We start from the raw sequence: 112,984 nt of genomic DNA on the forward strand, positions 1-112,984 counted from the left end.
GTTCAACGCCGCCGCGGCGGCAGCCTGACAGGAGGCGCACACCAGGTTTTCGGGCGGGTCACCACACCAGGCCTTCTGGGAATGTCAGGTATTTTGTGTAAGAGGCCTCTGTGAAGGTTGAATTGCAGTCGTTTCTTGCATCAGCCGGACATTGTCATCGATCCCATGGTGGCTAGCAGTGGCCGGGCAGCAAGGTCTGTCAAGGCCGTAGCCGCCGTAGGCGGGGGCCGCAGGCCCGCCTTTACAGAGCTTGCTGATCGGCCAAACTCGGGCCGGCGGATGAGGCTGATCGACACTTTGGTCATCGCGCTGATCCCGGAAAACGCGAGCCGAACTGAATGGCGAACTGGCCCATGGCGGCAGTCCACTCGACGCCTCGCCGCCACCTCAATCCGGCGTTCTTGATGGCGAGATAAAGCAGCTTCAACGCCGCGTCGTCGCTTGGAAAGCTGCCGCGGGTCTTGATGATCTTGCGCAAGCTACGGTGCAGCGCCTCGACCGCGTTGGTGGTGTAGATCATCTTGCGGACGCCAGGAGCGAACGCGAAGAACGGCACGACCTGTTCCCAGGCGCGGCGCCAAGCCTGGCCGATCGCCGGATAGCGCTTGCCCCATTCGTCCTCGAACTCGTCGAGCCGGAGCAGCGCCATGTCGGCATTCTCGGCCCGGTAGATCGCCTTGATGGCAGGCAGGATCGCCTTGCGATCCTTCCAAGCGACAAACGCCAGGCTGTTGCGGATCAGGTGCACGATGCAGGTCTGCACCACGGTCTGCGGATAGACCGAGGCAATCGCCTCGGGAAAGCCCTTGAGCCCATCGACCACCGCGATCAGGATATCGTTGACGCCACGCGTCTTCAGCTCGTTGATGACCTTGAGCCAGAATTTGGCGCCTTCGGTCTGCTCAATCCACAAGCCAAGAACCTCCTTCTCGCCGTCCGGATTGAGCGCTAGCGCGACATAGACGGCCTTGTTCTTGACCATGCCTTCATCGCGAATCTTGACCCGCAGCGCGTCGAAAAACACCACCGGATAGACCGGGTCGAGCGGGCGGCTTTGCCATTCCCGAACTTCGTCGAGAATCGCGTCGGTCACCCGGCTGATCAAATCCGGCGAGACTTCGGCCCCATAAAGTTCAGACAAATGCCCCTGGATCTCGCGCACCGTCATGCCGCGCGCGTAGAGGCTCAGGATTTTGTCGTCAAAGCCGTCGAAACGGGTCTGGCCCTTGGCGATCAATAGCGGCTCAAAGCTGCCGGCCCGGTCGCGTGGCACAGCTATGTCGATCTCGCCGTCCTCGGTCAGGATTGTCTTCGCGCTGGTCCCGTTACGGCTATTGCCGCTGCCGCGGCCGGCCGGGTCCCCCTTCTCGTAGCCAAGATGAGCGCTCAGCTCCGCACCAAGCGCCCGCTCAATCAGCGCCTTCTTCAGCTGCTTGAAAAGCCCGTCTGCGCCTGTGAGGTCTTCAGGCTTCTCATAGTTAGCAAGCAGTTGATCCAGCAGTTCAGGTGTAATGGTCGTGTCGGTCGTCATGTGAGTCTCCTCGGTAAGGTAAACTCACAGAAACCTGCTTACACATTCTTTCTGACACCCTCGGCCTTCTCGAAGCAAAGTCCCTTCGCCGGGACGATGGATCAGGTCAGGCCGTTGCCCACCAGGTGGCTCGTAACCACGCTCCTGTAGATTGGCCGACCGATCCTCTCCAACCCCATCAGGTGGCGGTCTTGCACCGACCCCGTACAGAAGCGAGACCCCGGCGAGCGGATGACGCAAAAAGGGATTGACTGAGCAAGGCCCGTTACAGAAGGGTGGGCAAAGGCGCGTTAGCGCCGTGCCCACCACCAAGTGTTCGCTCGTAACGGTGGGCACGCTACGCTTTGCCAACCCTACGGCATCTCCGCTCTTCCCTCACTCCGCGCTTGCGACCAGCTTGATGCGCGGCTCGGCCGCTTCCATCAGGTCGCGATAACAGTTGAGGTAGTCGAGCGCCATGCGGCGCGCGGTGAAGCGGGTCTCGAACCGCTTGCGGATCGTCTGCCGGCTCAGCGCCGGAAGCCGGCCGACCGCGCCGACGGCGCTGGTCTCATCCTCGACGATGAAGCCGGTCAGGCCATCCTCGATGATCTCCGGCACCGAGCCGCGGTTGAAGGCGATGACCGGCGTGCCGCAGGCCATGGCCTCGATCATCACCAGGCCGAACGGCTCCGGCCAGTCGATCGGCAGCAACAGGGCGATGGCGCCGCTCAGGAACTCCGGCTTCTCGCGGTCGCTGATTTCGCCGATGAAATCTACCAGGGGGTTGTCCACGATCAGCGGACGGATGACCGCCTCGTAATATTCCTGGTCGGCGCGGTCGACCTTTGCCGCCATTTTCAAGGGGATGCCGCAGCGCATCGCGATCTTGATGGCGCGGTCGACCCCCTTTTCCGGCGCGATGCGGCCGAGCACCGCCAGATAGGACGGGTTGACCGCCTGCGGGGTCAGCAGGTTCTCCGGCAGGCCGTGATGGATCGTCTTCACCCAATTCGCCTGCGGCACCGGACGGCGCTGGGCGTTGGAGATCGAGATCACCGGCACCTCCGGGAACGTATCGAACACCGGTTGGTGCTCGGGAAGGTCCAGCCGGCCGTGCAGGGTGGTCACGAACGGCGTCGGCTGCCGCTGGAACAGCGACCACGGATAATAATCCAGATGGAAGTGGAGGAAGTCGAACTCCTCCTGATCGCATTTCTGTCGGACGCGCTCGAGCAGCACCATGTGCAGCGCGTTGGGATCGCGGACCGATCCATCCAGCCGCAATGCTTTCGGCCAGGTCGCCTCCAGCTTGCCCGAGGTCTGCGAGTCCCCACTGGCAAACAGGGTAACGTCGTGGCCTAGCGTGACCAGTTCTTCAGTCAACCAGTGCACGACCCGTTCCGTCCCGCCATAGAGCTTCGGGGGAACAGCCTCCGTCAGTGGCGCAACCTGCGCGATGCGCATGCTTTCGTCTCCTCTGTGTGATGTGGGATAATCAAGCCCAACCCCATTTGTCCGGCACCGGCATGCCGTAACGGGAACGTTCCCGCACGTGCGAAGTTCCTTTGCTGTGTGGGTCGTTCTTTCTTCCTTCACAGTGTGGTCTTGCTGATGCCATTTGCCGCGAACAAATTTTCGCAACTATCGGTGCTGCAGAATTGTTGCGCAGTGATGGCTTCGCGGTACGAAACATCGATCACTGTCCCTCACGGAATCGTGTGCGGGGCGGTTCACTAAGAAATTCACCTTGCTGCTCAACAGGTTTGCAGGCGCACATGGACAATCTTTCAGGATACGCGCACCGCCCCTTTCCTTTTGTGCTGCGCTATCTGCGGCGGCGGCCCGCATCACACGCCGTAATATTGGGGTGCGTTCTCGGCGCGGTTGCCTGCTCCGTAGGCACGCAGTACGGGGTGAAGAACCTCGTCGACAGCCTATCGGGCGGTCCCGCTCAGGCCGGCGGCGTATGGCTGGCATTCGTTCTGCTCATGTCACTGATCGCGGCAGATAATTTTCTATGGCGGATCGCAAGCTGGATCGCGAGCTACGCTTTCGTCGGCGTCACCGGCGATCTTAGGCGCGACCTGTTCCGCCACCTCACCGGTCATGCGCCGAGCTACTTTACCGATCGCCTGCCAGGCATGTTGACCAGCCGGATCACCGCGACCTCGAACGCGGTCTATACGGTCGAGAACATGTTTGTCTGGAACGTGCTGCCGCCATGTGTTGCGACCTTCGCCGCGATCGCGCTGATCGGGACTGTAAGCCTGACCATGTCGGCGGTGCTGATCGTCATTGCGGGAACCATGGTGTTCGCGATGTTCCGCATGGCAGCCGCCGGCCGGCCGCTGCACGATGATTATGCCGACAAGGCGGCCGCCGTGGATGGCGAGATGGTCGACGTCATCAACAACATGCCGCTGGTGCGGGCGTTCTGCGGATTGAGCTTCGAGCACGCCCGGTTCGACGCGACCGTGAACCGGGAACTGACCGCCCGGGGCCGCAGCCTGCGCTACCTCGAAAAGCTGCGGCTCACTCATGCGGCGGTGACGGTGGTCCTCACCATCTGCATGCTAGCGTGGGCGGTCAACCTTTGGCAGCAGGGCGCCGCCACCACCGGTGACGTGGTGCTGGTCTGCACGCTCGGGATCTGCATCCTGAGCGCGACGCGCGATCTGGCGGTGGCGCTGGTCGATGCCACCCAGCATGTCGCCCGCCTGATGGAGGCGCTCGCGACGCTGCTGACCCCGCATGAACTGAAGGATCACCCGGAGGCCGAAGCGTTGATCAAGAGCGGGGCTGCGATCGCCTTCAACAACATCTCGTTCCAGTACCCCGGCGGCATGCAGGTGTTCGACAAGTTCAACCTGCGTATCCAGCCCGGTCAACGGGTCGGGCTGGTCGGGCAATCCGGCGGCGGCAAATCGACGCTGTTCACGCTGCTGCAGCGCTTCTACGACGTGGAGCGCGGCAGCATCACCATCGACGGCCAGGATATTGCGCGGGTCACGCAGCAGAGCCTGCGCGAGGCGATCTCGGTGGTGCCGCAGGACATCTCCCTGTTCCACCGCTCGATCATGGAAAACATCCGCTACGGACGGCCGAACGCGACCGACGACGAGGTGCTCCGCGCGGCGATCGCAGCGCGCTGCGACTTCATCGAGAATTTACCGGAGGGTATGGATACCATCGTCGGCGACCGCGGCATCAAGGTGTCGGGCGGGCAGCGCCAGCGCATCGCAATCGCCCGTGCGTTCCTGAAAGACGCGCCGATCCTTCTGCTCGATGAAGCGACCGCGGCGCTTGACAGCGAGTCCGAGGAGGCCATACGTGAAGCGCTGTCGCGCCTGATGCGCGGGCGCACCGTGGTCGCGATTGCCCATCGCCTGGCCACGTTGCGCAGCTTCGATCGTGTGGTCGTGCTGCAGGGCGGCCGCATCGTCGAGGACGGGCCGCCCGATATCCTTGTGCAGGGCAGGGGGCCATACCGCGAACTGGTGGTGCGCGAAATGGGCCGCCTCGCCACCCAGGCTGCCTGATCCATAATAGTTGCGTATAGTCAGCGTCCATCGCAAACCCGAGAGAGAGGCGCTCGAGGTCTAAATGGCAGCGGAGATCGTTACGCAGATTTCGACCGTGCGTGTCGTCGAGCAAATCGCGGAATCGCCCTTCTACATTCCGATGACCGGTCCCGCCGCGAGGCCGCGGCGGTCGCTTAAGCATGACGACACGTTCATCGTGCTCGACAGCCATGGCGACATCGGCGCTTCCGCCGGCGGACCCGACGGCCTGTTCAACGCCGATACGCGCTATCTCGCGCGGCTGGAGATGGTGCTCGACGACGTGCAGCCGCTGTTGCTCGGCTCGAATCTGCGCGACGACAACTCGGCGCTGACTGTCGATCTCACCAACTCCGACGTCTATCGGGGCGGCCGGCTGATGCTGCAGAAGGACACGCTGCACATCGTGCGCTCGATCTTCCTCTGGCGCGGCACCGCCTATCAGCGCATCGGTCTGCAAAATCACGGCGATCGGCTGGCGAGCTTCGATCTCACCTTGCTGTTCGACAATGATTTTGCTGATCTGTTCGAAGTGCGCGGCGAGCGCCGGCCCCGGCGTGGCGTAGGCTCGAGCAGGTTGCTCGGCCCGACCGACGTCGTGCTCGAATATGTCGGACTGGACGAACAGTCACGGATCACGGCGCTGCATTTCGATCCCAAGCCGACGCGGCTCGCGGTCAATGCCGCGACCTATCATTTCGAACTGGAGCCCAAGGCGGTCACCTCGCTGTTCATCGCGGTGTCCTGCAACAAGCCGGTCATGCACAAGCCGGTGCCGTTCTTTCGCGGGCTGCTCGCGCATCGCCGTGAGATGCGGCGCTCGACGGCTGGTGCAGCCAGCATCGAGACCTCGAACAACATCTTCAACGAGGTGCTGTGCCAGGCAATGGCCGACCTCAACATGCTGATGACGGAGACGCCGCAGGGCCGCTATCCCTATGCCGGCATCCCCTGGTACTCCACGACTTTCGGCCGCGATGGATTGATCACCGCGTTGCAGATGCTGTGGATCGATCCGCGCATCGCCAAAGGCGTCTTGAAGCGGCTTGCGTTCTTCCAGGCCAAGAGCGTCGATCCGCTTTCCGATGCGGAGCCCGGAAAGATCCTGCATGAGATGCGCGGCGGCGAGATGGCGGCGCTGCGCGAGGTGCCGTTCGCGCAATATTACGGCAGCGTCGATTCGACGCCGCTGTTCGTGCTGCTGGCCGGCCATTATTTCGAGCGCACCGGAGACGAAGCGACGCTTGCGGAACTCTGGCCCTCGATCGAGGCGGCGCTGCAATGGATCGACGGCCCCGGCGATCCCGATGGCGATGGTTTCATCGAATATCAGCGCGCGACCGAGCAGGGCCTCGCCAACCAGGGCTGGAAGGATTCCTTTGATGCCATCTTCCATGCCGACGGCAGGCTGGCGGAGGGCTACATCGCGCTCTGTGAAGTGCAGGGCTATGTGTTCGCGGCCAAGCGGCTGCTGGCCAGGGTGGCGCGCCGGCTCGGCTATGCCGACAGGGCAGAGAAGCTCGACAAAGAGGCCGAGACGCTGCGCCAGCGCTTCGAGGACGCCTTCTGGTGCGAGGAACTCGGAACCTATGCGCTGGCGCTCGATGGCAAGAAGGAACCCTGCCGGGTGCGGACCTCGAATGCCGGCCAGCTCCTGTTCACCGGCATCGTGCGCGAAGACCGCGCGCGGCTGGTCGCAGCCGACCTGATGAGCCAGAGCTTCTTCTCGGGCTGGGGCATCCGCACGGTCGGCAGGAATGAGGTCCGTTACAACCCGATGTCGTATCACGATGGCTCGATCTGGCCGCACGACAATGCGCTGATCGCGCTCGGCTTCGCGCGCTACGGGCTGAAACACTCAGTGGCGCACCTGTTCAAGGGGCTGTTCGACGCCGCCAGCTACATGGATCTCCGGCGTTTGCCCGAACTGTTCTGTGGGTTCCAGCGCGAAAGGCGGCGCGGACCGGTGCTCTATCCGGTAGCCTGTGCGCCGCAGGCTTGGGCGAGTGCGACCCCCTTCACGCTGATGGAGGCGGCGCTGGGGCTCGAATTCGACGCCGCGCGCGGCGAGATCAGGCTGCGCGATCCGCGCTTGCCGGAATTCCTAAATGAGGCGATCCTGCGCGACCTGCAGCTCGGCGCCTCCAGCGTCGATCTGCGAGTCCGCCGCCATGATGGCGAAGTATCGCTGGAAGTGCTGCGTACACGCGGTCAAATCCAGGTGTCGATCGTGCTGACGCATTGAATGTCGGCCAGAATGTCTAGCTTTATTCCTGGATTGGAGGCCCCCGATGTGGGCGAACATGGTGATGACAATTATTGCCGCGGTCTTTGCCGCAATTGCGGCCGCCCAAGCGGCCGATGATCCGGCGGCACCGGCGCCGGCCAAACCCCCGGCTGCGCAAAAGGAACCGGCGCCTCCACCCTCGGTGACGGTGATCGGCGCCAGGGATGCGCATGGCATTCTCGGACGCGACGTGCGCAGCGCCGCCAATGAGGACATGGGACGAATTGTCGACGTGATCGTCGATCGCGAAGGCACCGTGCGCGCCGCTGTGATCGACTTCGGCGGCTTCCTCGGTGTCGGCAGCCGCAAGATCGTCGTTGACTGGAATGCACTGCATTTCGGCCAGGTCGCCAACAAGAGCGACAGTATCACGCTCGAACTGAACAAGGAGCAGGTGAGCGCGGCGCCGGAATACAAGGAGGATACGCCTCTCATCGTGCTCGGCGCTGCCGGCAGTTTGCGACCATGGCAATATGACCATTAAAGTCGGAGATACATTGATCGCTCGTCCCTCCTCTTTAACGGACAGGATTGGCGGCGATCGCAGGCGGTCGACGGCGGACGATCACGGTGCGCCACTGGTTCCGGAGTTGCCGGCACCCGAGCCGTCGCGCAAGCCTTCATCCCAGAGCCAGCGCGGTTTAGACTGGTTCATCTTTTTCCTCGCCGATGTGCAGACCGGGTTCGGCCCGTTCGTGGCGGTCTATCTGACCACGCAGAAATGGACCCAGGTCGAGATCGGCTTCGTGCTCTCGATCGGCGGCATCATTGCGTTGCTGGGGCAGATGCCGGGCGGCGCAATCGTCGATGCGGCGCGCTCCGAAAAAATGGTCGCCGGGCTCGCGGTCGCGACCATCGGCTGCGCCGCGCTGGCCTATGCGGTGTGGCCGATCTTCCCGATCGTGGTGGCGGCAGCGACCCTGCACGCGCTCGCAAGCTGCGTGCTCGGGCCGGCGATCGCGGCGATCAGCCTCGGCTTGGTGGGGCCATATGCGATCAGCGAGCGGCTCGGGCGCAATGCCCGCTTCGCCTCGCTCGGCAACGGTTCGGCGGCAGCGCTGATGGGCGCCGCCGGGTATCTGATCTCGAGCCGTTCCGTGTTCCTGGTCACCTTCATCCTCGCGATACCGACCTTGATCGCGCTGTCGCGGATTCGCGAGAAGGAGATCGATATCGCGCAAGCCCATGGCGCCGTTGTCCGCGAGGTGCCCGACAAGAAAGCGACCAGCGTGTTCGCGCTGTGCAGCAAGCGGGCATTGCTGATCTTCGCCGTCAGCATGCTGCTGTTCCAACTCGCGAACGCGGCGATGCTGCCGCTGATGGCGGGCGTGGTGACGATGCGATCCAGTCAGTGGGCGCCGGTGCTGATCGCGGCCTGCATCATCGTGCCGCAGGCGATCGTGGCGCTCGCCTCGCCTTCGGTCGGACGCAAGGCGCAGGCCTGGGGCCGGCGGCCGCTGCTCCTGCTCGCCTTCGGCGCGCTCGTGATCCGCGGCGTGCTGTTTGCGACTGTGCACGATCCCTATCTGCTGGTGGCCGTGCAGATCTTCGACGGCATTACCGCGGCGGTATTCAGCGTCATGGTGCCCTTGATCGTGGCGGACGTCGCCTTCGGCAGCGGGCATTTCAACCTGGCGCAGGGCATCATCGGCACCGCGGTCGGAATCGGCGCATCGCTGAGCACAGTGCTCGCCGGCTATGTCAGCGACAAGTTCGGCAGCAACATCGCTTTCCTGGGCCTCGCGGGCATCGCCTCGCTCGGCCTCCTGATGATCCTCTTGATCATGCCCGAGACGCGACGAACGGCGCCGGCGTGAGTCCCCGTAGCCCGGGTTGCGCTGCGCTCCACCCGGGCTACGGCTCTACGAGATGGCCTGCGGCAGCGCCAGCTTGCGATAGAGCGCGCCGTACAAGGCGGCCGAGATGCTCCAGCTAAAGCTCCGCGCCATGGCGCTGCGGCGCATGGCGTCGAGCCGGTCCTTGGCGACGAACGCCTCGAACGCGCGGTGCACGCCGCCGAGGAAGGATTCCGCCGATGGCTGCGCGAACAGGAATCCAGTCTCGCCGTCCTGGATGGTCTCGGCCAGCCCGCCGGTCTGGTGGCCGATCGGCAGTGAGCCGAAGCGCTGCGCATACATCTGGCTCAGGCCGCAGGGCTCGAAGCGCGACGGCATCAGCGTGAAATCGCTGCCGGCAAAGATCCTTCGCGCCTGGGCGTCGTTGAAGCCGATCGCGACCCCGATCGCGTCCGGCCGCCGCCGGTGTGCTTCCACCAGGGCCTGCTCGATTCCCGGCTCGCCGGAGCCGGTGACGACGATCTGCCCGCCGGCCGCGACGATCTCATCGGCCGCAGACAGCACGAGATCGACGCCCTTCTGGTGCACCAGGCGGGCGACCAGGCCGAACATCGGGCCGCGGGAGACGGCAAGGCCAAACTGCTTGCGGACGTAATCCGCATTGGCCTGCTTGCCGGCCCAGTCGCCGACACCGAACTGCTGCGCGAGCTTGGCGTCAAAGCGCGGGTCCCAGCTCTCGTCGATGCCGTTGAGGATTCCGGTGAGCTGCGCGGCGTCGGAGCGGATGCGCAGCAGGCCCTCGAGCCCGCAGCCGAGCTCTGGCGTCGTGATCTCCTTGGCATAGGTCGCGCTGACGGTCGTCAGATGCGAAGCGTAGACGATGCCGCCCTTGAGGAAGGACAGCTTGTCGTAGAACTCGAGCCCGTCGATGTGGAAGGAGCTTTCCGGCGCGCCAATCCGCCGCAACGAGTCTTTCGGGAAAAGTCCCTGATACGCGAGATTGTGGATGGTCAGGATCGAGGGGATGCGCGCGCCGCGCCAGGCCAGATAGGCCGGCGCCAGCGCGGCCTGCCAGTCATTGGCGTGGACGAGGTCGGCTGCCCAATTCTTGTCCAGACTGCCTGCGGCGAGTTCTGCCGCGGCCGACGCGAATCGCCCGAAGCGGATGTCGTTGTCCGGCCAGTCGCGTCCACTCTCGTCGCCGTAAGGGTTGCCCGGACGGTCATAGAGCTGTGGGCACAGCACGACGTAGACCGGCATGCCGTCGCGGGTCGAGGCGCGGCCGATCGAGCATGCGGGCATCTCCGCAAGCGGCGCGCATTCGCCAACGATTTCAATATGAGTGAGTTGCTCGACCACGTCCCGATATCCGGGGAGCATGATCCGGACATCGCTCAGGGGACGCAGGGCTCTGGGAAGGGCGGCTGAAACAGCAGCAAGGCCGCCGACGCGGACGAAATCGTCCATTTCAGTGGTGATGAATAAGACCCTCAAAAAAGCGCCTCGCTCCAACCTGTAAACGACTATGCAAAAATGGTTCCAGTTTTCCTTTGACGAAAATCAAAGGGCCCGCCCGGTCCGGTCTGGTTCAGACGCTTCCCTGCAGAAGCCGCTCCACCTTCTTGTTTGAGCATGGTCCCCGCGCAAGCGCTTCGCGTTTGTCGCGAGGGAAAACCGGTTTCCACTTTTCCGGATCATGCTCTAGGTTCACGCCGCGCCGATAAAAGGTACGGCTCGAGGGAGCTTTGCGAATGACGATAGTCGAGAACGATGAGGGCTATTTGACAAAGAGCCTGGGCGGCCTTCGTGTGCTTGATTTTTCGACGACGATCGCCGGCCCTCATTGCACGCGCATGCTTGCCGACCTCGGAGCGGAAGTCATCAAGATCGAGCCTGCTGAAGGCGAGATGATGCGTACCCGCCCACCGATGCGTAAGCTTTGCTCGACCGCGTTCGGCCAGCTCAATGTCGGCAAGAAGAGCCTGACGCTCGACTTGAAGTCGGCGGAAGGGGTGGAGGTGGTACGCCGCCTCGTCGCGACCGCCGACATCTTGGTCGAGAATTTCCGCCCCGGCGTGATGCAGCGCTTGAAGCTCGATTACGCCAGCCTGCGCGGGCTGAACCCGCGGCTGATCTATTGCTCGATCTCCGGCTACGGCCAGACCGGGCCGTCGGCTGGCCTGCCGGCCTATGCTCCGGTCATCCATGCCGCCTCCGGCTACGACATGGCGCATCTGGCCTACCAGGCCGGGCGGAGCAGGCCCGACTATTGCGGTATCTACATCGCCGACGTGCTGAGCGGCGTCTATGCGTTTGGCGCGATCGGAGCGGCGCTGCATCAGCGGCACAGCAGCGGGGAGGGCCAGCACATCGACGTCTCCATGCTCGAAGCGATGCTGAGCCTGACCTTGAACGAGGTGCAGTGGGCGCAGTTCAAGGTGCAGCCAACGGCGCGGCCGATGTTCGGCCCTGTTGAGACCTCCGACGGCTACGTCATGCTCGCGATCGCCAGCGAGAAGACGTTCCAGAGCTTGATGCAGGTGATCGGTCGTCCCGAATGGGTGAGCGATCCACGATTCGCCAAATATTCCGACCGCCGGGAAAATTGGGCGGCCCTGATGGATGGCGTGGAGGATTGGTCGCGCCGGGTGACGACAGAACAATGCCTCGCCGCGCTCAATGAGGAGGGCGTGCCCTCATCCGCCTATCGCACGGTGGAGCAAGCGCTGGCCGATCCGCAGCTCGCGCATCGCGGCGCTCTGGCCGAGGTCGAGGACGGCGGCGGCACCTTCGAGGTGGTCAACCTGCCGTTCCGGATGTCCGGCGCGAAGGTTGCAGCCGTAAAGCGAGTGTCGACGCTCGGCGAGCACACCCGCGCCTATCTCAAGGAGGCGGGCCTGTCCGACGCGGAGATTGCCGCATTCGCAGGCTAACAGCCGGCAAGGCTGATCGTCGCCCGCCGAGGTTTGTCTCGCGTCGGCAGACGTGGCAATGTTGCCGTAACAACAAAGAATGTTGGGAGAATAAAGATGAAGAGTTTCCAGGTTGCCGAGTTCAACGCCCCCTTGAAGGAAGTCGACCAGCCGACGCCGGAGCCGACCGGCACGCAGGTGCTGATCAAGGTGAAGGCGGCCGGCATCTGCCACAGCGATCTGCATATCTGGGAAGGCGGCTACGATCTCGGCCACGGGCGCAAGCCGCTGTCGCTGAAGGATCGCGGCGTCTCGCTGCCGCGCACGATGGGGCATGAGACCGTCGGCGAGGTGGCGGCGTTCGGGCCGGACGTGAAGCCGGGCGACACCGGTGGCCTCAAGGCCGGCGACGTGGCGCTGGTTTATCCCTGGCTCGGCTGCGGCAAATGCCCGACTTGCCTCGCCGGCGACGAGAATATGTGTGCGGTCAAGCCGAACTCGCTCGGCGTCTATTGCGACGGCGGCTACGCCGATCACATGCTGGTGCCGCATCCAAAGTACCTGCTCAACCTCAAAGGGCTCGATCCCGTCACCGCCGCGCCCTATGCCTGCTCGGGCGTGACCACCTACAGCGCACTAAAGAAGGTCGAGTTCGCCTTCGATTCGCCGATCGTGATCATCGGCGCCGGCGGCCTCGGCCTGATGGCGCTGTCGCTGCTGAAGGCGATGGGTGGCAAGGGGGCGATCGTTGTCGACATCGACGCGCGCAAGCGCGAGGCGGCGGAAGCCGCCGGCGCGCTCGGCACTGTCGACGGCGGGGCGGGCGATGCGCTGGAGCAATTGGCGAAGAAGGCGGGCGCCCCGATCCGCGCGGTGATCGACCTGGTCGGCAACGCCCAGACCACGCAGCTCGGCTTCGACTGCCTGGCCAAGGGCGGCAAGCTCGTGATCGTCGGCTTGTTCGGCGGTGGCGCAACCTTCGCGCTGCCGCTGATCCCGATCAAGGCGATCACGATCCAGGGCAGCTATGTCGGCAACCTTCGCGAGACGCAGGAACTGCTCGACCTTGTCCGGACCAAGAAGATTGCGCCGATCCCCGTGACTCCTGTGCCGCTCGCCAAGGCCTATGACTCCCTGCTCGAATTGCAGAAGGGCAAACTAGTCGGCCGCGCCGTGCTGACGCCGTAGGCCGCCACCGTACTCCGCCGTCATGCCCGGGCTTGTCCCGGGCATCCACGTCTTATGGTCGTTCAGCGGTAAGAACGTGGATGGCTGGGACAGGCCCGGCGATGACGAGTTCAAAAACCTTCATTGTTTCGAATGGGGGAATCCCATGTCCGCAAACAACGCCCTCCATATCGCAGTGCTCGGCGGCGACGGCATCGGTCCGGAGGTGATGGCGCCGGCACTCGAAGTGTTGCGCAAGATCGAGGCGGCGACCGGGCTTCGATTCCGCTTCACCGAGGCACCCGCGGGCGCCAACCATTACAGAGAGACCGGCGTCTCGCTGCCGGAATCGACGGTGAGGCTGTGCGAGGAGGCGGATGCGATCCTGTTAGGAGCCTGCGGCCTGCCGTCGGTGCGCTACCCCGACAACACCGAGATTGCGCCGCAGATCGAGTTGCGCTTCCATTTCGATCTCTATGCCGGCGTGCGGCCGGCGCGGCTGATTCCGGGGGTGCCGAGCCCGATCGTCGGCGCGGAGCAGCGCGGCATCGACTTCGTCGTGATCAGGGAATCGACCGAAGGCCTGTTCGCCTCGATGGGCAAGGGCGTCGTCACCGAGGATGAGGCGCGCGAGACCATGCTGATCACGCGCAGGACCTCCGAGCGCCTGTTCGAGTTCTCGTTCCGCCTCGCCGAACGCCGCAAGGCGCGCGGCCGCGTTGGCGGCGGGCTGACCTGCGTCGACAAGGCGAATGTGTTCAAGGCCTTTGCATTCTTCCGCGGCATCTTCGACGAGACCGCAAAGCGGCATCCGGATGTCAGGGCCGATCACCTTTATATCGATGCCTGCTCGGCGCTCATGGTGAAGCGTCCGTGGGATTTCGACGTCATGGTGACGGAGAACATGTTCGGCGACATTCTCTCCGACCTTGCTGCCGGACTGATCGGCGGTATGGGCATGGCGCCGTCAGCCGACATCGGCGACCGCTACGCGGTGTTTCAGCCCTGCCACGGCACCGCGCCCGATATCATGGGGCAGGGCAAGGCCAATCCGACTGCGATGATCCTGTCGGTCGCGATGATGCTGGACTGGCTTGCCGACAAGCATGTGCTGGAGAGCGCGGCGGAAGCCGGTGAACGGATCGAGCGCGCCGTCGACAAGGCCTATGCCGGCGGCATCAAACCGATCGAGATCGGCGGCGGCAACGGCACCGCCGACATCGCCAAGGCCGTGCTGGCGCTGTTGTAGCTTCGAACCCGCGAGAAGAGGGGCCCGACGATCGCGCGACCGATTGTCGCTCTCGGCATCGATGCTGGAACGGACGCGCTTCTGCAAAAGGGCCAAATGCAAAAAGCGCCGCCATCGAGATGGCAGCGCTTCAGCAAAGCCTCGATCCGAACCAACGCATAGCCCGGTGCAGCGTTTTGCCACGGTTCGACGCGCTTGCGCGGATCGATGCGGTCCGCGCCACGAAACGGAGAAGGGCCGACGGCTCAGCCTTCGTTCGCGGCGATCGATTCCATCAAGGACACCAGTTGACGTTGAACCGTCTGGTCCTTGATCTTGCTGTAGGCTCGCAGCAACCTCAGGCTGAAAGCGCTGTCCAGGAAGAGGAGGCTTTCGACCTCGCGCGACTTGTTGTCGCCGTCGTAGAAGAACGTGACAGGCACGTCGAGCGCGGCAGCGATCTGCTGAAGGCGAGCAGCGCCGACACGGTTCACGCCCTTCTCGTACTTCTGGACCTGCTGGAAGCTGACGCCGAGCTTTTCGCCCAGCTCCGCTTGCGAGATCTTTTGCTCCACACGCCGCAGGCGAATCCGTTTGCCCAACTCAATGTCGGGCTTGCCGGCACTGCGTTGCTTCATCTTCTTTGCTGCTGATCTGTTCATTCTGGTTACCCGTCCTTCAAATCGGGAGGCCCTGCGCAGATTGGTCAGGGATTCGTCCATACTTCAGCGTTAACTTTGTCCGGATCGTGAGTTCGTCTCGCGAACCACGGTACTCCAAGCAGACTGTCGAATGGTAGCCAAACGCCGCGTGCTTTGGAAGTATCCAGATACCGGCGTGGTCAGACTACCTAAAGTCGTCAACGCCCGAGATAACTTACGATATCCCGCACTGTGTATTTGGCAAAATATTGGACAAACCACAACTACTACGGGTTGGGTCGACACAGATTTTGAACGCATGCTTACTACCGGCCTCTGCATGCGTGGTTCTACATCCCGTACTTGTACGGGACCTGAACGGCTCTGGATTTGGCCAAAAAATGACAGCGGACATAGCCGCGTGGCGCATCCCTCCCGCGCGTTAGGCGCATTAGAAGGAAAACAGAGCACCAATCACCCGCTGGACAATTTCGCAAAATTTCTGGATCATCTGTTCATTCACGCGCCCGACCACCCGCAGACCTTTGTGGAGAGGCTCATGAAGCGAAGAAATGAAACGCCGCGAATCTATCTCGCAAGTTCGGGAGCGGAAGAAATGCCGGTTGTCCATACCGAAGAACGGTTGCTCTCGCTGCTTGCGACGCTTGAGGAGTGCAGGGACTTCCTCACGGACAAGGCAAGTCCGGAAACGGCGCGTTTGCTGTCGCTGGCCATCCTCGAACTCAGGATGGAGCTGCATCAGGTGACCGACGCCGAGCTCAAGGCGCTGTGCGACCTGATGACTCCGGAGGAGCGGCCGCCGCAGGAAGTAAGGTCGGTCTCCGGCAAGCCGCTGCCGCCGTATCTGAAACTGGTCAAATAGCGCTCGTTTGCGCGTAGCCCGGATGGAGCGCAGCGCAATCCGGGGCCTAGCCAGATCGTGTGGCGCCCCGGATTACGCTGCGCTCCATCCGGGCTACGATTCACCTCACCCCGCCGTCACGTCGACCAGCTCGTCGCCGTCGAGGACCCGCGTGGCCTTTTCGCGGTCGAGATCGCCTTCCCACGCCGCCACCACGACTGTCGCAACGCAGTTGCCGATCAGGTTGCCGACGGCGCGGGCCATGCCAATGAACCAGTCGACCGACAGCACCAGCACGAGGCCGATGGCGGGAATGGTCGGCACCGCATTCAGCGTCGCCGCCAGGATCACGATCGCCGAGCCCGGCACGCCATGCGCGCCCTTTGAGGTGATCAGGGAGACGCCGAGCACCAGCAACAGATCGCCGAACGACAGCGGCGTGTTGGTCGCCTGCGCGATGAACACCACCGCCAGCGTCAGATAGATCGAAAAGGCGTCGAGGTTGAACGAATAGCCGGTCGGGATCACCAGCCCGACGACGGAGTCCTTGACGCCCAACCGCTCCAGCTTGCGCATGATCTGCGGCAGCACCGCGTCGGACGACGCAGTCGCCAGCACGATGGTCAATTCCTCGCGAAGGTAGGCCAGGAATTTGAGGATATTGATGCCGGCCAGGGCCATGACGCCGCCCAGCACGCCGAACACGAAGATCGCGACCGAGATGTAGAACAGCGCGACCAGCGAGACCAGTTGCTTGAGCGAGCCGACGCCGTATTTGCCGACCGTATAGGCCACCGCGCCGAGCACGCCGAGCGGGGCGGCGCGCACGATCAGCCCCATCGCGCGGAACAGCACCGCCGAGACAGCGTCGATCATGGAGGTGACCTTCTCGCCCTTTTCGCCGCCGACCAGCGCCAGGCTGACGCCGAAGATCACCGCGAAGAACAAGACCTGCAGCACGTCGTTGCGCGCCAGCGCATCGAAGGAGGTGGTCGGAATGATGTTCAGGAGGAAAGCGCCGATGCCGCCGCCCTGCAGCTTGTGGGCGTTGTCGGCATAGGTGTTGAGCGCCTTGGCATCGAGCGTCGAGGTATCGATGTTCATGCCATGGCCGGGCCCGAACAGATAGGCCAGCAGGAGGCCGACGACCAGTGCGATCGTCGTCATCGCCTCGAAATACATCAGCGCCTTGACGCCGACGCGACCGACTTTCTTCAGGTCGCCGGCGCCGGCAATGCCGTGCACGACCACGCAGAACACGATCGGTGCCACGATCATCGAGATCAGCTTGAGGAAGGCGTCGCTGAAGATCTTCAGCCCGATCGCGAAGTCGGGGGCGATCACGCCGAGCGCGATGCCGAGCAGCAGCGCGGCAAGCACCTGGACGAAGAGGGATGTGTAGAGCGGCTTGCGGGTTTCGGTAGCTGCTGCGGCTGTGATGCTCGACATGGTCTGCTCCCATGGGTTTTGCCCATGCGTAGCAACTTGCATGCCAAGCACGCGTCGCGACGGTTCGAAAGCTGTCGAAGTTCCGCGGCGCTTCACGCGATGCGCCGCGGAACAAAGAGGGTCAACGGTTGCTGTCGGTGATCGCGGCGTACACCATGGTGCGCAGCTCGCGCCGCAGCGGGTAGGCGCTGGAGGGGAGCACCTGCGTCATGAAGATCGTGATCAATTCTTCCGCCGGGTCGATCCAGAACGACGTGGTTGCGGCGCCGCCCCAATTGTATTCGCCGGGGCTGCCGGCAATCAGCGTCTGCGCCGGGTTCATGGTCACGGCAAAGCCGAGGCCAAAGCCGATGCCGTTATAGGCCGCTTCCGAGAACAGCGAGCGCGACAGGGCCGGCAGGTCGACGCCGCCGGGCAGATGGTTCGACGTCATCAGCTTCAAGGTCTTCGGTCCGATCAGCCGCACGCCGCCGACCTCGCCGCCATTGAGCAGCGCGCGGCAGAAGGTGAGATAGTCGGCGGCCGTCGAGCACAATCCGCCGCCGCCTGATATCAGCGAGGGCGGCGACAGGAACGAGCTGGTGGCCGGGTCATCCTGCAGCGTCAGCCCGCCCTTGCGGTCGGCGGCATGGAACGTCATGCCGCCTTGCGGGTCGGCGGAATAGCAGGCCGCCAGGCGATGCGCCTTGTCTGCCGGCACGAAGAAATCGGTGTCGTTCATGCCGAGCGGGTGGAAGATACGCTCCTTCAGGAATTGCTCGAACGGGATGCCGCTGATCTTGCCGACGAGATATCCGATCACGTCGGTGGCGACAGAATAATTCCAGGCCTCACCCGGTGAGAATTCGAGCGGGATCTTGGCGAGATCCTCGATCATGGTGTCGAGCGTACCGGCCTTGACGACCTCGCCGATCTTGTTCTCGCGATAGGCTGCATCGACATTGGAGCGCTGCTGGAAGCCGTAAGTGAGCCCCGAGGTGTGCCGCAGGAGGTCGACGATCAGCATCGGCCGCGACGGCGGCTTGGTCAGGAACGCCGGCGCGGTGCCGGCCTGGAACACGCCGAGGTTCTTCCATTCCGGGATGTATTTATGGACGGGCTCGTCGAGTGCCACGAGGCCTTGCTCAACCAGCATCATGAAGGCGACCGAGGTGATCGGCTTGGTCATGGAATAGATGCGGAAGATGGTGTCGTCCTTGACCGGCACCTTGCGCTCGACATCGGCAAAGCCTTGCACAGTCGAATGCACGATCTTGCCGCGGCGGTAGACCAGAAGCTGCGTGCCCGGAAACCGCCCGGCCTCGATGTAGCGCCGCTTCAGGTGGTCCTCGAGGCGGTCCAGCGCCGCTTGCGACATGCCGGCGGATTCGGGGGAAGCGGGGGTGGGGGCCAACATCGCTCTTCTCCGGTTTTGGGGCAGGCCTTGATAGCCGAAAAGTGTCCTGCGTTCCAATCACCTGGCGCTTACACCGTCGTGGGTCGTCGTGTAGGGTGAAGCCAAGCGAAACCAATTCGCAGGGATGGAAGCAATGCCGCAATTCAATGACACCGAGCTGACCGCCGCCGTCATCCAGAGCTTCGAGGAAACGCCGAATCCGCGGGCCAAATTCCTGCTTCAGGAATTGGTGAAGTCGCTGCACGATTATGTCCGCCGCACCGACCTCACCTTCGAGGAATGGGAATATGCGATCGATTTCCTGACCCGCACCGGTCACAAATGCACCGATATCCGCCAGGAGTTCATCCTGCTCTCCGACGTGCTCGGCGTCTCCATGCTGGTCGATGCAGTCAACCATCGCGACCGCGATGGCGCCACCGAGACCACGGTGCTCGGTCCGTTCTATGTCGGCGAGCACAAGGTGACGCCTGATGGCACCGATATCTCGGCGACGCTGCCCGGCGAGCGGCTCTACGTGCAGGCGCGCGTCACCGATCTCGACGGCAAGCCGGTCGCCGGCGCGCCGGTCGACGTCTGGCATGCCGACGACGATGGCTTCTACGATTCACAAAAGCCGAGCTATGCGACGCAGGGCCCGTCGTCGCGGGCGCGCTTCATCACCGGCGGTGACGGCCGTTTCCATTTTCGCACCATCCTGCCCTGCAGCTATCCGATCCCGACCGACGGCCCGGTCGGCGAGATGATCATGCAGACGCGGCGCCATCCGATGCGTCCCGCGCACATCCATTTCCTGGTCGCGGCGAAGGGCTATGAGCCGCTGATCACCCACGTCTTCATGGAGGGCGACAAATATCTCGACTCCGACGTGGTGTTCGGCGTCAAGGACGAGCTGGTCGCGAAGATAGAAAAGCGCACCGATCCTGTCATGCCCGACGGCACCAAGACGAGCGAGCCGTGGCATTTGATGACCTACGACTTCCGCATCAAGCCGGGCGAGGGCGCGCCGCCGGCACCGCTCGGCGTGAAGGCCGAGAAGGTCGGCGAAGACGCGTAGGCGGCGGTAGCCCGGGTGAAGCGCAGCGTAACCCGGGATCGCTCCTGACCACGCGCGCAGGGATCCCCGGGTTGCGCTGCGCTTCACCCGGGCTACCGCTCAAGCAGGGCCTGCTCATTTTTTGTGCGTCGCACAAACATTGAGCGAATCGCAAAATTTGGCGGCGGAACCGGACGAGACGCGCGGAGCGGTGCGACTCCCAACCCGTTACATTTCTTAGAATTTTTCCAGTCTCGCGGCTTGGCACGAAGCTTGAATAGCTAGCTTGCGACGCCATTGAAGCCGTCCCTCGAAACCAATCATCCGAATTGTGACACCGCCAGACTGGGGCCTCCCCAGCACGCGACCCCGTGCGCTTCGGGGCAGTGCCACAAGCGGACGGGCATTCAGACGCAAAGGACATTTGCACGCATGACGAAGCCGACCAAAGAGACCTCCCGCCATGGCGTCAGCCGCCGCCAGATTCTGAAGGCGGCAAGCGGAACGGCCGCATTGCTGGCCGCGGCGAAACTGAATTTCCCGGCCGGCGCGTTCGCACAAGGTGCAGGTCCTGAGGTGAAGGGCGCCAAGCTCGGCTTCATCGCGCTCAGCGACGCCGGTCCGCTGTTCGTGGCCAAGGACAAGGGCATCTTCGCCAAATACGGTATGCCCGATGTCGACGTGCAGAAGCAGGCTTCATGGGGCACGACGCGCGACAATCTCGTGCTCGGCTCGGAAGGCAACGGCATCGACGGCGCGCATATCCTCACCCCGATGCCTTACCTGATCTCCGCCGGCAAGGTGACGCAGAACAACCAGCCGACACTGATGTACATCCTGGCGCGGCTCAATCTCGACAGCCAGTGCATCTCGGTCGCCGGCGAATATGCCGATCTCAAGCTCGGCGTTGACGCTACGCCGTTCAAGGCGGCGCTGGAAAAGAAGAAAGCTTCCGGCAAGGCGGTGAAGGCGGCCATGACCTTCCCGGGCGGCACCCATGATCTCTGGATCCGCTATTGGCTCGCGGCCGGCGGCATCGATCCCGACAAGGACATCGAGACCATCGTTGTCCCGCCGCCGCAGATGGTCGCCAACATGAAGGTCGGCACCATGGATTGCTTTTGCGTCGGCGAGCCATGGAATCTGCAGTTGATCCATCAGCGCATCGGCTACACCGCGGTCACGACCGGGGAAATCTGGAACAAGCATCCGGAAAAGTCGTTCGGCATGCGCGCCGCTTTCGTCGACAAATATCCGAAAGCCGCCAAGGCGCTGCTGATGGCGGTGATGGAAGCCCAGCAATGGTCCGACAAGGCGGAGAACAAGCAGGAGCTCGCTTCGATCATGGGCAAGCGGCAATGGATGAATTGCCCGGTCGAGGACGTCTATGACCGCAGCGCCGGCAAGTTCGACTATGGCATCCCCGGTAAGGTGGTCGAGAACTCGCCGCACATCATGAAGTATTGGCGCGACTTCGCGTCTTATCCGTTCCAGAGTCACGATCTCTGGTTCCTCACGGAAGACATTCGCTGGGGCAAGTATGAAGCGGGCTTCGACACCAAGGCGCTGATCGCGAAGGTCAATCGCGAAGATATGTGGCGTGAGGCCGCCAAGGAAATGGGCGTGCCCGCGTCCGAAATCCCGACCTCGACCTCGCGCGGCAAGGAGACGTTCTTCGACGGCAAGGTGTTCGATCCCGAGAATCCGTCGGCCTATATGAAGTCGCTGTCCATCAAGCGTGTTGACGTCTGATCCGCGCAAAGCGGCGCGCATCTGCGCGTCGCCCGGCACCTGAACACGGAGAGAGATTTTCGATGTCTATGCCTGCACTGAAAACCGACGCCGTATCGACGGCACTTCCGGTTACGGCCGCGCCGGTCGTGACCATGACACCGAAGCGTGCGCCGCAGTCCGAGAAATACGCCAAGATGGCGAAGGAGGCCGCGGTGCGCGTGGTGCCGCCGCTGATCGTCGTCGCGTTCCTGCTCGTGGTTTGGGAGCTAATCTGCCGGCGCGCCGGCTCGACGCTGCCGCCGCCCTCGCGTGTGTTCAGCGATACCAAGGAACTGATCTTCGATCCGTTCTTCGATCATGGCGGCATCGACAAGGGCCTGTTCTGGCATTTGTCGGCGAGCCTGCAGCGCGTCGCCTATGGCTATTCGCTTGCCGCAATCATCGGCGTCGCGCTCGGCACGCTGGTCGGTCAATCGGTCTGGGCGATGCGCGGACTTGATCCCTTGTTCCAGGTGCTGCGCACCATCCCGCCGCTCGCCTGGTTGCCGCTGTCGCTTGCGGCCTTCCGCGACGGCCATCCGTCGGCGATCTTCGTGATCTTCATCACCTCGGTGTGGCCGATCATCATCAACACCGCCGTCGGCATCCGCAATATCCCGCAGGATTACCGCAACGTCGCCGCGGTGGTGCAGCTCAATCCGCTCGAGTTCTTCGCCAAGATCATGATCCCGGCGGCTGCTCCCTACATGTTCACCGGCCTTCGTATCGGCATCGGCCTATCCTGGCTGGCCATCGTCGCGGCCGAAATGCTGATCGGCGGCGTCGGCATCGGCTTCTTCATCTGGGACGCCTGGAATTCCTCGCACATCAGCGAAATCATCCTGGCGCTGTTCTATGTCGGCATCATCGGCTTCGTGCTCGACCGCCTGATTGCGGGCGTCGCGAAGATCGTGACCCGCGGCACCGCCGTGAACTGAGGGGACATGTCATGCAGGCCTATCTGAAGCTCGACCATATCGACAAGATCTTCACGCGCGGCAATGTCACCACCGAAGTGTTGAAGGACATCAACCTGACGATCGAGAAGGGCGAGTACGTCTCGATCATCGGCCATTCCGGCTGCGGCAAGTCCACGCTGCTCAACATCGTGGCCGGGCTCACCGGTACCACCCATGGCGGCGTGCTGCTCGAGAACCGCGAGGTCAACTCGCCGGGCCCGGATCGCGCGGTCGTGTTCCAGAACCACAGCCTGCTGCCGTGGCTGACGGTCTATGAGAACGTCAAGCTCGGCGTCGACAAGGTGTTTTCCAAAACCAAGACGCGGGCCGAGCGCGACGCCTGGGTGATGCACAATCTGAACCTCGTGCAGATGGCGCATGCCAAGGACAAGCGGCCGAACGAGATCTCAGGCGGCATGAAGCAGCGCGTCGGCATTGCGCGGGCGCTCGCGATGGAGCCGAAGGTGCTCTTGCTCGACGAGCCCTTCGGCGCGCTCGATGCGCTGACCCGCGCGCATCTGCAAGATTCCGTGATGGCCCTGCACCAGAAGCTCGGCAACACCATTTTGATGATCACTCATGACGTCGACGAGGCGGTGCTGCTGTCGGACCGCATTGTAATGATGACCAACGGCCCGAGCGCACGGATCGGTGAAGTGCTGGAAGTGCCGCTGGCGCGCCCGCGCAAGCGGCTCGAGCTTGCCACCAACTCCGGCTACCTCAAGTGCCGGCAGCGGGTGCTCGAATTCCTTTACGAGCGGCATCGCTTCGTGGAAGCGGCGTAGCCGGCAGTCGTTATTGCCGGGCTAGAGCGCGAAGCGCGTCTTCGCAAAAATGACGTGGCAATCCATCGAAGGCGGAAGATTTTCTGGGATGGATGCGTAGGTCAAGCCCGCGCACGACGCGTGGAGATGGAGAGAAAGCATGACACCGGAGCAAGTCAAGCTCGTGCAAGAGAGTTTTTCGAAGGTCGCGCCGATTTCCGAGCAGGCCGCGATCCTCTTCTATGATCGCCTGTTCGAGGTCGCACCGACGGTGAGGGCGATGTTTCCGGACGACATGACCGAACAGCGCAAGAAGCTGATGGCGGTGCTGGCTGTGGTGGTGAATGGGCTCAGCAATCTGCAATCCGTGCTGCCCGCCGCAAGCGCGCTCGCCAAGCGGCATGTGAGCTACGGGACCAAGGCGGAGCACTATTCCGTTGTAGGTGGTGCGCTGTTGTGGACCTTGGAAAAGGGCCTCGGCGAAGGCTGGACGCCAGAGATCGCGGATGCCTGGACCGCTGCCTACGGCACGCTGTCCGGCTATATGATTTCGGAAGCCTACGGCGGCACGCAGGCTGCCGAATAGAGGAAGCGCCGTGAGCGAACCGCTGGTCATTGTCGGCAATGGGATGGCGGCCGCACGCCTGGTCCACGAATTGTCGAAGGTGGCGCTCGGGCGCTACGCCGTCGCGGTGATCGGCAGCGAGCCGCGGCTCGCCTATAACCGTGTGCTGTTGTCTTCCGTCCTTGCCGGCGAGACCACGTCGGAGGATATCGAGCTGCAGCCGGCATCGTGGTGGCGCGACCGCGGCGTGACGCTGAAATATGGCTGCATCGCCACCGAGATCGATGTCGGCCGCCGCGAATTGAAGATCGAAGGCGAAGAGAGCATCACCTTCTCGAAGCTGGTCCTGACCACCGGCTCATCGGCGCTGCGGCTCAACGTGCCCGGCGGCGAGCTCGCCGGCGTGCATACGTTCCGCGATAGCCGCGACGTCGACCTGTTGCTCGCGCTCGCCGCGCGCAAGACGCGCGTGGTCGTGATCGGCGGCGGGCTACTCGGGCTCGAGGCGGCCTATGGGCTGGCGAAAGCGGGGGCGCCAGTGACGCTGGTGCACCTGATGGACCGATTGATGGAGCGCCAGCTCGACGCACCGGCGGGCGCGCTCCTGAAATCGCTGGTCGAGCAGAAAGGCATCGAGATCCTGCTCGAGGCCAGCACCGCGCGCATCCACGGCGAGAACCGTGTCGAAGGTGTCGAGCTTGCAGACGGACGATTGATCAAGGCCGACGCGGTGATCTTCGCCGCCGGCATCCGGCCGAACATCGCGCTGGCAAAGGAAGCCGGCATTATCGTCAATCGTGGAATCGTGGTTGACGATTGCTTACAGACCGGCGCCGAAGGCGTGTTCGCGATCGGCGAATGCGCCGAGCATCGCGGCATCTGCTACGGTCTCGTCGAGCCGGCCTATGAGCAGGCGCGGGTGCTGGCGCGGCATCTTGCCGGACAGGATGTCGCCTATGCCGGCAGCATCGTGGCAACCAATTTGAAAGTGTCCGGTGTCAGCGTGTTTTCCGCCGGCGATTTCATGGGCGCCGAGGGCAGCGAGAGCATCGTGTTCAGCGACGTTAACCACGGCAGCTACAAGAAGCTCGTGATTGCAGACGGACGCCTGACCGGCGCGGTTCTGATCGGCGACACGTCAGATGCGCTCTGGTATCTCGACCTGATCCGCAGCGCGAGGCCGATTGCCAAGATCCGCGGCGACATGATGTTCGGCCGTTCGCTGGCGGAGGCAGCATGAGCGCAGCCGATCCCGCGCTTCGCACCGTCAAGACCACCTGCGCCTATTGCGGCGTCGGCTGCGGCGTGCTGGCGACGCCTGACGGCAAGGGCGGCGCCGCGATCGCGGGCGATCCCGATCATCCCGCCAATTTCGGCCGCCTGTGCTCGAAGGGCTCCGCCCTCGGCGAGACGCTGGGGCTGGACAACCGGCTGCTCTATCCGATGATCCGCTGCGACAAGGGGATGGAGCGCATCGCCTGGAGCGACGCGCTCGACCATGTCGCGCATCGCTTCAAGCACATCATCGCGCGCGATGGCCCCGGCGCCGTCGCATTCTATCTCTCCGGGCAGTTGCTGACCGAAGATTACTATGTCGCCAACAAGCTGATGAAGGGTTTCATCGGCAGCGCCAATGTCGACACCAATTCGCGGCTGTGCATGTCGTCCTCCGTGGCCGGCCATCGCCGCGCCTTCGGCGCCGACACCGTGCCCGGCTGTTACGAGGATCTCGAGCAGGCCGACCTCCTGGTGCTGGTCGGCTCCAACGCCGCCTGGTGCCATCCGGTGCTGTTCCAGCGCATGCTCGCCAACAAGCAGCAGCGCGGCGCGCGCATCGTGGTGATCGATCCACGCCGCACCGATACATCGGAAGATGCCGATCTCTTCCTCGGCCTGAAGCCCGGCACCGACACCGCGCTGTTCTGCGGCCTGCTGGTGCATCTCGCAGACAGCGGCGCGCTCGATCACGCCTATATCGACCGCAACACCAGCGGCTTCGACGAGGCGCTGGCGCGCGCCCGCGGCATGGCCGGCAGTGTCGGCGCGACCGCGCTCGCCACCGGCCTCTCCGAGCAGGACGTTGCGACGTTCTTCAAGATGTTTGCCAGCACGCCGCGCGTGGTGACCTTGTATTCCCAAGGCGTCAACCAGTCGGCGCAGGGCACCGATAAGGTCAACGCCATCCTCAACTGCCATCTCGCCACGGGTCGCATCGGCAAGATCGGCGCGTCGCCGTTCTCGCTGACGGGCCAGCCGAACGCGATGGGCGGGCGCGAAGTTGGTGGGCTCGCCAACCAGCTTGCCGCCCATATGGTCTTCACGCCGCCGGATATCGACCGCGTCCGCCGGTTCTGGAAGGCGCCGCGCATCGCCACCCATGAGGGGTTGAAGGCGGTGCAGATGTTCGAGGCAATCGGGCGCGGCGAGATCAAGGCGTTGTGGGTGATCGGCACCAACCCGGCAGTATCGCTGCCGGATGCCGATGCCGCGCGTGAGGCATTGCGGAAGCTCGAACTGTTCGTGGTGTCGGAGAATGTTCGCTCCAACGACACTGTCGATGTGGGCGCGCATGTGTTGTTGCCCGCGCAGGCTTGGGGCGAGAAATCCGGCACGGTGACCAATTCCGAGCGCCGCATCTCGCGCCAGCGCGCGTTCCTGGAATCTCCCTGCGAAGCGCAGCCGGACTGGTGGATCCTTTGCGAGGTCGCAAGGCGCCTCGGTTTTGGTGCCGCCTTCGACTTCAAGTCCGCGGCCGATATTTTCCGCGAGCACGCGGCGCTCTCGGCATTCGAGAACAACGGCAACAGGGATTTCGATATCGGTGCGCTGACATCGCTGTCGGACGAGGCCTTTGACGCGATGGCGCCGGTGCAATGGCCGATGCGGCAGGATGCGCCGCCGCAGCCGCGCTTCTTTGCGGAAGGCGGCTTCTTCGCCAACGACCGCAAGGCGCGCTTCGTCGCGCCGGAGATTCCGGCGCTGCGGACCGAGACGACGCCGGCGCGGCCGCTGCGGCTCAACACCGGCCGCATCCGCGACCAGTGGCACACGATGACGCGCACCGGCGCGAGCCCGAGGCTCGGCCAGCATCTTCCCGAGCCGTTCGTGGAGGTCCACCCGGACGATGCGCTGCGCTACGGCGTCACCGACGGCAGCTTTGCCCGCGTCACCACCGATTACGGACAATGCACGCTCCGCGTCGTCGTCAGCGAGCGCCAGCAGCGCGGCATGCTGTTCGCGCCGATCCACTGGAGCGAGGCCACCGCGACCGGCGCCCGCGTCGGCTCGCTGGTCGCGCCGTTCACCGATCCGTTCTCCGGCCAGCCCGAGAACAAGGCGACGCCGGCTTCGATCGCTCCTTACGAATATGTGTTCCGCGGCTTTGCGCTGTCGCGCCAACCGCTGCAATTGCCTGTTCATGCCTGGGTCGCGCGCGTCGCGGTCAATGGCGGTCACGGCTATCTGTTCGCTGATAATGCCGACCTGCTCGGCTGGCAGCTCTGGCTCAGGATGAACACCGAAGGCGATCTTGCCGAATACAAGGATTTCGGCGGCGGCATCTACCGCGGCGCCTCCTTCAACGCCGGCCGCATCGAAACCTGCCTGTTCCTCGGTCCCGCCGATGATGCCGGCGACTGGAATGTGGTGAAAGGCTTGTTTGCTGCCGATGCACTCAGCGATGCGCAGCGTCGCATGTTGCTGTCAGGCAAATCGGCGGACGGTCTCGCCAACGCCGGTCCGATCGTCTGCGCCTGCTTCGGCGTCGGCCGCGCCACGATCTGCGACACAATCGCCGCCGGCGCGGGCTCTCCTGCGGAGATCGGCGCGCAACTCAAGGCCGGCACCAATTGCGGGTCTTGTATTCCGGAATTGAAGCGGCTGATTGCGCAGACGGGAGCGCGAGATTCTGAGCAGCCTCCGTTGGCTGCTGCCAACTAGATCTCTCCCCACGTCATTGCGAGCGAAGCAATCCATCTCTCCATGCGGGGGGAGATGGATTGCTTCGTCGCTACGCTCCTCGCAATGACGGCGGAGAGGCGGTCGACTGTGTCAAGGATGTCCTCTATGGTGCCGTCCGTTCCGCTAACGGGTGAACCAAGAAATGCTGTACCTGGAAACGCCGCCGAAATTGATCGAGACCACGATCTTCTCCGCCATGCCGGACGAATTCCGCCGCAAGCAGTCAACCGAGTGGGCCGATGCCAACCGCCCGGGTCAGCCAACCGATTGCTTTATCGAAGGGCCGTCCTTCGACGCCGACGGCAATCTCTACATTGTCGACATCCCCTTCGGCCGCATCTTCAAAATTTCGCCAAATAAGAAATGGTCGCTGGCCGTCGAATATCAGGGATGGCCCAACGGTCTGAAGATCGATTCCAAAGGCCGCATCCTCGTCGCCGATTACCGGCACGGCATCATGGAGCTCGACGCGCGGGCAGGGCGGATGCTTCCGGTACTGACCTCGCGCAATTCGGAATCCTTCCGCGGCTGCAACGATCTGCACATCGCCTCCAACGGCGACATCTATTTCACCGACCAGGGCCAGACCGGGCTGCACGATCCGAGCGGCCGGGTTTATCGTCTGCGCGCGAGCGGGCAGCTCGATTGCCTGATCAACACCGGCATCAGCCCCAACGGATTGGTGCTCGATCCGCAGGAGGCCGTGTTGTTCGTTGCCATGACCCGTGACAACGCGGTGTGGCGCGCGCCGTTCATGAAGGACGGCAGCGTGTCGAAGGTCGGCCGTTTCTGCTCGATGTTCGGCCCCGGCGGTCCGGATGGGATCACAATGGATAAAGCCGGCCGGCTGTTCGTCGCCCATGTCTCGCTCGGCCACGTCTTCGTGTTCGCACCGTCAGGCGAGCTGATCGCGCGTATCAAGTCCTGCGCAGGGAATGCCGTCACCAACGTCGCCATTGGCGGCGAGAACCGCGACCGGCTCTACATCACGGAGTCCGCGACGGGCACGGTGCTGGTGGCGGATATCAGCGTGCTCGGCTGAAGAAGATGGGAAATGTAGCCACGCCGTCATGGCCGGGCTTATCCCGGCCATCCGCGCTCTTCCGAGCTGCACCAAAGAACGTGGATGCGCGGGACAAGTCCGGGCATGACGGAAAGGAGGAGCGCTGCACCACGGCGCGAACGCCTCAGGACTTCCTGTTCCTCGCATTCACCGCGATCGCCGCGGCCGCGGTGCGGTTCTCCACCCCGAGTTTGGAATAGATCTGCTCCAGATGCTTGTCGACTGTGCGCGGGCTGAGCCCCAGGATTTGCGCGATGTCGCGGTTGGTCTTGCCCTTGGAGAGCCATGACAGCACCTCGCCCTCGCGCGTGGTGAGGCCGAGCTCGCTGGAGAATTCCGCGGGCATGTCGGCGCTGGTGTCCTTCGCCAGCCGCAGCAGGAATTCGTTGACGCCAAGCTTGCCCATATATTGCAGCCGCAATTGCTCGTTGGCTGGAAACGAGGCCATGGTCGTGGTCTTCGCTGCAGCCTTTCCCTTCTGCGTCTGCTCAAGCCATTGCGGGATCGGATCGGGCAGCGCGAGGTCGTCGCCGTCCTCCGCCAGCGTGTCCGACAGCAGCCTTTGCGCCTGTGGCGTCGCCCACAAGATCTTGCCGTGGCCGTTGACCGCGAGCAGATAGCGGCCGGAGACGTCGAGCGCAGCGCGGGCGCTCTGCGTCAGTCTCGCATTGGCGAGGTGGACGCGGATGCGCGCCAGCATTTCCTGCACCACGATCGGCTTGGTCACGTAATCGACACCGCCGGCTTCCAATCCGCGCACGATGTGCTCGGTCTCGGCGAGACCTGTCATGAAGATGATCGGCACATGGTCGAGCCCGGCATCGCGCTTCAGCCGGCGGCAGGTCTCGAAACCATCCATGCCGGGCATGACGGCGTCGAGCAGCACGATGTCGGGCGTGATCTGGTCGACGATCCGCATCGCGGAGGCGCCGTCGAGCGCCACCATCACGGTCATGCCGGCGCCGTCGAGCGCGTCGGTCAGGAGCCGCAGCGTCTCCGGGGAGTCGTCGACGACGAGCGCGATGTCGCGCTTCTTGGTTTCAGTGGTCATAGCTGTGCAGCGCCTTCAGGGTCGCCATGTACTGATCGAGGTCGAAGCGATCGACCAATGAGCGCATCTGCGAGACGAAATCGGTATGCTCGGGATGTTCAGTGCCGATCTCGTCGAGTTTCAGCTGGATCGCGCGGATATAGCCCAATTGCCCGAGGCCGATCAGTTCCTCGATATATTTCACCGGCGGCCGCGAGCCGCTCTCCGGCTGCCACTGCGGCACGGGCACCTCGTCGGCATCGTGCTGCCAGTCGAGCTTGAGCAGCAGGCGGATGGTCTCTAACAGGCGCGGGATATCGATCGGCTTCATCAGGTAGCCGTCGTGGAATGGTTGCGCGAGCGGGGCGCCATGCGCTTCCAGCGCGCTCGCCGAGATCATCAGGATGCGTGCCTGGTGATGGCCGGCCGAGCGCAGCGCCTCGGCAACAGTCCAGCCGTCCATGCCGGGCATGGAGATGTCGAGCAGGAACAGGTCGGGCCGGCAATGCTGCGCTAGCGCGAGGCACCCGGGACCATCGGGCGCGCTGAGCAGGATGAAGCCGAGCGGCGCCAGCACTTCGCGCAAGAGATCGCGGTGGGTCGGATCGTCGTCAGTGATCAGGACGGTCTTGCGCGGGCCATGATAGCCATAGACCGGCGCATCGGTCGGCGCGCTGCGCCGCGGGTTTGTCACTTCCGACAGCAATATCTTGACGCGGAAGGTGCTGCCGGCGCCGACGGTGCTGGTCACCTTGATGTCGCCGCCCATCACGCCCGCCAGCAGCCGGCTGATGGTGAGCCCGAGACCGGTGCCGGTCTGCGGCTGCGAGACGCCGAGCGCGCCACGTTCGAACGGCGCGAAGATGCGCTCGAGATCGTCAGGCTGGATGCCCGGGCCGGTGTCGATCACCTCGAACTCGGCGACCGGGCTGCGGTAGTGCACGACGAACTGCACGTGGCCGGTTTGCGTGAACTTGATCGCGTTCGACAGCAGGTTGATCAGGATTTGCCGCAGCCGCTTCTCGTCGGCATAGACCACGACCGGCAGCACCGCCGGCCGCTTGAACACGAAATCGATGCCTTTCGCGGCTGCCTGCAGACGGAACATGCCGACGAGCTGGTCGAGGAAATCGTTCAGCCGGACCTCGTCGCGCGAGAGATAAAGCCGGCCGGCCTCGATCTTGGAGATGTCGAGGATGCCGTCGATCAAGCCGGAGAGATGGTCGGCGCTGCGACGGACCACGCGGACCTGTTCGCGCGGCCGCGTCTGCAGGGTATTGTCCTGCTCCAGCAGTTGCGCATAGCCGGAGATCGCGTTCAGCGGCGAGCGCAATTCGTGGCTCAGGCCGACGACATAGCGGCTCTTGGCGAGGTTGGCGGACTCGGCGACTTCCTTGGCGCGCTGCAGTTCGGCGTCGGTTCGCTTGTGGGCATCGATCTCCTGGATCAGCAGCGCGGTCTGCCGTCGGGTCTCTTCCTCCGCCGCGCGCCGGCTCTGCTGCGCCAGCACGAACAGCCAAGCCACCACGCCGATGATGATGATCAGCGCAAAGAACACTTTCCACAGCACGTCCGACAACAGGTTGCCGGCTTGCACGGTGGCCGAGGTCTGCAGGTAGATCAGCCCGAGCACCAGCCCGACAAGGCCCGCCGAGACCGCGAACACGCCGAGATAATGCCCGAGCTGCGAATTGATGCGGGCATAGATCGGCTGCGGCAGCAATTTGCCCAATGTCTCCGACACCTGCGACTGGATGCGCGCATGCGGCTTGCACAGGTCATGGCAGCGCGCGTCGAGCGAGCAGCACAAGGAGCAGATCGGGCCGGCATAGGCGGGGCAGGCGGCCATGTCTTCGGGCTCGAACGAATGCTCGCAGATGCAGCACTGGATCTGCTCGAGGTTCTGCCAGCTCCGTTTCGGCTTGCGCGCGATGTAGTATTTGCCGTCGGTAGCCCAGGCGATCAGCGGCGCAACGATAAACGCCACCGCCAGCGCGACGAAGGCGGACAGCGCCTTTGCCGTTGGCCCGAACACGCCGTAGAAGGCGCTGATCGAGACGATGGTCGCAATCAGCATCGCGCCGACGCCGACCGGGTTGATGTCGCAGAGATGCGCGCGCTTGAACTCGATGTGCTGCGGCCGCAGGCCCAGCGGCTTGTTGATGACGAGGTCAGCAACGAGCGCACCGACCCAGGCGATCGCGACATTGGAATAGAGCGCGAGTGTCTGCTCCAGCGCCTTGTAGACGCCGATCTCCATCAACAGCAGCGCAACGACCACGTTGAAGACCAGCCAGACCACGCGGCCGGGATGGCTGTGGGTGAGGCGGGAAAAGAAATTCGACCAGGCGATCGAGCCGGCATAGGCGTTGGTCACGTTGATCTTGACCTGCGACAGGATCACAAACGTTCCCGTCAGCGCCAGCGCCAGATCCGGCTGCGACAGCACGTAGCGATAGGCCTCCAGGTACATGTTGGCGGGCTCGGCGGCGTGCTCATAGGAGACGCCGTGACTCAGCGCGAAGAAGGCGAGGAACGATCCGGCCAGCAGCTTCAGGGCGCCGAGGACGATCCAGCCGGGCCCTGCGCTGAGCAGCGCGATCCACCACGCCCGCCGCGACGTGCGCCGGTCGCGTGGCAGGAAGCGGAGGAAGTCGACCTGTTCGCCGATCTGCGCCACCAGCGAGAACACCACGGAGGCCGCAGTGCCGAACAGCAAGAGGTCGAGCTGGCCGGATGGGTTGCCATGCTCGCCGGAAAAATTGCGCCATTCGATGAACGAGCGCGGATGGGCGTAGGCGATCGCGGCAAAGGGCAGGATATGCAGCACGATCCAGATCGGCTGCGTCCACAACTGGAAGCGGCTGATCAGGGTGATGCCGTAGACCACCAGCGGGATGATCACGACTGCGCTGATGACATAGCCGATCGGCCGCGGGATGCCGAAACACATTTCGAGCGCGGTCGCCAGGATCACTGCCTCGATCGCAAAGAAGATGAAGGTGAAGGAGGCGTAGATCAGCGAGGTGATGGTCGAGCCGATATAGCCGAAGCCGGCGCCGCGGGTTAAGAGATCGATGTCGATGCCGAACTTGGCGGCGTTATAGGCGATCGGCAGTCCGCAGCAGAAGATGATGGCGCTGACCACGAGGATGGCCGCGGTCGCGTTCATCGCGCCATAGTTCAGCGTGATGGTGCCGCCAATCGCTTCCAGCGCCAGGAATGAGATCGCACCTAACGCAGTGTTGGCAACACGGCCGGCGGACCAGCGGCGCGCGCTCTTTGCGGTGAAGCGCAGCGCATAATCCTCCAGCGTCTGGTTGGCAACCCACTGATTATACTGGCGCCTGACGCGGTCTATCCGCTGCCGCCCTGCCAATTCCCCACCTCCTGAGCCGACGTCGGTCCCGCCCGGTAGTCCCGCCCGTCCTGCTCGCAAATCCCGTACCAGAACCTACGTCGCTATTTTGCGGTGCAGTATACGCAATCTTGCGTATCAGTGCGCTGCACAAATCTGGGCAATCCTCGCCTGACCATTAAGCGCGTTCTCGAACCACTGGGGTGCTCATGTCAGACGAAAAGAAACCGGGCCTGAAGTCGCCGCTTCGGCGCAAGCTACTGATGGGAATGGCGGCGCTGCCGGCCATCTCGATGCTTCCGCGCGCCTCGTTCGCAGAGGGTCCGGCAACGTCCGCGGTCAATACCACTGGCCTTGCCGTCACCGATAGCGAAGTGACCGTCGGCATCCTGCACTCCGTCACCGGCACCATGGCGATCTCGGAGACCGGATCGGTCGAAGCGGAAAAACTGGCAATCGAGCAGATCAATGCCGCCGGGGGCGTGCTCGGCCGCAAGATCAAGTTCATCCAGGAGGACGGCGCCAGCGACTGGCCGACCTTCGCCGAGAAGGCGAAGAAGCTCCTCGTCAACGACAAATGCGCCGCCGTGATGGGCTGCTGGACCTCGGCCTCGCGCAAGGCGGTGCTGCCGGTGTTCGAGCAGTATAATGGCATGCTCTACTACCCGACCTTCTATGAAGGCCTCGAGCAGTCCAAGAACGTGATCTACACCGGCCAGGAAGCTACCCAGCAGATCATCGCGGGCCTCGACTGGGTCAACAAGACCAAGGGCGCCAAGACGTTCTATCTGCTCGGCTCCGACTACATCTGGCCGCGCACCTCCAACAAGATCGCGCGCAAGCACATCGAAGGCCATTTGCAGGGCGCCAAGGTGGTCGGCGAGGAATACTTCCCGCTCGGCCACACTCAGTTCAACTCGGTCATCAACAAGATCAAATTGACCAAGCCGGACGTGATCTACGCCATCATCGTCGGCGGCTCCAACGTCGCTTTCTACAAGCAGCTCAAAGCGGCCGGCATCGACCTCTCCAAGCAGACGCTGCTGACGATATCGGTGACCGAAGACGAGATCGACGGCATCGGCGGTGAAAACATCGCAGGCGCCTATGCCTGCATGAAGTATTTCCAGTCGCTCGACAATCCCAACAACAAGGCCTTCGTCTCTGCCTTCAAGAAGATGTGGGGCGAGAAAACGGTGATCGGTGACGTCACCCAGGCTGCCTATCTCGGCCCGTGGTTGTGGAAGCTGACGGTGGAGAAGGCCGGCAGCTTCGACATCGACAAGGTCGCGGCGGCCTCGCCGGGCGTCGAGTTCAAGGGCGCGCCGGAAGGCTATGTCCGTATCCACGAGAACCATCACCTCTGGTCGAAGACGCGCGTCGGCCGCGCCAAGGCGGACGGCCAGTATGAATTGATCTACGAGACCGCCGATCTCGTCGAGCCCGACCCGTTCCCGAAGGGCTATCAGTGAGAACGCGCCTCGGCTGAGCGCTTCTCTCAACTCGCAAGCGGCGTGGGCCGGTCGGCCCACGCGATCGCCAACGCACGCGCCAAGCGCGGGCGCAGGCCTGACCCATGCAGAGGACGGATCATGTTCGGTGACTATTCGCTCAGCGATCTCGGCGCCATCTTCGCGATGCAAGGCTTTGCCGGACTGATCCTGTTCTCGGTCTACGTGCTGATGGCGCTGGGGCTCGCCATCATCTTCGGCCAGATGGGCGTCATCAACATGGCCCATGGCGAGTTCATGATCCTCGGCGCCTACGTCACCTGGATGACGTCGAGCGCCTTCCAGCAATATCTGCCCGCGCTGTTTCCCGGCTATTTCTTCGTCGCGATGTCATTGGCGTTCGTCGCCTCAGGGGCGCTCGGCATGCTCGTCGAATGGGCGCTGATACGCCATCTCTACAAGCGCCCGCTGGATACGCTGCTTGCGACCTGGGGTCTGAGCCTGATCCTGCAGCAGGCCTATCGCTCGGTGTTCGGCGCCCGCGAGGTCGGCGTCGAACTGCCGGAGTGGATGATGGGTTCCTGGCAGGCGACCGACGCGATCCAGATTCCGATCAACGGCATGTTCGTGATGGGGCTGACCGTCCTGATCACCATCGTGGTCGCCTATGTGCTGTTCTGGTCGCGTTGGGGACGTCAGGTCCGCGCCGTCGTGCAGAACCGCGTGATGGCCGGCGCCGTCGGCATCAACACCGAGAAGGTCGACCGCTACACTTTTGGCCTCGGCTGCGGCATCGCCGGCATCGCGGGCTCGGCCTTCACCATGATCGGCTCCACGGGACCGACCGCCGGCCAGCTCTACATCGTCGACACTTTCCTCGTCGTCGTGTTCGGCGGAGCGGCCTCGCTGGTCGGCACCATCGCGTCCGCCTTCACCATCTCGCAGGCGCAGTCGACCATGGAGTTCTTCCTGTCGGGCTCGATGGCGAAGGTGCTCACCCTGTTGGCGATCGTCGCGATCCTGATGATGCGGCCGCAGGGACTGTTTGCACTCAAGGTCCGCAAATAAGAACAAGCAGGCTCAGGTCATGATCATCAACTCGCGCTTTTTCAATCGCTCCGAGCTGATCGGCTTCGTCGCGCTCGCGCTACTCCTCTTCGTCATCCTGCCGCTGTCGCTGGATATCTTCCGTCTCAACCTGGTCGCTAAATATCTCACCTACGCCTTCGTCGGAATTGGCCTCGTGCTGTGCTGGGGCTATGGCGGCATTTTGAGCCTGGGGCAGGGCGTGTTCTTCGGCCTCGGTGGCTACTGCATGGCGATGTACCTGAAGCTCGAGGCCTCCAGCGTCGAGAACACCAAGATCCAGTCGACACAGGGCATTCCCGATTTCATGGATTGGAATCAGCTCACGCAGCTCCCCTTCTTCTGGAAGCCGTTCCACAGCTTCCCGATCACGCTGATCGCGATCATCCTGGTACCCGGCATCTTTGCCTTCATCATCGGCGCGGCGATGTTCAAGCGGCGCGTCGGCGGCGTCTATTTCGCGATCATCACCCAGGCGATCGCCGCGATCATGACCATCCTGATCGTCGGACAGCAGGGCTACACCGGCGGCATCAACGGCATCACCGACCTGCGCACCTTACACGGCTGGGACATTCGCACCGACCATGCCAAGTTCATCCTCTACTTCATCGAGGTCGTGCTGCTGTTCGCCTGCATCATAGCCGCACAGTTCATCCGCCTGACGAAGCTTGGCCGCATCCTGGTGGCGATGCGCGAGCAAGAGGACCGCGTCCGCTTCTCCGGCTACAGCGTCGCCAATTTCAAGATCTTTGCCTTCTGCGCCGCCGCGATCTTCGCCGCGATCGGCGGCGCGATGTTCACGCTCGAAGTCGGTTTCATGTCGCCGTCTTTCGTCGGCATCGTGCCGTCGATCGAGATGGTGATCTACACCGCCGTTGGAGGCCGGATGTCGATCTTCGGCGCGGTCTGGGGTTCGCTGCTGGTGAACTTTGCCAAGACCAGCCTGTCGGAATCCTTCCCGCAGCTCTGGCTGTTTGGCCTCGGCGCGTTGTTCATCGCAGTGGTGCTGGCGTTCCCGAACGGGCTCTCAGGCATCTGGCAGGACTATGTCCAGCGGCATATCGACCGCCTGCTGGCCTCGCGGAAATCAAAACCCGGCAACGGCTTCCCAGTCGCCGACGGCGCACCGGCGGAGTGAGGAGTGGTCATGCTCATCGGTCATCAGCCCAAGGATTTCCTGCTCGCTGTCTCCGGGCTCACCGTTTCCTTCGACGGCTTCAAGGCAGTCAACGATCTCTCCTTCTATGTCGAGGACAACGAGATCCGCGTCATCATCGGCCCCAACGGGGCCGGCAAGACCACCGTGCTCGACCTGATTTGCGGCAAGACCAAAGCCACGTCAGGCTCGATCCAGTTTCGCGGCAAGGAGCTGACGAAACTGCGCGAGAACGAGATCGTGCAGGCCGGCGTCGGCCGCAAGTTCCAGACGCCGTCGGTGTTCGAGGACCTCACCGTGTTCGAGAACCTCGAAATCTCCTTCCCGCGCGGCCGCACCGTCTTCGGCTCGCTCACCTTCCAGCGCGACGCCACCGTGAAACAGCGCGTCGAGGAAGTCGCCGAGATGATCTTCCTGAAGGACCGCCTCGACACCTACGCCGACGAGTTGAGTCACGGCCAGAAGCAATGGCTGGAGATCGGCATGCTGCTGATCCAGGATCCGGACCTCCTGATGCTGGACGAGCCTGTCGCCGGCATGAGCGTATCCGAGCGCGCCAAGACCGCCGAACTGCTCAACCGCATCATCAAGGGCCGCTCCGTGCTCGTCATCGAGCACGACATGAAGTTCGTCGAGGACATCGCCCACAAGGTCACCGTGCTGCACCAGGGACAGATCCTGTCCGAGGGAACGATGGAGCACGTCAAGAACGATCCGAAGGTCATCGAAGTCTATCTCGGACATTGAGCATGACGTTTCGCATAGCCGCCGCCACGCGCACCGTCGACCTCTCCCCAGCGGGGAGAGGTCGGATCGCATCGAAAGATGCGATCCGGGTGAGGGGGCTCGCGCTCTCGTGGGACCTGATTCCCTCACCCGGCGCTACGCGCCGACCTCTCCCTACGGGAGAGGTGAAGAAAAGCATCCGGCTCTAGGAGGCGATCATGCTGGCAATCTCCGATCTTCACGTTGCGTACGGCCAGAGCGAGGTGCTGCACGGCCTCAACGTCTCGGTCGCGCCCAACGAGATCGTGGCGATCATGGGCCGTAACGGCATGGGCAAGACCACGCTGATGAAGTCGCTGATGGGCATTCTGCCGGCCAAGAGCGGTTCGGTGACCATGGACGGCACCGAGCTCAACAAGCTCGAAAGCTATGAGCGGGTGGCGAAGGGGCTTGCCTATGTCCCGCAGGGCCGCATGATCTTCTCCACCATGACGGTGAAGGAGAACATCGAGACCGGCCTCGTCGTGCACGGTGAGTCCGAGGTGCCAGGCGACATCTACGAGCTGTTCCCGGTGCTGCTCGAGATGAAGAACCGCCGCGGCGGCAATCTGTCCGGCGGTCAGCAGCAGCAGCTCGCGATCGCCCGCGCGCTCGCCACCAAGCCGAAAGTGCTGCTGCTGGACGAGCCGACTGAAGGCATCCAGCCCTCGATCATCAAGGAGATGGCGCGCACCCTAAAGCGCATCCGCGACGAGCGTGGCCTCTCGATCGTCGTCTCCGAGCAGGTGCTGAGCTTTGCCCTCGACATCGCCGACCGCGTGCTGGTGATCGAGAACGGCGAAATCGTCCGTGACGATCCGCGCGATGCAGTCGATGCCGTCCAGATCTCGAAATATCTGTCCGTTTAACCAAGGCAAGTAAGAAGGGGAGCTTTTAATGCCAGAGACACTCATCAAGGTCGATCTCACCAAATCGGCTTACGACAACGACATGGTGCATAACCGCTGGCACCCGGACATTCCGATCGTGGCATGGGTTAATCCCGGCGATGACTTCATCATCGAGACCTATGACTGGACCGGCGGCTTCATCAAGAACAACGATTCCGCCGACGACGTGCGCGACATCGATCTCTCGATCGTGCACTTCCTGTCCGGTCCGATCGGCGTCAAGGGCGCCGAGCCCGGCGACCTCCTGGTGGTCGATCTGCTCGACGTCGGCCCGCTGAAGGAGAGCCTGTGGGGCTTCAACGGCTTCTTCTCCAAGCAGAACGGCGGCGGCTTCCTCACCGATCATTTCCCGCTGGCGCAGAAATCGATCTGGGACATCAAGGGTCTCTACACCTCCTCGCGCCACGTGCCCGGCGTCAATTTCGCCGGCCTGATCCATCCCGGCCTGATCGGCTGCCTGCCGGACCCGAAGATGCTCGCGACCTGGAACGCGCGCGAGGCCGAGTTGATCGCGACCAACCCGACCCGCGTGCCCGGACTCGCCAATCCGCCGTTTGGTCCGACCGCGCATGGCGGCCGTGCCAAGGGCGACGTGAAGGCCAAGATCGGCGCGGAAGGTGCACGCACCGTGCCGCCACGCGAACATGGCGGCAATTGCGACATCAAGGACCTCTCGCGCGGCTCGAAGATCTACTTCCCGGTCTATGTGCCCGGCGGCGGCCTCTCGATGGGTGACCTGCACTTCAGCCAGGGAGACGGTGAGATCACCTTCTGCGGCGCGATCGAGATGGCCGGCTGGCTGCACATCAAGGTCGAAATCATCAAGGACGGCGTCGCGAAGTACGGCATCAAGAACCCGATCTTCAAGCCGTCGCCGATCACGCCGAACTACAAGGACTTCCTGATCTTCGAAGGCATCTCGGTCGACGAGGCCGGCAAACAGCATTACCTCGATGTCCACATCGCCTATCGCCAGGCCTGCCTCAACGCGATCGAGTATCTGAAGAAGTTCGGCTACTCCGGCGCGCAGGCCTATTCGATCCTCGGCACTGCGCCGTGCCAGGGCCATATCTCAGGCGTGGTCGATGTGCCCAATGCCTGCGCCACGCTGTGGCTGCCGACGGAGATCTTCGATTTCGACGTGATGCCGTCGTCGGCCGGTCCGATCAAGCACATCACGGGCGACATCCAGATGCCGATCTCGCCGGACAAGTAGCTCCCTGCACGATGGATGCGGGACGACGCGTATTTGCCGCCCCGCATCCGCCGCGCAACGTCAGTCCGACCGCGCAAGGAAACAAAATGCCCGTCTACGAATATCTCTGCAACGAGTGCGGCCCGTTCAAGGACATGCGGCCGATGTCCGAATGCGACCTGCCGCAAGACTGCCCGCAATGCGAAGCGGAATCGCCGCGCGTCATCCTGACCGCCCCGAGCTTCTTCTGCATGCCCTCCGATAAGCGCAAGGCCCACGCCACCAATGAGCGCAGCGCGCACGCGCCGAAGACGCTCGACCAGTACAAGGCCTCACACGGCCCCGGCTGCGGCTGCTGCTCCGGCAAGAAGCCGGCGCGCTTGGTGACCAAGAGCAAGACCGGCGCCAAGGGCTTTCCGACCGCGCGCCCCTGGATGATCAGCCATTAGAACTTTGTTAGTGGCGCGTTGCGCGCAGCTCCAGTGTGGTTTGGGTGATCCTGGCGACGAACCCTTCGAAGCCCAAGACTCTCTGCCTGGCCAATTCGCCGTGGAGTTTGCTGATTTTCTGCGACTCGGCGATGAAAGTCTCGAAAGCCTGCTTCGCGAATTCCGTCTGAAGTTCGAACACCTTGTCGAGCGAGCGGACGGCCGCGAGCTTCTCCAGGAAGGACAAGGTCTGGTTCAGCGATTTCCTGGTGTAGTCGCTGTAGGCATCGGCGATCGTTGCAACGCTGACGGCGACGGGCTCGGCCGCTACGGTGGGGAGGGCGTGGACGGTATCAGTCGCGGAAGCCTCAACCGAAGCGCTTTCGATCGACGCGACCGGTGCGCTGATCGGCTCGCTGAACTGGACCTCCTCGCTGATCTGCTCAGCTTCATTGATTTGTTCACTGATTTGTTCCTGGGCGTCCTCCAGTTGGACCGCCACAGGCGCCCGCTCGGGAATTTGTCGTGCGCGGGCTTCCTTGCTCGGCTCGACCTTCTTGCGCTGCTGTCCTGTCTTCCCCTTGCGCTGGCTGGATTTTCCGACCGGTTTATTCCCATCCGCACTCAACATTGGAATCGCTCCGGATCTCAAATATCAACTAAGCTGCAAGCCTCCGCCATCTTTGCGCTGGATTCGCGGTTGGGCTTTGTTCTTCGCGTGGCAGTCATGTGGTGACATTTGGAAGGAGGAGCGCCAGCGGCCATCTTGTGCCCATTTCCGGCCGCGTTGGGGCACCGGAACGTTTGTTCTCTTAAGCACGGCGCATATACTGGGTAGCCACCGCGGCGCCGCCATCGGGGCCCAATGGAGGTCGCGCGAGTTCTCCGTGGGTCAATGGTCCAGTAGGGGAGTTGGTAATGCGGAGATTGAGGGGGCGGCGAAGGTTCAATTCTTTGACGATGCTGGCGGTTGAGGCCAATCATGTGATTGCGCTGCGGCTGATGAAGCTGATGTTGGGTGGCAGCGGGGCCCGGCGCGAAGCCGAACGTATGATTAGCGAAAAGATCGATGCGGCCGTCGAAGCCGGCACAAGGTTGATGTCTGGAGCTTCGGGAGATGAAATAGTTCGTCGGTATCGACGGCGCGTCGCAGCGAATGCGAAGCGGCTCACCAAATCGAACTTGGGTCCCCTAAAACGAACACGGCGCCGACGAAAGTAATCGGCGCCGACCAGTCGTCGCCATGCGCGTCTCGTAGCGCAAACCGGATTTTCGCAAGCCGTCCCACTGCTGCAAAGGGCTAAAAGCGATGTTACTGTTACGATAGCGCTGTGCCGTCGCGCCGCGGTACGATCCGCCGATGGGCCGATGATAGTCAGTAGTTAGGAACGTCAGGAGCGGGAGCATGAAGGCAGTTGCACTGATGGCCATCCTGCTCACTGCTTCAGTTGCGCCGGAAACCGTGCGCACTACCGCCCAGCAAGTCGCGAGCTGGCAAATGTCGCACTTTCATGAAGTACCCCAGGCGGCTGAGACAGATTGGACACGCGCCGCCTTCTATATCGGTCTCGCAAGATGGGCCGCGACACCAGGTCAGATGAAGTACTTCGACGTGATCCGAGAGCTTGGAGAGCGCACCGATTGGCAGATCGGCAACAGCGACTGGGCGCCCCCGATCTACCTTGCGGACGATCATGCCATCGGGCAGGTCTACATTGCCGCCTATGATCATTTCGGCGATCGACGCATGATCGAGCCGACCGTGCAGCGGCTGGAATACATCCTGCAGCACCCGCCACAGGTCTCGCTCGAATTCGACAACGCAAAGTGCCTGCAGCGATGGTGCTGGTCTGACGCCATCTTCATGGGGCCGGCGACCTGGTTCGGCATTGCGCGCATCCAGAAGGACCAGCGCTTCCGTGACTATGCCGACAGGGAATTCTGGGCCACGAAAGACTTCCTATTCGATAGCCAGGAGCGCCTGTTCTACCGCGACAGCCGCTTCATCGGGAAAACTGGCGCGCATGGCGAAAAGATATTCTGGGGCCGAGGTAACGGCTGGGTACTCGCTGGGCTTGCCAACATCCTACGAGAGCTTCGTCCCGGCGACCCGCTACGCGAGAAATACGTCAACCTGTTCGTCGAGATCGCAGATCGCGTAGCGAGCCTGCAGCGCCCGGATGGCTTCTGGTCCACGTCGTTGCTCGCTCCGCCCGAGGTCGGCACTCCGGAGTCCAGTTGCACTGGATTGCTGACCTACGGCCTGGCCGCCGGGGTGCGGATGGGATTTCTTGACGCAAGGCGGTTTAGTCCAGTGATTGAACAAGGCTGGCGGGCTCTGGCATCGGCGACGGTCAACGGCCGGCTCGGCCGTGTGCAGCAGATTGGCGACAGGCCGGACGCCGTTCAGATCGCGGACACCCAGCTCTACGGGTCTGGCGCGCTCTTGTTGGCTGCATCTGAACTGGTCCACTGACATCTACTTTCCTCCGCCGGTGCGGCGGGTCCAGATTCCAATTTGAGTGGCGCTCGGCATGTCATCGATCGGCTGTTCCCGCCCGCGACTGGCGTGAGAGCGGCCGCCTGCATCGGCAGGCCGCCTTTGCCGTCGACGTCGTCGACACCACCGGCGCGGGCGACGTCTTTCACGGCGCCTATGCGCTTGCGATCGGCGTCGGCCTTGATGTGCGCGAGGCCATGGCGTTTTCGGCAGCGACGGCTGCGCTGAAAGGATGGCCTCGCCGTGCGCGAGCGTCTCAACGATCTGACGACGGCCAAGGGAACCCCGTGGAAGGCTCGCTTTCCGGTGTTCACCGACATCAAGCAAGAGGGCGACTTCGCGCGCGCCTACTGAGACTACGCACAGTCCGGTCTTGATCGCGAGATCCGAGACCTGACATCGGTCGAGCTGTCCTCATCTAGAGCATGATCCGGAAAAGTGGACACCGGTTCTCCGAAAAAGATCATGCTCATACAAAGAGCTAGAGCGGGATGACGATTCGAAGAAAAGTCATCGCGCTCTAACGGCGCACGGCCAGACTGAGGGATCGGCTGTCATTCACGATAGCGTTCGTAGATCACCGACGCAGCGACGTCCCTTCGGACACTGACCGCCCCGCGATAGCGGGCTCCGCGGCCTTGGCACGGGACTTGGCATAATCGGCCGACATGGCCAGCGCGGGATCGCGGTGACGCAACTCCTCGGCCACGATCGATTGAAGCCAGCGGACGGCAGGTTCGTTGTCCATCCGGCGGTGCCAGTGCTGCTTCAATTGGATCAGAGGTATGGAGACCGGCGGCGGCAGAAGCTTGAGACCCGCGTCTGCGTACCAGGCCCCGAGCGAGAACGGTACGGTGGAGATCATGTCGCTCGTCGCGATCAATTGCGGCACGCTCATGAAATGCGGCAAGTGTAGGACGACCCGGCGCTGCAACTTGAGTTCTCGGACCCGCCTTTCGAATATCTCCTGACTGCGCCCCTGCTGGTTCACGACGATATGGTCCGCCGTGAGAAACTGCTCAAGCGACAGGGTGTCACCGATCGTCGGATGGTCCTTTCGAACAATGCAGGTGAAGGGGTGATCGAAGAGGTCTTCGGTCACAATATTCGGGCCGACGAGGTCCGGAAAGTAGCCTATCGCCAGATCGATCTCGCCGTTTTCGAGCGCGTCCTCCAGCTGTTCGTGGGACGTCGGTACGCATCGCAGGCCCGCTCCGGGAGCCATCATGCGTATGCGTTGGAGGATCGGCGGGATGAAGATCAGAACGCCGATATCCGAGGTCGTGACCGTGAATACGCGGTCACTCTCTTCCGGTACGAAGCGTGGCTTGCGCAGTATCTGCTCGTCGACCGTCGAGAGCACTGTTCGCACCGCTTCGGCGATCGATTCCGCAAATGGCGTCGGCCGCATTCCGCGCCCTGTCGACAGAAATAAAGGATCGCCAAAGAAGTCCCGTAGCTTTCGCAGGCCAGCGCTGGCCATCGGCTGGCTCATTCCAAGCTGACGAGAGACCGCCGACAGGTTCTGGGCGCGGAAGAGCCCGTCGAGCAGGAGAAGCAAGTTCAGATCGAGCCGTCTGATATCCATAATGCTGATAGCTTGTATTGGATAATACCGGATTTTCAATGGCGGCATTCTGCGCAATGGTGCTTCTGTAACGTCCCGTAGAGGCGACTTTGGGAGTGAAATCAGAGGCGTAGCCCCCCGGGAGGCTCAGGCCTCTCAGCCACACTTTCTCGGTCCACCTCTCATTCTTCAAACATCCGCTCACCTTACGTCGGTGCCGCTGGAATCGATCGCCCGTGGCTGCGAGGAATCGCCCGCTTATGCACGCTGAAACTGCATCGAATACGCAATACATCCTCACCCTGTCGTGTCGCGACGTGCCGGGAATCGTGGCCGATGTCTCGCGCTGCCTGTTTGAAAACGGCGGCAATATCGTCGAGGCCGCGCAGGTCGACGAGACCGTAAGCGAAAGCTTCTTCATGAGGATCGGTGTCACTCTCTCAGAAGGGGGCGCGAAGGCGGCGCGGCGCGGAATCGAGGCGATCGCCCGGAAATTCGGAATGGAATGGAAGCTCCGGTCCCAAGCCGAACGCAAGAAGGTCCTGCTGTTCGTCTCCAAATTCGATCACTGTCTTGGCGATCTCTTGTACCGCCATCGGCTCGGCGAGCTCGACATGGACATCGTCGGGATTGTCTCGAACCATCCGCGCTCGGCGCTCACCGTCAGCCTGGTGGGCGATATTCCGTTCCATCACCTTCCGGTCACGAAGGAAACGAAGATGGATCAAGAAGCGCAGATCAAGGCGCTTGTCGAGGAGACGAAAGCCGATCTCGTCGTCCTTGCGCGCTACATGCAGATCCTCTCCGACGATCTTGCGCGCCATCTCCATGGCCGCTGCATCAATATTCATCACAGCTTTCTGCCGGGCTTCAAGGGAGCCAGGCCTTATCATCAGGCGCACGCGCGCGGCGTGAAGCTCATCGGGGCGACCGCGCACTTCGCAACGAGCGATCTCGACGAGGGTCCGATCATCGAACAGGACGTCGAACGAGTCAGCCACCGCGACACGCCGGAAGATCTGATCCGCAAGGGGCGCGACATCGAGCGCCGGGTCCTCTCGCGCGCGGTCCATCTCTTCCTCGAGGACCGCATCATCATCAACGGCGAACGGACCATTGTCTTCGCCAACTGAGCAGAACGGAGAATCATCAATGCTCACACCCAAGGGCATGCGCAGGACGCCCGAAGGCTACTTCACCTCGCGTTGGGGCCTTCCCGAATATACCGACTGGATCGACGAGAGCATGTCCTGGAAGGAAACCTGCGCGCTCGGCGACTGGTCGTTCCTCTGGGAGCGGCGCTTCAAGGGACCCGATGCGCTGAAGCTGTTCTCGGACACCTCCGTCAACAGCTTCCAGAAGTTCGACATACGGCAGTCGAAACACGTCGTCCATACCACCAAACAGGGAAAGGTCATTGCGGAGGGAATCCTCACGCGCCTGTCCGACGACGAATTCATGCTGTTCGGGCGCGGCACGTTCTGGGTCGACTACGTGCGTCGCCACGGCGACTACAATGTCATATCCGCAGCCGACGACTGGTTCAATTTCCAGGTCCAAGGGCCGACGTCCGTGGCGCTGCTTGAGAAGGTCTCGAAGCAGTCGCTGAGGGACGTGAAGTTCATGCATTCGGGCGAGATCGAGATCGCCGGCTGCAAGATGCTCGCGCTGCGACAGGGTATGTCGGGCGAGATCGGTTTCGAACTGCAAGGCCCCATGGAGCAGGCTGCGGCTGTCTACGACGCTATTGTCGCCGCCGGCCAGGAGTTCGGCCTCCGCCGCATTGGCGGCCGGGCGATCTTCATCAACCACCTCGAAGCGTGCTTCCCGACGATCGTAACTGACTACATGCCTGCGATCTTCGATGAGGACATGAAGGACTATCAGGACGAATTCCGCGCAGCGATGCCGGGCTTCGCGTCCACGTTCAACATCGCCGGCAGCTTCCAGTCCGATGACATCCGGGCTTGGTACCGAAGCCCGGTCGAACTCGGCTGGGGCAAGAACATCAAGTTCGACCACGAATTCATCGGGCGCGCGGCGCTCGAGGAAGAAGTCGCCAATCCGCGGCGCGTGATCCGCACCTTGGTCTGGAACGGAGACGACGTGGCTGATGTCCACGCCTCGCTCTTCCAGAAGGAGCAGGAGCCCTACCAGTACATGGAAATGCCCCGCGACCAGCGCGGATTCATGTATGCCGACCGCGTGCTGGGCGGCAGCAAGGACGTCGGCGTGACCACGTCGCGGGGATACAGCTACTTCTTCCGCGAGATGCTGTCACTGTGCACCATCGACGTCGATCATTCCGAGATCGGCACCGAAGTCGTCGTGGTCTGGGGCGAACCCGGACGTCGGCAGAAGCACATTCGCGCGAAGGTGGCTCCGGCGCCCTACAAGAAGGACAACCGGCGCTCCGACCTTTCCAAGGTCTGAACCGCAACCATGACCGCGCGCATCATCGACGGAAAGGCGCTCGCTGCCGAGGTTCAGAAGCAGGTGGCCGAGGGCGTGGCCGCTCTCGTCGGTGGCGGTGTGGCAGTCCCGGAGCTGGCCGTCGTGCTGATCGGCGACGATCCTGCCAGCCACGTCTACGTCTCGAACAAGGTGCGGCAGACCGAAGCCGTCGGCATGCGGTCACGTCGGTTCGCGCTCGATGCGAACACGACAGAGCGACGGCTTCTGGATCTGATCGAGGAGTTAAACCGGGACCCGGCGGTGAATGGCATATTGGTCCAGTTTCCGCTGCCGCCCCACATCGATACGGCGCGCGTTGTGACCGCCATCCGTCCAGACAAGGATGTCGACGGATTCAATCCGTTGAACGTGGGACGGACTGCGGCCGGCATGCAAGGAGCCTTGGTTCCCTGCACACCTCTCGGCGTGATGCGTCTGATCAAGTCGGTGCACGACGACATTGCGGGGCTCGGAGCACTCGTTGTGGGCGCGTCGAACGTTGTCGGCCGTCCGATGGCGCGGCTGCTGTTGCAGGAACTGTGCACGGTCTCCATTGCGCACTTCCGCACGACCGACCTCGAGCGGCGATGCAGGGAAGCGGACATCCTCGTGGTCGCGACCGGCGTTCCTGGTCTGGTCCGGGGTCAGTTCATTAAGCCGGGTGCGACAGTCATCGACGTCGGCATCACCCGCATCAAGTCTGAGACAGGCGCCGAAAGGCTCGTCGGCGACGTCGCCTTCGACGAGGCGATCGACGTCGCCGGCGCGATCACGCCCGTGCCCGGTGGCGTCGGGCCGATGACCATCGCCTGTCTGCTCGCCAACACTTTGAGCGCTGCCCAAATGGAAGCCGCCCGATCGCAGGCGGCGGGAATCGACAGGATGACCGCCGTCTGACCGGAGCCTCTGGCGAGAGCAGCAAGGGCTTGCGAAGCCCGCGTCGCGTGGCTTCCAGGAAGAAAAATTCGAAGATCCATAACAAAAGGGGGGAGAAAGAACGTGACGACACAGGTCTTGGAAACGACAAAGCAGCCAGTCATCGACATCGGATCACTGGCCGAGGAGGGGGCGTGGAATACCTCGCGAAAGCAGGTGCTGCTCCTGTGTGCGCTCGCCATCATTCTCGATGGTCTGGACAATCAGATTCTCGGATTCGCCATACCATCGATGATCAAGGACTGGAGCGTCACGCGAGGCGATTTCGCGCCGGCCCTCGCGCTTGGCTTCGTCGGCATGACGATCGGCACGCCGATTGGAGGCATCGTCGGAGATTGGCTTGGACGCAAGGTGGCTCTCATCGCGTCGGTCTTTCTGTTCGGTGCGGCAACTCTGGCAATCGCCGCCGCACCTGGCGTGGGTGAAGTCAGCCTGTGCCGTTTTCTGGCGGGCCTCGGGCTCGGCGGCGCGCTTCCGGCTGCGACGGCCCTGATCGCCGAATTCACCCCTAAGCGAAACCGCAGCCTGTCCGTGATGTTGGGGATCGTCTGCATTCCGGTCGGCGGTATGATCGGCGGCCTGCTCGCCGCCCAGCTCCAGCCCGAGTACGGCTGGCGCATGTTGTTCGTGGTTAGCGGCGTATTGCCGATGATCGTCGCAGTGATCCTTGTGTTCGCGCTACCTGAATCTCCGCAGTACCTGTTGGCGCGGGGCGTCGATACGAAGAAGGTGGCGAAATCGGTACGGATTCTCGACAAGACTGCTGCGGCGTCCAGCGTCTTCGTCGATCGGCGCGATGTCGGGGGCGAACGCGCATCGGTCACCGCGCTGTTCATTGCTGCCCTCCGTCGCACGACGACGGCGCTTTGGATCGCATTCTTCTTCTGCCTGTTGCCGGTTTACGTCCTTTATGCGTGGGCTCCCACTCTCCTGACCGGCAAGGGCTTTGACGTGCAGACGGCGAGCTTCGGCCTGGCGCTGTTCAACTTCGGCGGCGTCGGTGGTTGCATCGTCACCGGGTGGGCGATCGGCCGATACGGTTCGCGGGTAGCGATCCTGACGGTCGCTGGTGCGGCGACCGTCGGCGCGGCGATCCTGGCATCGATACCGCTGTCGACCGAAACCCAACCATTGCTGATGGCACTTCTATTTATCGAAGGCTTCTGTCTGCTCGGCGCGCAGGGCTCGCTGTACGCGCTGGCCGCCTACGTGTACCCGACGAACGTTCGATCGACCGGCGTTGGTGCTGCGGCCGGCTTCGGTCGAGCGGGGGCTATCGTCAGCGCATATGTCGGCACCTTCGCCCTGAATTTCGGTGCAACCATGTTCTTCGCCGTCATCGCCGGGTGTGTGGCCATTACGTTCGTGGCGGTGGCGATCATCGACATCCATCAGCCCGCGCTGCGGGCCGAACCGTAGCGATCTCGCGTCTGAAGGAGCCATCGAGAAGCGAGTATCGACCGCCGCCGGGCTCACCAAGGTCGACAGCGGTCGACGCGCGACCGGTCTTCGCGCTAACTCGTGAGGAGCTGCGAATCAACGGCAAGTACCCGCGAGTATCCATTTAGTGTGGCCCATTGCGGAAGAAAACATGACGTCTGGCGGCTTCACGATCGGCTCGATCCGGGCGATTCTGCTATCGCTATCCTTTGGCGACGCCGGTGGTGATGTCGTTCGCCAAGATGTTGAACCGTCCGGCCGTCTTCATTTGCGCAATCGATGAAGACGGCGTCCAGGGGAGAGGGAGGCCTGGTCGAACTTTCCCGCACCCGGCGCCGGGCATCGCGCCCGGCTCGTCAATGAGGTGCTCGCGCCCGCGATCGTCGGACGCAAATTCGAGAGCCTGCGCAAGCCTTCGAAATGCGCCGATCTTCAGCCTCGTCCATTTAGCGGTAGTGGTCTGGGCTACGGATTCGCAAGCGCGCCGATAAGATCAATGAATACGCACAGGTCCTGGGAATTGAGGCGACGGCGCTTGACGCGCAACAGTCAGTCCATGACGAGGTCTAAAGCGTTCCTGAAGAAGCGAGGCCTATTGCGTTACAGCTTCCAGGAAAAGCATGGCTCTCTGGCGAAAGCACTCTCGTCTATCTTTCCCGTCAACTTCAACAGCACTGACTTAGAATCTTCCAAAGTACCTTTGGAATACTTCCAAACATAGTGTCGCTGACTCGAGTCGATCGATGATCGAGACATTCTAAGTCGCACCGCACGCATTTGCGTTGCAGTCACGATAGCGTCTCTCTAAAGAGGCGGTGCAGATCGCCAACAATCCGAAGTTGCACATGAGGACGTAGGCAACCAACCCGGAACGCGCGTTTGCGGGGGAGCTGATTCACCGGTCGTAAGTGTCGGCCGAGCTCGGACGCAGAGAGCGGATTTTCGATCCATGGTCGTTGAAGCCCGGTCGTGGAGCCATTTCACGTTGGGCGATGTGCTGTTTGATGAGGGGCTTTCTGGAAATGCGACGTGCAGGTGAGGTTGGGGCGGTAGTTCGCTTTGGTGCGACACTGCTAGGTGGAGTGGCGTTGATGGCGTGGTTCGAATCGCCCGCTCAATCCCAAACACCGCAAGGCGGCAACTCCCTTCCTCCCATTACTGTCGATGCTCCGACGCAACGGTCGGTCCGCAGCGCGCCGACCAAACGAAATGCCGCCCGGGTCCGATCAACTTCACGGCGCCCCACGGCGCCTAGCGCCCCGCAAACCGAAACCGCTGTCGTGCAATCGCAGCCGGGTGTCGTGCCCGCCTTTGCGGGCGGCCAGGTCGCTCAAGGCGGGCGGCTGGGACTGCTCGGAAACGCCGACACAATGAAGGCGCCGTTCAATCTGACGAGCTACACGGACAAATTCATCCGGGATCAGCAGGCGGCGACGGTTGCGGATGCCTTGATCCTGGATCCTTCCGTGCGCAGTTCCCACCCAACGGGAGGTACGGTCGATTCCTTCAACATTCGCGGCTTCCCAATTAACGAAGGCAATAGCGGTGAGTTCGCCTTCGAGGGCCTTTACGGGATCGCGCCGAACTACCGCATATTCACGGATTACATCGAACGCATCGAAGTGCTCAAGGGTCCCTCAGCTGCGCTCTCAGGGATCGCACCCAACGGCGGCGTCGGCGGCGTCATCAATGTTGTGCCTAAGCGTGCGGGAGAGGACTTGACGCGCTTCACCGCGGGTTACGGTTCGGCCGCACGGTTCGGCGGTCACTGGGATATTGCGAGGCGCTACGGCGACAGCAAGGAATGGGGCGTGCGCACCACCGGCAGCCTGCGCGACGGCGACACGCCCATTGACCGCCAGTCCGAAACGACGGGCGTCGGATCGCTGGCCCTCGACTATCAGGGCGAGCGCTTCAGGTCCTGGCTCTATCTCATCGCCCAGACCGATCGGTTCGACGCGCCGTCACGTCCTTTCCTCATGGCTCCCGGCCTACAAGTGCCGAACGCGCCGGACGGTCGGCTGAACGTGACGCAACCTTGGGAATGGTCGCGTATCAACGATCAGTCTGCCTTGTTGCGCACCGAATACGATGTAACCGATCAGGTGACGTTGTTCGCTGACGTCGGCGGATCGCGGACCGATGTCAAGCGATTCTTCGGTCTTCCGACGATCATCAATACGAGCGGCGACACGACTTCGACGCCCCAATTCTTCGGGCTTAGCGTTGATCGATACACATATGATGGCGGCGTCCGCGCCCGCTTCGATACCGGCTTCGTCCACCATGCGGTCGCCTTCCAGGCCTCCCTCTATCATGACGCGTTGAACCGGCGGCTCACCAATGGCAGTCTGGTCGCGTCGAACATCTACAATCCGACCGTGGCGCCAACTCAGTTCGCAAACGAGATCAGCGGGCGCCCCCCGCTCTCGGACAGTGAACTCACGGGGCTCTCGATTGCTGACACCTTATCTGTGCTGAATGAGCGTGTCCTGTTGACTTTGGGTGTCCGGCGCCAGGGCATCGAAGCGAACAACTATCTTTCCAATGTCGGAACACTGACGTCGTCCTACGACAAGAGCGCGACCACTCCCGTGGTCGGCCTCGTCGTCCGTCCCTGGGACAACGTCTCTCTGTACGCGAACTACATCGAAGGTCTAAGCCGGGGCGATGTTGCGCCGCAGACCGCTTCCAACTTCGGCGAAGTGCTCCCGCCCTACATCGCCAAGCAGTACGAGGCCGGCGTCAAGGTGGATTTCGGCCGGCTTGCAACCACCTTCAGCGCTTTCCAGATATCGAAGGCGAGCGGCGAGCTGTCCGCCGGGCGCTTCGCGGCGACCGCCGAACAGCAAGTCCGTGGGCTCGAGTTCAACGTCTACGGTGAACTCATGCCCGAGATTCGTGTCCTCGGAGGCTTCTCGCTGCTGGATGGCACCCTGACGAAGACCGCCCTCGCGGCAAACGTGGGCAACACGCCAATCGGCGTTCCGAACGTGCAGGCCAATATTGGAGCCGAGTGGGATCTCCCGTGGGTGACCGGGCTCACTTTGAATGGGGCAGTCATCTACACGGGCAAGCAGTTCGTCGATACAGCGAACAAGCAGCCGATCCCGGATTGGACGCGTCTCGATCTCGGTGCCCGCTATACGACGGCGATCAACGGCAGGAGGACGGTTTTCCGCGCGAACGTTCAGAATGTGACCGGTACGAATTACTGGTCGAGCGTAGCCTCATTCGGAACGTTCTTCCTGGGAGCACCGCGCACGTATCTCCTGTCGATGACCGTGGACATGTAATCGCTGCTCTTACAGTTTGGTGAGAGGCTTTATGGATGCTTATGATGGCTCGGTCGTGGGAGGAGGTGTCAGCGCATTTGTTCGCGCGTTAACCCCGCTGCTGGACACGCAGACCGAGCAGCTCGTTCGCGAACAGCCGGCGTGCCTGCAAACCCTCTGTTCCTTGTCGCTGCGCGTTGGCACCAACGACGCAGCGCCACCCTGAAGGCGCTTCCCGAACGGTTCCTGCTGACAAAAAATCAGGCTGGTCGATATGCAAGTTCGCTTCCTTTCGCCAACATGCTTGATCCCGACCGAAGAGGTCGATGCCAACCGGGTAGCGGAGCTGCAGATGCAAATCCTCCGCGCGGGTTGTTGGACTGTTCCGATCACGGCGGAGAAGGACGCTCTCTTCGTGATGGACGGTCATCACCGGCTAGCAGTCGCGCACCGCCTGCAACTGCCACTGGTGCCGGTGATTCTCTTGGACTACAGCGCAGTGCGGGTGGAGAGCTGGCGCGCGGGCCAGACGATCACGCCTGCGAGCATCCTCGCGATGGCGCGCAGCGGCCGAAAATTCCCCTGCAAGACGACGCGACATATTTTTGATCAAAGCCTGCCCAATTGCAACCTGCCGTTGGAGAGCTTGCGCCACCTTGCTCCGACAGAACGCGCCGTAGCCTATGCCGAAAGGGCGAGGCGATGACCTTGCATTGCTACAAGCCCGGCGCGGGCCTGTCACCGATTCTGCGGCCAAGCACGGCGGAGCTCTTGGCCGGCAACGGCCCGCTGCTGATCGATTGGGTCGCCCGACATGGGTCGCCGGTCAATCTGATCTGGCCCGAAGAGCTGCAGAGGAATATCGCGGTACTCAGAGGCGCCTTGCGGGAGAGCGGTGTCGCACACGCGGTCTACTACGGAGCGAAAGTCAACAAATCGCCGGGGCTGTTAGCCGCAGCATTGCGCACAGGGGCCGGCATTGACGTCTCAAGCCATTATGAGTTGCGGGATGCCAGACGGCTCGGCGCCGACGGCGCACAACTTGTGGCGACAGGCCCGGCGAAGACGGCGGCATTCCACAACGAGCTTATCAACTGCAACGCGCTCATATCGGTGGATTCACCGGAAGAGCTCGAGGATCTGATCCGCTGGCTTCCGGCAGGCGGCCCGCTTCAGCCGGTGCTGCTGCGTTTGCGTCCCGCCAACCAGGCGCAGGGTCGCTTCGGCATGCCGGCCGCGGCCATCCGGCATTGTCTGTCGCGCATTGCTGGCGAAGGCCGCTTGCGCTTTGACGGGCTGCACTTCCACCTGAGTGGCTATAGTTGGGAATCTCGCGCGCAAGCGAATAGAGAGGCCGCCGGTCTGCTCAGCGAATCCCGCGCACAAGGTTTTGCGCCGCGCATGATCGACATTGGGGGCGGGTTGCCGATCCAATATGTCGATCAGCGCGCCTATCAGGCGCATCTTGGGGCACAGATGCCCGAGGACTACCGCACCGGGAAGATACCGGATTCCTTCTATCCCTACGGGGGAGAGCTTTCCGCTGCCGAGTGGCTGCGTTGTTTGCTGAGCGCACCGATGGCCCATGGCCGCAGCTTTGCGAACTATCTTGTCCATGAGGGGCTGGTGCTGGGGATGGAGCCCGGGCGAGCACTGGCCGATCAGGCCGCGATTTCCGTCTTCCGGGTGTTGCGCGTGAAAGCCGTTGGCCCTGATGCCCATGTCGTCTTCGTCGAAGGCAGCAGCTTCAGCGCTTGCGAAACCTGGTTTGGCTCCGAATTTTTGGTCGATCCCATCCTGGTTCCGGCCACATCGCCGCCGATCGCCGCAAAATCTATCCGAGGTTATCTGGCCGGCCATAGCTGCTTGGACGAGGACGTCCTTAGCAACAGATGGCTCACCTTTCCCATCGCTCCGCGAGCGGGAGACCTTCTGGTTTACGCCAACACCGGCGGTTACCAGATGGACCTCCTGGAAAACGAATTCCATCGCCACCCGATGCCGAGCCGCCTTTGCGTGGTTCAGGATGTAAAAGGACAGCTAACGCTCGTCCCCGACACAGTAGGAGAGGCACAATGCTCTGCAGGACCGTAAGCCAGCTGATCGGCCAAACGCCGGTGATGCCGATTGCCGTACCCAACAGCGACGCCACGCTCGTGCTGAAGCTTGAAAAGAACAATCCGGGTGGCTCCATGAAGGACCGCATGGCGCGCAGCATGGTGCTTGCCGCGCTTGAGGACGGGCGGCTCCCGCCGGGCGGCACGATCGTCGAGTCGTCGTCCGGAAACACTGGGATCGGACTGGCGTTAGCCGCAGTGGAATTGGGCCTGCGCTTCATTGCCGTTGTCGATCATCACGCTGCGCCGGACAAGATCCGCATGATGCGCGCGCTGGGCGCGGAAATTCGTTATGTCGAAGGCGACTATCGGGAGGACGAGGTTGCGGTGGTGGAGCGCCAACGGCTGGCCGCCCAACTCGGCGCCCAGCTTCCTGATGCGTTGTTCATGAACCAGTCCGACAATCCGGCAAACCCGGAAGGCTATGCCGGTTTCGTCGACGAGCTCCTGGCACAGCTTCCAGACGGCATCGATGCCTTTGTCGGCTGTGTCGGCACCGGCGGGTCAATGACCGGTATCGCCCAGCGTCTGAAGCGGGTTAACCCTGCTGTCCGGACAATCGCTGTGGAACCGGCCGGCTCGATCGTCTTCGGCAAGCCTGGCCATCCCTACTACCAGTCGGGCACGGGAACGCCCGCCGGCGATGAAATCGGCAAGGTGCTCGACTATGGATGCATCGATGAAGGGGTGCAGGTCACCGACACGCAGGCCTTCGAAACAGCACGTTTTATCGCGCGGCGCCACGCGCTTCTGGTCGGGGGCTCGACCGGGGGCACCATCTACAAGGCGCTGGAATTCATTGCAGCCGGCAAGTTGTCCGGCACGGTGGTCACGCCCGTTGCCGACGGTGGCGAGAAATATCTTGGCTCGGTCTTCGACGATGAATGGATGGCCAAGCGCGATTTGTTGGATCCGACCATCGCCGCACAGCTCGACGCCTGGCTCACCGGAAGGGCGCGCGCAGCATGAAGGTGACGATCTGCGGTGCGGGGCGCACTGGGCATTTGAATGCCGTGCTCTTCAAGCAGCGTCCAGGTATCACTGTTTCCGTGCTGACGGGGGCGGCTGCCGTCGCCGATCGATGGACGAGGGGAGACGGTGTTTGGTGGGCCCAGACGCCGGACGGCCACCTCTTGAGCGGACGGCCCGACTATGTCGGCATCGATCCGAGCGAGGCACTTATAGGCACGGACATGGTGATCGTGACGCTGCCGGCCCACGCGCGGCCTGCGCTTCTACACTCCTTCGCAGGGCATCTCCCCCGGGACAAGCACGTCTATGTTGGCGCGATTCCCGGCTTTTGCGGCTTCAACTGGCTCGCAGCCAAAGCCCTTTCGGGTACGGACAATGTGGTGATCTGGGGCATGAAGGACGTGCCCCATACGGCCTTTGACTTGATGCCAGGCGAGCGGGTGCGCATGGGAGGGGCCAAGGCTCAGCTCTTCGCGGCGCTTCATCGCCGCGAGACTGCAGCGAGCCGCGCCGGGCTCCAGGCGATGCTGGGTCAGATTTATGAAGCCCCCGTCACCCTGCTGCGGGACTATCTCGAAATCACGCTGACGCCGGGCAACGCATTGATGCATCCCGCCGTGCTCTATGCCCTGATCGGCCCTGGCGCGCCTTGGGAAAACAAGCCCTTTGACCGTCCCCTTTGCTGGTGGAGCGATTGCCCACACGCCGGCGCCGAATTGCTGGAGGCCTGCGATGCGGAAAACCAGGCAATCCGCCATGCGGTCGAATTGCGCCTGGGCATTGATCTGAGTTCGGTGAAGCCGCTCCGACAGGAATTGATCGAGGCTTATGGCAGCCAGATCGAGGACGACCGGACCATGTATACGCTGCTGCGAACAAACCGTGCTTACGCGGGCATTCGCGCCCCACTTGTTCCCAATCCGGACGGGCCCGGCCTTGTCATCGATCGCGCAAGCCGCGCTTTCCACGAAGATATCGCCTTCGGGCAGGCGCTGCTGGTGGAATTGGCCACGCGGCTTGAAGTGGCAACTCCCGCTATCACGAAAACCTACAACTGGGCGCTCAACTACCATGGCGGGTTCAACGAAGGCGCGCCGGCCTTTTTGCCCGCCAACTGGCCGGAGGAAGCGTAGTGGACGAGTGGATGCCTTCCTCCGCAGATGCCGAAGCTCAGGCGCGTGCCGGGCGGCTTTGGTCGGACGCATCGCGCAATGCGGTCAACCGGCTGGTCCGCTGCCTGTTCGCCGAGCGCCTTCTTGAACCGGATGCATTGTTGTGGGCGCGCGACGGCAACCAAGCATGGCTCCCCCTTTGGCAGTCACGCCGGGTCCTGCATTTCACCGACCTGCGTCGTGCGCCTGCGGGGACATTGCAAAATCGTGGTTCTGTCGAAATACTAGACGAGACCGGTGCTCGCTACCGGATCGGTGGTCCCTCCGACCTCATCCGGCAGGTCGCGCCCGCCTTGGCGATCTCGCCAGCATCGGACGGCGTCGAGCATCTCATACGCGACGTCGAGGACAGCATGCGCAACGACATCCTGGCGCGTCGTCACCGGGAGCACTGGAGCGCCGAGCTGCGAGGGAAAGTAGCCGAAGCAGGCGTGCAGGGATTCCTCGCATATCTGGAAAAGAGCCTGCCGCCGCATCTGGCGGCTATGACGCTCGATCAGTGGGGCGCGCTGGAAGGTCATCCCTTTTATCCGACATGGAAGGCCAAACCCGACCTGTCGCCCGAGGACGTCGCGGCTTTGTCGCCTGAGTTCGGTGCTCGCGTGCGCGTCCGAATAGCAGCGCTGCGCAAAGAATGGTCGTATGTGGAGAAGATGCCGCATGTCGGCAGCTATTCGGAATGGTTCTCACAAAGCTTCCCCGAGCTCTGGCGCGACTGGGCCGAAGGATTGCATAAACGTGGAAAGTCTCGCGAGGACTGGCTGCCTCTCCCTGTCCATATCTGGCACCTCGACAATTTCCTGCGCCGTGAGTTCGCGTCCGAGATTAGTTCCGAAGTTTTCGATCCGGATGGCCCGGAGGTCATAACGCTGCCGTCAATGTCGTTCCGCACAATGCTGCCGGACACACAGGAGCCGAGGCCCTTTATCAAACTGCCGGTGGCGATCTGGATGACCAGCGAACAGCGCACTCTGCAGGCCAAATCGATTTACATGGGGCCGCGTCTCAGCACCCTGATTTCCGATATTCTGTCAAAGGAGAGGGATCTTTCTGACAGGTTGGAGATCTTCACCGAAGAGCTCGGCGCAATCCTGCACCACCCCGTAACGGGCGACGAGCATCCGGGCCGCTTTCTATCGGTCGTCTACCGCAACTGCGACGCTCTGGCGCGAAATGATGGGCTATTGCCGGTCACTGTTGCGGCACTCTTGACGGCAAGCCCGATCGATGGCCGCCCGCTCATTTGCGAATTGATTGCCAGAAGCGGCGATGAAAGTGAAGCAGCCGTATCGGCGTTCTTCCGTGCCTATGTAGGGACTGTCATCCGGCCAACGCTCGCCATGTATCTGCTTTACGGAATTGCTTTTGAGGCGCATCAGCAAAACAGCACGATCCTGTTCGATGAAACCGGCCGCCCGCGAAAACTGCTGATCCGTGATTTCGGCGACGGCCGCAGTTTTGCGCCCCTGTTCAAGGAACGAGGGTACCACCTCAAGCCCTTCACTCGCACGGGGATATTACCCACCACATTTGATGACAATATCAGTCTTGTGCGCTCATTCGTCATCGATGCCTGCTTCGTCTGCCACCTTCATGAAGTCGCACTGTGCCTCAACCAACATTATCCACTGTCGGGCACAAGCCTTTGGCGCATCCTGCGGGAAGAGGCCGAGGCAGTTTTCGATGCGCTCAAGCCGCGCATGTTGTCGGACGCATTCTGGCAGGAAGAACGCAAGGCCTTTCTTGAGAAACCCTGGCCGAGCCGCTCCGTGCTGCGGATGCACCTGGAGCGTTATCGCGACTATCGGGTTGAGCACGAGCTGCCGAATCCACTGGCGGGAGCGGAATGACAACTGCTTCTGCCTTGTTTCGCGGCTTCGGTCCTGTTTTTGTCTTGCTGTTCGGGCTGCAATTCATTTCCATGGGCGCCATGGAAATGAGTGGTCCATTCTGGCCGATCCAAATCAAAGCGTTGAGCCCTTCCGACAGCGTCTTTGGACTCGCAGGCGTGGGTGTCTATGTGGGCCCGATGATTGGTATGTCGCTGACCAGCACCTTTTGGGGGCGAATGGGCGATCGCTACGGCAATCGGCTGATGATGGTTCGGGCGCTCGGCGGGCTAGCGGTCACGCAACTCCTTGTCGCTGTTGCACAGGATGTCTGGACGATCATCGCGTTGCGTTTCTTGCAGGGCGCCTGCGCCGGCTATATCGCCCCAGCGCAGGCCTATGGCGTGCAGATTACCGGCGGGAAGGATCGCGCAAGCCTGTTCGCCTGGCTTCAGGTTGCGACCAATGTGGGCTCGCTGGGCGGCGCCTTCCTGGGCGGGCTCATTCTCGATCGATTCCCTTTTGCTGCAGTAAATCTGACCGCCGGGGCGATTTGTGCGCTGTGCGCTGCCGTTGCCTGGTTGAGCCTGCCCGTACCGACGCCAGGAGCTGCTGCCGCCAATCCCGGAAACGCGGGTACCGCAAAGCCTACGGCGTCGACAGGTGCTCCGATCGGAGCTCTTCTTGCCTTGATGGGGATGCTGCTTGCCAGCCGCATGGTCCTGCAGGTTCCTTTCTCACTGTACATGACCCGGGTATTTGGCGCGCCGCACTGGGTCGCCGGCCTCACTTACGGACTGCTGGCGTGCGGCTTTGTCGTGGCCGCGCCCCTATGGGCGCGGCTCTTCGAGAAACGAACGCCATCCTATGTGCTGGGCGGGAGCGTGCCGATTTCGGCCGCGTGCGTTTTGGTTACGCATCTGGCGGGCAGCACGAACTCCGTTGCCGTGTTCGCGTTCCTGTATTTTATCTGGGGCGCGCTTCTTGGGGGAACGACGCCGGTGCTTCTCGCGCTCATTTCGGCAGCTGTCTCTAATGATAGGCAAGGTTCGGTTCTGGGCCTTGCGCAAGCCTGCCAGCAGGTTGCTTCTGCGAGCGGCATCGTTGCCGGTGTCGGGGTCACCCAGCTCTTTGGTCTCGAAGCCGCTTTCCCGCTCGTCGCCACGCTTTACGCCTTGTCATTTTTGTCGGCTCTCGGCATCTGGCTCAAAACTGCGCACTCCGCTCAAGAAGGAAGTCGACCATGACGGAATACCGATCGCTGCTGCACGCCGCGGTGACGGCTATTGTCCTGATCGCTTTGCTTCCAACAGCAGCATTTGCCGGCGAACCTGGACTGACACAGACACAGGCGCCGCTTACCCTCACTGATATTGCAGGCCGCCAGGTGACGCTTAACGCGCCTGTCAAACGGATGCTTCTGGGCGAAGGCCGGCAGCTCTATCTCATCGCCTCGCTGGAACCCAAAGATCCCTTGGCCCACGTCGTTGCCTGGCGCACCGATCTGATCGCGGCCGACCCGGCCACTTACGCGCAGTATCTCGAAGTGTTTCCCGAGTTGGCGAAGCTGCCTTCCTCTAAGGGGCAGGAGGACAGCCTGATCGACATCGAATCGGCGATCATCCAGAAGCCTGATGTGGTGCTGCTCAATCTTGAAGCCATGCAGGCCAACAAGGACGCCAGCTACATCGAGAAGCTCGCGGCACTGAACATACCGGTTCTTTATATCGATTTTCGTCACCGTCCCCTGGAAAACACCGAGCCGACCATTCGGCTCCTGGGCAGGATCATGGGGCGCGAGGCGCGTGCGGAGGAGATCATCGCGTTCCGCCGCCAGGCTATGGCTGCGGTTGCCAACGTCCTTGCCGCCAAACAACCGAAGCGCCCCAATGTGTTCGTCGAGCGGATCGGTGGCTACTCGCAGGATTGCTGCCTGTCTTTCGGCGCCGAGAATTTCGGCAAATATGTCGAACTCGCTGGCGGCCATAATATCGGCAGCGATATCATTCCTTCGACCTTCGGGCAGATCAGTCCCGAGCAGGTCATCGTCGCCAATCCCGAGCATGTGGTGGTTACCAGCGCTGACTGGCAAGCCTATGTGCCCGGGGGCCATTGGATTCCGCTTGGACCAGGGGCGGATCCTCGGGTGACGCGCAAGAAGCTCGAATGGTTCGCTACTCGCGACGCCTATACCGGTATCGCGGCAAAGAAGACGCGGAATTTTCACGGCATTTGGCACCAGTTCTACAACAGCACATACGAATTTGTTGCCGTCCAACAATTGGCGAAGTGGTTCCACCCCGACCTGTTTGCTAATCTGGACCCCAATGCAACTTTTGCCGAATACCATCGTCGCTTCCTGCCCATCGAGTACCGGCCCGGCTATAGCGTCAGCCTTTCGGACAGCCAGTGATGACCGATGTCCATACCGAAACACTTCCCTTAGCCGGAGGCGACGCCTATCAAGCGCTCAGCGTCAGGCGATGGATCGTTCTCCTTGTGCTGGTGGTCGGTGTCTGCGGCGCATTGGTCGGTGACCTTTCGACTGGACCAGCCAGCTACAGGCTTGGAGAGGTTGTGCGCACGCTCGTTCTGCCGGCGGAAGCGGATGCGCAGATGCGCGTCATTGTCTGGTCGATCCGCATGCCGTCGGCCCTTATGGGCGTCGTGGTCGGTGTGGCGCTTGCCATCGGCGGCGCTCAGATGCAGACCATCTTGAACAATCCGCTGGCGAGCCCGTTCACGCTGGGCCTTTCCGCCGGTGCAAGCTTCGGCGCGGCCCTTGCGCTCGCCTTCGGTGTCGCGCTGGTTCCCATCGCAGGCGACTATGTCGTCGCGGCCAATGCTTTCGTCATGGCCATGGCAACCGCCTTCCTGATCCATTTGGCCAGCCTTCGGCGCGGAGCCTCGATCCATGTGATCGTGCTCTTGGGTATAGCGCTGGTTTTCAGTTTCAATACGGCACTCGCTATCATCCAGTATTTCGCCGCCGAGCAGGCGGTCGCGGCCATCGTCTTCTGGACCATGGGCAGCCTCACCAAGGCGACATGGCCCAAGCTCGCCATCACCGCGCTGGTCGTGGGTCTAACCTTGCCGGTCTTTCTGCGCCGCCGGTGGCAGTTGACGGCCTTACGCCTTGGCGAGGCGCGCGCGGCGAGCTTCGGCATTCCCGTGCGCCGCCTGCGGCTCGAAACCCTGATCCTTGTCTCTCTTTTGACGGCGATCCCCGTCGCGTTTGTCGGCACGATCGGCTTTATCGGTCTCGTAGCTCCGCACATCGCACGCATGATGGTCGGCGAAGACCAGCGCTTCCTGCTGCCCGCGAGCGCGCTGACTGGCGCGCTGATAATGTCGTTCAGCTCCATCCTGGCCAAAATCGCGGTACCCGGCGCCGTCCTGCCGATCGGCATCGTCACCTCGGCGATCGGATTGCCGGTCTTCCTCTATTTGATTCTGAAAAGCGGAAGAGACATATGGTAGTGCTGAGCACGCATCGCCTCGGCGCCCGCTTCGGATCACGCGAGGTACTACGTGATGTGACCCTTCCGCCCTGTTATGGCGGCGAGGTCGTGGCGGTCATTGGACCGAATGCTGCGGGCAAGTCGACGCTGTTCCGGCGCCTGGCAGCCATTCTTCCGGGGCCCGGCGAGTGCCGGTTGGAAGGTGTGCGCGATGCAGATCGCGCCGTCGCCTATATGCCTCAAGACCAAACGGCAAGCGCGGTGCTGACTGTATTCGAATCCGTGCTTCTTGCGCGTAAGCAGGTCAGCGGCTGGCGTCTGGAGAGGTCCGATCTTGTGGCGGTGGACCAGGCGCTGGCGTCACTCGATATGGGCGATCTTGCCAATGAAATCCTTTCCGAGCTGAGCGGTGGACAGCGCCAGCTCGTCGGGCTTGCTCAATGTCTCGTGCGCGAACCGCAGGTGCTGCTCTTGGACGAGCCAACCAGCGCGCTGGACATGCACCGCCAGTTGGAAGCGATGCGGCAGGTGCGCAGCCTTGCGCATGACGACGGTATGCTCGTGCTGATCGCGCTGCACCATCTCGACCTGGCGCTCAAATTCGCAGACAAGGTCGCTATCCTCTCTGATGGAACGTTGCACGATTTCGGCACGGCGGCTGAAGTCCTGACGCCGGAAAACCTTGCCGCAACCTTTCGCATTAGGGCACGTATCGAATCCTGTTCGCAGGGCAAGCCACATTTGATCGTCGACGACGCGATCTGATGTCCCACGCGCCGGTGGCATTTGGAAAGGGCCGCTCGGCTGCAGCCCGCGCATCAGGCCGCGGACCGATACCGAGTGTCGTTTGCCGCGTCTACCGCGCGCGCTTTGATTTCGATCCCCACATGCAGAGGCTTGTCGGTTCGAACCCGAACTGGCGCGGCCGATGCGATTCCTCGTCCTCGATCTCATCCACCCCGACCGAATATTCGAACACCATGCCGTCGGGGCCCTGGAAGTAAAGGAACCGCGCGCCGGACGTCGGGTGACGGCCAGGGCCGAAGACGATCGGCACCCGTTGCTCGGACAAGTGATAGAAGGATCGCAGCACGTCGTCGTTGCTTTGCACCTGATGGTTGATGTGCTGGATCCCGGGACCTCTGGCCGGCGCAAGCGCGATGGTGTGATGGATCGCGTTCACGCGCATCAGCGCAATATCTCCGATGCGATCGCTGACGCGCGCGTTGCAGACCTCCGTCCAGAACTTCTCGTCGCGGACCGGATTGGTCGAATTCAAGCCGACATGGCTGAAGCCGGTGATGCCGGCGTCCCGTGAAGCAAAATAGCGGCGGCCATGCTGCTCCGGACGGACAACCAGCTCGATCTGGTTGCCGCTCGGATCCTTGAAGCCAATGAAGGCGCGAACCTTGCGTGCCGAGCATTCGGCGGCCGCGCCGACATGCACCGGATGACCGAGCGCGTCCAGGGTCGTGGCGGCCTCGTTCAACTCGCTCTCGTTCTCGACTTCGAATCCGATGGTCTGATCGGCCGGGTCGCCCTCAAAGTAGCACAGCGTATGCGCACGTTCGTCTGAACGCAGATAGAGCGAGTTCCGCGATCTCTCGCTCACCTGAAGACCGAGGCATCTGGTCGCAAATGATTCCGCTTCCTCGAGGCTCGAGCTCCCCAGCCGCGCATAGGTGACATCCTTGAGCTGGATCATGGTTGCGCTCCTTTGCAGAGATCAGGTGATGGCTTGCCGCAGCTCCGGAATCTCGGAGCATTCGCTTCCCCATTCGCATAGTGAGGAAGCTGCCGGCGCAAACTGCCTCGCATGGTGCCGGGTATCGATGTCGGCCAGCCCATGTCCGTACGAGAAGACTTGTCCTTCCGGTCCGGCAAATCGCAGAAAGATCTGGCCGGATGCTGCTTCGCGGCCTGGGCCGTGCAGGATCTTGATCTGTCGCTCCTGCGCGAAATAGTGGTTCTGCATGATCGAATCGAGACTTTCGACTCCGTAGCAGACGTCAAGCAGCCCCGCCCGATCGGAAGGGTAGAGCGCAATCCGGTGATGCTTCCGGTCGATGCTGAGATAGGCAATATCGCCGACCCAATCGCTGATCGCCGCTCCCAGGATCGTGGTCCACAGCTTCAGGTCATCCGCCATCGCGCGGCTGCGAAGGCCCACGCATTGCAGGCCGGTGACACCGGCATCGCGGCTCGGGAAGTAGCGCCGGCCGCTTACCGCCGGGCGTGACACAAGGTCGATTTCATTGCCGCTCGCGTCGCGCACGATCAGCGCGCGCCGGACAAAACGCCGGCTGCATTCCTCCGCCGATGCCTCGCGGACTTCAAATCCCTCTCGCTTCAGAGTGTCGACCGCTCGATCAGTGTCGTTGGCGGACGCAATTTCCACGCCGATGCTTGACCTGTCAGCACCTTCGACGAGGCAGAGCGTGTGGAAGCGCTCGTCGGAACGGAACAGAAATTGCTCCTTGTCATCAGTGACGCGCTGAAGCCCCAGAATGTCGGTCGCGAAGGCCGCGGCGGCCGGGCCGTTCTGTACCGCAAGCCTCACATAGCAGAGCTGGATCAACGGGATAGGGGTGAAGTGCTTGGCGTCCATTTTCAACCACGGTTCTTTTGGTCGTTCGCCATCGCCGTCTGGAGGTGTTGGCGAACGATGTCGCGCCACACCTTCAGCAGGCGACTGAACTGTTCAGGATCTTTTTCGATCAGGGTTCGAACCGAATAGCCGCGGACCACGCTCAGCGTGAGCGAGAGGATATCGCTGGCGAGTTGCTTGGGAACGCCCGACGACATCAGCGCTTCGAGCCAGGCGGCCTCGACCGAAAACCGGCTGGTGCGGGAGTTCCTGTACGTCTCCCGCTTGAGAATGCGCGAGTCGCTGTCCGCGCTCATTGCGATCGCGAGCTCGATGAAGAAATAGTCGCCGAAATAGAAATCCTGCGCGTCCTTGATGATCCCTTCGATTGGATCGTTTCCGCTGTTCTGGGCGAGGTGGGCCCGGCGGGCGCTCTCCACCAGCGAGACTTCGTTGACGTGCCTGATGACGGCGACCAGAAGATCGTGCTTGCTCTTGAAATGATGCAGCAGGGCGCCGCGCGAGACGCCCGCGAGTTCGGCCACCTCGACGGTGCGCAGGCCGCGCAGTCCGTTCGCGCGCACCAGCTTCACCGCGGCCTCGATCAATTGGGTCTGCGTCGCTTCGCTGCGCTCCGCCTGGGTTCGCTTGGGGGCGTATTTCGGCTCGCTCGAGCTGTTGCGGCGTGATTGCAGCCGTTGCCGCGCCGCGGTGCGGGGCAGGGACGCCCGGCCTCCGTGTGCGCCTGGCTTCGTCTTGTCAGCATTCGACATAAACGTCCTCTTCGCTCAGTTTGACGCGGAAGGTCTTCAGCGCGACCGTGCAGGGCATGCCGGTCGGCTGCCCATTAGTGACGTCGAACGTGCCGAAGTGCCACGGGCACTCGACGATTTTCCCCGTCAGAATGCCTTCTTCCGACAGCGAAGCCTCGCCATGGGTACACAGATCGGCCGTGGCATAGATTGCTCCGTCCACATTGTACACGGCGATGTTGGTGCCATCCGGCAGCGTCGCCTGGCGGACTTCTCCCGGCGGGAACTCGTCCAGCCTTCCGATCAGCACATCTTTGGTCATCGTATTCATAGCATCGTGCTTCCGCCATTCACGCTGATGACCTGGCCTGTGACGAACGAGGCTTCCCTGGAGGCCAGATAGCACACCATGGACGCGATCTCGTCCATCTCGCCGGGGCGTCCCATCGGCACCACGTCGACGAATTTTCGGATGGATTGCGGAGCCTTGGCGGCCGCGCGTTGCACCTGGGGCGTATTGACGATGCAGGGTGCAACGACATTGACGGTGATCCCGTCGGTCGCGAATTCGCGCGCGAGCCCTGTGGCGATGGCGTGAACGCCGCCCTTTGCCGCGTTGTAGGCCGCGTGATCATAAAGCCCGTTGCGGACGGAGTCGGCGCCGATATTGACGATCCGGCCGTAGCGCTTCGCCTTCATCACCGGCACGGCGTGCCACGTGCACCACAGCATCGTCCAGAGATTACGGTCGATGGTCGTCCGCAGTGTCTCAGGAGTGTGCTCCAGGAACGGCTTGATGATGCCGCCGCCGGCATTATTCACGAGGACGTCGATCGTGCCGAACGCCTTGACGGCATCGCCGATCAATCGGCCGGCGACATCTTCCTTCGAGAGATCGCCGCTTCGGACCAGCGGCCTTTCGCGGCAGAGCGAGGAGAGACCGTGGGCCGTAGCGGTCAACCTATTCTCGTCGAGGTCCGAAAGCACCAGCCTGGCGCCCTCTCGGGCAAAATGCTGCGCGATCACCGCGCCGATGCCGCTGGCGGCGCCGGTGATCACCACAATCTGTTCGGCAAATCGTTTTTCCATCGGGGCTGTCTCTCAGAGCACAATGGAAATCCGGCCATGCGGACGCAGGCCTTCGCCGCCAAGCAGGCAGCGTTTCTCGCTGATCCTTATCCTGCTCTCATCGACCTTCAGGCGGTAATTGCTCGTGCCGAAATAGAGATCGGTCGTGCCGTCCTTGGTGCGGAAGGTCTGGAACACCGCGCTGACGTCGACGGAATCTTCGCCTCGCCCACGGATACGCACGTTGCCGACGATGCGGCTGGTCTTGGAGTGCGGGAATTCGGCGTGCGCGGTTCGTTTCATCAGGCGCTTCACCCGCTCACCCAGCCGGAACCGGTCGTCGGCTATATAGAAGAGGTTGTTGTCCGCCGAAGCGTCCGGCGGCAGATCGGTGCAGGGGACCTCGTAGGTTGCGTCATCGGTAAAGAGCTCCAGCCATTCCGGCAGTCGCCATTGATCGAGCAGGTCTGCTTCGTGAAACAGGAAGTCTTCCACGTCTGATCGTTCGATTGCGCACATGACGATCTCCTTCAGGCCGCGACGTTCTTGATGCTGGAGATGGGCGCCGTGAACATCATGGCGTTCCACTGGGTCCAGAACGCGCGCATCTGAAGCTCGTCATTGTGGGCGGGGCGCTCCTTGCCCATTCCCTTGGAGATGTCGTTCCATTGCGCTTCCTTGGCATTATTGAAGCCGCGCTGGCAATGTTCGAGCGCCTCGGCATCGTCAGGCGTCGCGAAGCCGCCGGGCCCGAGAAATTCGAGAAAGTTGTTCAGGCGATATTTGCGAGCCCATGAGGTCTCGTCGTTCGGCCCCAGAGCCCAGGCGCTGATGACCATATAATCAGCGGCCATCGGAAAGTAGGTGCGGACGGTCAGCGCCATAATGTCGTTGACGACGAGATTCGGGAAGATGAAGAGATTCCGGTTCTTGCGGGAAATGCGGTCGGCGCGTTCCTTGCCGAAGCGCTGCACCAGATTGTCGTAGAGGCGGCTGATTTCCTGCTTTCCGCTATCGCTCCACGCTGGAATCCATTGCGCGACCGGCCGCGCCCACGGCGCGCCGTATTCGAGAACGGCGTGGCCGTTGCCGAGGTCGTAGCCATATCCGCCCCCGCCCATCCCGCCGGCAAGTCCATCCGTCGTGTTCATCAGATAGTCGAAGTAGCTCGCATGCGTGGTGGTCGCATGATAGCCATCGATGCTGTTCTCGGTGAGAAGCTTCCAGTTCGCCCGGATCGAGTATTCCTGGGTGCCGGCAATGATCGAGAGGCCCGCGTCAGTCTGATCGCAGATGAGATCGAGATATTCCTTCGCGCCGGCGAGGTAATCGACGAGAGGGACGATGTTCCTGTCAAAGGAGACGAAGCAGAAGTCGCGGTAGGTCTCGAAGCGCGGAACCGCTTGCATGTTGGAAGATTCGCGATTTTTGAATCCTTCCGCATAGGCTTCCTCGCCGGGCTGGCTGCGCAGCTTGCCGTCGGCTCCGAACACCCATCCGTGGTAGAAGCACTGAAACGATTTCGCATTCCCTTTCCGCTCGCGGCAGACCTGCGCGCCGCGGTGAGGGCAGGTGTTGAGAAGCGCGCGAAGCGTCCCCTTGCTGTCGCGCGTGAACAGGATGCTGCGACCGGCCACGGTCCGGCTCACGAAGTCGCCGGGCTTGGGAAGCTCGGATGCATGGCCGAGATAGAGCCACGAGCGCTCGAACACGAGCTCCTTCTCCGCCTTGAATATCTCGGGATCGGTAAAGTTGCGGCGTGCAACCTTGAAGATCTGCTGGGCGGGATCAACCAGGATCGCTGGCTGACGGCTGTCGGTCTGCATGTCGTTTCCTCCGTCTGCGCTCTTCATGACGCGAGAGCTTGTTTCAAGTCGAAAGCGGGATTGGCGATGTCGGATGGATTGACCCGCTTCCGGGAAGCGGCAAGCCTTCGTAGCAGCGCCATGTCCTTGGGTGAGCTCACGGTGACGGCGCCGACCACTTCGCCGTCGCGGAGGCTGATGGTGGTGAAGCGTCCGCGCTCGACATCCCCGCGCACGATCTCGTCGGCGCCGCCGGGGTGGCCGATCACCTGGATGTTCGACTCGAATTGGTCGGACCAAAACCAGGGCGGCGCCTCGTAGGCATTATCCTGACCGACCATGTTCCTGGCGCTCGCGATCGCCTGGTTCTGCGCATTGGCCCAGTTCTCCACGCGCATCCAGCGTCCGTGCCAGTCGCTCCATTGTTCGGCGACGTCGCCGGCTGCATAGACGCCTTCGATGTCGGTCATGCCGGAGGGGCCGACACGAATGCCTTGATCGACTGCGAGCCCCGCCTGGCGGGCAAGGTCGGCCGCAGGCTCAACGCCGACACCGACGACGACGAGATCGGCCGGAACCATCCTTCCGTTGGACAACTGAATCCCTTTGGCCGTGGCGCCCACGATGGTCACGTTGCAGCAGACAGCGACGCCGCGGTCGCTGTGCAGCCGCCTCAGATACCCGCTCAGCACTGGCGAGCCGACCTGTGGTAACAGCCGATCGGCCTTCTCCAGCACGGTGACCTCGCAGCCGCGGACGATGGCCGCCGAGGCGACCTCGAGACCGATCACGCCGCCACCGACCAGCACCACTTTGGCGTCCTGCGTGAGATTGCGTCTGAGTGCTCGCGCATCGTCGATGCAGCGCAGATAGCAGACGCGCAATCCGCAATCGTCGAGATCGCGCAACCGACGCGGCCGCGTGCCGGTCGCTAGCAGCAGGCGATCGAATGAAATCTCGCGGCCGTCCGACAGCCCGATCGCACGACGATTCAAATCAATCGCAACAGTCGGCGTGGAGGTGCTCAGCTCGATGTCGATCGCTGCCCAATCCTGCGAATTTCGGATGAAGCGCGGTTCTTCGTCCACATTGACCAGCATGGCCTTCGAAAGTTGCGGTCGCTCGTAGGGCGGATGCTCTTCTTCGCCGAGCAAGGTGATCGGCCCGCGATGCCCGGCGGCCCGCAACGCCTCGGCAGCGCGCGCGCCGGCCTGGCCTGCGCCCACGATGACGATGCGTGTCCGGGATAGATCCAATGCGTTCACTCCCCTTGAGCGGTTCTTTGCCGCTCGCAGCGCACCTCTCGCGGCCGCTTGACAAGCAGGATAAAAACAATCATTCCTGTTTGTAAAGTGAATTATCCCGCGCAACTCGAAAAGCGGTTCGCTGCAGCGCAGGGATCAGGGAAGGAAAGGAGGGCGCCATTGCCAGTGGTGGATGCCCATACGCATGTCGTGCCTGCACGACTCCCGGCTGACAAGGCGCGCGACCCGCTGTGGCCGAGCGTCGAGCTTTCCGGCGACAAGGCCGCGGTGATGATTGGCGGAAAGGTGTTCCGCAAAATCGACTCGCGCTCGTGGGACGTCAGACGCAGGCTGGCGGACATGGAGGAGGACGGCACCGCAATGCAGGTGCTGTCCCCGATGCCGGAGCTGCTGTCGCATTGGTTGCCGGCTGATGACGCCGAGCACCTCGCCGAGATCATCAACGAACACATCGCCGCGATGATTGGCGAGGCTCCGCGCCGGTTCGCCGGAATCGGCATGGCCTGTGTTCAGGATGTGCCGCGCGCGCTGGCGCAATTGCAGCGCATCAAGGCGCTTGGTCTCGCCGGCATCGAAATCGGAAGTCATATCGATGGCGTCGCGCTCGGCAGCGAAGCGCTCCATCCGCTCTATGAAGCCGCTGAGGCGCTCGACCTCTGCATCTTCGTTCATCCGTTGCATCCGGCCGGGGTTGAGCGGATCGGGGCGGGACCCGAATTCGCGGCGACGGCAGCATTTCCAGTCGAGACCGCGCTTGCCGCAGTGTCGATGCTTGCGGCCGGCGTGCTCGAGAAATTTCCCAGGCTGCGCATCCTGCTCAGCCATGGCGGGGGCGCGCTGCCCTGGATCCTGCCGCGGCTCGACTGCGGCTGGTCGCTCGGCGGCGAAATGCAGAAACGGATGACGAGATCGCCAAGGGAAATCGCGCGCCGCTTCTTCTACGACTCGATTCTCTACGACGGCCCCGCGCTTCAGTTCATGTCTTCGGTCGTGGGATCGAGCCGCATCGTGGTCGGCTCCGACTATCCGTTCACCATTCGCCAAACGCATCCCGGCGCATTTGTCCAAGCAGCGCTGCCGGACTGCCCGGGCGTTCTCGCCGACAACGCCTTCGCTTTTCTTGGCCGCACCTTCGATCTGGAAACCCAGCATGCAGCAACTAGCGATCGTCATCCCGACGCATCACAGCAGGCATAGCGTCATGATTGCCTGCAGGTCGCTTCCACAAATGTGCCTGCTCGGTCCTGTTCCGCCGCGGACACCGGGCCGGAGCGATGCGCAGGTGCCGTCCGACGCTGCGCTCGGCGTCAGCCGCTACGGGCGTATCTCGTATGTGTATTTCTACAGCGAGGATGAGCCCGATGACGTCGTGTTCGGCCTGCTCGACATGGAGATCGCCGTTCAGCGTCGGGGCCGCAACGAATTCGCCCTGGAGATCTACTGCATCGGCGACGGCTATCAGAGCGGGCACGGCTCGAGCGCGGCGGCACCGCTCACCGTGGAGCTGAAGGCCGGCAACCGCACGGTGGCGACGACGCGCTGGAACTATCCCGATGTGCTCAATGGCCACATGGATCCACTGACATTCACGACGTCGATCACTTTGTCGGAAGCGGACTTCGAGGCGCTCGACCACGTCTATCTGCCCTCTGTTCGCGCCGAGGCGATGATATGCCTGGAGTGAAGCGGGACAGGTCGATCGTCATCGGAACGCACAGCGTTTCGTGCGACGCGCTGCTCGCACAGGGCAGGCGCGCTGCATCAGCGCTTGCGGCAGCCGGCGTCAACGAAGGCGATGCGATCGCACTCCTGATCCGGAACGATCCGATCTATTTCGAAGTGATGCAGGCAGCCTCTCTGCTCGGGGCCTATGTCGTACCGCTCAACTGGCACGGCACCGCGGACGAAATCCGTTACATCCTCGCCGATTGCGCGCCGCATGCGCTGATCGGCCATGCTGGCCTGTTGCAGGGTGTTGCGGCCGCAATTCCGGCCGACCTTCCGACGTTTTTTGCGCCGTCCGGTGCCATGGCCTCGTCGGACGCTCCTTCGTGCGCCCGCGCCTGGGCTCCGCATCGTGACGGTTTTGCCGAATGGCCGGAACCGGCGCGCGCCCCGCGCGGGACCATGATCTACACCTCCGGCACCACCGGCCGACCGAAAGGCGTGCGTCGCGCGCCGATGAACGCCGAGCAGGTGAGCAAGAACGCCGCCTTGCTGCGACAGATCTACGGCATCGAGCAAGGCATGCGCGCATTCGTGTGCGGCCCGCTCTATCATGCCTCACCCGGTGCGTTTGCCAGGCAGGCGTTTCAGCATGCCGATCTCGTGGTCTTGCAGCACAATTTCGATCCCGAAGAATTGCTGAAGACGATCGAGGAACATCGCATCACCCATCTCACGATGGTGCCGACGATGTTCGTACGCCTGCTTCGGCTCAGCGACGCGGTCCGATCGCAGTACGACGTTTCGTCCATTCGCTGGGCGACCCACACCGGTGCCGCGTGCCCGCCTGATGTCAAGCGGCGCATGATCGACTGGTGGGGGCCGGTGATCCACGAAACCTATGGCGCCACCGAAACCGGACCGGCCGTCGGCTGCAACTCGCATGAATGGCTTGCCCATCCGGGTACCGTCGGCAGGGCGATGGCGGGCACGACCTTACGTATTTACGACGACGAGGGTCGCGAGCTCAGCACAGGACAGATCGGTGAAATCTACCTGCGCACGGAGGCCTATGCCGATTTCACCTATCACGGCAGGCCGGAGCAGCGCGAGCAGATCGATCGGGGCGGGCTCGTGACCTGCGGTGATGTCGGCTACGTGGATGCTGACGGCTATCTCTTCATCTGCGACCGCAAGCGCGACATGGTCATCTCCGGCGGCGTCAACATCTATCCCGCGGAGATCGAAAATGTCCTGGTGAACTGTCCGGGCGTACGGGACTGCGCAGTGTTCGGCGCACCCGACGAGGAGTTCGGGGAAAGCCTGGTCGCCGCCATCGAAGCCGAGGGCGGGATTCGGCTTGCGGCCGAAGCCATCGCGACATTCCTGGAAGGGCATATCGCCCGATTCAAGATCCCGAAACGGTTCGTGTTTCATGACGCGCTGCCGCGCGAGGCGAGCGGAAAAATCTTCAAGCGGAAACTGCGCGACGCCTATCTGCAGGCGAACGCCCGAAGCTAACAGAATCATCATCGAAGTCGGAGATCAATAGTGGAACTGAAGGGTAAGCATGTCGATGTCGCGGGTACGCGCACGCACTACTACGACGTCGGGCAAGGGGAGCCCACTATCCTCATCCATGGCGGAGGGCCGGGGGCTTCCGGCCTGAGCAATTATCGCAAGAACGTCGAGGCTCTTGCGGCGCGCCGTCGCGTCATCGTGTTCGACCTTCCCGGATTTGGCGAGACCGAGGGGAAGCTGAAGGACGGCCCGATCTTCGAAGCGATGGGTGACTTCACCCGCGCCTTCATGGACGCGATCGACGTCAAGGAGGCGAGCTTCGTCGGCAATTCCCTCGGAGGCGCGACGTCGCTGATGGTCGCCTTGCGCGCGCCTGAACGAGTCAACCGGCTGGTGCTGATGGGGACCGGCGGAAGCCAGGCGATCTTCTCGCCGATGCCGACCGAAGGCCTGCGGCGGATGGCGATGTTCCATGGCGGCGAGGGGCCGACGTTGCAGAAGCTGAAGGGCGTGATCGATCTTCTGGTGTTCGATCAGTCCTCGATCACCGAAGAACTGCTGGCCGAGCGGCTCAAAGCCGCCACCCTCCCCGATGTCATCGACATCTTCAAGCGGCCGCCGCTCGATATCTGGCGTGAGAATCTCGCCGCGCTGAAGCATCGCACGCTTCTGATCTGGGGACGCGAGGATCGGGTCGTGCCGCTCGATTCAAGCTTCATCCTGCTCAAGACCATGCCGAACGCACAGCTTCACGTCTTTCCCAAATGCGGGCACTGGGCGCAGTGGGAGAAGGCCGACGAATTCAATGCGCTGGTCGCTGACTTCCTGGACCGGCCATGAGCAATATTATCGAGAATATTGCGACACGCCTGCAGGAAGCCGAGGCGGCATGCCGCCCGATCGCGCCGATCGCAAGCGATATCGGCGAGGGGCGAGTGGAGGTGGCCTATGCGATTCAGGCCGAAGTCACGCGGCGCGGGATTGCCGGCGGCCGCCGGCTCGTGGGCCGCAAGATCGGGCTCACATCGAAAGCAGTGCAGCAGCAGCTTGGGGTCGATCAGCCCGACTACGGCGCGCTGTTTGCCGATATGGAGATCCCGACCGGCGAGCGAATCGAGGTCGCGCGACTGATCCAGCCGCGTGTCGAGGCGGAGATAGCGCTGGTCCTGGAGCGGGATCTTGCGGACGGTGGCACCACTCTCGGCGAATTGATGCGATCGACGGCCTATATCGTCCCCGCGCTCGAGGTGGTCGACAGCCGTATCAGCGATTGGAAGATCACGATCCTGGATACGGTGGCCGATAACGGCTCAAGCGCACGCTACGTGCTCGGCGCCTCGCCGCGCCGCCTGACTGATGTCGATCTGGAGGCCTGCGGCATGACGATGACGCGCAACGGCGCCATCGTCTCCGTCGGTTGCGGCGCGGCCTGTCTCGGCCATCCCCTGCGCGCCGCGCTCTGGCTTGCCCGCGCCATGGCCAAAGCCGGCCAACCGCTGCGGTCTGGCGATGCCGTGCTGACCGGCGCGCTGGGACCGGTGTCGCCGGTCTCCGCGGGCGAACTCTACGAAGCCAGGATTTCGGGGTTCGCTCCAGTGAGTGTTTCGTTCGTGTAGCTCACGGGGCCCCTCGCTGCCGCAGAGCAGCGGGCCCGTTGCAGCATTCAATTATCGCAAAAATGAAAGGGAGGAGCCGACATGACATTGATCTCGCGGCGAACAACCATCGCCGGCCTCGGCGCAGCGGCACTCACGTTCGGTCGAGCGTCGCGCGCACGCGCTGCAAACAATTACGGACCTGGAGTAACCGACACCGAAATCAAGCTCGGGACCACGGCACCCTATAGCGGGCCGGCGTCCGGCTATGGCGTCTACGGACAGGCGCAGACCGCTTATTTCCAGATGGTCAACGATAATGGCGGCATCAACGGCCGGAAGATCAACCTGGTTTCGCTGGATAATGCCTTTTCGCCGCCGAAAGCCGTCGAGCAGACGCGAAAGCTGGTGGAGTCGGAGGAAGTCTTTGCGATCGCCGGTTTCCTGGGAACGGCAACTAATGCCGCCGTGCAAAAATATCTCAACGCGAAGAAGGTGCCGAGCCTGTTCCTGACATCAGGCGCCGAACGCTTCAATGATCCGAAGGAGTTTCCCTGGATCGTTCCGTTCTATCCAATCTATGTCGCGCAAGGCGCGGCGTTGGCCACGTTCATCCTGAATGAAAAGCCGGACGCCAAGATCGCCGTCCATTATGTCAACGACGATCTCGGCAAGGACTTCCTTCGCGGCCTGAAAAAGGGGCTGGGGGGCAAGGCGAGCGCCATCGTCAAGGAGGTCAGTCACGAGATCACCGAGCCCACCATCGACAATCAGGTCGCCGATTGCAGGGCGACCGGTGCCGATGTGTTCGTCCAGCTCACCTACTCCAAATTTGCCGCGCAAGGCATCCGGAAGGTGGCGGCAATGGGCTGGAAGCCGCTGCACGTCGTCAATTCGAATTGCAGCTCGATCGGAGGCACGCTTGCGCCGGCCGGCCTGGACAATGCGAAGGAATTGATCTCGGCATGGTGGGAGATCGTCGTGACCGATCCAAGACACCGGGACAAGCCAAGGGTGAAGGCCTATGTCGACTTCATGAAGAAATACATGCCCTCGGTCGGCATTGACGACAATACGGCGACGCCGGGCTACAACAACGCCTACATGATCGAGCAGGTTCTGAAGCGTTGCGGCAACGATCTGACGCGGGAAAACCTCTTGAAGCAGGCGACGTCGCTCAAGGGCGAACTGCCGCCGCTTTTCCTCGACGGCATCAAGGTCGAAAATTCTCCAACCGACTATCGCGCCATCCACAATCTGCAGATTTCCCGCTTCGATGGTGGGAACTGGATTCCCGTCGGCGACATGATCGATCTCGGTGCGATTGCGTCCTGAGCTCTCGCGAATCTCCGGGACCGCTGGGCGAGGGCGGCAAATGCCGCGCTCGCCTTTTCTGATGGAGAAACTGCATTCGCGAGCAACGCTGCGAACGCCCGGATGGATCACTCGGCGGACAGCGGATCGCCTGCCAGTGTCCAGCTCTCTCCGTCGAAAATCGCGATCCGAAGCGTCTTGAAGGGCGTGTAGTCGTCGGGATGCATGCTGATCGAGATGCCCGGAAGCATCATCGGCAGCCGTTCGCCATGGAGCGATGTCGCCTGGCGAATGAGGTTGTCCCGCGTCAACTGATCGCCGCATTTCTTCAGGGCGAGCGTCACGGCGTGGACGTTCATGTAGGCGACCAGGACGGAATAGTCGTCCGGATTGGCTGATGGCGCATATTTCTTCAGGAAGCTCTTGTAGGCCTTCACCTCTTCGTCATCGACCCATGCCGGGTCGCCGGGTTGTTTGAGGAACTGTGTCGTGACCAGACCTTTCGATGCCTCGAGGCCCGCCGGCTTCAGGATGGTTTCCACGGATGCCGTCGAGCCGCCGATTACGTGGAGCGGGCGCCACTTGAGCTCGTAGACCTTCCGGATCGATTGCGCGGCCGCCTTCGATGACGATTGTTCAATCAGCGTGTCGATGCCGGCGGCTTTCAACTGAACGATTTGCGAATCGATCGTCGGATCGGCGAGTTCGTACGAAACCGCCGTGACGATCTGCGCCGCCTTTTCGCCAAGCCCGGCCCGCAAGCCTTTGAGGTAGTCCTTTCCGTAATCGTCGTTCTGGTACAAGACGCCGATCTTGGCGTCGGGTTTTGCCCTCGCGATATATTTGGCGACAACGCGGCCTTCCGTCTCGAAATCAGGGTAGAGCGGCACGGTCCACGGAAAAGCCTTGGGATCGTTGAAGCGGCGTCCGCCGGCGGTGATGAAAAGCTGCGGCACCTGTTTGGAGTTCAGATATTTCTGAATCGCGACATTCGGCGCCGTTCCGATGGTGCCGACCTCAGCGAGCACGCCGACGTCCTCGATGAGCTTGCGCGACTGCTCGACCGCCTTGGGCGCACTGTAGGCGTTGTCCAGTTGCGTGAAGCTGATCTTGCGTCCGTTGATCCCGCCTTGCGCGTTCAGCATTTCGAAATAGCCGACGACCGCCCGTCCTGCGCCGGCACCGAAAGCAGAGGCGGGACCGCTGAGCGGGGTCGATTGGCCAAGCTTGATCTCGGTGTCGCTGGCTCCCGGGCCATAGGCGTTTTGTGCGTAAGCAGGTGATGCGGCGAGAAGCGCGGATATGGCGACGGCGGGCCAAATCCGGTGGATGGTCCAGGTCAAGATCGTTTCCTCCATGTTGTATTTGATTGTTCATTGTTGTTATCGCAGCAACTCGCGGGCGATCACCACGCGCTGGATCTGGTTGGTGCCTTCAAAGATCTGGGTCAGCTTGGCGTCGCGCATCATGCGTTCGACCGGATAATCCATGGTGTAGCCGTAGCCGCCGAAGATCTGGACGGCGTCGGTGGTGACCTTCATGGCGGTGTCGCTGCCGATGCATTTGGCCATGCTGGCGAGCAGGTTCAATCGCTTCCAGTCGCCTTCATCGCCGGCCCGCGCGCATTCGTAGACGAGTGCGCGCGCGGCCTCGATCTGCATAGCCATGTCCGCAAGCATGAACTGCACGCCCTGGAATTCTGAGATCGATCGCTTGAACTGCTTGCGTTCCTTCGCATAGCCGATGCAGGCGTCGAACGCGCCCTGCGCCAGTCCCACCGATTGGGCGCCGATGGTCGGCCGGTTGAGATCGAGGGCGCGCATTGACGCGCGAAAGCCTTTGCCTTCCTCGCCGACGAGGTTCTCGGCCGGAACCCGCACATTGTCGAAGAAGATCGGCGTATTCGGAGCGCCGTGAAAGCCCAGCTTTCGTTCGTGTCGCCCGAACGAGATGCCCGGCATCTGCTTCGGTTCGACGATGAAGGCGCTGATGCCGTCCGCACCGGCACTGTCGCTCGTCCGCGCCATCACCACGATATAGTCGGCGACGACGCCATAGCTGCACCATTGCTTGCGGCCGTTGAGGACGTAGCAGTCGCCATCTTTCCTGGCGCGGGTGTTGAGCGCGGAGACGTCCGAGCCGGCCTGTGGCTCGGAGATCGCGATCGCCGTCACGACGCCGCCCTTGGCGATGATCGGCAGGTATTTCTTGCGCTGTTCCTCTGAGCCGAAGTGAAGCAGCGGCATGATGAACATGGTGTTGAGGGCTGCGATCGAGGCGCAGGCGGGCGAGACCTTCGAGATCTCCTCGCGCGCGATGCAGGCCATCGTCAGATTGCCGTTCGGGCCGCCATATTGTTCCGGCACCCAAAGCTGCATCAGCCCCATCTCGCCGAACAGCTTCACGATCTCAAGTGGGAAACGATCAGTGTCGTCGATCTCGGCGGCGATCGGCGCCACATGCCGGGCGACCATTCTTCGGATGTTGTCGCGAAACGCGGTCTGCTCCTCGGTGAAGCTCATGGGGTTTCCGCCTGTTTTTTTGTAAGGAGCCAAAAAGGGGCTTCCATTGAATGGGTGATCCATTTAATAATTCACCCGATGAACACCAAGTCAAGCCCTCGTAGCTCCACCCGGCCGCGGTTGACCTCGCTCAACCGGCGGGAACGGGCCCCCGATCACCGTGCAGCCGGGGCACCGGCTGCACCGCAATTCCGGCCGATCCATACCCGCCGCGCATTCGAGGAAATCTGTGAGCGTATTCGTGAGCAATTGGCGCTTGGCGTGCTGAAGCCCGGGGACAAGCTTCCGGCCGAACGCGACCTGGCCCAGCAACTCGGCGTCAGCCGCAATGTCCTGCGCGAGGCGCTGCGAAGCCTCGAGATGGCGGGCGTGCTGCGGCTGCAGAAGGGCGTCAAGGGAGGGGCCTTCATCCGCGAGGGCGATACCAGTCGCATGAACGACGTCATGCGAGACATGCTGAGCCTTGGCACGATTTCAGTGCGCGAATTGTCGGAAGCGCGTGTCCATGTACTTGATCTCGTCGTACGGCTGGCGTGTGCGAATGTGCGGGCGGCCGATCTGGACGCGCTTGAGGCGAATGTCGCGCGCACCGAACTTGCCACGCGCGAAGGCCGGCTGCTCGACCGGGTCGAGTGCTCGCGGGAGTTCTACAAGCTGCTGGCCGCGGCGACCGGAAACAAGGTGATCGCGATGATCATGGATTCGGTCACGGAGATTCACATGCGTTTCGTCTATGCCAAGGTGGTATCGAGCGGCGTCGCGATGGCCCGGCTCGCCGAGAAACGCCGGCAGTTTCTGGCCGCGCTGCGCGAGCGCAATGTCTCGTCCGCCACGCGCCTGATGCGCACGCATCTCGAATCTGTGCAGCGGATGCTGGAGCAGGATCCCGGCGCCATGTCACTTCATGTTGCCTTGGCGGAGGTCCAGCCCGGTTTCCGCCGTTGAGCGGCGGCATGTGACGACCAGCCTCGCCTGAACAAGAATATAAACGGAGGAAAATGTGTCCAGATATGCCAATTACGAGTGCCTGAAGATCGAGGTTGCGGACAAGGTGGCGACCGTGACCTTGAACCGCCCGCAGGCGCGCAACGCGATCAATCAGAAGCTGATCCGCGAACTGCGGACGATCTGGGATGACCTCGCCGATGATCACGCCGTCAATGTCGTGGTGCTGACCGGTGCCGGCGATTTCTTCAGCGTCGGTGGCGACGTGAAGGCGATGTCGGAACGGCCGGGCGGCGACGTCCTCGAGGAGGGCGAGGTCCATGATCCCATGATCAGCCGGCGCGGGGTCACCCGCCAGCTCGAGCTCGACAAGCCGATCATCGCCGCCATCAACGGCGATGCGATCGGCCTTGCGGCGACCCACGCGTTGCTGTGCGACATAACGGTGATGGCCGAAGACGCGCGGATCGGCGACACGCATGTCTCGCGGGTCGGCCTGGTCGCGGGCGACGGAGGCACCGTGATCTGGCCGCTGCTCGTTGGGATCAACAAGGCCAAGGAATTCCTGATCCGCGGCACGCTCCTAAGCGGCAAGGAGGCCGAGCGGATCGGGCTGGTCAACCATGTGGCGCCGCGCGCGGAGGTGCTGGCCAGGGCCCGCGATATCGCCGTGGAGCTTGCGAACGGCCCCACCTGGGCCATTCGTTGGACCAAGCTGTCGATCAACCAGATTGTCAAGGATCGCGTCAACATGCTGCTCGAAGCCTCTATGGCCTTGGAGCAGGTGACGTTCGAGACGGCCGACCACAAGGAGGCGACGACGTCGTTCAAGGAGAAGCGCAAGCCGAAATTCGGCCAGGCTTAGCCCAGTCATGCGCGCGACCGAGCTCGCGACTGAAGACACGAGGGAGATGCTCCGGGATTCCCTGCGCGGATTTCTCGGCCAGCATTGGCGCGCCGACGCCATGAAGCACGGCCCGTGCCCGGAGGAGATCGCCGCCGTCTGGAGCAAGCTCGTTGGTCAGGGCGTTGCGTCGCTTGGCAGCGATCCCGACATGGGAGGGCTGCGCGAGGTCCTGGTGGTGATGGCGGAGCTGGGCCGCGCCGCATGCCCGGCGCCGATGTGGTCGGCAGCTCTCGCCAATTTTGCGCTCGCGGGAGCAAGGTCCGAGGCTTCGGTCGATTTGCTAAGGCGCCTGCATGCGGGCAGCGCGCGCATCGCGCTCTCGTTTGGGGCATTTGATCCGGACCGCGCGGCTGGAGCCATCGAGGTCACGAACATGAGGGCAAGCGGACTGCTGCGGTTTGTCGAGGCGGCGGGAAGCTGTACGCATCTGCTTGTGCCGATCAGTTCATCGGCGCTTGCGCTTGTTGCGATGGATGGCCCGGCTGTCGGCGTTGAACCAACCCGCGCGGTGGGCGCCTGGGGCCTTCACCAGGTTCGGCTGAACGCTGCGCCGGCTGAAATCATCGAAGTCGAATTCCTTGCCGTCCATGACCTATTGCGCAAGGCCAAGCTGGCGCTGATGGCGCGGGCGCACGGCGCCTCGCGGCGCGGGTTCGAACTGGCGGTCGACTATGCCAGGGAACGCCGGCAATTCGGGCAGCCGATCGGAAAGTTCCAGGCGATCCAGCACAAGCTGGCCAATTGCTTGATCCTGCTCGAAGGCGTACGCCTGATCCTCGACCATGCAGGGGAACTGCATGATCGTGGCGATCGTCATTGGCCGTATTTCGCCGATTGCGCCGCCTCCGTTTCCGCCGAGGCGCTGCGGCGTGTTTCGCTCGAGACCCAGCATACGTTCGGCGCCATCGGCTATGCCGAGGAGCACGAGGCGCCGCTGCACTTCAAGCGGGTTCATCTCGACACGATCGCGCTCGGCGGCGCAGCGCATGCAAGGCTCGGCATAGCCTCCTTCCTGCTGGATGATGGCGGTGCGGAACTGCCGCAATACGATCTTGGCCCGGCCGGCAATGCGCTGCGCGAGGAGATCCGGCAATGGTTGGAGGAGAATTGGTCGGGCGAGCGCAAGGCCGCCTTCGACGCGCAGCCGTTTGCCAAGCGTGAGTTCGATACCGAGTTCGCGCTCGAGATTGGGAAGACGGGCTGGATCGGGTTGGGATGGCCGAGCAAATTCGGCGGGCAGGGGCGCTCGCCGCTGGAGCAGATCGCCTTCATCGAAACGATGGAGCGGAGCGAAGCGCCGCGCATTGGCGCCGCGATCCAGGCCAACGCGCTGATGATGTTCGGCACGCCGGAGCAGCAGCAAAAATATCTGCCGGAGATTCTCCGCGGCGAGGCCATGCACGGCATGGGCTACAGTGAACCCCAGGCAGGCTCCGATCTCGCCGCGCTGCGCACCAGCGCCGAGCGCGATGGCGATCAGTGGATCATCAACGGCCAGAAGATCTGGACGACGACGTGGTGGGGCAAATACATGTTCCTGGCCGCACGCACCGACAGGGACGCCAAGCCGCCGCATGCCGGCATCAGCATGTTCATCGTGCCGATGAACACGCCGGGCATCTCCATCCAGCCGGCGACGACGATGTATGACGGCTCCTTTGCCAATATCTTCTACGACAACGTCCGCATTCCCTTGGGCAACCTCGTTGGCGAGGTCGATGGCGGCTGGAAGGTATTGACCGGCGCGCTCGCCTTCGAGCGCGGCTTGGTCGGCGGCGGGATCGTCCTTAAGGTCGCCCACGCTTTCGAACAATTGCGCCGGCATATCATGGCGACCGGTAGCGACCGGCCGGTGCTTGCCGATGACCCGATCGTCCGCGACAGAATGGCCGTACTCGCGTCTGAAATCGAGGTCGGCCGTCAGTTGATGATGCATTGCGCGGAACTGGCGGCTGATGGCGTCACCCCGCCGGAATATGGCGCGATCAGCAAAGTGTTCTCCAGCGAGCTGATGGAGCGCTTCGGCGAAACCGCCCTCGACATTCTAGGCCAGCGCGCCGCGCTTTCCGAAGGGATGCCTGATGCAATCGACAATGGACGGTTCGAACAGAACCTGCGTCATTCGCTGATGTGGGTGATCAGCATTGGAACCAACGAAATTCAGCGCAGCCTGATCGCGCAACGGGCGCTTGGGTTGCCGAGATAGGAGTGGCCGCATGCCGGAGCTCAACACCGCCACCGCACCCCTGGAAGGCGTCAGGGTGCTCGATTTCTCGATCATGCTGGCTGGTCCCTATTGTGCGCGGCTGCTCTCGGACGTCGGTGCGGAGGTCATCAAGATCGAGCCGCCGGAGGGTGACGACATGAGGCTGCGTGCACCGCTCCGCGACGGCCACAGCGCTTATTTCGGCCAGCTCAATGCCGGAAAGCGGAGCCTGGCACTCGACCTAAAGAACAGCGAAGCGATCGGCCTCGTTCACAGGCTGGTAGAGCAGACCGATATCGTCGTGGAGAATTTTCGTCCCGGTGTCATGGACCGGCTGGGACTCGGCTATGAGGCGCTGCGCGGGATCAATCCGCGCCTGATCTATTGTTCGATCTCCGGCTATGGCCAGTCCGGTCCGGCGGCGGAACGTGCGGCCTATGCCATGATCGTTCACGCAGAAAGCGGGTTCGACCGTGCGCTGATGCGGTATGCGGGCGATCGCGATCGTCCCGCAGCGGGCGCCGTGTTCGTCGCCGATCTGCTCGGAGGCATCTTCGGCTATTCGGCGATCCAGACCGCACTCGTGCAGCGATCGCGCACCGGAGTGGGGCAGCGGATCGACGTCGCGCTGATGGATTGCATGCTGAACCTGCTCGTCTACGAACTCCAGGAGGCGCAGTTTCCGGTGCATGCGCCGCGGCCGACCTATGGTCCCGTGCGCGCCAGCGATGGCGATATCCTGATCGCGCCGGTGACGTCGCGCAATTTCGCCGCCCTTTGCGAGGTGACGGGGGACCGCGCCTTGGCCGAGGATGCCCGCTTCAACACTGTGCCGGCGCGCGGCGCAAACTGGGGCGCAATGATGCGGCAAATCGGGACGTGGACCGAGCGCCACACGGTGCGAGAATGTATCGCGGCGCTCGATCGCGCCGGCGTTCCCTGCGCCGAATATCGCGATCCCGGCGCGGCGCTGACGGATCCGCATCTTTCGCAGCGCGGCGCGTTCGCGACGATTGCTGACGGCGCAGGCGAGTTTTTCGGCGTCAATCCACCCTGGAAGATGTCGGGAGCGGACTGCTCCATGCGGCGCGAGGTGTCGGCGGTCGGCGCGCACCGCGACGAGGTGCTGTCACGGGCGCTGGGCTTGTCATCCGCGGAAATCGCCAGCCTGGCGGAAGTAGGAGCGTTCGGAAAATAGTTCGCCCGCGCCAGCAATGCTGCAGAAGAATTCAATCCTCGGATGATCCGGAAGAGCCCGATGGCGCCGCCTTTGCGATCGCCAGCATGCATTTCAGAAAATGCGCGCGATCTTCCTTGCGCAGCGGCGCCAGCATCAGGTCCTGCAGTTCAGCAGCGGACGGGACAACGCTGAAGAGGGCAGCCTCTCCCTTGGCGGTGATCTGAACCTGCACGGAGCGCCGGTCTTCCGCATTGCTCTTTTTCGAGATCAGCTTTCGCGCCGTCATCCGCTTGAGCATCTCGCTCAGCGTATTCCGGTCGCAACTGATGTGCTCCGCGAGGACCGATGGCGTGAGCGGGCCGCGTTGATACAGCGCCATGAGCACGCCGAACTGCCGGGGGGTGATGTCACTCTGGCGCGTCACTTTCTGATAGAGGACGTCGTAGCGGGCTTCGAGCAGCCGAAGAAGAAAGCCGATGCCACCTTCCAGCCGCCAGTTTCGGGCGAGCTCCGCAACTGAATCCGTCTTCATTGTCTTGTCGGCTGACATGCCGTTGTCGACCCGCGCTGTAGTCCATCTGACACCAAGTCACCATAGCCGTTAGCAGCTTGGTGTTCCGTCCTCAACCCTTGGGCCGGGTGCCGAGAGCGAGCCGGATCTGAACGCGGGTCGGAAACGCCGCATCGGCCTTGCAACACAAGCGTCGATATAGTACGTACACGTAACAAATACGGACGCGAATGGGTCAAGGTTCGTCCAGGGAGGATGGTTTTGGATCTGCGCCAGTTTTTGTCGATCCCGTATCTCCTTGAGGCTGAAGCCGTCGAAACCGAGCCAGGCAAGTGGCTTCTGCGGCTCGCTTATCCGGAACTGCCCGGCTGCATCGCGGAAGGGTTTGTCGTCGAAGACACGCTCAGAGAGCTCGAACGACGACGGATCGAACAGATCGTGAGCCTGGTGGAAGCGCGCAGTGAGCCGCCCGTTCCTCGAAAGCCGCTTGCCGCTTCCGATCCGCTGTGGACCGCCCGCGATCTGGGCTTGTCACCCCGCATCGCTGCTCTCCTCGAGCGCGCAGCCAAATGAGGCCTCGCGACGAATTGTTGAATTGAGCGGAGGAAGGTCATGCTGTCGCACGAAGACAATGAAAGACTGGTCCGGGTGGGGAAGGGCACGCCCCTTGGCGAGCTGTTCCGACTGTATTGGATTCCCTTTCTGCCGTCAGCCGATCTCGTAAACGACGGACAGCCGAAGCGCATCCGGTTGTTGGGCGAAGATCTGGTCGCCTTCCGCGACACCGAAGGCCGCGTCGGATTGGTCGATCATGCATGTCCGCATCGCGGCGCGCCGCTGATCTTCGGCCGCAACGAAGATTGCGGATTGCGATGCGTCTATCATGGCTGGAAGTTCGATGTGACAGGCGCGGCGACGGACATGCCGGCCGAGCCGGTTCGCAGCCGCCTGAAAGAGCGCGTCCGGATCAAGGCCTATCCCTGCCAGGAGCGCAACGGGATGCTTTGGACCTACATGGGGCCGGATGCTGCGAGCCCTCCGCCGCTTCCGAACGTGGAGTGGAATCTGGTGCCGGCGGACCAGGTGCATGTCTCCGTGCGCGTCCAGGAGTGCAACTGGCTGCAGGCGGTCGAAGGCGAGATCGATTCCGCCCACGCGCCGCTGCTGCACGGCCGGCTCGACTCTCAGGGCACCACGAGCGCGTGGATTCAGAAGCGCGACCTCCGTCCGACGTTTGAATGCATCAAGCAGGATTTCGGGATGAGCATCGCCGCCCGGCGGAACTACGACGAGAACACACTGTACTGGCGCGTCAACCAGTTCCTCCTGCCGTTCTATACGCTCGTCCCGCCACTGTCGCCGTTCCCCGATTTGAGCGGGCACGCCTGGGTGCCGATCGATGACGAGAATACGCTGTGCATCATGTTCTCGTATCATCCCTCGCAGCCATTGGCGCAGAAGACCCGTCAGATATTCGCAGAGGGGCACAACGGTCGGGAGAGCGGGCACGCCAGCAGGCATGCACTCGTCCAGCACCCCGTGACCGTTCCCTACGCCGGATACTGGACCAAATACAATCCGCAGAACGGCTTCCAGTTCGACTATGAGGCGCAGCAGACCACCTGGTTCTCGGGGTTGCCCGGACTGTGGGTGCAGGACGGCGCTTGTCAAAGCGGTGTTTCGCCGATCTACGACCGTACCAAGGAGAACCTCTGCTCCAGCGACACCGGCATTGCGATGACGCGGCGCTTCCTGCTCGAAGCGCTCGGCACTTATCGCGATCATGGCACCAAGCCAAAGAGCGTGACCGACCCCGACGTGTTCATGGTCCGCGCCGTGTCGCTGCAACTGCCGCCGGAAGACTCGTGGGTCGACGTCGGCGCCCGCTTCATGCGCGCGCAGCTCGGCGCCGATTTCGGGTACAAGCTGTGAGCTCGTTCGCTCGTATTATGCGCAATCATCGTGCAAGCGGAGGCGCCGGGGCTCATGGCTGAGAGCACCATGCGGGTCCGCGTCAAACGGATCGGCTACGAGGCCGAGAGCATCAATTCATACGAATTGGTCGCTCCGGGAGGCGGCGATCTCGCTCCTTTCACGGCCGGCTGTCACATCGATCTGCATCTGCCGAACGGAATGATCCGCAGCTATTCGCTCGTCAATGACCAGAGCGAACGGAAGCGCTATGTGGTCGCGATCAACAGGGATGCTGAAGGTCGGGGTGGCTCCAGGCTCATCCATGACACGGTGCGGGTCGGAGATATCATGACGATTTCGCATCCCAGGAACAACTTTGTCCTTGAGGAGGATGCGGCGCATTCGGTGCTGATCGCGGGCGGAATCGGAATCACGCCGCTGCTTTCGATGATCCGCCGCCTCGAGATGCTAGGTCGCTCCTGGGAGCTGTTTTACGCAGCCAGGACTCGTTTCGCCGCGGCGTTCCTTGACGAACTGCATGCGCTTCGACCGGACGTTCAAGAGAACCTGCACGTGACGTTCGACCACGCGCCACTCGGCCGCAAGCTCGACCTTGCGGCGATCGTCGAAGGCGCCCCTGCAGAAGCGCATCTGTATTGCTGCGGGCCGCTGTCGATGCTCGGGGCATTCGAAGCGGCGACCACTGCTCGGCCCGCCGCTCACGTGCACGTGGAATATTTCAAGGCAAGGGAAAAGCCGGCCGCCGAAAGTGGGTTTGAAGTGAGGCTTGCGCGCAGTGGCCGAACGATAACGGTTGAACCAGGCAAGACGATCCTGAACGCGCTCCTGGATGCAGGAATGACAGCGAACTACGCCTGTGCCGAAGGTGTCTGCGGCACCTGCGAGACCCGGGTGATTGAGGGAATTCCCGATCACCGCGATCAGTTTCTCAGCGCGGAGGAACGAGCGGCCAACAAAACAATGATGATCTGCTGCTCAGGTTCGAAATCAGCGACGCTCGTGCTGGATCTGTGATTGGAGATCTAAACAACAAACCGACGGGAGGAAGAATGCTGGATCAGCTCGAAGCGGAATTTCCGGAACATGCGCCGCGCACTTCCGATGCGCCAAAAGCGCTGGATGGAATTCGGGTGATCGATTTCTCGCACTTCATCGCCGGCCCCTTCGCCACGATGATCCTCGCCGACATGGGTGCGGAGGTCGTCAAGATCGAGGCGCCGGAGAAGGGCGACGATCTTCGCCGTTATCCGCCCTTGCATCCCGATCTCAGGCACGGCGCTCCGTTTCTCTGGACCAACCGCAACAAGCGCAGCGTCGCGGTCAACCTGAAGTCGCCGGAAGGCCTCAAGGTCGCGCGTGAACTGATTGCTACGGCGGACGTCGTCGTCGAGAATTTCTCGACCGGCGTGATGAAGCGACTGGGCCTCGACTACGACAATTGCCGCAGAATCAAACGTGACGTCATCTATTGTTCGGTGTCAGCCTATGGCCGGGACGGCGCCTTTGCCGATCGGCTCGGGTTCGATCCGATCGCGCAGGTCGAGAGCGGGTTCGTGTCCATGAACGGCTATGCCGATCGCGAAGGCGTGCGCGCATTATCGCCGGTCATGGATATCTCAACGGCGATGATGGCCTCCAATGCGATCCTCGGCGCGGTGGTCGCGCGCCAGCGCAGCGGTGTCGGACAAGCCATCGAGGTGTCCCTGTTCGACACCGCGGTGCTGATGACGGGTTACGCCACGCTGCAACATCTGTTCAGCGGCGCTGATACACAGCGGCATGGCAACACGTCTCCCGATACGTGCCCGTCGGGCGTGTTCCAGGCGCAGGACCGCTCCTTCTATATCAACTGCGGCAACGACAAGATCTTTCAGCGGCTGATGGCGCAAGTGATGGGCCGCGCCGACATGGCCACGGCCGAAATCTACGCGACCGGTCCCGAACGCATTCGCCGGCGCGACGAATTGTTCGCGATTCTTGGTGAAGCTTTCGCGCAGCAGCCATGGTCGTATTGGCAATCGCGGATGCGGGCGGCGGGCGTGCCCTGCGGGCAGGTGCGCAGCGTCGGCGAGGCCATTCGTTCTCCGGAAGCGCGGGAGCGTGCGATCGTGACACGCATCCCGCATCCCACGGTCGGATGGGTGCCGAATGTGAGCCTGCCGATCCGATATTCTGAAACCCCGGTCGTGGATCCCGTCGTTGCGCCGGCCGTGGGCCAGCACACGGAGGAAGTTCTGCGCGAGGTGCTCGGCTACGACGACGCGCGACTGGCACGCCTTGCGGAAGAGGGCGCTCTCGGCGCTCGGCGCCAGCCGGCATCGGCAGACAAGCAGGCATGAGCGGGCGGAGCGATCGTACGCTCGGGGCCGCGTTGCCGTCGTCGGGATCGGTGAGACCGAGTATTATCGGCACGGCCTCGCCGGACGCGGAATTTAAGCTCGCGCTGAAGGCGATCCTCGCCGCCTGCAGTGATGCCGGGCTCGATCCGCGCGACATCGACGGCTTTGCTTGTACAACGACGACAGCTCCACCAAGAATGAATAGCTGTTGCAGTGGGCAGCGCTGTCGCGCGGAGGGGCACGTCGCAGCGCAATATCCTTAGGCGCTTTATAAATATATATAGCTTGATCAAAAAAATACTTCGTGTCTTAATTCGCGCCAAGGGTGCGCAGCATCCAAAAAAAGATCAGGGAGGAAGACGATGTCGCACGCGCGGCCACGCGATGCGTGGGGTTGTCTGTTGTCGTTAGCGTTGGGGGTGGGGACAGCCACCATCGTCACACCGGCGCACGCAGAGAACGGCATTACCGATACTGAAATTGTGATAGGCATTTCGGCCGCGTTGTCCGGCCCGAATGCGGGTTACGGCGCGATCGCCCGCGGCACCGAAGCGTGCTTCAATTACCTCAATGCTGAGCAGGGCGGCGTCAAGTTCGGCGACGGCAAGACGCGCAAGGTCCGGCTTGATATCTTGGATGATGCGATGGAGCCCGCGCGTGCGGTGCAGAATGCGCGTCGACTGGTGAGCCAGTCCAAGGTGTTCGCGGTCGTCGGCAATGTCGGCACCGGCGCCAATCTCGGATCGCGGCCGTACTATAACGCCGAGCATGTGCCGCAGATGTTCATCGCAACGGGTGGCCCGATGTTCGGCGCAAAGTCCGAGGTCGAAAAGAACCCTTGGACCATGGCCGCGTGGCTCGCCTATAACACCGAAGCCGCGATCTATGCGGCGTTCATCAAGCAGAAATTCCCGGACGCCAAGATCGCGCTGCTCAACGATGACAGCGGCGGTCCGTTCTTTGCTGATGCGTTCCTGAAGTCGGCCAAGGAGCTTGGTCTCAACATCGTCGCTCGCGAAGAACACACCTATAGCGAACCGACGATCAACGCGAAGATCAGCCGACTTGCCGCTTCGGGCGCCGATCTGTTCGTCGATGCGACCACGCCAAAATTCGTCGTGCAGGCTCTCAAGCAGATGGCGGCAATCAACTGGAAACCGGTGCACATCATCTGGGGTGTCGGATCGAGCATCGGTGGCGTGTTCGAGCCGGCCGGCGTCGAGACCGCCAAGGGCGTCTATAGCGGCCAGTGGATGAAGGACCAGACCAACCCGGTCTACGCCAACGACGAAGACATGAAGCTCTACGTCGCCAAGCTCAAGCAATATGGCGGCTCGCTCAATCCCGCCGACCAGAATGCGGCGGCCGGCTGGTACGCCTGCCACGCGACCAAGGGCCTGTTCGAGCGGATGGAGCAGCCGACCCGCGAGGCCTTCATGAAGGCAGCTCGCAGCATGAAGAACCAGAAGGAGCCGCTGATGCTCGATGGCATCACGCTGAACACCAATGGTGCCGAAGACGGCTACCCGATCGAGTCCGTGCAGATCTCCCAGTTCGACGGCGTGAAGTTCGTGCCGGTCGGCCCTGTCCTCAATTACGAGGGCAAGACGCCGCTCTACGAACCCCCAGCCAAGTCGCAATGACACGTCGCAACGAGGAGACAACGTCCATGACCAACAACACATTCAAGACCATCGGATTCATCGGGCTGGGCGCCATGGGCAGTCAGATGGTGAAGCATCTGAAGGGGATCGCCGACATTCTCGTCTACGATACCGATGCGGCCCGTGCGGCTGAGGCCGCTAGGGCAAGCGGTGGCCGGATCGTCGACGGTGTGAGCGGCATGAGCTCGGCTGATGCGGTGATCCTGATGCTGCCGACAAGCGCGATCGTCGATCAGGTGCTGCATGGCGCCGATGGCGGCAGGGGACTGCTCGATTATCTGCCCGCCGGAGCCATGGTGATCGACATGAGCTCGTCCGCGCCGACCAATTCGGTCGCGAACGCGGAGATCGCTGCCAAAAAGGGAATCCGCTTCATCGACGCGCCGGTCTCCGGTGGTGTCAAAGGCGCGGAGGCCGCAAGCCTGGCGATCATGGTCGGCGGTACGCAGGTTGATTTCGATCGGGCGCTGCCGGTGCTGCAGAAGATGGGCGCCAAGGTCTTCCTGGTCGGCAAGGTCGGGTCGGGCCACGCGGTCAAGGCACTGAACAACCTGCTCGCCGCCACGGCCTTTGCCGCCACCAGCGAAGTCTTCGCGGTCGGCGCCAAGTTCGGTCTTGATCCAGCGACGATGCTCAAAGTGATCGATGCGTCATCCGGCCAGAGCTTCCAGACCACCCATGTCTGGCAGAAGGCGGTCATCGACCGCACTTTCCAGTTCGGCTTCGCGCTCGCGTTGATGGAGAAGGATGTCCGCGTGGCAATGTCGCTGTTCGACGCGATGGGATCCGATGCCCAGCTCTCGCGCACGACGGCCGCGATCTGGGCCAAGGCGCTGGCAAGCGCGGCGCCCGGCTCGGACATGACGGTCGTCGCCAAGCAGGCTGAAGCGGCCCTCGGCCTGTAACGCCGGGGAGATTGGAGAAGCAGCTTCCCTTAGCCCTCACCGTGGGGACGAAGATCGCATGAACGGCTCAACGGCTCATCTCTCCCCGCGGACGGCGCCGGCTTCCACGGCGCCGCCGAAGCTGGCGGTGGACAATCTGTCGCTCAGGTTCGGCGGCCTCGTTGCGATCAATGCACTATCGTTCCAGGTCAGGCGGGACGTCATCTGCGGCCTGATCGGCCCCAATGGCGCCGGCAAGACCAGTTTGTTCAATTGTGTCAGCCGCCTCTACAATCCGACGGAAGGCAGGATCACCTTCGACGGAACTGACATCACACACTATCGGTCGAAGGACATCGCGAAACTCGGCATTGCTCGTACGTTCCAGAACCTGGCGCTGATGAAATCGCTGACGGTCCTGCAGAACGTGATGCTCGGCGGCTATCACCATGGTCGCACCTCGCTCTTGCGCGCGCCGTTCGTGCCGGTGTCGCGGCGGTCCGAAGAAGCCGCCCAGCGCCGCGCGGCGATGGAACTGCTGGCGCGCCTGCAACTCGATCACCTGCACGATGAACGCATCGACAGCCTGCCTTATCCGACGCTCAAGCGGGTCGAGCTTGCCCGCGCGCTGGCGTCTCGTCCCTCGCTCCTGATGCTGGACGAGCCGGCTGGTGGGCTGTCGCATTCGGAGGTCGATGAACTCGCGCGGACCCTGGTCCGGGTGCGTGACGAATTCGGCATGACTTTGCTGTTGGTCGAGCATCACATGGGCATGGTGATGAATGTCTCGGACGACATCGTCGTGTTGGACTTCGGCAACAAGATCGCCGAAGGCAAACCGGCCGACGTGAAGTCGGACCCTCGCGTCATCCAGGCCTATTTGGGGAAACAGCGTGAACGTTCTCGAAATCAAGGGCGTTAGCGCCGGCTACGGGCGCATCCCGGTGCTGCACGACGTTTCGCTCGCGGTCGGCGAAAAGAGCATCGCCGTGCTGCTCGGCGCCAACGGTGCAGGCAAGACGACGACGCTGCGCGCCGTCAGCGGTATGGTCAAATATACGGGACAGATCCTGCTGGACGGCAAGGACCTGAAGGGACTGGGCCCCGACCGGATCGCGCGCCTGGGCATCGCCCACGGCGTGCAGGGACGCGGCACCTTCAGCGACCTGACCGTCGAGGACAATCTGGCGGTCGGCGCCTTCCGTCGCCGCGACAAGGCCGAGATCGCAGCCGATATCGAGCAGATGTACGCGCTGTTTCCTCGCTTGCGCGAGCGCCGCAAGCAGAAGGCGGGTAGCCTCAGCGGCGGCGAACAGCAGATGCTGGCCGTCGGCCGGGCGCTGATGCTCAAGCCGCGGGTAATGCTGCTCGACGAGCCGTCGCTCGGGCTCGCGCCGGTCATCATCGATGACCTCTACGGGGCGTTGCAACGCGTCAACCGATCGCAGGGCATCGCGATGCTGATCGTCGAGCAGAACGCCAATCTGGCGTTGGAGATTGCCAATGACGCCTACGTGCTTGAGACCGGCTCGATGGTGCTGTCGGGCACGGCCCGAGATGTGTCCGAGAACGACGGCGTCCGCGCTGCCTATCTTGGTAACTGAATATCCGCGACCGGTCTTTGCTCATGCAGGTTACTCCAATAACTGAATAGAGAAGCTGACGATGCAGTACTTCTTTCAGCAGATCGTCAACGGCATCGGGGATGGCGCGATCTACGCGTCGCTGGGCCTTGCCCTGGTGCTGATCTATCGGACGACGAACATCGCCAATTTCGCCCAAGGCGAGATGGCGACATTCTCCGCCTACATAGCCTGGCAGATGGTCGATTGGGGCGTGCCGTTGTGGTGGTCGTTTCTCATTGCCATCGTTGTATCGATGATCGTTGGCGTGCTGGCCTATCTGCTGCTGGTCCGGTCGGTTCAGCACCGGGATGAATTGACGATCGTCATCGTCACGCTCGGCCTGTTCCTGGCCTTCAATAGTTTCAACGGCGCGATCTGGGGATTTCTGCAGCTCTCATTGCCGAGCCCGTTCCCCGAGAAGAGCTTCGCCATCGGCGCGCTCAGGTTCAATGCCGAGCTGGTCGGCACGATCGTAATTCTGATTGCGATCTCGACCGGCATGTTCCTGCTGTTGCAGCATACGCGGCTCGGCACCGCACTGCGCGCCTCGGCCTCCAATGCCACATCCGCGATGCTGGTCGGCGTTCCCTTCACGGCAATGATGGCGATCGGATGGGGACTGGCGGCCGGGCTCGGGGCGGTGTCTGGCCTGTTGGTCGGCCCGAAACTGACGCTCGATCCCAACATGATGGGCGCCATCATCATCTACGCCTTCGCTGCCGCCGTGGTCGGCGGATTGACGAGCTATCGCGGCGCGGTTGTTGGCGGTGCCATCGTCGGCATCTCGCAAGCCCTATCGATGGCTTATCTTCCCTGGCTCGGTTCCGATCTGCAGATCCTGCTGCCGCTGATGTTGATCGTCGCTGTGCTGATCATCAAGCCTGAAGGTCTGTTCGGCAGCACCGTGGTGGTACGCGTATGAGCAGCATCGGAATTCCTGCCATGCAATCGGTTCGGCACGGCGATGTGGCCGTCACCAAGATCGGTATCGGCTTCGTACTGGCGGTGATCCTGCTCGGCATGCCGCTTGTGATTCCTGAATATCAGACATTCCAACTGACCGGCGTGATGACCTATGCCGTGGCGGCGCTGGGCCTCAACCTGATCACTGGCTATGTCGGGCAGGTCTCGCTCGGCCACAATGCCTTCTTTGCTTTGGGGTCGTATGCCGCCGTGCTTAGCGTCGTGTATCTGGGCGTCAACGATGTCCTGGGGGTCCTGATTGCGGCGATTGTCACATTCATCGCTGGCGTGCTGGCGGGTTATCCGGCCAAACGGTTGCGGGGGCTCTATCTGGCCTTGATCACGCTGATCCTCGCCGTATCCGTCATCCCACTGGTCAAGCAGTTCAAGGCCTATACCGGCGGCGCGGCCGGCCTGATGGTCGACAAGCCGGTGCCGCCGGCATGGTTCACCCTGGGCCAAGATGCATGGATCTATTACATGGTGCTGGCGTTTACCGTCGTTGTCTTCTGGCTGGTCAGGAACTTCGTCGGCGGCAGTAATGGCCGGGCGCTGGCCGGCATCCGCGAAGGCGAACTGGCCGCGTCATCGATGGGCGTCGATGTCAACAGGCTCAAGGTGATCGTGTTCGGGGTTGGTTCGATGCTGGCCGGCGTCGGTGGTGCACTCGCGACCTTTACGATCGGTTTCATTGGCCCGGACTCGTTCACGCTGATGCTGTCGATCAGCTTCCTGGCGGCCATCGTCGTGGGCGGACTCGGAACGATCTGGGGAGCTTTGGTCGCCGGCCTGTTCCTGCAGTTCGTGCCGTCCTACGCCTCGGATCTCGGCCAGGCGTTCTCCGGTGCGGTCTATGGTGGTATCCTGATTGCATGCATGACCTTGATGCCGAACGGGATCGTCGGCTCGCTCATGAAGATTACCAGCAGTCGGCGCGAGGCCAGGAAAGTTGCCGATAGAGCTGCTGCGAAAAGCGCCGAGAAAACGGCTGTGAAAGCCGCTGCCGATCGGGGCGTACGTGCCACCTGATCGCTCCGCCGGCTACTCATGAAAGATGCGGCTCGGCCGGTGGCTGCTATAACGATGGAAGGAAAGACCATGACTGTACAAGTTCAAATCAATGGAGGGCTGAAGGCATCCGTGAGCGAGGCGGACAGCTCCGTGCGCCTTGGACCGACGCTTCAACTGTTGAATGGCGAATGGGTCGGCAGCGTCGATGGTCGCACGCTGGCGGTCGAATGCCCCGCCACCAAGAAGACGATTGCCCACACCCCGCGCGCGTCCGGGCAGGATGTCGAACGCGCGGTGGTCGCGGCGGAAAAGGCCTTCGTGAGCTGGAAGAAGGTCACGCCGTCCCTGCGCGGCAAGGCGCTGCTCAAGGTCGCGGACGAGCTTGAAGTCCGCGTTGAAGAATTGGCCCGCATCATCGCCCACGAAACCGGCAATGCGCTGCGCACCCAGGCGCGTCCGGAGGCGCTGACCTGCGTGGAGGTCTTCCGCTACTTTGGCGGTCTGGCCAGCGAACTGAAGGGCGATACGCTGCCGCTCGGCGATGACATATTGAGCTACACGAGGCGTGAGCCGCTTGGCGTCGTTGGCGCCATCGTGCCCTGGAACGCGCCGGCGACATTGTCGTCGATCAAGATCGCGCCGGCCGTGTGCGCCGGCAACACGCTGGTGCTCAAGCTGGCCGAAGACGCACCGTTCGCCGCCTTGTTCATTGCCGAAATCTGCAATCGGCATCTGCCGCCAGGCGTGTTGAATATCGTGACCGGCCTTGGTCCAGAATGCGGCGCAGCGCTCGCCACTCATCCGCGCATCAGCAAGCTGTCGTTCACCGGCTCAACTGCGGTCGGCCGCAGCATCCTGGCTGGCGCGGCGGACCGCATCGTGCCGGTGTCGCTCGAGCTTGGCGGCAAAAGCCCAGCTATCGTCTGCGAAGATGCCGACGAGGATTGGGTGGTTCAGGGCGTCGCATCCGCGATGCGCTTCACGCGGCAAAGCCAGTCATGCACCGCCGGATCGCGCCTGTTCTTGCACCGGTCGATCTACGACACGTTTCTCGACAAGCTGGTCGCGCTGATGAACAGCTACAAGATCGGTAATCCTCTCGACGAAGCCACCGACATGGGGAGCCTGATCAACAATAAGCAATATGGTCGGGTCTGCGGTTACATTGAAGACGGCATCAAGAACAAGGACGTCAAGCTGATCGCCGGCGGCCTGCCGCCGAAGGAGGGCCCGTTGAGCGCCGGCTATTTCACCATACCGACGCTGTTCGCCAGCACGTCGAACAACTGGCGTCTTGCTCAGGAGGAAATCTTCGGTCCGGTGCTGGTGGCGATCCCCTGGACCGACGAGGCCGAGGTGCTGAAGATGGCCAATGACAGCCACTACGGCTTGGCAGGCTATGTATTCTCGCGCAACACGTCGCGCGCCATCCGCATGGCCCATGAGATCGATTCCGGCTGGGTTCAGGTCAACCAGGGCAAGGGCCAGATCATGGGCCAGCCCTATGGCGGCTTCAAGCAGAGCGGGCTCGGCAAGGAAATGTCGCTGGGGTCGATGCTCGAGGGCTTTTCGCGGTTGAAGACCGTAACGGTCAACTTGACGCTCTGATCGGCTTGCGTGGATTGGGGGAAACCGGGTACCGGTTTCCCGTCAATGACGGAACGCGCTTTGCGTGGAGATCATGCATGGAGGCAGACTGAAGCGCGATCGCTATTCGAACTGAAGCTATTTCCTTTTGCGTCGGGGACCTAAACGTGTCGACCATGGCCCGGACGATCGCCTTCCGAAGTTGCCAAGGACCCATGTAGTGACCGAAATGAAGGTGAGCGACCGCATTTACAGTGTTGTCGAAAGGCAGATCAGCCAGCGCGAGTTGCTGCCTGGGGATCCGGTCGACGAAGAAAACCTGATGATCCAATTCGGCGTGTCGCGTACGCCGGTGCGCGAGGCCATTCTGCGCCTCAAGGCCGAGGGGCTGGTGTCCAGCATCTCCCGCGGCGGCGCCATCGTGTCGAAGATGGATTTCGCACAGCTCCTGTCGGTGTGGGAGTTGCTGGCGGAGCTCGAAGGGCTATCGGCCCGCTACGCCTGCGAACGCATGACCAGCAAGGAGCGCGAGGCCTTGGCTGACGCCCATAAGGCGTCCCGCAGCGTTGTCGAACGTAACGACGCGCTCGGCTGGCAGCAGGCCAACATGGCGTTTCATGAGGTGCTGTATGCGGGCTCCCGCAATCCGTATCTCCGCCAGGAGATCCTGCGCATGCGTACGCGAACCAGCGCCTATCGCAATCATTCGTTCGATGCGATGGGCTACATCAGTAAAGCTTATCAATATCATGGCCTGATCCTCCAAGCCATTCTCGAACAGGATCCATCCGCCGCCGCCAAGGCGGCTACGGCGCACCTGACGCCCGGCGAGGGAGCGCCTGGCGTGATGGAAATCATGCATAAGCTTCCGAAGGCTCTGCTAGGATGAGCCACTGGCCGCCTGCTGAGAGCAGGCTGGCCGATTTCAGACCCGGGCTCGATCCGGCGGCATGGTGGGATCGCCGCTTTCCGTCTCGGCGAACCCCGCCTGCAGAACCTCCTCGCGCTTGTGACGGAGATGGGTGCGCAAGATGTGGGAGAGGCCGACGCCGTCGCGACGCTGCAGCGCGTTGAGGATCGCTTCGTGCTCATGAAGCGCTAACGCCCAACGGTCCGACGTCATCGGCGTGACATAGCGCGCGCGCCGAATGCGCGCGGTGACCGAATTGTACAGACCGACGAGCACGGGATTGCCGGCCGCCGCCACGATCGCCTCGTGGATGGCCCGGTTGCAGCGGTAGTACTGAATCAGATCGCCGTTACGATAGTGATGTGCCATCGCGGCATGCGCAGCGGCGATCTCACCGATTTCTTCCTCGGTGACGCGCTCACATGCAAGCTCGCCGGCCAGGGCTTCGAGCCCCTGGCAGACCTCGAACAGGTCACGCATGTCCTTGTCAGTAAGCCTGGCTGCGCGGGAGCCGCGGTTTGGCAGCAACTGCACAAGGCCTTCGGCCGCCAGCACTTTGAGGGCTTCGCGCAGCGGTGTGCGCGAGATCTGCAGCCGTTCGCATAGATCGCGCTCGGGAATTCGGGCGCCAGGCGGAATTTCGCCGTCGAGCAGGATCGCGCGAATGCGGCTGACGACCTCCTCATGCAGCATTTCGTCGAGCCTCCGATTTGAATTCAAAAATGAAGAATATCGACCTAATCCTCCAAGTTCCAGCTTGATAATTCCCTATTTTGCATTCAAAGTTAGGAAAACGACTGGGTAGAGGAAATGGATCAGGACGTGGCGGAAGATCTCGTTTTCGAGGTCGCGAGCGGCATTGGACGGGTCACGTTCAATCGTCCTCAGGCCAGAAACGCCTTCACTTTCGAAATGTACGAGCGGCTCGCCGAAATCTGCGAGCAGGCGAACAGCGATCAGGCAATCAAGGTGCTGGTGCTTCGCGGCGCTGGCGACAAGGCCTTCGCGTCGGGAACGGACATCAACCAGTTCCGTGCCTTCACGACACCGCAGGATGCAGTCGATTACGAGAACCGTATCGACCGCGTCCTCACCACGCTCGAGCAGTGCCGCGTGCCGACGATCGCCGCGATCAGCGGCTTCTGCACCGGCGGCGGTGCCGGCATCGCCGCGGCCTGCGATCTGCGCATCGGCACCAGAAGCGCGCGGATCGGCTTTCCCATTGCCCGCACGCTCGGCAATTGCCTGTCGATGTCGAATGTCAGCCGGCTCGCCGCCCTCGTTGGACCGGCACGCGTCAAGGATCTGATCTTCACGGCGCGGCTGGTCGAAGCCGCCGAGGCCGCGGCGATCGGCCTGCTCACGGAGGTGGTCGATGATTTCGCGGCGCTCGACGGGCGCGCCGAGGAGGTCGCCCGGCTCCTTGCCGGCCACGCACCGCTGACGCTCAACGCGACAAAGCAGGCGGTTGCACGCTTGCAGAAGCGGCTGACGCGCGAGGAGGGGGAGGACCTCATCGTCATGTGTTACATGAGCGAGGATTTTCGCGAGGGGCTGGACGCGTTTCTCAACAAGCGCGCACCGCAATGGCGCGGGCGATAGGGATATGACGATGCAAGGCAACCAATCGCAGCCCGCTGCCCGTCCGCAAGGACCGCTCGCCGGCCTCAAGGTCGTCGACCTCACCCATGTCATGGCGGGACCGACCTGCACGCTGATGCTCGCCGACATGGGCGCCGATGTCATCAAGATCGAGAAGTGGCCGAATGGCGATGACACCCGCTATTCGGTGCCGCCGAAGATTGGCGACGAGGCGGCCTCTTTCCTGATGATGAACCGCAACAAGCGCGGCGTGGTGCTGGACCTGAAAACCGCCGGCGGGAAGGAGGTGCTGCGGCGGCTGATCGCACGTGCCGACGTGCTGGTCGAGAATTTCGCGCCGGGTGCCATGGAGCGGCTGGGCTTCGGCTATCAGGCGTTGCACGAGGAATTCCCGGCGCTGATCTATTGCTCGCTCTCGGGCTTCGGCCGCACCGGACCCTACAAGCATCGCCGCGGCTTCGATCTGGTCGCCCAGGCCATGAGCGGGATCATGAGCTTCACCGGCGAGCGGCCAGACGGCCCACCTGTGAAGTGTGGTCCACCCCTATCGGACATTACCGCCGGCCTCTTGGCCTGCATGGGAATTCTGGCTGCGTACGCGCATCGGCTGAAGACCGGTGCAGGGCAGTGGGTCGAGACCTCGCTGTATGAGGCGGCGCTGGTGCAGACCTACTGGCAATCGACCATCGCGCTCGCCACCAACACGGCACCGCGCGCGATGGGCTCGGCGCATCCGCTCAACGCGCCATACCAGGCATTCGAGGCTTCGGACGGCTGGCTTGTTGTCGGGGGCGCCAATAACAAGAATTGGCTGTTGATGCTGGAGGCGCTGGGCGCAGCCGAGCTTGCATCCGATCCGCGCTTCGTGACCGGCGCCGATCGCATGGCGCATCTGAAGGAGCTCGAAGCGGTCTTGAGCGAGCGCTTCCGCACGGGGACACGGGCGCACTGGCTCACGCTCTTGGAAGAGAAGGGCGTGCCATGCGGTCCTGTACACGACATGCTGGAAGCGCTGAACGATCCGCAGACGCTTGCACGCGAGATGGTCGTCGAGGTCGAGCATTCGACACTCGGACCGGTGAAGACGATTGGGCTCCCGGTCAAGTTCTCCGTGACACCGGGAAAAGTGCGTTCGGGCGCGCCGGTCTATGGTGAGCATACGCGCGAGGTGCTGTCCGAGTATGGGTTCGATGACAGTCAGATCAAAGCGCTCGAGAAAGAAGGCGCAATCGTCTCGGCAGCAGGTGGTCGATAAAAGCCGGTCGCGCAACGTGACAGGCCGATACGACAAGTAAAACAGGCAAAAAATCAGCCGGAGGAAACCATGGACGTCACGTCGAGATTCCTGCTGCCTGCCGCCGCAATCCTGCTCGCCGGCATGATTCCGGCGGGCGCGGCGTGGCAGCCGCAGAAGCCGATCGAGTTCGTCGCGACCGCAGGGCCGGGCGGCGGCACCGACAATCTGGCGCGTGCGGTCCAGAACATCATCACCAAGTACAAGCTGACCGACCAGCCGATCGTGGTCGTCAACAAGGGCGGCGGAAGCGGTGCGGAAGGTTATGTGTACGGCAAGGCTTCGGCCGCCGATCCCCACAAGGTGATCTTCGGCACGTCGAACGCATGGCAGCAGCCGCTCGTGTCCAAGGTCGCCTTCAACTACACCGATCTCACTCCGATCGCCGCTATGGCGCAAGATGAGTTCCTGCTCTGGGTCAAGCAGGACGCCCCGTACAAGACCGTCAACGACTATCTGAAGGCAGCGGCCGCGAATGAATTCAAGATGGGCGGAGCGCAGTCGAAGGATACCGACGAGGTGCTGACCCGCATGATCGAAAAAGTCGGGCACATCAAGTTGACCTACATTCCATTCAAGAGCGGCGCCGAGGCCGCCGTGCAGCTCGCGGGCGGTCATATCGACTCTCACGTCAACAACCCCTCTGAAAGCCTGGGGCAGTGGCGCGGCGGAACGCAGCGCCCGCTCTGTGTCTTCAGTCCAAAGCGATTGCCGCAGGGGCCCAAGGTCACCGCGACCGAAGGCTGGAGCGACGTGCCGAGCTGCGTCGAACAGGGACTCGACATCCCGCAATATGAGCAGCCCCGTACCGTCTGGCTGCCCGGCAAGGTCACGCCGGAGCAGGCTGCCTTCTATGTCGAACTCATGAAGAAGGTGCGGGCGACACAGGAATGGAAGGACTACATCGAGAAAACCTCGCAGGTCGATGCCTTCCTGACCGGAGCCGAGTTCGACAGCTACATCAAGCAGGACCTCGAGCACATCAAGCTGGTCGCGGCCGAGCAGGGCTGGCTCGTCAAGTGAGCCCGTCGGCCACGTCGAGCGAAGCTATGCGGGGCTTAGCGCCGGGCTGGAGCAGTCGATGATCTCACGCCGTGCTCTCGAAATTGCGACCGCCATTCTCACCGGCAGCTTCGGTGTCGCGGTGGTCGTGTCCAGCTTCGACAATGGCATCGGCTGGTCGGCCGCCGGGGTCGACGCCGGCACCTTTCCGTTGCTGACCGGTGTGATCATCGTTGCTGGCAGCCTCTACAATCTCGCCCGCGGTGTCCTGCCGGGCGGCACGCTGGCAAGCGTGCCCGTGGCCATCACAGGAATCGAGCTGCGCCGCCTCGCAGGGCTGTTCGTGCCTGCCGCTCTCTTCGTGGCGCTGATCCCGATCGTCGGGATGTATGTGGCCTCAGCCGGCTACATCTTCGCTGTGCTGGCGCTGCCGAGGCATCAATCGCTGCTTCGCTCACTGGCGATGGCATTGGCGACGCCGCTCGCGCTTTATGTGGTGTTCGAGCGCATGTTCCAGGTGACGCTGCCGCACGGCGCGCTCGCCGCTGCGTTCGGGCTCTGAGGAGGAGAGCGAATGGAAAATCTCCAGGAGCTCCTGCACGGCTTCACGATCGCAGTCACCGTGCCGCATCTGGTGCTGATGGTGATCGGCGTCCTGCTCGGCATTCTCGTCGGCGTGTTGCCGGGCCTGGGCGCGCCGAACGGCGTGTCGTTGCTGTTGCCGCTGACCTTCGGGATGCAGCCGGTCTCGGCCATCATCCTGCTTTCGAGCATGTATTGGGGCGCGCTCTTCGGTGGCTCCGTCACCTCGATTTTGTTCAACATTCCCGGAGAGCCGTCGTCGGTCGCCACCACTTTCGACGGCTATCCGATGGCGCGCGACGGCAGGCCGACGACGGCGCTTGCCACCGCCTTCGGTTCGGCCGCGTTCGGCGCCCTGGTCGGGGTCATTCTGATCACCTTCCTCGCATCGTGGGTGGCGCAGGTTGCGCTCGCCTTCGGGCCGCCGGAGTACTTCGCCGTCTATTTCCTCGCCTTTGCCAGTTTCGTTGGCATGGGCGGCGCGGCGCCGATCAAGACGGTGGTCGCTCTCGCGATCGGTTTTGCGATTGCTGCGATCGGCATCGATACCGTCTCCGGCAGCGTACGCCTGACAATGGGGATCGACGAGCTCGTGAAAGGCGTGAGCTTCGTCGTGGCGGTGATGGGATTATTCGGCATCGGCGAGCTGCTGGTTGCCGTCGAAGAGGAGTTTCACGCACGCGGGGTCTCCTCAAGGATCGACTGGAAGGAAGTCTTCCGCGCGGTCGTCCGCCTGCCGCGGCATGGCATCGCTCTGCTGCGCAGCGCGGCCATCGGATGCTGGATGGGGATCACGCCGGGCGGCCCGACCGCGGCGTCCTTCATGAGCTACGGCATCGCCCGACGCTTCTCACGACGCGGCCGCCATTTCGGCACGGGCGAAGTTGAGGGGATCATCTCCCCGGAGACCGCCGATCACGCGGCCGGCACCAGCGCGCTTCTGCCCATGCTGTCGCTCGGCATTCCCGGCTCGGCGACCGCCGCGGTGATGATGGGCGGCTTGATGATCTGGGGCCTCAATCCCGGGCCGATGCTGTTCGTCGACCAGAAGGATTTCGTCTGGGGCCTGATCGCCTCGATGTATGTGGGCAACATTGTCGCCGTCGCGCTCGTGCTGCTCACCGTTCCGATATTTGCGGCCTTGATGCGGATTCCGTTCGTCATCATTGCGCCCCTGATCGTGATCATCTGTGTCGTCGGCGCCTATTCGGTGTCGAACTCCTATCTCGATGTCGTCATGATGCTCGGCTTCGGCGTCGTCGGCTATCTCTTCAAGAAGCTGTTCTATCCGCTCGCCCCGCTCGTGCTCGCGATCGTTATCGGCGACAAGGCCGAGGATGCCTTCCGGCAGTCGATGCTGATGTCCAAGGGATCGCTCGGGGTGTTCTTTGCCAACCCTCTCGTGACGAGCCTTGTCTTGGCCGGGCTGGCGCTGGTGCTGCTTCCGCTCGCGCTGCAGATCGCGCACGTCCGGCGCAAACCGGGTGAGCGCAAGTCCATTGCGCCAGGTCCCGAAGATAGCAGGTCTCGACCAACAGCAACCTCGGCGGCGCAAACACCGCGATAATGCCGATGCCTCCGTCGCTGTTCGCAATCGCGGACAGGGGCAGCATCTATCTCAATGGCCGCGCCGATCTCGCACCTGCTTCGCGCGGGATGCTGGAGTTGCTTGCATTCGGCTCGATCTACGGTGCCGGTGCTGTGGTCACCGTGAGCGCAGCCGATCCATCAGCATCGTTTGATCCCTTGAACCCGTCATTCATTACCAAGCCAAGTACGTCGTTCGATCTTGGTCAATCCATTCCATTCCGTTGCATGCAGACGATCCGGTGCCGGTTCGTCTCTACGCGCTGAATGGCGACATTCTCAATCTGACGGCGGGGGACATCGTTACAAACTTTGATGGCACAGTCTCGCCCTGCCGCGGAGCAAAACCCATTTCGATAAAGGCGGGGAGGGATATCGTCAACGTGTCGGGCTTCATGCTGAACAACAATCTCACCGACGTTTCGCGGTGTCGGCGGGGCGCGATGTCATCTCATGGCAATTTCGAGGTCGCCGGCCCCGGACTGCTGCTGGTCTCCGCCGGACGCAACATCACCCAGGAGGACCAGGGTTCGATCACCAGCATCGGTCCGCTTGTGGTCGACGACGCCAGGCCCGGCGCTAGCATTTTGCTATGCCGGCGACATCACGATGTTCGGCGGCTTGGTGGAGCTGCTTGACACGGCCCTCTTGCAGGTGCCATTAATAGTCCGAACGATCGATCTAAGAAAGAGCGCGGGAGGTTAAAGGGAGGAGTCATGTCTGGTCAGTCGCCAAACCCGGATTATCGCACGCTGATTGAACCGACGCGGGTTCGCAGTGTGGTGTATCACGACCCGCAGATCTTTGAGCAGGAACTGGAGCGCATCTGGCATCGGACGTGGGTCTATGTCGGCCACATCAGCGAGGTCCCGAATAAAAACGACTATGTGACGAAATCCATCGGGTCGACTCCGGTGCTGATGGTTCACGATCGCGATGGCAAGATCAGTCTACTTCTGAACAAGTGTCCGCATCGCGGCAATCAGCTCTGCGCCTACCGGCAAGGCAACCGCGGCACGTTCACGTGCCCTTATCATTCCTGGACATTCGCCAATACGGGAGATCTGATCGGCTATGCCTATGCCGACGGCTACGGCGATGCAGACAAGTCGGGGTTCTCGCTCGGCAGGGTGCCGCGCGTCGGCATCTACCGGGGGTTCGTCTTCGGATCTTTCGCGAACGAGGGGCCGTCCCTGGAGGAACACCTCGGCGGTGCGACGGCCTCGATCGACCAGCTGTTGGAAAACTCGCCCGAAGGCGAACTCGAGCTGACCGCAGGCTTCCTGCAGCACCGTACCAAAGCGAACTGGAAGTTCATGCTCGAGAACGAGACGGACGGCTACCATCCGGCGTTCGTCCACGGGTCGGTGTTCCAGGTTACCGACAGTGGCATCGGCAAGCTCTACGGTCCGCAGTCCACCGCGCTCACGCGTGATTTCGGCAATGGCCACACCGAATTCGACTTGCGGCCGGAGTGGCGCCGGATCGGCAAGCCGCTCGAGTGGTTCGGCACCAGCGAGACGCGCTTTCCGCAATACGTGAAGGCGATGGAGCAGGCTTATGGCGCTGAGCGGGCGCGCAGGATCATGATCGACGGGACGCCGCACATCATGATCTTCCCCAATCTGTTCATCGCCGAAATCCAGTTGTTCGTGCTGCAGCCGATCGCCGTCGACGAGACAATCCAGCATGTCACCGCGCTACAGTTCAAGGGAGCGCCCGAGCTCAATCGGCGCTTGCGCCAGCAGACCATGGGCTCGGTCGGCCCGGCCGGGCTGCTGCTTGCCGACGATACCGAGATGTATGAGCGCAATCATCGCGGTGCAGTGATCAATGACCCTGAATGGGTCACGCTAACACGCGGTCTGCATCGCGAGCGCCGGGACGAAAACGGCTACCTCGTCGGTCATTCGACCGACGAGGTGCCGCAACGCGCCATCTGGCGTCACTATACCGAACTGATGACGGCGTGAGGTTGGTATGCCGCAGTCTACAGCCACCGCAATGTTGCATCTCGAAGCGGAACAAACGGATCTTCTGCGACGCGTCGAGCAGTTTCTGTTTCTCGAAGCCCGCCTTCAGGACACCCATGCCTATGACGAGTGGGAGGCGTTATGGGCGGACGATGCGACATACTGGGTGCCGGCCAATGGATCGGATACCGATCCGGAGCGGCAGATGTCGATCATCTACGATAACCGCTCGCGTATTGGCGTGCGTATTGATCAGCTCAAGACCGGGCGCCGCCATACCCAGACGCCGAGGTCGGAGCTGGCGCGGATCATCTCGAATGTCGAACTCGTCACTCGGGTCGGTGACGAGATCGAGGTGAGGGCGAATGCGTTCATCTTCGAGGATAACCTGCGCGGCGAAACCCTCTGGGCGTCACGCAATGAATATCGCCTGCGGATCACAGATGGTGGTTTCAAGCTTGTGCGGAAAAAGGTCGGTCTTGTGAACAACCACAAGCCGATCTTCACCCTGTCCTTTCTCATTTGAGTGTCGCGGCGAACGACGGAGGCGAACATGACATCAGAGCTCAAGACGGCCTTGGGGTACGAGTGCTGGGTCGCAGAAGGACCGGTTCTTCTGGATTATGCTGACCATGTCGCGACATTGACCCTCAACCGGCCAGAGTCTTCGAACGGGATGAATATCGCCATGGTGCAGGCGATCCACGAGGCGGTGATGCGCTGCCATGGTGACCCGCGCGTGCGCGTCGTACATGTACGAGGTGCCGGAGCAAATTTCTGTGCCGGCGGAGATGTGCGTGAGTTCGCATCCAAGGGAGAGGCGCTGGGTGACTTCCTGCGCACAGTGACGGCTTATCTGCAGATGGCTGTGGGTGGACTGATCCGCCTGAACGCCACGGTGGTGAGTGAAGTGCAGGGCTATGCGGCAGGCGGGGGCGGGCTTGGTCTTGTCTGCGCGTCCGACCTCGTCGTGGCGGCGAAGTCCGCCAGGTTCATGGCGGGCGCCACCCGGGTCGGAATGGCGCCCGATGGTGGTGCCTCGGTTATCCTGCCGCGTTTGGTGGGTTTCCGGCGGGCCGCGGAGATTGTTTTGACCAACCGCGTGCTCGGAGCCGAGGAAGCCCAGGCTATTGGTTTGATCAACAGTATCGTTCCTGACGATGGGCTCGCGGGAGAGACGCGCAAGCTCGTCGGGAGGCTGGCCGCCAATGCTCCCAGGGCGAGTGCGGCCGCCAAGCGGCTGCTCTGGAGCGGGATCGGCCTCAGCGTCGAGTCCTGCCTTCCCGAGGAGGCGCGGACGGTGGCAGAGCTGTCGTGCACCGCTGATGCGCGAGAAGGTTTGGCGGCCGTGCTTGAAAAGCGCACGCCGAATTTTACCGGAGCTTGATCGAAGATGCCGGGAGGGCGCTTGCAGCGGGCTCTCGTGACCGGCGGCGCGAGGGGTATCGGGGCGGCCATCTGTCGTCGCTTCGCCGCCGACGGCTTCGCAGTCACGCTCTGTGACCTTGACGCGGAAAGCGCCGGGGTGGTCGCCGGCGGGATCGGCGCCGATTTCGAGGCGATCGACGCGACGGACAGTGCCGCCGTTGCGCGCTTCGTTGCCAAGAGAGGTCCGTTCGAGGTGTTGGTCAACAATGTCGGTGTCGATCAGCACGCCTTCTTCACCGAAACCGGCCCGCAAGATTGGCGCCGCCTGATCGCGGTGAACTTGGAAGCCACATTCGCCTTCACAGTCGGTGTCCTGCCGGCGATGCAACGGGCGGGTTATGGCCGTGTCATCAACATCGCGTCGGAAGCCGGGCGGCTCGGTTCGAAGGGCGGGGCGGTCTATGCAGCCGCCAAGGCCGGGGTGATCGGATTCACCCGGTCGATTGCGAGGGAGAACGCCCGGTACGGCATCACAGTGAATGCCGTTCTGCCGGGACCAATCCGTACTCCGATGGTCGAGGAGGCGATCGCGCAGTTCGGTGACAAGCTGCGACGCGACATGGCAAGCCTGACGCTGCTGAAGCGTCTCGGCGAACCGGATGAGGTCGCTGCGGCGGTATCCTTCTTTGCTTCGCCGTCCGCATCGTTCGTGACCGGTGAGGTGTTGGGCGTGTCCGGCGGCATGGGGTGTGGTGTCTGCTGAGCCGGAGGGCCGCGCGGAACGGATCAGCGGCCGCTCGTTCGTTCTGCAACGAAGCGACCGAGTTCGGTCAGCGATTCGTGGCTCTGCCGTAACTCACCAAACATCTGAAAATGATGGAACATGTGGTCCCATACGCGCACCTTCACGTCCACGCCGCTCTGCCGCGCCCGCGTCGCCAGTAGAAGGGCATCATCGAGCGTGATGTCGTGGTCGCCGGCGTGGATCAGGATCGGTGGCAGGCCGGCAAGGTCGGCATCGACCGGTGAGGCTGATGGTGCTGATGCGTTGCCGTTATGGCCGAGATAGGCGCGGGCCATTGCAGCGAGTTGCGCTGGTTTTGAAAAGACATCGAGGGCGGCCCGGCTCGCATAGCTGGCACCACGCATGGTCAGATCGAGCCAGGGCGAGATCAGCGCCAGGCCGGACGGAAGCGGCAGGCTCATATCACGTGCGCGGAGCGCGACGTTCATGGCGAGCGCAGCGCCGGCGGAATCGCCGGCGACGACAATGCGCGACGACGGCAGGCCCTGGCCGAGCAGCCAGAGATAGGCTGAGATCGCGTCCTCGGCCGCTGCGGGATATTTGTGTTCGGGGGCAAGCCGGTAATTGAAGCCGAGCACGCGTGCGTTGCTGGCGCGCGCAAGGCGCACCATCAAGCTGCTGTGGGAGCGGAGCGAGCCGACCTGGAAAGCGCCGCCATGGCAGAACAGCACGACGCGGTCTGTGCAGCTTCCTGGTGGCGTGATCCACGCGGCCGCCATGGGTCCGATATGGATCGCTTCACCCAAGGTTTCGGAACCGTCGGCAAAGAGGGCATCAAAGCTCTCCCGAATGGAGGTCAGCGAGGCGGCCAAACGCCATGAAGCGACCGCCGCCACGATACGGTGCTTGATGGCTTCGAGATCATCCCTGTCGTTCAATGCAACCACCAATCGTCTGCTTGCAATCCAAGAAAGCACAATACATAGTTCGAACGTTCGATCTATAAATAAACGATAGGACCTCGGGCCATGGAGGAACATGTTGCGGTGGTGGGGGGTGGGCAAGCCGCTGCCGCCCTAGCGATCCGGCTGCGCACCAAGGGGTTTCGAGGCAGGATCACGATTTAATGGTGATGAGCCCTGGGCCCCGCATCAGCGTCCGCCGTTGTCGAAGAAGTATCTCAGCGGAGAGTGGGAAAGGGAGCGGTTGCTGCTTCGTTCGCCATCCTATTGGAGCGACAATGACATCGACATCCGTGCTGGGCGCGCGGTGACGTCACTCGACCCGGTGCGCCGGACGCTCGGGCGCGGCGACGATTCGGTCGGCTTGGACGAAGCTCGCATTGACCACTGGCGCTTCGCCGCGGCCGTTACCATCCTGGCTCACCAATTTGGAAAACGTTTGCGAGCTCCGCTCGCTGCACGATGCCGAGCGCATGCAGCGCCACTTCAGGAAAGGCCGCAGGCTGTTGGTGATCGGAGGTGGCTTCGTCGGACTGGAGACGGCCGCCGTCGCCGCAGAAGCAGGCCTTCGTGTCACCGTTGTCGAAAGTGCTGCCCGCATCCTGGAACGCGCCGTCTGCCCGGCAACATCAGAATACTTCCGCCGGCTTCATTACGCCAAGGGCGTTCGTATCGTCGAGGGATGTGCGGTGAGACGGGTGGTCGGCGGCCCCGTGCGCGAAGCGGAGTTGACCTCCGGTGAGCGCCTTGAAACCGACCTGGTGCTTGTCGGCGTCGGCGTTCTGCCCAATGCGGAGCTCGCCGCGCGTGCAGGTATCGACACAGGGGACGGCATCCTGGTGGATGAGCACGGCCGTACCTCGGCTGCGGATGTGTGGGCGGCGGGGGATTGCGCGGCTTCCGCTATGCGGCGAACTGATCCGCCTCGAGAGCGTTCAGAACGCTATCGAACAGGCTGAAGCGGTCGCTGATGACATGCTAGGCGAGGCCGCGCCTTACGCACCGGTGCCCTGGTTCTGGTCCGATCAGTATGATTCCAAGCTGCAGATTGCCGGCTGGAATCGCGGCTATACCGAGGTCGTTGCATGCGACACGGATCGTGGCGTGTCCAACTGGTATTACCGGGAAGGGCGCCTAGTCGCGGTGGATTCGATCAACGACGCCCGTACCTTCATGGTGGCGAAAAAGCTGCTGTCGCAAGGGATCAACGTCGATCCGTCGAAGCTTACCGATCAAGCGTTTGATCCCCGCAGTCTGCTCCCGTGAAGGCGCGAGGCCCGGGTGAAATCAGAATACTCTCGAATTCCTGTAGCCATCGAGGAAGAGGCTGACGCAGCGGTCGGCAAGATCAGTAGGCATCATGCGGCCGTCCGGCTTGAACCAGGTATATGTCCAGTTGATCATGCCAAAGAACAGCATCGCATCGACATGAGCGCTCGCCTCGTCCTTCGCTCGCTCCGGGCGGATTTTCGCCAGCATGTCGGTGACGATCGAGATCAGCTGGCGCTGTTTCTTAATGACGTCCTTTCTCACGTTGTTGGGCAGGAACTCCATGCAGGTGAGCATCACCACGTGCTTGTCACGGGAGACGGAATAGATCTGGAGGAAAAACCTGATCAGTTTCTGGAAACAGGCGATCTCATCCTCGCGTCCCGAAAGGATGTCGTCGCAGCCGGCCAGCAGCTTGTCGACATGTTCCGTCAGCATGAAGACGAGGATAGCTTCTTTCGATTCGAAGTAGTGGTAGAGGCGGGATTTTGAGCAGTCGCACGCGGCGGCGATATCGCCGATCGATGTCGCCGCATAGCCGCGGTTTGCAAACAGCCCAGCTGCCTGCTTGATGATCGAAGCCTGGATGGAGTCGTAGTCAGGGGAGCGAGGTCGTGTCACAGGTGTCCTGAAATAATCGTCCGAACGATCGGACTATACCGCCCGGTGGCTGACTTGGCAATTTTGCGACCGGTTTGACGCCGCCTCGTCACCGTCCAGGCGTGGCAGCGATCAGTGGCAGATGGGGTGGTGCCGAGATAGCGGACATGCTCGGCTGAGATATCGCTCAGGCGCGCGGTGCCGAGCAGTGTCATGGCGCGCTCCAGCTCGGTCCCGAGGATCGAGATGACATGGGCGATGCCGGGTCCGCCGGCGGCGGCGGCACCGTACAGCGTGTTGCGTCCCATCAGGACCGCGTTCGCGCTGAGCGCGCGCGGTTGATGATGTCCGTCCCGCGCCGGAATCCGCTACATGTCTGAAGGCCGCCGCCCTCCTGTCAGGCGCGCTCGGCACGATGCAGCACCCGTGTCGCCTTGGCTTCGTAGCGCGGCAAGGTCCCTTCCCGGAGACACTCGACGTCAACGCCCATGCCGAGACGGGCGCGCACCTCGCGCTTGATATCCGCAACGATCAGTTCGGCGGGGCGGCCGGCCGTATGTTGCGCCTCGACAGCGATGCACATCGTTCCGATCGTGATGCGCTCCTTGTCGACATAGATCTGCCAGGCCTCTTTCACTGTTCCCGGCGTCGCGGCGATGATGTCTTCGATCTGCGAAGGGAAGACGATGACCCCCTTGACTTTAATCATGTCGTCGCTGCGGCCAATGATGCGCCCGATCTTGCGCATGCCCCTTCGCCCGGAGCGACAGTCGAAGGGTGAGGTCGACAGCCGCACCAGGTCGCGCGTGCGCCAGCGCACGACCGGCGAGGCTTCGCGACACAGCGTCGTGATGACAATCTCGCCGACCTCGCCAGGGGCAACGGGGCGAAGCGTCACCGGATCAAGGATCTCGGTGATGATCGTATCTTCGTTGATGAGCTGCAGCTCGTCCTCGTCATGGGTGAAGGGGGTGGAAATCGCCAGCACCGGGCCGCCGGCTTCGGTTGTGCCGTAGATGTTCTGGCTCACGAAGCCTTCCGGCATTTCCGCTTCCAGCTGGTTGCGGAATTCGGCAGATACTGATTGTCCGCCAAGAATGGCGAGCTTCATCGTCCACTCCGCCTTGGGATCGATGCCCATCTGCTTGGCGGTGGTGACTAGCGACATAAGCCAAAGTGGTGACATCGAGGCGACGTCGTAGCTGTGGTCGCGCAGCCATTTCACCACGAGTTCGCCGCGACCGGGCCCGATCGGAAACGTGGTGCAGTCGAGCGCCGCGAAACCTACATCGAGTGCCGGTCCTCCGATCCAGAGACCGTAACCATAGCCCTGATAGGCGCGCTGGCCGCGCTGCACGCCAGCGGCCGTCAGGATCCGTGCCATCTGATAGGGCAGGAGCTGACCATAGTCGTGCTCCGTCATGCCGAATAGGACCGGCAGCCCGGTCGTCCCTGAGGTTGCCGTGAATCTCCGCACCGAGTCCATCGGCGTGGCCAGGAACGGGAATGGATAGCGGCTGTGCAGGGCGGATTTGTCGAGCAGCGGCGCATGCTCGAGCCCGTCCGCGGCGGCGAGGTCCGAGGGCTTCATGCCGGCGGCCGCGAAATGCGCGAGCCAGTCCGGCCGCTCGCCGAGGCGTCGGCCAAGCTTGCTCAGTCGCTCCTGCTGAAGGCGGCAGATGGCCGGATAGTCTAGGCATTCGATATCGGGGTGAAGCATCCCGGGTTCCTCCTGCGAATTCATCCCTGGCGACCGTGTGTTGGGAAACCACGGCAATTTTTCTCTTTCTTAGACCGAACGTTTGGTCTAAGTAAAGGACCAACGAGATATGCGAGCCACCGAAAGGATGGCCGTCAAGGGAACCAGCCGGTCGAACCGGCGGAGGAAACAACGTTCAAGGAGGTCGAATTGAACAAGCTGATCGTTGCACTTGTTGCGGCTGTATCGTGGGCCGCACCTGCGCTGGCCGAGGTCAGGATTGGAATCATTGTGTCCGCCACGGGGCCGGCGGCATCCGTCGGAGTGACGCAACAGCGGACGGTAAGTGTTCTGCCGCCGAAACTCGGCGGCCAGGATGTCCGCTACATTCTGATGGACGATGCGTCGGACACCTCGACGTCGGTCACGGTCGCCCGCAAACTGATTACGGAGGACCGCGTTGACGTCATCGTCGGTCCGAGCCTGACCCCGAATTCGCTCGCGCTGCTGGATATCGTCGCCGAGACCGGGACGCCGATGATCAGCCTGGCCGGATCGGCCTTGATCGTCGAGCCGCCGGTTGACCGGCGGCGCTGGGTGTTCAAGACCCCGCAGAGCGATGCCCAGATGGCGTCCATTGTGCTCGATCATATGAAGCGTCGGAGCATCAAGTCGCTAGCGCTGATCGGGTTCAACGATGCGTATGGTGAAGGCTGGATCAAGGTGATGACGGCCCTGGCCGAGGCGGCCGGCATCAAGGTGGTGGGCTCTGAGCGTTACCAGCGAACCGACAGCAGCGTGCTCGGGCAGATTCTGAAGATCACGTCGCAAAGTCCCGATGCGATCTTTATTGCGGCGTCCGGCACCCCGGCAGCGTTGCCACAGATGACGCTCGCGGATCGGGGTTACAAGGGTGTCGTCTACCAGACACACGGTGTCGCCAATAACGACTTCCTGCGTATTGGTGGCAAGGCCCTCGAGGGGACGTTCGTGCCGGCGGGACCGGTGCTGGTCGCCGAGCAGCTGCCGGATAGCCATCCGGCCAAGGCCGCGGCGCTCGATTTCGTCCGCCGTTATGAGGCTATCCCCGGAGCAGGAGCCCGCTCGACATTTGCGGCCTATCTCTGGGATGCGCAACTTATCCTCGATAGGGCGATCGCGGCAGCCGCGGTCAAGGCGCAGCCCGGGACAGACGCGTTTCGAATTGCGTTGCGGGATGCGATTGAAGCGACCAGTGACGTCGCCGGTCCAAACGGCGTCTACAACATGTCGTTCACCGATCACCTCGGTCTCGACGAGCGCTCGCGCGTCATGACACAGATCGTCAACGGCGGCTGGCGGCTGGTCCCATGATATTCCGACGTCTTCATTCGATGGCTGTGCCGAGGCGTGAGCCCGACGGCGGAGCCCTGCCATGACTGCGGATATTGCGGCGATCCTGCTGCAGGATGGCATCGCCAATGGCGCGATCTACATCCTGCTTGCGACAGTGCTCGTCCTCGT

At 62.5% G+C, this 112,984-nt stretch carries 103 protein-coding genes and 1 pseudogene (1 of these 104 cut by a window edge); 78 read left to right on the forward strand and 26 right to left on the reverse strand.

The window, feature by feature from the left end; translation table 11 throughout:
* Positions 1–301: 301 nt before the first annotated feature.
* Positions 302–1,531: an IS256 family transposase gene (locus AC5ZG5_RS18880; protein ID WP_456643520.1), complete on the reverse strand. Its 1,230-nt coding sequence runs from the start codon at positions 1,529–1,531 to the stop codon at positions 302–304.
* A gap of 375 nt (positions 1,532–1,906) precedes the next feature.
* Positions 1,907–2,977, reverse strand: a complete 1,071-nt coding sequence (locus AC5ZG5_RS18885) for a glycosyltransferase family 4 protein (RefSeq protein ID WP_028163060.1) — start codon at positions 2,975–2,977, stop codon at positions 1,907–1,909.
* A gap of 311 nt (positions 2,978–3,288) precedes the next feature.
* On the opposite strand from AC5ZG5_RS18885, the gene AC5ZG5_RS18890 reads away from it, so the two are divergent.
* The 4 genes from AC5ZG5_RS18890 to AC5ZG5_RS18905 all read left to right on the forward strand — a co-directional run bounded on the left by AC5ZG5_RS18890 (position 3,289) and on the right by AC5ZG5_RS18905 (position 9,177).
* Positions 3,289–5,052, forward strand: coding sequence for an ABC transporter ATP-binding protein (locus AC5ZG5_RS18890; protein ID WP_456643519.1), 1,764 nt, complete (start codon positions 3,289–3,291; stop codon positions 5,050–5,052).
* A gap of 64 nt (positions 5,053–5,116) precedes the next feature.
* Positions 5,117–7,318, forward strand: coding sequence for an amylo-alpha-1,6-glucosidase (locus AC5ZG5_RS18895; protein WP_456643518.1), 2,202 nt, complete (start codon positions 5,117–5,119; stop codon positions 7,316–7,318).
* A 46-nt stretch (positions 7,319–7,364) separates the two neighbouring features.
* Positions 7,365–7,844, forward strand: coding sequence for a PRC-barrel domain-containing protein (locus tag AC5ZG5_RS18900; protein WP_456643517.1), 480 nt, complete (start codon positions 7,365–7,367; stop codon positions 7,842–7,844).
* On the forward strand, positions 7,834–9,177 hold the full coding sequence (locus AC5ZG5_RS18905; RefSeq protein WP_130222306.1) for an MFS transporter: 1,344 nt from the start codon (positions 7,834–7,836) through the stop codon (positions 9,175–9,177). Before AC5ZG5_RS18900 ends, AC5ZG5_RS18905 begins: the two co-directional genes overlap by 11 nt.
* 45 nt (positions 9,178–9,222) lie before the next feature.
* On the opposite strand, the gene glgA is transcribed toward AC5ZG5_RS18905, so the two are convergent.
* Complete coding sequence (glgA, locus tag AC5ZG5_RS18910) at positions 9,223–10,650, reverse strand: glycogen synthase GlgA (RefSeq protein ID WP_130222308.1); 1,428 nt, start codon at positions 10,648–10,650, stop codon at positions 9,223–9,225.
* Between the two features lie 257 nt (positions 10,651–10,907).
* Here glgA and AC5ZG5_RS18915 point away from each other — a divergent pair, with 257 nt between their 5' ends.
* The 3 genes from AC5ZG5_RS18915 (at position 10,908) to AC5ZG5_RS18925 (ending at position 14,484) form a co-directional block, all read left to right on the forward strand.
* Positions 10,908–12,089 (forward strand): CaiB/BaiF CoA transferase family protein, encoded by a 1,182-nt coding sequence (locus AC5ZG5_RS18915; protein WP_456643516.1) that lies wholly within the window; start codon positions 10,908–10,910, stop codon positions 12,087–12,089.
* 96 nt (positions 12,090–12,185) lie between these two features.
* Positions 12,186–13,256, forward strand: coding sequence for an alcohol dehydrogenase (locus tag AC5ZG5_RS18920; RefSeq protein WP_456643515.1), 1,071 nt, complete (start codon positions 12,186–12,188; stop codon positions 13,254–13,256).
* A gap of 145 nt (positions 13,257–13,401) precedes the next feature.
* Entirely contained in the window at positions 13,402–14,484 is a 1,083-nt protein-coding gene (locus AC5ZG5_RS18925; protein ID WP_456643514.1) for an isocitrate/isopropylmalate dehydrogenase family protein, read from the forward strand.
* Positions 14,485–14,729: 245 nt separating this feature from the next.
* On the opposite strand, the gene AC5ZG5_RS18930 is transcribed toward AC5ZG5_RS18925, so the two are convergent.
* Positions 14,730–15,125, reverse strand: a complete 396-nt coding sequence (locus tag AC5ZG5_RS18930; RefSeq protein WP_130222530.1) for a helix-turn-helix domain-containing protein — start codon at positions 15,123–15,125, stop codon at positions 14,730–14,732.
* 130 nt (positions 15,126–15,255) lie between these two features.
* Here AC5ZG5_RS18930 and AC5ZG5_RS18935 point away from each other — a divergent pair, with 130 nt between their 5' ends.
* Positions 15,256–15,987: a hypothetical protein gene (locus tag AC5ZG5_RS18935; RefSeq protein ID WP_456643513.1), complete on the forward strand. Its 732-nt coding sequence runs from the start codon at positions 15,256–15,258 to the stop codon at positions 15,985–15,987.
* A 105-nt stretch (positions 15,988–16,092) separates the two neighbouring features.
* Here the strand turns inward: AC5ZG5_RS18935 and AC5ZG5_RS18940 are convergent, their stop codons facing one another.
* Together AC5ZG5_RS18940 and AC5ZG5_RS18945 are read right to left on the reverse strand one after the other, a co-directional pair.
* Positions 16,093–17,415 carry a dicarboxylate/amino acid:cation symporter gene (locus tag AC5ZG5_RS18940; RefSeq protein WP_456643512.1) on the reverse strand — a complete coding sequence of 441 codons (1,323 nt, stop codon included), beginning with the start codon at positions 17,413–17,415 and terminating at the stop codon, positions 16,093–16,095.
* Positions 17,416–17,536: 121 nt separating this feature from the next.
* The gene (locus tag AC5ZG5_RS18945) at positions 17,537–18,811 is read right to left on the reverse strand and encodes a serine hydrolase domain-containing protein (protein ID WP_456643511.1); all 1,275 of its coding nucleotides are present in this window, start codon (positions 18,809–18,811) and stop codon (positions 17,537–17,539) included.
* Between the two features lie 133 nt (positions 18,812–18,944).
* Between AC5ZG5_RS18945 and AC5ZG5_RS18950 the strand changes: the two genes are divergently transcribed.
* The 8 genes from AC5ZG5_RS18950 (at position 18,945) to AC5ZG5_RS18985 (ending at position 28,910) form a co-directional block, all read left to right on the forward strand.
* Positions 18,945–19,868, forward strand: a complete 924-nt coding sequence (locus tag AC5ZG5_RS18950) for an intradiol ring-cleavage dioxygenase (protein ID WP_456643510.1) — start codon at positions 18,945–18,947, stop codon at positions 19,866–19,868.
* 411 nt (positions 19,869–20,279) lie between these two features.
* Positions 20,280–21,599: a CmpA/NrtA family ABC transporter substrate-binding protein gene (locus tag AC5ZG5_RS18955; RefSeq protein ID WP_456643509.1), complete on the forward strand. Its 1,320-nt coding sequence runs from the start codon at positions 20,280–20,282 to the stop codon at positions 21,597–21,599.
* A gap of 62 nt (positions 21,600–21,661) precedes the next feature.
* The gene (gene ntrB / locus AC5ZG5_RS18960; protein WP_456643508.1) at positions 21,662–22,558 is read left to right on the forward strand and encodes a nitrate ABC transporter permease; all 897 of its coding nucleotides are present in this window, start codon (positions 21,662–21,664) and stop codon (positions 22,556–22,558) included.
* 11 nt (positions 22,559–22,569) lie between these two features.
* Complete coding sequence (locus AC5ZG5_RS18965; protein ID WP_456643507.1) at positions 22,570–23,364, forward strand: ABC transporter ATP-binding protein; 795 nt, start codon at positions 22,570–22,572, stop codon at positions 23,362–23,364.
* A 139-nt stretch (positions 23,365–23,503) separates the two neighbouring features.
* Complete coding sequence (locus tag AC5ZG5_RS18970; RefSeq protein ID WP_456643506.1) at positions 23,504–23,929, forward strand: globin family protein; 426 nt, start codon at positions 23,504–23,506, stop codon at positions 23,927–23,929.
* A gap of 10 nt (positions 23,930–23,939) precedes the next feature.
* A complete protein-coding gene (locus AC5ZG5_RS18975) occupies positions 23,940–25,148 on the forward strand; it encodes an NAD(P)/FAD-dependent oxidoreductase (RefSeq protein ID WP_456643505.1) in 1,209 nt (402 codons plus the stop codon).
* Entirely contained in the window at positions 25,145–27,847 is a 2,703-nt protein-coding gene (locus AC5ZG5_RS18980; RefSeq protein ID WP_456643504.1) for a nitrate reductase, read from the forward strand. Before AC5ZG5_RS18975 ends, AC5ZG5_RS18980 begins: the two co-directional genes overlap by 4 nt.
* Before the next feature lie 163 nt (positions 27,848–28,010).
* Complete coding sequence (locus AC5ZG5_RS18985) at positions 28,011–28,910, forward strand: SMP-30/gluconolactonase/LRE family protein (RefSeq protein ID WP_207230888.1); 900 nt, start codon at positions 28,011–28,013, stop codon at positions 28,908–28,910.
* Positions 28,911–29,055: 145 nt separating this feature from the next.
* On the opposite strand, the gene AC5ZG5_RS18990 is transcribed toward AC5ZG5_RS18985, so the two are convergent.
* Positions 29,056–29,982: a response regulator gene (locus AC5ZG5_RS18990; RefSeq protein ID WP_456643503.1), complete on the reverse strand. Its 927-nt coding sequence runs from the start codon at positions 29,980–29,982 to the stop codon at positions 29,056–29,058.
* A complete protein-coding gene (locus AC5ZG5_RS18995) occupies positions 29,972–33,340 on the reverse strand; it encodes a hybrid sensor histidine kinase/response regulator (protein ID WP_456643502.1) in 3,369 nt (1,122 codons plus the stop codon). Before AC5ZG5_RS18995 ends, AC5ZG5_RS18990 begins: the two co-directional genes overlap by 11 nt.
* A gap of 188 nt (positions 33,341–33,528) precedes the next feature.
* Between AC5ZG5_RS18995 and urtA the strand changes: the two genes are divergently transcribed.
* The 7 genes from urtA to AC5ZG5_RS19030 all read left to right on the forward strand — a co-directional run bounded on the left by urtA (position 33,529) and on the right by AC5ZG5_RS19030 (position 40,335).
* The gene (urtA, locus tag AC5ZG5_RS19000; RefSeq protein WP_130222335.1) at positions 33,529–34,791 is read left to right on the forward strand and encodes an urea ABC transporter substrate-binding protein; all 1,263 of its coding nucleotides are present in this window, start codon (positions 33,529–33,531) and stop codon (positions 34,789–34,791) included.
* Between the two features lie 120 nt (positions 34,792–34,911).
* A complete protein-coding gene (gene urtB, locus AC5ZG5_RS19005) occupies positions 34,912–35,838 on the forward strand; it encodes an urea ABC transporter permease subunit UrtB (RefSeq protein ID WP_028163082.1) in 927 nt (308 codons plus the stop codon).
* Between the two features lie 19 nt (positions 35,839–35,857).
* Entirely contained in the window at positions 35,858–36,997 is a 1,140-nt protein-coding gene (urtC, locus tag AC5ZG5_RS19010; protein WP_456643501.1) for an urea ABC transporter permease subunit UrtC, read from the forward strand.
* 9 nt (positions 36,998–37,006) lie between these two features.
* Positions 37,007–37,762, forward strand: coding sequence for an urea ABC transporter ATP-binding protein UrtD (gene urtD / locus AC5ZG5_RS19015; protein WP_130222341.1), 756 nt, complete (start codon positions 37,007–37,009; stop codon positions 37,760–37,762).
* Positions 37,763–37,959: 197 nt separating this feature from the next.
* The gene (urtE, locus tag AC5ZG5_RS19020) at positions 37,960–38,649 is read left to right on the forward strand and encodes an urea ABC transporter ATP-binding subunit UrtE (RefSeq protein WP_028163085.1); all 690 of its coding nucleotides are present in this window, start codon (positions 37,960–37,962) and stop codon (positions 38,647–38,649) included.
* A 28-nt stretch (positions 38,650–38,677) separates the two neighbouring features.
* Positions 38,678–39,907 carry a formamidase gene (gene fmdA, locus AC5ZG5_RS19025; protein ID WP_130222345.1) on the forward strand — a complete coding sequence of 410 codons (1,230 nt, stop codon included), beginning with the start codon at positions 38,678–38,680 and terminating at the stop codon, positions 39,905–39,907.
* An 86-nt stretch (positions 39,908–39,993) separates the two neighbouring features.
* Entirely contained in the window at positions 39,994–40,335 is a 342-nt protein-coding gene (locus tag AC5ZG5_RS19030) for an FmdB family zinc ribbon protein (RefSeq protein WP_028163087.1), read from the forward strand.
* Positions 40,336–40,342: 7 nt separating this feature from the next.
* Here AC5ZG5_RS19030 and AC5ZG5_RS19035 read toward each other — a convergent pair whose 3' ends face one another.
* Entirely contained in the window at positions 40,343–40,945 is a 603-nt protein-coding gene (locus AC5ZG5_RS19035; RefSeq protein WP_456643500.1) for a phasin family protein, read from the reverse strand.
* 329 nt (positions 40,946–41,274) lie between these two features.
* Here AC5ZG5_RS19035 and AC5ZG5_RS19040 point away from each other — a divergent pair, with 329 nt between their 5' ends.
* From AC5ZG5_RS19040 to AC5ZG5_RS19050, 3 genes and pseudogenes are all read left to right on the forward strand, one after another.
* Complete coding sequence (locus AC5ZG5_RS19040) at positions 41,275–41,535, forward strand: hypothetical protein (RefSeq protein WP_456643526.1); 261 nt, start codon at positions 41,275–41,277, stop codon at positions 41,533–41,535.
* 184 nt (positions 41,536–41,719) lie between these two features.
* The gene (locus AC5ZG5_RS19045; RefSeq protein ID WP_130222351.1) at positions 41,720–42,790 is read left to right on the forward strand and encodes a glycoside hydrolase family 88/105 protein; all 1,071 of its coding nucleotides are present in this window, start codon (positions 41,720–41,722) and stop codon (positions 42,788–42,790) included.
* Positions 42,791–42,879: 89 nt separating this feature from the next.
* A pseudogene (locus AC5ZG5_RS19050) lies at positions 42,880–43,044 on the forward strand (PfkB family carbohydrate kinase); the annotation flags it as partial.
* A 347-nt stretch (positions 43,045–43,391) separates the two neighbouring features.
* Here AC5ZG5_RS19050 and AC5ZG5_RS19055 read toward each other — a convergent pair.
* Positions 43,392–44,450 (reverse strand): LysR family transcriptional regulator, encoded by a 1,059-nt coding sequence (locus AC5ZG5_RS19055; protein ID WP_456643525.1) that lies wholly within the window; start codon positions 44,448–44,450, stop codon positions 43,392–43,394.
* A gap of 191 nt (positions 44,451–44,641) precedes the next feature.
* Between AC5ZG5_RS19055 and purU the strand changes: the two genes are divergently transcribed.
* From purU to AC5ZG5_RS19130, 15 genes are all read left to right on the forward strand, one after another.
* Positions 44,642–45,514, forward strand: coding sequence for a formyltetrahydrofolate deformylase (gene purU / locus AC5ZG5_RS19060; protein WP_456643499.1), 873 nt, complete (start codon positions 44,642–44,644; stop codon positions 45,512–45,514).
* Positions 45,515–45,533: 19 nt separating this feature from the next.
* Positions 45,534–46,814 (forward strand): aminomethyltransferase family protein, encoded by a 1,281-nt coding sequence (locus AC5ZG5_RS19065; RefSeq protein ID WP_456643498.1) that lies wholly within the window; start codon positions 45,534–45,536, stop codon positions 46,812–46,814.
* Positions 46,815–46,823: 9 nt separating this feature from the next.
* On the forward strand, positions 46,824–47,732 hold the full coding sequence (locus AC5ZG5_RS19070) for a bifunctional 5,10-methylenetetrahydrofolate dehydrogenase/5,10-methenyltetrahydrofolate cyclohydrolase (protein WP_456643497.1): 909 nt from the start codon (positions 46,824–46,826) through the stop codon (positions 47,730–47,732).
* A gap of 102 nt (positions 47,733–47,834) precedes the next feature.
* Complete coding sequence (locus tag AC5ZG5_RS19075; protein WP_456643496.1) at positions 47,835–49,190, forward strand: MFS transporter; 1,356 nt, start codon at positions 47,835–47,837, stop codon at positions 49,188–49,190.
* 1,112 nt (positions 49,191–50,302) lie between these two features.
* Complete coding sequence (locus AC5ZG5_RS19080; RefSeq protein ID WP_456643495.1) at positions 50,303–52,507, forward strand: TonB-dependent receptor; 2,205 nt, start codon at positions 50,303–50,305, stop codon at positions 52,505–52,507.
* A 31-nt stretch (positions 52,508–52,538) separates the two neighbouring features.
* A complete protein-coding gene (locus AC5ZG5_RS19085) occupies positions 52,539–52,712 on the forward strand; it encodes a hypothetical protein (RefSeq protein ID WP_456643494.1) in 174 nt (57 codons plus the stop codon).
* 48 nt (positions 52,713–52,760) lie between these two features.
* On the forward strand, positions 52,761–53,192 hold the full coding sequence (locus AC5ZG5_RS19090; RefSeq protein WP_456643493.1) for a ParB N-terminal domain-containing protein: 432 nt from the start codon (positions 52,761–52,763) through the stop codon (positions 53,190–53,192).
* Positions 53,189–54,580: a Y4yA family PLP-dependent enzyme gene (locus AC5ZG5_RS19095; RefSeq protein WP_456643492.1), complete on the forward strand. Its 1,392-nt coding sequence runs from the start codon at positions 53,189–53,191 to the stop codon at positions 54,578–54,580. The genes AC5ZG5_RS19090 and AC5ZG5_RS19095 overlap by 4 nt, the downstream gene beginning before the upstream one ends.
* On the forward strand, positions 54,562–55,572 hold the full coding sequence (locus AC5ZG5_RS19100) for a PLP-dependent cysteine synthase family protein (RefSeq protein ID WP_130222365.1): 1,011 nt from the start codon (positions 54,562–54,564) through the stop codon (positions 55,570–55,572). Before AC5ZG5_RS19095 ends, AC5ZG5_RS19100 begins: the two co-directional genes overlap by 19 nt.
* The gene (locus AC5ZG5_RS19105; RefSeq protein ID WP_456643491.1) at positions 55,569–56,708 is read left to right on the forward strand and encodes an NAD/NADP octopine/nopaline dehydrogenase family protein; all 1,140 of its coding nucleotides are present in this window, start codon (positions 55,569–55,571) and stop codon (positions 56,706–56,708) included. Before AC5ZG5_RS19100 ends, AC5ZG5_RS19105 begins: the two co-directional genes overlap by 4 nt.
* Complete coding sequence (locus AC5ZG5_RS19110) at positions 56,708–58,597, forward strand: IucA/IucC family protein (protein ID WP_456643490.1); 1,890 nt, start codon at positions 56,708–56,710, stop codon at positions 58,595–58,597. The genes AC5ZG5_RS19105 and AC5ZG5_RS19110 overlap by 1 nt, the downstream gene beginning before the upstream one ends.
* Positions 58,594–59,823 carry an MFS transporter gene (locus tag AC5ZG5_RS19115; RefSeq protein ID WP_130222369.1) on the forward strand — a complete coding sequence of 410 codons (1,230 nt, stop codon included), beginning with the start codon at positions 58,594–58,596 and terminating at the stop codon, positions 59,821–59,823. Before AC5ZG5_RS19110 ends, AC5ZG5_RS19115 begins: the two co-directional genes overlap by 4 nt.
* Positions 59,820–60,989 carry an ABC transporter substrate-binding protein gene (locus AC5ZG5_RS19120; RefSeq protein WP_456643489.1) on the forward strand — a complete coding sequence of 390 codons (1,170 nt, stop codon included), beginning with the start codon at positions 59,820–59,822 and terminating at the stop codon, positions 60,987–60,989. The genes AC5ZG5_RS19115 and AC5ZG5_RS19120 overlap by 4 nt, the downstream gene beginning before the upstream one ends.
* Positions 60,989–62,056, forward strand: a complete 1,068-nt coding sequence (locus AC5ZG5_RS19125) for a FecCD family ABC transporter permease (RefSeq protein ID WP_456643488.1) — start codon at positions 60,989–60,991, stop codon at positions 62,054–62,056. Before AC5ZG5_RS19120 ends, AC5ZG5_RS19125 begins: the two co-directional genes overlap by 1 nt.
* On the forward strand, positions 62,050–62,802 hold the full coding sequence (locus AC5ZG5_RS19130) for an ABC transporter ATP-binding protein (protein WP_130222375.1): 753 nt from the start codon (positions 62,050–62,052) through the stop codon (positions 62,800–62,802). Before AC5ZG5_RS19125 ends, AC5ZG5_RS19130 begins: the two co-directional genes overlap by 7 nt.
* Before the next feature lie 91 nt (positions 62,803–62,893).
* On the opposite strand, the gene AC5ZG5_RS19135 is transcribed toward AC5ZG5_RS19130, so the two are convergent.
* The 8 genes from AC5ZG5_RS19135 to AC5ZG5_RS19170 are packed head-to-tail and all read right to left on the reverse strand — an operon-like array spanning position 62,894 to position 69,505.
* Complete coding sequence (locus AC5ZG5_RS19135) at positions 62,894–63,742, reverse strand: VOC family protein (RefSeq protein ID WP_456643487.1); 849 nt, start codon at positions 63,740–63,742, stop codon at positions 62,894–62,896.
* A gap of 21 nt (positions 63,743–63,763) precedes the next feature.
* Entirely contained in the window at positions 63,764–64,645 is an 882-nt protein-coding gene (locus tag AC5ZG5_RS19140; protein WP_456643486.1) for a VOC family protein, read from the reverse strand.
* A 2-nt stretch (positions 64,646–64,647) separates the two neighbouring features.
* On the reverse strand, positions 64,648–65,397 hold the full coding sequence (locus tag AC5ZG5_RS19145) for a TetR/AcrR family transcriptional regulator (RefSeq protein ID WP_456643485.1): 750 nt from the start codon (positions 65,395–65,397) through the stop codon (positions 64,648–64,650).
* Positions 65,384–65,707 carry a non-heme iron oxygenase ferredoxin subunit gene (locus tag AC5ZG5_RS19150; protein WP_207230889.1) on the reverse strand — a complete coding sequence of 108 codons (324 nt, stop codon included), beginning with the start codon at positions 65,705–65,707 and terminating at the stop codon, positions 65,384–65,386. Before AC5ZG5_RS19150 ends, AC5ZG5_RS19145 begins: the two co-directional genes overlap by 14 nt.
* Positions 65,704–66,465, reverse strand: a complete 762-nt coding sequence (locus AC5ZG5_RS19155; RefSeq protein WP_496165458.1) for an SDR family NAD(P)-dependent oxidoreductase — start codon at positions 66,463–66,465, stop codon at positions 65,704–65,706. Before AC5ZG5_RS19155 ends, AC5ZG5_RS19150 begins: the two co-directional genes overlap by 4 nt.
* Positions 66,466–66,477: 12 nt before the next feature.
* Positions 66,478–66,963 carry an aromatic-ring-hydroxylating dioxygenase subunit beta gene (locus tag AC5ZG5_RS19160; protein ID WP_130222385.1) on the reverse strand — a complete coding sequence of 162 codons (486 nt, stop codon included), beginning with the start codon at positions 66,961–66,963 and terminating at the stop codon, positions 66,478–66,480.
* Positions 66,964–66,974: 11 nt separating this feature from the next.
* A complete protein-coding gene (locus AC5ZG5_RS19165) occupies positions 66,975–68,270 on the reverse strand; it encodes an aromatic ring-hydroxylating oxygenase subunit alpha (RefSeq protein ID WP_456643483.1) in 1,296 nt (431 codons plus the stop codon).
* A 23-nt stretch (positions 68,271–68,293) separates the two neighbouring features.
* A complete protein-coding gene (locus tag AC5ZG5_RS19170; RefSeq protein ID WP_456643482.1) occupies positions 68,294–69,505 on the reverse strand; it encodes an NAD(P)/FAD-dependent oxidoreductase in 1,212 nt (403 codons plus the stop codon).
* A 174-nt stretch (positions 69,506–69,679) separates the two neighbouring features.
* Here AC5ZG5_RS19170 and AC5ZG5_RS19175 point away from each other — a divergent pair, with 174 nt between their 5' ends.
* The 6 genes from AC5ZG5_RS19175 to AC5ZG5_RS19200 all read left to right on the forward strand — a co-directional run bounded on the left by AC5ZG5_RS19175 (position 69,680) and on the right by AC5ZG5_RS19200 (position 75,630).
* On the forward strand, positions 69,680–70,711 hold the full coding sequence (locus AC5ZG5_RS19175) for an amidohydrolase family protein (protein WP_456643524.1): 1,032 nt from the start codon (positions 69,680–69,682) through the stop codon (positions 70,709–70,711).
* Positions 70,712–70,796: 85 nt separating this feature from the next.
* On the forward strand, positions 70,797–71,198 hold the full coding sequence (locus tag AC5ZG5_RS19180) for a hypothetical protein (protein WP_496132940.1): 402 nt from the start codon (positions 70,797–70,799) through the stop codon (positions 71,196–71,198).
* Entirely contained in the window at positions 71,195–72,700 is a 1,506-nt protein-coding gene (locus AC5ZG5_RS19185; protein ID WP_456643480.1) for an AMP-binding protein, read from the forward strand. The genes AC5ZG5_RS19180 and AC5ZG5_RS19185 overlap by 4 nt, the downstream gene beginning before the upstream one ends.
* Before the next feature lie 30 nt (positions 72,701–72,730).
* Positions 72,731–73,540: an alpha/beta fold hydrolase gene (locus AC5ZG5_RS19190; protein ID WP_456643479.1), complete on the forward strand. Its 810-nt coding sequence runs from the start codon at positions 72,731–72,733 to the stop codon at positions 73,538–73,540.
* A complete protein-coding gene (locus tag AC5ZG5_RS19195; RefSeq protein ID WP_456643478.1) occupies positions 73,537–74,316 on the forward strand; it encodes a 2-keto-4-pentenoate hydratase in 780 nt (259 codons plus the stop codon). The genes AC5ZG5_RS19190 and AC5ZG5_RS19195 overlap by 4 nt, the downstream gene beginning before the upstream one ends.
* Before the next feature lie 81 nt (positions 74,317–74,397).
* Positions 74,398–75,630, forward strand: coding sequence for an ABC transporter substrate-binding protein (locus tag AC5ZG5_RS19200; protein WP_456643477.1), 1,233 nt, complete (start codon positions 74,398–74,400; stop codon positions 75,628–75,630).
* A gap of 107 nt (positions 75,631–75,737) precedes the next feature.
* Here the strand turns inward: AC5ZG5_RS19200 and AC5ZG5_RS19205 are convergent, their stop codons facing one another.
* Both AC5ZG5_RS19205 and AC5ZG5_RS19210 read right to left on the reverse strand, forming a co-directional pair.
* Positions 75,738–76,967: an ABC transporter substrate-binding protein gene (locus tag AC5ZG5_RS19205; protein WP_496138695.1), complete on the reverse strand. Its 1,230-nt coding sequence runs from the start codon at positions 76,965–76,967 to the stop codon at positions 75,738–75,740.
* A 24-nt stretch (positions 76,968–76,991) separates the two neighbouring features.
* Positions 76,992–78,131 (reverse strand): acyl-CoA dehydrogenase family protein, encoded by a 1,140-nt coding sequence (locus AC5ZG5_RS19210; RefSeq protein ID WP_456643475.1) that lies wholly within the window; start codon positions 78,129–78,131, stop codon positions 76,992–76,994.
* A 78-nt stretch (positions 78,132–78,209) separates the two neighbouring features.
* Here AC5ZG5_RS19210 and AC5ZG5_RS19215 point away from each other — a divergent pair, with 78 nt between their 5' ends.
* Genes AC5ZG5_RS19215 through AC5ZG5_RS19230 form a run of 4 tightly spaced genes read left to right on the forward strand, consistent with a single transcriptional unit; the run spans position 78,210 to position 83,387 of the window.
* Positions 78,210–79,076, forward strand: coding sequence for a FadR/GntR family transcriptional regulator (locus tag AC5ZG5_RS19215; protein WP_496165460.1), 867 nt, complete (start codon positions 78,210–78,212; stop codon positions 79,074–79,076).
* 55 nt (positions 79,077–79,131) lie between these two features.
* Positions 79,132–79,941: an enoyl-CoA hydratase/isomerase family protein gene (locus AC5ZG5_RS19220; RefSeq protein ID WP_028163119.1), complete on the forward strand. Its 810-nt coding sequence runs from the start codon at positions 79,132–79,134 to the stop codon at positions 79,939–79,941.
* Between the two features lie 46 nt (positions 79,942–79,987).
* The gene (locus tag AC5ZG5_RS19225) at positions 79,988–82,189 is read left to right on the forward strand and encodes an acyl-CoA dehydrogenase family protein (protein ID WP_456643473.1); all 2,202 of its coding nucleotides are present in this window, start codon (positions 79,988–79,990) and stop codon (positions 82,187–82,189) included.
* 10 nt (positions 82,190–82,199) lie between these two features.
* Entirely contained in the window at positions 82,200–83,387 is a 1,188-nt protein-coding gene (locus tag AC5ZG5_RS19230; protein WP_456643472.1) for a CaiB/BaiF CoA transferase family protein, read from the forward strand.
* 31 nt (positions 83,388–83,418) lie between these two features.
* On the opposite strand, the gene AC5ZG5_RS19235 is transcribed toward AC5ZG5_RS19230, so the two are convergent.
* Positions 83,419–83,901, reverse strand: a complete 483-nt coding sequence (locus AC5ZG5_RS19235) for a MarR family winged helix-turn-helix transcriptional regulator (protein ID WP_245474471.1) — start codon at positions 83,899–83,901, stop codon at positions 83,419–83,421.
* A gap of 240 nt (positions 83,902–84,141) precedes the next feature.
* Here AC5ZG5_RS19235 and AC5ZG5_RS19240 point away from each other — a divergent pair, with 240 nt between their 5' ends.
* The 12 genes from AC5ZG5_RS19240 (at position 84,142) to AC5ZG5_RS19295 (ending at position 96,777) form a co-directional block, all read left to right on the forward strand.
* Complete coding sequence (locus tag AC5ZG5_RS19240; RefSeq protein WP_496138696.1) at positions 84,142–84,453, forward strand: hypothetical protein; 312 nt, start codon at positions 84,142–84,144, stop codon at positions 84,451–84,453.
* A 39-nt stretch (positions 84,454–84,492) separates the two neighbouring features.
* Entirely contained in the window at positions 84,493–85,812 is a 1,320-nt protein-coding gene (locus AC5ZG5_RS19245) for a Rieske 2Fe-2S domain-containing protein (protein ID WP_456643470.1), read from the forward strand.
* A gap of 201 nt (positions 85,813–86,013) precedes the next feature.
* The gene (locus tag AC5ZG5_RS19250) at positions 86,014–86,829 is read left to right on the forward strand and encodes a PDR/VanB family oxidoreductase (RefSeq protein ID WP_456643469.1); all 816 of its coding nucleotides are present in this window, start codon (positions 86,014–86,016) and stop codon (positions 86,827–86,829) included.
* A gap of 35 nt (positions 86,830–86,864) precedes the next feature.
* Positions 86,865–88,154: a CaiB/BaiF CoA transferase family protein gene (locus tag AC5ZG5_RS19255; RefSeq protein WP_456643468.1), complete on the forward strand. Its 1,290-nt coding sequence runs from the start codon at positions 86,865–86,867 to the stop codon at positions 88,152–88,154.
* A 401-nt stretch (positions 88,155–88,555) separates the two neighbouring features.
* Positions 88,556–89,797, forward strand: a complete 1,242-nt coding sequence (locus tag AC5ZG5_RS19260; RefSeq protein WP_456643467.1) for an ABC transporter substrate-binding protein — start codon at positions 88,556–88,558, stop codon at positions 89,795–89,797.
* Between the two features lie 26 nt (positions 89,798–89,823).
* On the forward strand, positions 89,824–90,723 hold the full coding sequence (locus AC5ZG5_RS19265) for an NAD(P)-dependent oxidoreductase (RefSeq protein WP_165435012.1): 900 nt from the start codon (positions 89,824–89,826) through the stop codon (positions 90,721–90,723).
* Positions 90,724–90,781: 58 nt separating this feature from the next.
* Positions 90,782–91,624 (forward strand): ABC transporter ATP-binding protein, encoded by an 843-nt coding sequence (locus AC5ZG5_RS19270; protein WP_456643466.1) that lies wholly within the window; start codon positions 90,782–90,784, stop codon positions 91,622–91,624.
* Positions 91,596–92,306: an ABC transporter ATP-binding protein gene (locus tag AC5ZG5_RS19275; RefSeq protein WP_456643465.1), complete on the forward strand. Its 711-nt coding sequence runs from the start codon at positions 91,596–91,598 to the stop codon at positions 92,304–92,306. The genes AC5ZG5_RS19270 and AC5ZG5_RS19275 overlap by 29 nt, the downstream gene beginning before the upstream one ends.
* 61 nt (positions 92,307–92,367) lie before the next feature.
* Positions 92,368–93,249 carry a branched-chain amino acid ABC transporter permease gene (locus tag AC5ZG5_RS19280; protein ID WP_028163130.1) on the forward strand — a complete coding sequence of 294 codons (882 nt, stop codon included), beginning with the start codon at positions 92,368–92,370 and terminating at the stop codon, positions 93,247–93,249.
* Between the two features lie 20 nt (positions 93,250–93,269).
* On the forward strand, positions 93,270–94,319 hold the full coding sequence (locus tag AC5ZG5_RS19285) for a branched-chain amino acid ABC transporter permease (protein WP_456643464.1): 1,050 nt from the start codon (positions 93,270–93,272) through the stop codon (positions 94,317–94,319).
* Positions 94,320–94,388: 69 nt separating this feature from the next.
* A complete protein-coding gene (locus AC5ZG5_RS19290; protein ID WP_456643463.1) occupies positions 94,389–95,909 on the forward strand; it encodes an aldehyde dehydrogenase family protein in 1,521 nt (506 codons plus the stop codon).
* 208 nt (positions 95,910–96,117) lie between these two features.
* On the forward strand, positions 96,118–96,777 hold the full coding sequence (locus tag AC5ZG5_RS19295) for a GntR family transcriptional regulator (protein ID WP_028163132.1): 660 nt from the start codon (positions 96,118–96,120) through the stop codon (positions 96,775–96,777).
* 36 nt (positions 96,778–96,813) lie between these two features.
* Here the strand turns inward: AC5ZG5_RS19295 and AC5ZG5_RS19300 are convergent, their stop codons facing one another.
* A complete protein-coding gene (locus AC5ZG5_RS19300) occupies positions 96,814–97,491 on the reverse strand; it encodes a GntR family transcriptional regulator (RefSeq protein ID WP_028163133.1) in 678 nt (225 codons plus the stop codon).
* A gap of 117 nt (positions 97,492–97,608) precedes the next feature.
* On the opposite strand from AC5ZG5_RS19300, the gene AC5ZG5_RS19305 reads away from it, so the two are divergent.
* The 11 genes from AC5ZG5_RS19305 to AC5ZG5_RS19355 all read left to right on the forward strand — a co-directional run bounded on the left by AC5ZG5_RS19305 (position 97,609) and on the right by AC5ZG5_RS19355 (position 106,969).
* A complete protein-coding gene (locus AC5ZG5_RS19305; RefSeq protein WP_456643462.1) occupies positions 97,609–98,400 on the forward strand; it encodes an enoyl-CoA hydratase/isomerase family protein in 792 nt (263 codons plus the stop codon).
* Between the two features lie 10 nt (positions 98,401–98,410).
* Positions 98,411–99,655 carry a CaiB/BaiF CoA transferase family protein gene (locus AC5ZG5_RS19310; RefSeq protein WP_130222437.1) on the forward strand — a complete coding sequence of 415 codons (1,245 nt, stop codon included), beginning with the start codon at positions 98,411–98,413 and terminating at the stop codon, positions 99,653–99,655.
* Between the two features lie 69 nt (positions 99,656–99,724).
* Entirely contained in the window at positions 99,725–100,717 is a 993-nt protein-coding gene (locus tag AC5ZG5_RS19315; RefSeq protein WP_456643461.1) for a Bug family tripartite tricarboxylate transporter substrate binding protein, read from the forward strand.
* 58 nt (positions 100,718–100,775) lie between these two features.
* Positions 100,776–101,258, forward strand: coding sequence for a tripartite tricarboxylate transporter TctB family protein (locus tag AC5ZG5_RS19320; RefSeq protein WP_456643460.1), 483 nt, complete (start codon positions 100,776–100,778; stop codon positions 101,256–101,258).
* Positions 101,259–101,270: 12 nt separating this feature from the next.
* Complete coding sequence (locus tag AC5ZG5_RS19325; RefSeq protein WP_130222443.1) at positions 101,271–102,845, forward strand: tripartite tricarboxylate transporter permease; 1,575 nt, start codon at positions 101,271–101,273, stop codon at positions 102,843–102,845.
* A gap of 5 nt (positions 102,846–102,850) precedes the next feature.
* Positions 102,851–103,132, forward strand: a complete 282-nt coding sequence (locus AC5ZG5_RS19330; RefSeq protein WP_456643459.1) for a hypothetical protein — start codon at positions 102,851–102,853, stop codon at positions 103,130–103,132.
* The gene (locus AC5ZG5_RS19335; protein ID WP_456643458.1) at positions 103,108–103,503 is read left to right on the forward strand and encodes a hypothetical protein; all 396 of its coding nucleotides are present in this window, start codon (positions 103,108–103,110) and stop codon (positions 103,501–103,503) included. Before AC5ZG5_RS19330 ends, AC5ZG5_RS19335 begins: the two co-directional genes overlap by 25 nt.
* Before the next feature lie 78 nt (positions 103,504–103,581).
* Positions 103,582–104,838 carry an aromatic ring-hydroxylating oxygenase subunit alpha gene (locus AC5ZG5_RS19340; protein WP_130222449.1) on the forward strand — a complete coding sequence of 419 codons (1,257 nt, stop codon included), beginning with the start codon at positions 103,582–103,584 and terminating at the stop codon, positions 104,836–104,838.
* Positions 104,839–104,845: 7 nt separating this feature from the next.
* Entirely contained in the window at positions 104,846–105,364 is a 519-nt protein-coding gene (locus AC5ZG5_RS19345) for an aromatic-ring-hydroxylating dioxygenase subunit beta (RefSeq protein WP_246755677.1), read from the forward strand.
* 27 nt (positions 105,365–105,391) lie between these two features.
* Positions 105,392–106,225 (forward strand): enoyl-CoA hydratase/isomerase family protein, encoded by an 834-nt coding sequence (locus AC5ZG5_RS19350; RefSeq protein WP_456643457.1) that lies wholly within the window; start codon positions 105,392–105,394, stop codon positions 106,223–106,225.
* Between the two features lie 21 nt (positions 106,226–106,246).
* Positions 106,247–106,969 (forward strand): SDR family NAD(P)-dependent oxidoreductase, encoded by a 723-nt coding sequence (locus tag AC5ZG5_RS19355; RefSeq protein WP_456643456.1) that lies wholly within the window; start codon positions 106,247–106,249, stop codon positions 106,967–106,969.
* A gap of 23 nt (positions 106,970–106,992) precedes the next feature.
* Here AC5ZG5_RS19355 and AC5ZG5_RS19360 read toward each other — a convergent pair whose 3' ends face one another.
* A complete protein-coding gene (locus AC5ZG5_RS19360) occupies positions 106,993–107,898 on the reverse strand; it encodes an alpha/beta hydrolase (protein ID WP_456643455.1) in 906 nt (301 codons plus the stop codon).
* 368 nt (positions 107,899–108,266) lie between these two features.
* On the opposite strand from AC5ZG5_RS19360, the gene AC5ZG5_RS19365 reads away from it, so the two are divergent.
* Positions 108,267–108,872 carry an NAD(P)/FAD-dependent oxidoreductase gene (locus AC5ZG5_RS19365; protein WP_456643523.1) on the forward strand — a complete coding sequence of 202 codons (606 nt, stop codon included), beginning with the start codon at positions 108,267–108,269 and terminating at the stop codon, positions 108,870–108,872.
* A 16-nt stretch (positions 108,873–108,888) separates the two neighbouring features.
* Positions 108,889–109,179 carry an oxidoreductase C-terminal domain-containing protein gene (locus AC5ZG5_RS19370; protein ID WP_456643454.1) on the forward strand — a complete coding sequence of 97 codons (291 nt, stop codon included), beginning with the start codon at positions 108,889–108,891 and terminating at the stop codon, positions 109,177–109,179.
* Positions 109,180–109,200: 21 nt separating this feature from the next.
* On the opposite strand, the gene AC5ZG5_RS19375 is transcribed toward AC5ZG5_RS19370, so the two are convergent.
* From AC5ZG5_RS19375 to AC5ZG5_RS19385, 3 genes are read right to left on the reverse strand one after another with little or no spacing between them, the layout of a single operon-like run.
* Complete coding sequence (locus tag AC5ZG5_RS19375) at positions 109,201–109,803, reverse strand: TetR/AcrR family transcriptional regulator (RefSeq protein ID WP_130222457.1); 603 nt, start codon at positions 109,801–109,803, stop codon at positions 109,201–109,203.
* Positions 109,800–110,147 carry an alpha-hydroxy-acid oxidizing protein gene (locus AC5ZG5_RS19380; RefSeq protein ID WP_456643522.1) on the reverse strand — a complete coding sequence of 116 codons (348 nt, stop codon included), beginning with the start codon at positions 110,145–110,147 and terminating at the stop codon, positions 109,800–109,802. Before AC5ZG5_RS19380 ends, AC5ZG5_RS19375 begins: the two co-directional genes overlap by 4 nt.
* Positions 110,148–110,179: 32 nt before the next feature.
* Complete coding sequence (locus AC5ZG5_RS19385; protein ID WP_456643453.1) at positions 110,180–111,502, reverse strand: phenylacetate--CoA ligase family protein; 1,323 nt, start codon at positions 111,500–111,502, stop codon at positions 110,180–110,182.
* 189 nt (positions 111,503–111,691) lie between these two features.
* Between AC5ZG5_RS19385 and AC5ZG5_RS19390 the strand changes: the two genes are divergently transcribed.
* Together AC5ZG5_RS19390 and AC5ZG5_RS19395 are read left to right on the forward strand one after the other, a co-directional pair.
* A complete protein-coding gene (locus AC5ZG5_RS19390) occupies positions 111,692–112,834 on the forward strand; it encodes an ABC transporter substrate-binding protein (RefSeq protein ID WP_456643452.1) in 1,143 nt (380 codons plus the stop codon).
* Positions 112,835–112,895: 61 nt separating this feature from the next.
* Positions 112,896–112,984 carry the 5' portion of a branched-chain amino acid ABC transporter permease gene (locus AC5ZG5_RS19395; RefSeq protein ID WP_456643451.1) on the forward strand. Its footprint extends 952 nt past the window's final position, so only the first 89 of its 1,041 coding nucleotides appear in the window; it begins with the start codon at positions 112,896–112,898; the stop codon falls past the right edge of the window.

Source organism: Bradyrhizobium sp. Ses1 (assembly GCF_059512365.1).

What these genes read in the sequence shown, in the direction of transcription:
- AC5ZG5_RS19100 (WP_130222365.1), top strand. Translation starts at nt 54,562, where the DNA reads ATGCTCTGCAGGACCGTAAGCCAGCTGATCGGCCAAACGCCGGTGATG.
- AC5ZG5_RS19345 (WP_246755677.1), top strand. Translation starts at nt 104,846, where the DNA reads ATGCCGCAGTCTACAGCCACCGCAATGTTGCATCTCGAAGCGGAACAA.
- AC5ZG5_RS18880 (WP_456643520.1), bottom strand. Translation starts at nt 1,531, where the DNA reads ATGACGACCGACACGACCATTACACCTGAACTGCTGGATCAACTGCTT.
- AC5ZG5_RS18955 (WP_456643509.1), top strand. Translation starts at nt 20,280, where the DNA reads ATGACGAAGCCGACCAAAGAGACCTCCCGCCATGGCGTCAGCCGCCGC.
- AC5ZG5_RS18920 (WP_456643515.1), top strand. Translation starts at nt 12,186, where the DNA reads ATGAAGAGTTTCCAGGTTGCCGAGTTCAACGCCCCCTTGAAGGAAGTC.
- AC5ZG5_RS19120 (WP_456643489.1), top strand. Translation starts at nt 59,820, where the DNA reads ATGACGGAATACCGATCGCTGCTGCACGCCGCGGTGACGGCTATTGTC.
- AC5ZG5_RS19140 (WP_456643486.1), bottom strand. Translation starts at nt 64,645, where the DNA reads ATGGACGCCAAGCACTTCACCCCTATCCCGTTGATCCAGCTCTGCTAT.
- AC5ZG5_RS18895 (WP_456643518.1), top strand. Translation starts at nt 5,117, where the DNA reads ATGGCAGCGGAGATCGTTACGCAGATTTCGACCGTGCGTGTCGTCGAG.
- AC5ZG5_RS19285 (WP_456643464.1), top strand. Translation starts at nt 93,270, where the DNA reads ATGCAATCGGTTCGGCACGGCGATGTGGCCGTCACCAAGATCGGTATC.
- AC5ZG5_RS19035 (WP_456643500.1), bottom strand. Translation starts at nt 40,945, where the DNA reads ATGTTGAGTGCGGATGGGAATAAACCGGTCGGAAAATCCAGCCAGCGC.
- AC5ZG5_RS18950 (WP_456643510.1), top strand. Translation starts at nt 18,945, where the DNA reads ATGCCGCAATTCAATGACACCGAGCTGACCGCCGCCGTCATCCAGAGC.
- AC5ZG5_RS19115 (WP_130222369.1), top strand. Translation starts at nt 58,594, where the DNA reads ATGACAACTGCTTCTGCCTTGTTTCGCGGCTTCGGTCCTGTTTTTGTC.
- AC5ZG5_RS19145 (WP_456643485.1), bottom strand. Translation starts at nt 65,397, where the DNA reads ATGTCGAATGCTGACAAGACGAAGCCAGGCGCACACGGAGGCCGGGCG.
- AC5ZG5_RS19105 (WP_456643491.1), top strand. Translation starts at nt 55,569, where the DNA reads ATGAAGGTGACGATCTGCGGTGCGGGGCGCACTGGGCATTTGAATGCC.
- urtD (WP_130222341.1), top strand. Translation starts at nt 37,007, where the DNA reads ATGCTCATCGGTCATCAGCCCAAGGATTTCCTGCTCGCTGTCTCCGGG.
- AC5ZG5_RS18985 (WP_207230888.1), top strand. Translation starts at nt 28,011, where the DNA reads ATGCTGTACCTGGAAACGCCGCCGAAATTGATCGAGACCACGATCTTC.
- AC5ZG5_RS19160 (WP_130222385.1), bottom strand. Translation starts at nt 66,963, where the DNA reads ATGTGCGCAATCGAACGATCAGACGTGGAAGACTTCCTGTTTCACGAA.
- AC5ZG5_RS19235 (WP_245474471.1), bottom strand. Translation starts at nt 83,901, where the DNA reads ATGAAGACGGATTCAGTTGCGGAGCTCGCCCGAAACTGGCGGCTGGAA.
- AC5ZG5_RS19195 (WP_456643478.1), top strand. Translation starts at nt 73,537, where the DNA reads ATGAGCAATATTATCGAGAATATTGCGACACGCCTGCAGGAAGCCGAG.
- urtA (WP_130222335.1), top strand. Translation starts at nt 33,529, where the DNA reads ATGTCAGACGAAAAGAAACCGGGCCTGAAGTCGCCGCTTCGGCGCAAG.
- AC5ZG5_RS19325 (WP_130222443.1), top strand. Translation starts at nt 101,271, where the DNA reads ATGGAAAATCTCCAGGAGCTCCTGCACGGCTTCACGATCGCAGTCACC.
- AC5ZG5_RS19210 (WP_456643475.1), bottom strand. Translation starts at nt 78,131, where the DNA reads ATGAGCTTCACCGAGGAGCAGACCGCGTTTCGCGACAACATCCGAAGA.
- AC5ZG5_RS18945 (WP_456643511.1), bottom strand. Translation starts at nt 18,811, where the DNA reads ATGTTGGCCCCCACCCCCGCTTCCCCCGAATCCGCCGGCATGTCGCAA.
- AC5ZG5_RS19320 (WP_456643460.1), top strand. Translation starts at nt 100,776, where the DNA reads ATGATCTCACGCCGTGCTCTCGAAATTGCGACCGCCATTCTCACCGGC.
- AC5ZG5_RS19045 (WP_130222351.1), top strand. Translation starts at nt 41,720, where the DNA reads ATGAAGGCAGTTGCACTGATGGCCATCCTGCTCACTGCTTCAGTTGCG.
- AC5ZG5_RS18935 (WP_456643513.1), top strand. Translation starts at nt 15,256, where the DNA reads ATGGTAGCCAAACGCCGCGTGCTTTGGAAGTATCCAGATACCGGCGTG.
- AC5ZG5_RS19055 (WP_456643525.1), bottom strand. Translation starts at nt 44,450, where the DNA reads ATGCCGCCATTGAAAATCCGGTATTATCCAATACAAGCTATCAGCATT.
- AC5ZG5_RS19230 (WP_456643472.1), top strand. Translation starts at nt 82,200, where the DNA reads ATGCCGGAGCTCAACACCGCCACCGCACCCCTGGAAGGCGTCAGGGTG.
- AC5ZG5_RS18940 (WP_456643512.1), bottom strand. Translation starts at nt 17,415, where the DNA reads ATGTCGAGCATCACAGCCGCAGCAGCTACCGAAACCCGCAAGCCGCTC.
- AC5ZG5_RS19350 (WP_456643457.1), top strand. Translation starts at nt 105,392, where the DNA reads ATGACATCAGAGCTCAAGACGGCCTTGGGGTACGAGTGCTGGGTCGCA.
- urtC (WP_456643501.1), top strand. Translation starts at nt 35,858, where the DNA reads ATGATCATCAACTCGCGCTTTTTCAATCGCTCCGAGCTGATCGGCTTC.
- urtE (WP_028163085.1), top strand. Translation starts at nt 37,960, where the DNA reads ATGCTGGCAATCTCCGATCTTCACGTTGCGTACGGCCAGAGCGAGGTG.
- AC5ZG5_RS19080 (WP_456643495.1), top strand. Translation starts at nt 50,303, where the DNA reads ATGGCGTGGTTCGAATCGCCCGCTCAATCCCAAACACCGCAAGGCGGC.
- AC5ZG5_RS18915 (WP_456643516.1), top strand. Translation starts at nt 10,908, where the DNA reads ATGACGATAGTCGAGAACGATGAGGGCTATTTGACAAAGAGCCTGGGC.
- AC5ZG5_RS19135 (WP_456643487.1), bottom strand. Translation starts at nt 63,742, where the DNA reads ATGATCCAGCTCAAGGATGTCACCTATGCGCGGCTGGGGAGCTCGAGC.
- AC5ZG5_RS19150 (WP_207230889.1), bottom strand. Translation starts at nt 65,707, where the DNA reads ATGAATACGATGACCAAAGATGTGCTGATCGGAAGGCTGGACGAGTTC.
- AC5ZG5_RS19040 (WP_456643526.1), top strand. Translation starts at nt 41,275, where the DNA reads ATGCTGGCGGTTGAGGCCAATCATGTGATTGCGCTGCGGCTGATGAAG.
- AC5ZG5_RS19130 (WP_130222375.1), top strand. Translation starts at nt 62,050, where the DNA reads ATGGTAGTGCTGAGCACGCATCGCCTCGGCGCCCGCTTCGGATCACGC.
- AC5ZG5_RS19255 (WP_456643468.1), top strand. Translation starts at nt 86,865, where the DNA reads ATGCTGGATCAGCTCGAAGCGGAATTTCCGGAACATGCGCCGCGCACT.
- AC5ZG5_RS18925 (WP_456643514.1), top strand. Translation starts at nt 13,402, where the DNA reads ATGTCCGCAAACAACGCCCTCCATATCGCAGTGCTCGGCGGCGACGGC.
- AC5ZG5_RS18905 (WP_130222306.1), top strand. Translation starts at nt 7,834, where the DNA reads ATGACCATTAAAGTCGGAGATACATTGATCGCTCGTCCCTCCTCTTTA.
- AC5ZG5_RS19200 (WP_456643477.1), top strand. Translation starts at nt 74,398, where the DNA reads ATGACATTGATCTCGCGGCGAACAACCATCGCCGGCCTCGGCGCAGCG.
- AC5ZG5_RS19030 (WP_028163087.1), top strand. Translation starts at nt 39,994, where the DNA reads ATGCCCGTCTACGAATATCTCTGCAACGAGTGCGGCCCGTTCAAGGAC.
- AC5ZG5_RS19280 (WP_028163130.1), top strand. Translation starts at nt 92,368, where the DNA reads ATGCAGTACTTCTTTCAGCAGATCGTCAACGGCATCGGGGATGGCGCG.
- ntrB (WP_456643508.1), top strand. Translation starts at nt 21,662, where the DNA reads ATGTCTATGCCTGCACTGAAAACCGACGCCGTATCGACGGCACTTCCG.
- purU (WP_456643499.1), top strand. Translation starts at nt 44,642, where the DNA reads ATGCACGCTGAAACTGCATCGAATACGCAATACATCCTCACCCTGTCG.
- AC5ZG5_RS18970 (WP_456643506.1), top strand. Translation starts at nt 23,504, where the DNA reads ATGACACCGGAGCAAGTCAAGCTCGTGCAAGAGAGTTTTTCGAAGGTC.
- AC5ZG5_RS19125 (WP_456643488.1), top strand. Translation starts at nt 60,989, where the DNA reads ATGACCGATGTCCATACCGAAACACTTCCCTTAGCCGGAGGCGACGCC.
- AC5ZG5_RS18990 (WP_456643503.1), bottom strand. Translation starts at nt 29,982, where the DNA reads ATGACCACTGAAACCAAGAAGCGCGACATCGCGCTCGTCGTCGACGAC.
- AC5ZG5_RS18890 (WP_456643519.1), top strand. Translation starts at nt 3,289, where the DNA reads ATGGACAATCTTTCAGGATACGCGCACCGCCCCTTTCCTTTTGTGCTG.
- AC5ZG5_RS19265 (WP_165435012.1), top strand. Translation starts at nt 89,824, where the DNA reads ATGACCAACAACACATTCAAGACCATCGGATTCATCGGGCTGGGCGCC.
- AC5ZG5_RS19245 (WP_456643470.1), top strand. Translation starts at nt 84,493, where the DNA reads ATGCTGTCGCACGAAGACAATGAAAGACTGGTCCGGGTGGGGAAGGGC.
- AC5ZG5_RS18930 (WP_130222530.1), bottom strand. Translation starts at nt 15,125, where the DNA reads ATGAACAGATCAGCAGCAAAGAAGATGAAGCAACGCAGTGCCGGCAAG.
- AC5ZG5_RS19065 (WP_456643498.1), top strand. Translation starts at nt 45,534, where the DNA reads ATGCTCACACCCAAGGGCATGCGCAGGACGCCCGAAGGCTACTTCACC.
- AC5ZG5_RS18885 (WP_028163060.1), bottom strand. Translation starts at nt 2,977, where the DNA reads ATGCGCATCGCGCAGGTTGCGCCACTGACGGAGGCTGTTCCCCCGAAG.
- urtB (WP_028163082.1), top strand. Translation starts at nt 34,912, where the DNA reads ATGTTCGGTGACTATTCGCTCAGCGATCTCGGCGCCATCTTCGCGATG.
- AC5ZG5_RS19310 (WP_130222437.1), top strand. Translation starts at nt 98,411, where the DNA reads ATGCAAGGCAACCAATCGCAGCCCGCTGCCCGTCCGCAAGGACCGCTC.
- AC5ZG5_RS19340 (WP_130222449.1), top strand. Translation starts at nt 103,582, where the DNA reads ATGTCTGGTCAGTCGCCAAACCCGGATTATCGCACGCTGATTGAACCG.
- AC5ZG5_RS19225 (WP_456643473.1), top strand. Translation starts at nt 79,988, where the DNA reads ATGCTCCGGGATTCCCTGCGCGGATTTCTCGGCCAGCATTGGCGCGCC.
- AC5ZG5_RS19215 (WP_496165460.1), top strand. Translation starts at nt 78,210, where the DNA reads ATGAACACCAAGTCAAGCCCTCGTAGCTCCACCCGGCCGCGGTTGACC.
- fmdA (WP_130222345.1), top strand. Translation starts at nt 38,678, where the DNA reads ATGCCAGAGACACTCATCAAGGTCGATCTCACCAAATCGGCTTACGAC.
- AC5ZG5_RS19305 (WP_456643462.1), top strand. Translation starts at nt 97,609, where the DNA reads ATGGATCAGGACGTGGCGGAAGATCTCGTTTTCGAGGTCGCGAGCGGC.
- AC5ZG5_RS19095 (WP_456643492.1), top strand. Translation starts at nt 53,189, where the DNA reads ATGACCTTGCATTGCTACAAGCCCGGCGCGGGCCTGTCACCGATTCTG.
- AC5ZG5_RS18900 (WP_456643517.1), top strand. Translation starts at nt 7,365, where the DNA reads ATGTGGGCGAACATGGTGATGACAATTATTGCCGCGGTCTTTGCCGCA.
- AC5ZG5_RS19085 (WP_456643494.1), top strand. Translation starts at nt 52,539, where the DNA reads ATGGATGCTTATGATGGCTCGGTCGTGGGAGGAGGTGTCAGCGCATTT.
- AC5ZG5_RS19300 (WP_028163133.1), bottom strand. Translation starts at nt 97,491, where the DNA reads ATGCTGCATGAGGAGGTCGTCAGCCGCATTCGCGCGATCCTGCTCGAC.
- AC5ZG5_RS19165 (WP_456643483.1), bottom strand. Translation starts at nt 68,270, where the DNA reads ATGCAGACCGACAGCCGTCAGCCAGCGATCCTGGTTGATCCCGCCCAG.
- AC5ZG5_RS19370 (WP_456643454.1), top strand. Translation starts at nt 108,889, where the DNA reads ATGCTAGGCGAGGCCGCGCCTTACGCACCGGTGCCCTGGTTCTGGTCC.
- AC5ZG5_RS19090 (WP_456643493.1), top strand. Translation starts at nt 52,761, where the DNA reads ATGCAAGTTCGCTTCCTTTCGCCAACATGCTTGATCCCGACCGAAGAG.
- AC5ZG5_RS19315 (WP_456643461.1), top strand. Translation starts at nt 99,725, where the DNA reads ATGGACGTCACGTCGAGATTCCTGCTGCCTGCCGCCGCAATCCTGCTC.
- AC5ZG5_RS18980 (WP_456643504.1), top strand. Translation starts at nt 25,145, where the DNA reads ATGAGCGCAGCCGATCCCGCGCTTCGCACCGTCAAGACCACCTGCGCC.
- AC5ZG5_RS19295 (WP_028163132.1), top strand. Translation starts at nt 96,118, where the DNA reads ATGAAGGTGAGCGACCGCATTTACAGTGTTGTCGAAAGGCAGATCAGC.
- AC5ZG5_RS19155 (WP_496165458.1), bottom strand. Translation starts at nt 66,465, where the DNA reads ATGGAAAAACGATTTGCCGAACAGATTGTGGTGATCACCGGCGCCGCC.
- AC5ZG5_RS18965 (WP_456643507.1), top strand. Translation starts at nt 22,570, where the DNA reads ATGCAGGCCTATCTGAAGCTCGACCATATCGACAAGATCTTCACGCGC.
- AC5ZG5_RS19070 (WP_456643497.1), top strand. Translation starts at nt 46,824, where the DNA reads ATGACCGCGCGCATCATCGACGGAAAGGCGCTCGCTGCCGAGGTTCAG.
- AC5ZG5_RS19250 (WP_456643469.1), top strand. Translation starts at nt 86,014, where the DNA reads ATGATCCGCAGCTATTCGCTCGTCAATGACCAGAGCGAACGGAAGCGC.
- AC5ZG5_RS19205 (WP_496138695.1), bottom strand. Translation starts at nt 76,967, where the DNA reads ATGGAGGAAACGATCTTGACCTGGACCATCCACCGGATTTGGCCCGCC.
- AC5ZG5_RS19290 (WP_456643463.1), top strand. Translation starts at nt 94,389, where the DNA reads ATGACTGTACAAGTTCAAATCAATGGAGGGCTGAAGGCATCCGTGAGC.
- AC5ZG5_RS19270 (WP_456643466.1), top strand. Translation starts at nt 90,782, where the DNA reads ATGAACGGCTCAACGGCTCATCTCTCCCCGCGGACGGCGCCGGCTTCC.
- AC5ZG5_RS19330 (WP_456643459.1), top strand. Translation starts at nt 102,851, where the DNA reads ATGCCTCCGTCGCTGTTCGCAATCGCGGACAGGGGCAGCATCTATCTC.
- AC5ZG5_RS19385 (WP_456643453.1), bottom strand. Translation starts at nt 111,502, where the DNA reads ATGCTTCACCCCGATATCGAATGCCTAGACTATCCGGCCATCTGCCGC.